At 68.8% G+C, this 111,000-nt stretch carries 114 protein-coding genes, 1 tRNA gene and 1 pseudogene (1 of these 116 cut by a window edge); 52 read left to right on the plus strand and 64 right to left on the minus strand.

What is annotated here, in order from left to right; all coding sequences use genetic code 11:
• Positions 1-213 precede the first annotated feature (213 nt).
• Positions 214-1,296: an archaeosine biosynthesis radical SAM protein RaSEA gene (locus tag NL115_RS02455; protein WP_254831638.1), complete on the minus strand. Its 1,083-nt coding sequence runs from the start codon at positions 1,294-1,296 to the stop codon at positions 214-216.
• An 82-nt stretch (positions 1,297-1,378) separates the two neighbouring features.
• On the minus strand, positions 1,379-1,906 hold the full coding sequence (locus tag NL115_RS02460) for a VanZ family protein (protein ID WP_254831639.1): 528 nt from the start codon (positions 1,904-1,906) through the stop codon (positions 1,379-1,381).
• Positions 1,907-2,094: 188 nt separating this feature from the next.
• Between NL115_RS02460 and NL115_RS02465 the strand changes: the two genes are divergently transcribed.
• Positions 2,095-4,038 (plus strand): aldehyde ferredoxin oxidoreductase family protein, encoded by a 1,944-nt coding sequence (locus NL115_RS02465; protein WP_254831640.1) that lies wholly within the window; start codon positions 2,095-2,097, stop codon positions 4,036-4,038.
• A 232-nt stretch (positions 4,039-4,270) separates the two neighbouring features.
• Here the strand turns inward: NL115_RS02465 and gpmI are convergent, their stop codons facing one another.
• The gene (gene gpmI / locus NL115_RS02470; protein WP_254831641.1) at positions 4,271-5,791 is read right to left on the minus strand and encodes a 2,3-bisphosphoglycerate-independent phosphoglycerate mutase; all 1,521 of its coding nucleotides are present in this window, start codon (positions 5,789-5,791) and stop codon (positions 4,271-4,273) included.
• A gap of 486 nt (positions 5,792-6,277) precedes the next feature.
• Here gpmI and NL115_RS02475 point away from each other — a divergent pair, with 486 nt between their 5' ends.
• Both NL115_RS02475 and NL115_RS02480 read left to right on the plus strand, forming a co-directional pair.
• Positions 6,278-6,661 (plus strand): SHOCT domain-containing protein, encoded by a 384-nt coding sequence (locus NL115_RS02475; protein WP_254831642.1) that lies wholly within the window; start codon positions 6,278-6,280, stop codon positions 6,659-6,661.
• Positions 6,662-6,667: 6 nt separating this feature from the next.
• Positions 6,668-7,330 (plus strand): hypothetical protein, encoded by a 663-nt coding sequence (locus tag NL115_RS02480; protein ID WP_254831643.1) that lies wholly within the window; start codon positions 6,668-6,670, stop codon positions 7,328-7,330.
• A 1-nt stretch (position 7,331) separates the two neighbouring features.
• Here the strand turns inward: NL115_RS02480 and NL115_RS02485 are convergent, their stop codons facing one another.
• Positions 7,332-7,964 carry an NUDIX hydrolase gene (locus tag NL115_RS02485; protein ID WP_254831644.1) on the minus strand — a complete coding sequence of 211 codons (633 nt, stop codon included), beginning with the start codon at positions 7,962-7,964 and terminating at the stop codon, positions 7,332-7,334.
• A 146-nt stretch (positions 7,965-8,110) separates the two neighbouring features.
• On the opposite strand from NL115_RS02485, the gene NL115_RS02490 reads away from it, so the two are divergent.
• Together NL115_RS02490 and NL115_RS02495 are read left to right on the plus strand one after the other, a co-directional pair.
• Entirely contained in the window at positions 8,111-9,553 is a 1,443-nt protein-coding gene (locus NL115_RS02490; protein WP_254831645.1) for an aryl-sulfate sulfotransferase, read from the plus strand.
• An 84-nt stretch (positions 9,554-9,637) separates the two neighbouring features.
• On the plus strand, positions 9,638-10,882 hold the full coding sequence (locus NL115_RS02495) for an MFS transporter (protein ID WP_254831646.1): 1,245 nt from the start codon (positions 9,638-9,640) through the stop codon (positions 10,880-10,882).
• A gap of 356 nt (positions 10,883-11,238) precedes the next feature.
• On the opposite strand, the gene NL115_RS02500 is transcribed toward NL115_RS02495, so the two are convergent.
• The 4 genes from NL115_RS02500 to NL115_RS02515 form a co-directional block, all read right to left on the minus strand.
• Entirely contained in the window at positions 11,239-11,766 is a 528-nt protein-coding gene (locus NL115_RS02500) for a gamma carbonic anhydrase family protein (protein WP_254831647.1), read from the minus strand.
• Positions 11,767-11,827: 61 nt separating this feature from the next.
• Entirely contained in the window at positions 11,828-14,191 is a 2,364-nt protein-coding gene (locus tag NL115_RS02505; RefSeq protein WP_254831648.1) for a tubulin-like doman-containing protein, read from the minus strand.
• 117 nt (positions 14,192-14,308) lie between these two features.
• Entirely contained in the window at positions 14,309-14,587 is a 279-nt protein-coding gene (locus tag NL115_RS02510) for a DUF8028 family protein (protein WP_254831649.1), read from the minus strand.
• 117 nt (positions 14,588-14,704) lie between these two features.
• Entirely contained in the window at positions 14,705-15,307 is a 603-nt protein-coding gene (locus tag NL115_RS02515) for a rhomboid family intramembrane serine protease (protein WP_254831650.1), read from the minus strand.
• Positions 15,308-15,418: 111 nt separating this feature from the next.
• On the opposite strand from NL115_RS02515, the gene NL115_RS02520 reads away from it, so the two are divergent.
• On the plus strand, positions 15,419-16,489 hold the full coding sequence (locus NL115_RS02520) for a saccharopine dehydrogenase family protein (protein ID WP_254831651.1): 1,071 nt from the start codon (positions 15,419-15,421) through the stop codon (positions 16,487-16,489).
• A 101-nt stretch (positions 16,490-16,590) separates the two neighbouring features.
• Here the strand turns inward: NL115_RS02520 and NL115_RS02525 are convergent, their stop codons facing one another.
• On the minus strand, positions 16,591-17,328 hold the full coding sequence (locus NL115_RS02525; RefSeq protein ID WP_254831652.1) for an ATP-grasp domain-containing protein: 738 nt from the start codon (positions 17,326-17,328) through the stop codon (positions 16,591-16,593).
• Between the two features lie 145 nt (positions 17,329-17,473).
• Positions 17,474-18,679 (minus strand): threonine synthase, encoded by a 1,206-nt coding sequence (locus NL115_RS02530; protein WP_254831653.1) that lies wholly within the window; start codon positions 18,677-18,679, stop codon positions 17,474-17,476.
• 112 nt (positions 18,680-18,791) lie between these two features.
• Between NL115_RS02530 and NL115_RS02535 the strand changes: the two genes are divergently transcribed.
• A complete protein-coding gene (locus tag NL115_RS02535; RefSeq protein ID WP_254831654.1) occupies positions 18,792-20,078 on the plus strand; it encodes an NAD(P)/FAD-dependent oxidoreductase in 1,287 nt (428 codons plus the stop codon).
• Positions 20,079-20,107: 29 nt separating this feature from the next.
• Here NL115_RS02535 and NL115_RS02540 read toward each other — a convergent pair whose 3' ends face one another.
• The 3 genes from NL115_RS02540 to NL115_RS02550 are packed head-to-tail and all read right to left on the minus strand — an operon-like array spanning position 20,108 to position 22,635.
• Positions 20,108-20,833 (minus strand): metallophosphoesterase, encoded by a 726-nt coding sequence (locus NL115_RS02540; protein ID WP_254831655.1) that lies wholly within the window; start codon positions 20,831-20,833, stop codon positions 20,108-20,110.
• A 46-nt stretch (positions 20,834-20,879) separates the two neighbouring features.
• Positions 20,880-21,146 (minus strand): HAH_0734 family protein, encoded by a 267-nt coding sequence (locus NL115_RS02545; protein WP_254831656.1) that lies wholly within the window; start codon positions 21,144-21,146, stop codon positions 20,880-20,882.
• Between the two features lie 49 nt (positions 21,147-21,195).
• On the minus strand, positions 21,196-22,635 hold the full coding sequence (locus NL115_RS02550) for a sensor histidine kinase (protein ID WP_254831657.1): 1,440 nt from the start codon (positions 22,633-22,635) through the stop codon (positions 21,196-21,198).
• A 156-nt stretch (positions 22,636-22,791) separates the two neighbouring features.
• Here NL115_RS02550 and NL115_RS02555 point away from each other — a divergent pair, with 156 nt between their 5' ends.
• On the plus strand, positions 22,792-23,073 hold the full coding sequence (locus tag NL115_RS02555) for a 50S ribosomal protein L44e (protein WP_254831658.1): 282 nt from the start codon (positions 22,792-22,794) through the stop codon (positions 23,071-23,073).
• Positions 23,073-23,252, plus strand: coding sequence for a 30S ribosomal protein S27e (locus NL115_RS02560; RefSeq protein WP_254831659.1), 180 nt, complete (start codon positions 23,073-23,075; stop codon positions 23,250-23,252). The genes NL115_RS02555 and NL115_RS02560 overlap by 1 nt, the downstream gene beginning before the upstream one ends.
• A 63-nt stretch (positions 23,253-23,315) precedes the next feature.
• Here NL115_RS02560 and NL115_RS02565 read toward each other — a convergent pair whose 3' ends face one another.
• Together NL115_RS02565 and NL115_RS02570 are read right to left on the minus strand one after the other, a co-directional pair.
• Positions 23,316-24,383 carry a glycosyltransferase family 4 protein gene (locus tag NL115_RS02565; protein ID WP_254831660.1) on the minus strand — a complete coding sequence of 356 codons (1,068 nt, stop codon included), beginning with the start codon at positions 24,381-24,383 and terminating at the stop codon, positions 23,316-23,318.
• A gap of 672 nt (positions 24,384-25,055) precedes the next feature.
• A complete protein-coding gene (locus NL115_RS02570) occupies positions 25,056-27,563 on the minus strand; it encodes a DUF2298 domain-containing protein (protein WP_254831661.1) in 2,508 nt (835 codons plus the stop codon).
• Positions 27,564-27,705: 142 nt separating this feature from the next.
• Between NL115_RS02570 and NL115_RS02575 the strand changes: the two genes are divergently transcribed.
• The 4 genes from NL115_RS02575 to NL115_RS02590 all read left to right on the plus strand — a co-directional run bounded on the left by NL115_RS02575 (position 27,706) and on the right by NL115_RS02590 (position 29,905).
• A complete protein-coding gene (locus NL115_RS02575; protein WP_254831662.1) occupies positions 27,706-28,416 on the plus strand; it encodes a hypothetical protein in 711 nt (236 codons plus the stop codon).
• 45 nt (positions 28,417-28,461) lie between these two features.
• On the plus strand, positions 28,462-29,247 hold the full coding sequence (locus tag NL115_RS02580) for a glycosyltransferase (RefSeq protein WP_254831663.1): 786 nt from the start codon (positions 28,462-28,464) through the stop codon (positions 29,245-29,247).
• Positions 29,244-29,735 carry a GtrA family protein gene (locus tag NL115_RS02585; RefSeq protein ID WP_254831664.1) on the plus strand — a complete coding sequence of 164 codons (492 nt, stop codon included), beginning with the start codon at positions 29,244-29,246 and terminating at the stop codon, positions 29,733-29,735. The genes NL115_RS02580 and NL115_RS02585 overlap by 4 nt, the downstream gene beginning before the upstream one ends.
• Before the next feature lie 95 nt (positions 29,736-29,830).
• A tRNA-Met gene (locus tag NL115_RS02590) sits at positions 29,831-29,905 on the plus strand.
• Between the two features lie 558 nt (positions 29,906-30,463).
• On the opposite strand, the gene hpt is transcribed toward NL115_RS02590, so the two are convergent.
• From hpt to NL115_RS02605, 3 genes are read right to left on the minus strand one after another with little or no spacing between them, the layout of a single operon-like run.
• On the minus strand, positions 30,464-31,033 hold the full coding sequence (gene hpt / locus NL115_RS02595) for a hypoxanthine/guanine phosphoribosyltransferase (RefSeq protein WP_254831665.1): 570 nt from the start codon (positions 31,031-31,033) through the stop codon (positions 30,464-30,466).
• 49 nt (positions 31,034-31,082) lie between these two features.
• Positions 31,083-31,595, minus strand: coding sequence for a type IV pilin (locus tag NL115_RS02600; RefSeq protein ID WP_254831666.1), 513 nt, complete (start codon positions 31,593-31,595; stop codon positions 31,083-31,085).
• A gap of 55 nt (positions 31,596-31,650) precedes the next feature.
• The gene (locus NL115_RS02605) at positions 31,651-32,166 is read right to left on the minus strand and encodes a hypothetical protein (protein WP_254831667.1); all 516 of its coding nucleotides are present in this window, start codon (positions 32,164-32,166) and stop codon (positions 31,651-31,653) included.
• Between the two features lie 107 nt (positions 32,167-32,273).
• Between NL115_RS02605 and mbhE the strand changes: the two genes are divergently transcribed.
• The 7 genes and pseudogenes from mbhE to mnhG all read left to right on the plus strand — a co-directional run bounded on the left by mbhE (position 32,274) and on the right by mnhG (position 39,027).
• Positions 32,274-34,799: a hydrogen gas-evolving membrane-bound hydrogenase subunit E gene (gene mbhE, locus NL115_RS02610; RefSeq protein WP_254831668.1), complete on the plus strand. Its 2,526-nt coding sequence runs from the start codon at positions 32,274-32,276 to the stop codon at positions 34,797-34,799.
• Entirely contained in the window at positions 34,796-35,266 is a 471-nt protein-coding gene (locus NL115_RS02615; RefSeq protein WP_254831669.1) for an MnhB domain-containing protein, read from the plus strand. The genes mbhE and NL115_RS02615 overlap by 4 nt, the downstream gene beginning before the upstream one ends.
• A 112-nt stretch (positions 35,267-35,378) precedes the next feature.
• Positions 35,379-35,717, plus strand: a pseudogene (locus NL115_RS02620) (sodium:proton antiporter); the annotation flags it as partial.
• 107 nt (positions 35,718-35,824) lie between these two features.
• Positions 35,825-37,666, plus strand: a complete 1,842-nt coding sequence (locus tag NL115_RS02625) for a complex I subunit 5 family protein (protein WP_254831670.1) — start codon at positions 35,825-35,827, stop codon at positions 37,664-37,666.
• The gene (locus tag NL115_RS02630; RefSeq protein ID WP_254831671.1) at positions 37,663-38,286 is read left to right on the plus strand and encodes a Na+/H+ antiporter subunit E; all 624 of its coding nucleotides are present in this window, start codon (positions 37,663-37,665) and stop codon (positions 38,284-38,286) included. The genes NL115_RS02625 and NL115_RS02630 overlap by 4 nt, the downstream gene beginning before the upstream one ends.
• Positions 38,276-38,563, plus strand: coding sequence for an MrpF/PhaF family protein (locus NL115_RS02635; RefSeq protein WP_254831672.1), 288 nt, complete (start codon positions 38,276-38,278; stop codon positions 38,561-38,563). The genes NL115_RS02630 and NL115_RS02635 overlap by 11 nt, the downstream gene beginning before the upstream one ends.
• 2 nt (positions 38,564-38,565) lie before the next feature.
• Positions 38,566-39,027: a monovalent cation/H(+) antiporter subunit G gene (gene mnhG / locus NL115_RS02640; RefSeq protein ID WP_350355335.1), complete on the plus strand. Its 462-nt coding sequence runs from the start codon at positions 38,566-38,568 to the stop codon at positions 39,025-39,027.
• A 30-nt stretch (positions 39,028-39,057) separates the two neighbouring features.
• On the opposite strand, the gene NL115_RS02645 is transcribed toward mnhG, so the two are convergent.
• The 3 genes from NL115_RS02645 to coaBC all read right to left on the minus strand — a co-directional run bounded on the left by NL115_RS02645 (position 39,058) and on the right by coaBC (position 41,534).
• On the minus strand, positions 39,058-39,837 hold the full coding sequence (locus NL115_RS02645) for an SDR family NAD(P)-dependent oxidoreductase (protein ID WP_254831673.1): 780 nt from the start codon (positions 39,835-39,837) through the stop codon (positions 39,058-39,060).
• Positions 39,838-39,883: 46 nt separating this feature from the next.
• Positions 39,884-40,234 (minus strand): DUF5518 domain-containing protein, encoded by a 351-nt coding sequence (locus NL115_RS02650; protein ID WP_254831674.1) that lies wholly within the window; start codon positions 40,232-40,234, stop codon positions 39,884-39,886.
• A gap of 130 nt (positions 40,235-40,364) precedes the next feature.
• Positions 40,365-41,534 carry a bifunctional phosphopantothenoylcysteine decarboxylase/phosphopantothenate--cysteine ligase CoaBC gene (coaBC, locus tag NL115_RS02655; protein WP_254831675.1) on the minus strand — a complete coding sequence of 390 codons (1,170 nt, stop codon included), beginning with the start codon at positions 41,532-41,534 and terminating at the stop codon, positions 40,365-40,367.
• 98 nt (positions 41,535-41,632) lie between these two features.
• Here coaBC and NL115_RS02660 point away from each other — a divergent pair, with 98 nt between their 5' ends.
• Positions 41,633-41,857 (plus strand): hypothetical protein, encoded by a 225-nt coding sequence (locus NL115_RS02660; RefSeq protein WP_254831676.1) that lies wholly within the window; start codon positions 41,633-41,635, stop codon positions 41,855-41,857.
• 31 nt (positions 41,858-41,888) lie between these two features.
• Here NL115_RS02660 and NL115_RS02665 read toward each other — a convergent pair whose 3' ends face one another.
• Positions 41,889-42,719 (minus strand): FAD-dependent oxidoreductase, encoded by an 831-nt coding sequence (locus NL115_RS02665; protein WP_254831677.1) that lies wholly within the window; start codon positions 42,717-42,719, stop codon positions 41,889-41,891.
• Positions 42,720-42,801: 82 nt separating this feature from the next.
• On the opposite strand from NL115_RS02665, the gene NL115_RS02670 reads away from it, so the two are divergent.
• On the plus strand, positions 42,802-43,335 hold the full coding sequence (locus NL115_RS02670) for an SRPBCC family protein (RefSeq protein ID WP_254823217.1): 534 nt from the start codon (positions 42,802-42,804) through the stop codon (positions 43,333-43,335).
• A gap of 66 nt (positions 43,336-43,401) precedes the next feature.
• The gene (locus NL115_RS02675) at positions 43,402-43,698 is read left to right on the plus strand and encodes a DUF7967 family protein (RefSeq protein WP_254831678.1); all 297 of its coding nucleotides are present in this window, start codon (positions 43,402-43,404) and stop codon (positions 43,696-43,698) included.
• 57 nt (positions 43,699-43,755) lie between these two features.
• Here the strand turns inward: NL115_RS02675 and NL115_RS02680 are convergent, their stop codons facing one another.
• The 3 genes from NL115_RS02680 to NL115_RS02690 form a co-directional block, all read right to left on the minus strand.
• Complete coding sequence (locus NL115_RS02680) at positions 43,756-44,322, minus strand: plastocyanin/azurin family copper-binding protein (protein WP_254831679.1); 567 nt, start codon at positions 44,320-44,322, stop codon at positions 43,756-43,758.
• 119 nt (positions 44,323-44,441) lie between these two features.
• The gene (locus tag NL115_RS02685; protein ID WP_254831680.1) at positions 44,442-45,221 is read right to left on the minus strand and encodes an NAD(+)/NADH kinase; all 780 of its coding nucleotides are present in this window, start codon (positions 45,219-45,221) and stop codon (positions 44,442-44,444) included.
• Positions 45,222-45,383: 162 nt separating this feature from the next.
• Positions 45,384-45,827 carry a DUF7313 family protein gene (locus NL115_RS02690; RefSeq protein WP_254831681.1) on the minus strand — a complete coding sequence of 148 codons (444 nt, stop codon included), beginning with the start codon at positions 45,825-45,827 and terminating at the stop codon, positions 45,384-45,386.
• Positions 45,828-45,973: 146 nt separating this feature from the next.
• On the opposite strand from NL115_RS02690, the gene NL115_RS02695 reads away from it, so the two are divergent.
• Positions 45,974-47,275, plus strand: coding sequence for a M28 family peptidase (locus tag NL115_RS02695; protein WP_254831682.1), 1,302 nt, complete (start codon positions 45,974-45,976; stop codon positions 47,273-47,275).
• Positions 47,276-47,372: 97 nt separating this feature from the next.
• A complete protein-coding gene (locus NL115_RS02700; RefSeq protein ID WP_254831683.1) occupies positions 47,373-48,434 on the plus strand; it encodes a polyprenyl synthetase family protein in 1,062 nt (353 codons plus the stop codon).
• 146 nt (positions 48,435-48,580) lie between these two features.
• On the opposite strand, the gene NL115_RS02705 is transcribed toward NL115_RS02700, so the two are convergent.
• From NL115_RS02705 to NL115_RS02740, 8 genes are all read right to left on the minus strand, one after another.
• Complete coding sequence (locus NL115_RS02705) at positions 48,581-48,850, minus strand: DUF7314 family protein (RefSeq protein ID WP_254823224.1); 270 nt, start codon at positions 48,848-48,850, stop codon at positions 48,581-48,583.
• An 8-nt stretch (positions 48,851-48,858) separates the two neighbouring features.
• A complete protein-coding gene (locus NL115_RS02710) occupies positions 48,859-49,239 on the minus strand; it encodes a DUF7315 family membrane protein (RefSeq protein WP_434084006.1) in 381 nt (126 codons plus the stop codon).
• A gap of 152 nt (positions 49,240-49,391) precedes the next feature.
• Positions 49,392-50,189, minus strand: a complete 798-nt coding sequence (locus NL115_RS02715; protein WP_254831684.1) for a cytochrome b family protein — start codon at positions 50,187-50,189, stop codon at positions 49,392-49,394.
• Positions 50,190-50,196: 7 nt separating this feature from the next.
• Complete coding sequence (locus NL115_RS02720) at positions 50,197-50,991, minus strand: cytochrome b (RefSeq protein ID WP_254831685.1); 795 nt, start codon at positions 50,989-50,991, stop codon at positions 50,197-50,199.
• Between the two features lie 91 nt (positions 50,992-51,082).
• Complete coding sequence (locus NL115_RS02725) at positions 51,083-51,925, minus strand: Rieske (2Fe-2S) protein (RefSeq protein WP_254831686.1); 843 nt, start codon at positions 51,923-51,925, stop codon at positions 51,083-51,085.
• Positions 51,925-52,311: a DUF7318 family protein gene (locus NL115_RS02730; RefSeq protein WP_254831687.1), complete on the minus strand. Its 387-nt coding sequence runs from the start codon at positions 52,309-52,311 to the stop codon at positions 51,925-51,927. The genes NL115_RS02725 and NL115_RS02730 overlap by 1 nt, the downstream gene beginning before the upstream one ends.
• A gap of 1 nt (position 52,312) precedes the next feature.
• On the minus strand, positions 52,313-52,873 hold the full coding sequence (locus NL115_RS02735) for a plastocyanin/azurin family copper-binding protein (RefSeq protein ID WP_254831688.1): 561 nt from the start codon (positions 52,871-52,873) through the stop codon (positions 52,313-52,315).
• A 142-nt stretch (positions 52,874-53,015) separates the two neighbouring features.
• Complete coding sequence (locus tag NL115_RS02740; protein WP_254831689.1) at positions 53,016-53,864, minus strand: DUF7319 domain-containing protein; 849 nt, start codon at positions 53,862-53,864, stop codon at positions 53,016-53,018.
• Between the two features lie 133 nt (positions 53,865-53,997).
• Between NL115_RS02740 and NL115_RS02745 the strand changes: the two genes are divergently transcribed.
• Together NL115_RS02745 and NL115_RS02750 are read left to right on the plus strand one after the other, a co-directional pair.
• Positions 53,998-54,639, plus strand: coding sequence for a helix-turn-helix domain-containing protein (locus NL115_RS02745; RefSeq protein ID WP_254831690.1), 642 nt, complete (start codon positions 53,998-54,000; stop codon positions 54,637-54,639).
• A gap of 91 nt (positions 54,640-54,730) precedes the next feature.
• Complete coding sequence (locus tag NL115_RS02750; RefSeq protein WP_254831691.1) at positions 54,731-55,234, plus strand: DUF7321 family protein; 504 nt, start codon at positions 54,731-54,733, stop codon at positions 55,232-55,234.
• A gap of 90 nt (positions 55,235-55,324) precedes the next feature.
• Here the strand turns inward: NL115_RS02750 and nth are convergent, their stop codons facing one another.
• Positions 55,325-56,008, minus strand: coding sequence for an endonuclease III (nth, locus tag NL115_RS02755; RefSeq protein ID WP_254831692.1), 684 nt, complete (start codon positions 56,006-56,008; stop codon positions 55,325-55,327).
• Between the two features lie 107 nt (positions 56,009-56,115).
• On the opposite strand from nth, the gene NL115_RS02760 reads away from it, so the two are divergent.
• Positions 56,116-56,682, plus strand: a complete 567-nt coding sequence (locus NL115_RS02760) for a hypothetical protein (protein WP_254831693.1) — start codon at positions 56,116-56,118, stop codon at positions 56,680-56,682.
• A 182-nt stretch (positions 56,683-56,864) separates the two neighbouring features.
• Here NL115_RS02760 and NL115_RS02765 read toward each other — a convergent pair whose 3' ends face one another.
• The gene (locus NL115_RS02765; RefSeq protein WP_254823235.1) at positions 56,865-58,007 is read right to left on the minus strand and encodes an acyl-CoA dehydrogenase family protein; all 1,143 of its coding nucleotides are present in this window, start codon (positions 58,005-58,007) and stop codon (positions 56,865-56,867) included.
• Between the two features lie 94 nt (positions 58,008-58,101).
• Entirely contained in the window at positions 58,102-58,566 is a 465-nt protein-coding gene (locus NL115_RS02770) for a plastocyanin/azurin family copper-binding protein (protein ID WP_254831694.1), read from the minus strand.
• A 270-nt stretch (positions 58,567-58,836) separates the two neighbouring features.
• Between NL115_RS02770 and NL115_RS02775 the strand changes: the two genes are divergently transcribed.
• Together NL115_RS02775 and NL115_RS02780 are read left to right on the plus strand one after the other, a co-directional pair.
• Positions 58,837-59,205, plus strand: coding sequence for a universal stress protein (locus NL115_RS02775; RefSeq protein WP_254831695.1), 369 nt, complete (start codon positions 58,837-58,839; stop codon positions 59,203-59,205).
• Entirely contained in the window at positions 59,202-59,747 is a 546-nt protein-coding gene (locus NL115_RS02780; protein ID WP_254831696.1) for a GNAT family N-acetyltransferase, read from the plus strand. Before NL115_RS02775 ends, NL115_RS02780 begins: the two co-directional genes overlap by 4 nt.
• A gap of 940 nt (positions 59,748-60,687) precedes the next feature.
• Here the strand turns inward: NL115_RS02780 and NL115_RS02785 are convergent.
• Both NL115_RS02785 and NL115_RS02790 read right to left on the minus strand, forming a co-directional pair.
• The gene (locus NL115_RS02785) at positions 60,688-61,275 is read right to left on the minus strand and encodes a 2Fe-2S iron-sulfur cluster-binding protein (protein WP_254831697.1); all 588 of its coding nucleotides are present in this window, start codon (positions 61,273-61,275) and stop codon (positions 60,688-60,690) included.
• A gap of 86 nt (positions 61,276-61,361) precedes the next feature.
• Positions 61,362-62,270 (minus strand): decarboxylating 6-phosphogluconate dehydrogenase, encoded by a 909-nt coding sequence (locus NL115_RS02790; RefSeq protein WP_254831698.1) that lies wholly within the window; start codon positions 62,268-62,270, stop codon positions 61,362-61,364.
• Between the two features lie 128 nt (positions 62,271-62,398).
• Here NL115_RS02790 and NL115_RS02795 point away from each other — a divergent pair, with 128 nt between their 5' ends.
• The gene (locus NL115_RS02795; RefSeq protein ID WP_254831699.1) at positions 62,399-63,889 is read left to right on the plus strand and encodes an alpha/beta hydrolase family protein; all 1,491 of its coding nucleotides are present in this window, start codon (positions 62,399-62,401) and stop codon (positions 63,887-63,889) included.
• A 9-nt stretch (positions 63,890-63,898) separates the two neighbouring features.
• On the opposite strand, the gene NL115_RS02800 is transcribed toward NL115_RS02795, so the two are convergent.
• The 3 genes from NL115_RS02800 to NL115_RS02810 form a co-directional block, all read right to left on the minus strand.
• Positions 63,899-64,168: a DUF7854 family protein gene (locus NL115_RS02800; RefSeq protein ID WP_254831700.1), complete on the minus strand. Its 270-nt coding sequence runs from the start codon at positions 64,166-64,168 to the stop codon at positions 63,899-63,901.
• Between the two features lie 94 nt (positions 64,169-64,262).
• Complete coding sequence (locus NL115_RS02805) at positions 64,263-65,180, minus strand: hypothetical protein (protein ID WP_254831701.1); 918 nt, start codon at positions 65,178-65,180, stop codon at positions 64,263-64,265.
• A 139-nt stretch (positions 65,181-65,319) separates the two neighbouring features.
• Positions 65,320-68,811 carry an LAGLIDADG family homing endonuclease gene (locus NL115_RS02810; RefSeq protein ID WP_254831702.1) on the minus strand — a complete coding sequence of 1,164 codons (3,492 nt, stop codon included), beginning with the start codon at positions 68,809-68,811 and terminating at the stop codon, positions 65,320-65,322.
• 158 nt (positions 68,812-68,969) lie between these two features.
• Between NL115_RS02810 and ligA the strand changes: the two genes are divergently transcribed.
• Positions 68,970-71,063 (plus strand): NAD-dependent DNA ligase LigA, encoded by a 2,094-nt coding sequence (gene ligA / locus NL115_RS02815; protein ID WP_254831703.1) that lies wholly within the window; start codon positions 68,970-68,972, stop codon positions 71,061-71,063.
• Between the two features lie 443 nt (positions 71,064-71,506).
• Here the strand turns inward: ligA and NL115_RS02820 are convergent, their stop codons facing one another.
• Positions 71,507-71,794, minus strand: coding sequence for a DUF5789 family protein (locus NL115_RS02820; RefSeq protein ID WP_254831704.1), 288 nt, complete (start codon positions 71,792-71,794; stop codon positions 71,507-71,509).
• Between the two features lie 153 nt (positions 71,795-71,947).
• On the opposite strand from NL115_RS02820, the gene NL115_RS02825 reads away from it, so the two are divergent.
• Together NL115_RS02825 and NL115_RS02830 are read left to right on the plus strand one after the other, a co-directional pair.
• On the plus strand, positions 71,948-72,727 hold the full coding sequence (locus NL115_RS02825; protein WP_254831705.1) for a PHP domain-containing protein: 780 nt from the start codon (positions 71,948-71,950) through the stop codon (positions 72,725-72,727).
• Positions 72,728-72,759: 32 nt separating this feature from the next.
• Positions 72,760-72,918: a DUF6757 family protein gene (locus NL115_RS02830; RefSeq protein ID WP_254831706.1), complete on the plus strand. Its 159-nt coding sequence runs from the start codon at positions 72,760-72,762 to the stop codon at positions 72,916-72,918.
• A gap of 12 nt (positions 72,919-72,930) precedes the next feature.
• Here the strand turns inward: NL115_RS02830 and NL115_RS02835 are convergent, their stop codons facing one another.
• The 3 genes from NL115_RS02835 to larB form a co-directional block, all read right to left on the minus strand.
• The gene (locus NL115_RS02835; RefSeq protein ID WP_254831707.1) at positions 72,931-73,209 is read right to left on the minus strand and encodes a GIY-YIG nuclease family protein; all 279 of its coding nucleotides are present in this window, start codon (positions 73,207-73,209) and stop codon (positions 72,931-72,933) included.
• 63 nt (positions 73,210-73,272) lie between these two features.
• Complete coding sequence (locus NL115_RS20755) at positions 73,273-73,428, minus strand: DUF7563 family protein (protein WP_276258265.1); 156 nt, start codon at positions 73,426-73,428, stop codon at positions 73,273-73,275.
• Between the two features lie 115 nt (positions 73,429-73,543).
• Entirely contained in the window at positions 73,544-74,317 is a 774-nt protein-coding gene (larB, locus tag NL115_RS02840) for a nickel pincer cofactor biosynthesis protein LarB (RefSeq protein WP_254831708.1), read from the minus strand.
• A gap of 208 nt (positions 74,318-74,525) precedes the next feature.
• Here larB and NL115_RS02845 point away from each other — a divergent pair, with 208 nt between their 5' ends.
• Complete coding sequence (locus NL115_RS02845; protein ID WP_254823250.1) at positions 74,526-74,693, plus strand: DUF1931 family protein; 168 nt, start codon at positions 74,526-74,528, stop codon at positions 74,691-74,693.
• Positions 74,694-74,767: 74 nt separating this feature from the next.
• Here NL115_RS02845 and rpiA read toward each other — a convergent pair whose 3' ends face one another.
• Positions 74,768-75,499, minus strand: a complete 732-nt coding sequence (rpiA, locus tag NL115_RS02850) for a ribose-5-phosphate isomerase RpiA (RefSeq protein WP_254831709.1) — start codon at positions 75,497-75,499, stop codon at positions 74,768-74,770.
• Positions 75,500-75,514: 15 nt separating this feature from the next.
• Between rpiA and NL115_RS02855 the strand changes: the two genes are divergently transcribed.
• Together NL115_RS02855 and glmM are read left to right on the plus strand one after the other, a co-directional pair.
• Positions 75,515-75,805 (plus strand): hypothetical protein, encoded by a 291-nt coding sequence (locus NL115_RS02855; RefSeq protein ID WP_254831710.1) that lies wholly within the window; start codon positions 75,515-75,517, stop codon positions 75,803-75,805.
• A gap of 63 nt (positions 75,806-75,868) precedes the next feature.
• Complete coding sequence (gene glmM / locus NL115_RS02860; protein WP_254831711.1) at positions 75,869-77,179, plus strand: phosphoglucosamine mutase; 1,311 nt, start codon at positions 75,869-75,871, stop codon at positions 77,177-77,179.
• Between the two features lie 17 nt (positions 77,180-77,196).
• Here the strand turns inward: glmM and NL115_RS20760 are convergent, their stop codons facing one another.
• A complete protein-coding gene (locus NL115_RS20760) occupies positions 77,197-77,355 on the minus strand; it encodes a DUF7563 family protein (RefSeq protein ID WP_434084007.1) in 159 nt (52 codons plus the stop codon).
• A gap of 175 nt (positions 77,356-77,530) precedes the next feature.
• Between NL115_RS20760 and NL115_RS02865 the strand changes: the two genes are divergently transcribed.
• The 3 genes from NL115_RS02865 (at position 77,531) to uvrB (ending at position 81,865) form a co-directional block, all read left to right on the plus strand.
• The gene (locus NL115_RS02865) at positions 77,531-78,226 is read left to right on the plus strand and encodes an SDR family NAD(P)-dependent oxidoreductase (RefSeq protein ID WP_254831712.1); all 696 of its coding nucleotides are present in this window, start codon (positions 77,531-77,533) and stop codon (positions 78,224-78,226) included.
• A gap of 156 nt (positions 78,227-78,382) precedes the next feature.
• Entirely contained in the window at positions 78,383-79,693 is a 1,311-nt protein-coding gene (locus NL115_RS02870; RefSeq protein ID WP_254831713.1) for an MFS transporter, read from the plus strand.
• A 99-nt stretch (positions 79,694-79,792) separates the two neighbouring features.
• Entirely contained in the window at positions 79,793-81,865 is a 2,073-nt protein-coding gene (gene uvrB, locus NL115_RS02875) for an excinuclease ABC subunit UvrB (RefSeq protein ID WP_254831714.1), read from the plus strand.
• A gap of 5 nt (positions 81,866-81,870) precedes the next feature.
• Here the strand turns inward: uvrB and NL115_RS02880 are convergent, their stop codons facing one another.
• Positions 81,871-84,198, minus strand: coding sequence for a hybrid sensor histidine kinase/response regulator (locus tag NL115_RS02880; protein ID WP_254831715.1), 2,328 nt, complete (start codon positions 84,196-84,198; stop codon positions 81,871-81,873).
• 129 nt (positions 84,199-84,327) lie between these two features.
• Between NL115_RS02880 and NL115_RS02885 the strand changes: the two genes are divergently transcribed.
• Entirely contained in the window at positions 84,328-84,765 is a 438-nt protein-coding gene (locus NL115_RS02885; RefSeq protein WP_254831716.1) for an acyl-CoA thioesterase, read from the plus strand.
• A 206-nt stretch (positions 84,766-84,971) separates the two neighbouring features.
• Here NL115_RS02885 and NL115_RS02890 read toward each other — a convergent pair whose 3' ends face one another.
• On the minus strand, positions 84,972-85,811 hold the full coding sequence (locus NL115_RS02890) for a sugar phosphate isomerase/epimerase family protein (RefSeq protein ID WP_254831717.1): 840 nt from the start codon (positions 85,809-85,811) through the stop codon (positions 84,972-84,974).
• Between the two features lie 169 nt (positions 85,812-85,980).
• On the opposite strand from NL115_RS02890, the gene NL115_RS02895 reads away from it, so the two are divergent.
• On the plus strand, positions 85,981-86,700 hold the full coding sequence (locus tag NL115_RS02895) for a DUF5806 family protein (protein WP_254831718.1): 720 nt from the start codon (positions 85,981-85,983) through the stop codon (positions 86,698-86,700).
• A gap of 72 nt (positions 86,701-86,772) precedes the next feature.
• Here NL115_RS02895 and NL115_RS02900 read toward each other — a convergent pair whose 3' ends face one another.
• Together NL115_RS02900 and NL115_RS02905 are read right to left on the minus strand one after the other, a co-directional pair.
• A complete protein-coding gene (locus tag NL115_RS02900; RefSeq protein WP_254831719.1) occupies positions 86,773-87,408 on the minus strand; it encodes a DUF7529 family protein in 636 nt (211 codons plus the stop codon).
• Positions 87,409-87,462: 54 nt separating this feature from the next.
• Entirely contained in the window at positions 87,463-88,761 is a 1,299-nt protein-coding gene (locus tag NL115_RS02905; RefSeq protein ID WP_254831720.1) for a dihydroorotase, read from the minus strand.
• A gap of 87 nt (positions 88,762-88,848) precedes the next feature.
• Here NL115_RS02905 and NL115_RS02910 point away from each other — a divergent pair, with 87 nt between their 5' ends.
• Positions 88,849-89,496 (plus strand): TetR/AcrR family transcriptional regulator, encoded by a 648-nt coding sequence (locus NL115_RS02910; RefSeq protein WP_254831721.1) that lies wholly within the window; start codon positions 88,849-88,851, stop codon positions 89,494-89,496.
• Here the strand turns inward: NL115_RS02910 and NL115_RS02915 are convergent.
• The 3 genes from NL115_RS02915 to aspS form a co-directional block, all read right to left on the minus strand.
• Positions 89,483-89,950 (minus strand): SHOCT domain-containing protein, encoded by a 468-nt coding sequence (locus NL115_RS02915; RefSeq protein WP_254831722.1) that lies wholly within the window; start codon positions 89,948-89,950, stop codon positions 89,483-89,485. The genes NL115_RS02910 and NL115_RS02915 overlap by 14 nt on opposite strands.
• Positions 89,947-90,525, minus strand: coding sequence for a DUF4188 domain-containing protein (locus tag NL115_RS02920; RefSeq protein WP_254831723.1), 579 nt, complete (start codon positions 90,523-90,525; stop codon positions 89,947-89,949). The genes NL115_RS02915 and NL115_RS02920 overlap by 4 nt, the downstream gene beginning before the upstream one ends.
• A 118-nt stretch (positions 90,526-90,643) precedes the next feature.
• Positions 90,644-91,948, minus strand: a complete 1,305-nt coding sequence (gene aspS, locus NL115_RS02925; RefSeq protein ID WP_254831724.1) for an aspartate--tRNA(Asn) ligase — start codon at positions 91,946-91,948, stop codon at positions 90,644-90,646.
• 1,069 nt (positions 91,949-93,017) lie between these two features.
• Between aspS and NL115_RS02930 the strand changes: the two genes are divergently transcribed.
• The 3 genes from NL115_RS02930 (at position 93,018) to NL115_RS02940 (ending at position 95,268) form a co-directional block, all read left to right on the plus strand.
• The gene (locus NL115_RS02930; protein WP_254831725.1) at positions 93,018-93,662 is read left to right on the plus strand and encodes a hypothetical protein; all 645 of its coding nucleotides are present in this window, start codon (positions 93,018-93,020) and stop codon (positions 93,660-93,662) included.
• A gap of 118 nt (positions 93,663-93,780) precedes the next feature.
• Entirely contained in the window at positions 93,781-94,500 is a 720-nt protein-coding gene (locus NL115_RS02935) for a phosphoglycerol geranylgeranyltransferase (RefSeq protein WP_254831726.1), read from the plus strand.
• Between the two features lie 132 nt (positions 94,501-94,632).
• Positions 94,633-95,268, plus strand: a complete 636-nt coding sequence (locus NL115_RS02940) for a helix-turn-helix domain-containing protein (protein ID WP_254831727.1) — start codon at positions 94,633-94,635, stop codon at positions 95,266-95,268.
• Between the two features lie 54 nt (positions 95,269-95,322).
• Here the strand turns inward: NL115_RS02940 and NL115_RS02945 are convergent, their stop codons facing one another.
• From NL115_RS02945 to NL115_RS02970, 6 genes are all read right to left on the minus strand, one after another.
• Entirely contained in the window at positions 95,323-97,824 is a 2,502-nt protein-coding gene (locus tag NL115_RS02945; protein ID WP_254831728.1) for a DNA topoisomerase I, read from the minus strand.
• 273 nt (positions 97,825-98,097) lie between these two features.
• A complete protein-coding gene (locus NL115_RS02950) occupies positions 98,098-98,373 on the minus strand; it encodes a DUF3194 domain-containing protein (protein ID WP_254831729.1) in 276 nt (91 codons plus the stop codon).
• 10 nt (positions 98,374-98,383) lie between these two features.
• Positions 98,384-98,791 carry a prefoldin subunit beta gene (locus NL115_RS02955; RefSeq protein ID WP_254831730.1) on the minus strand — a complete coding sequence of 136 codons (408 nt, stop codon included), beginning with the start codon at positions 98,789-98,791 and terminating at the stop codon, positions 98,384-98,386.
• A 94-nt stretch (positions 98,792-98,885) separates the two neighbouring features.
• Positions 98,886-99,170, minus strand: a complete 285-nt coding sequence (locus NL115_RS02960) for a KEOPS complex subunit Pcc1 (protein ID WP_254831731.1) — start codon at positions 99,168-99,170, stop codon at positions 98,886-98,888.
• 3 nt (positions 99,171-99,173) lie between these two features.
• Positions 99,174-99,308 carry a DNA-directed RNA polymerase subunit P gene (locus NL115_RS02965; protein ID WP_248653523.1) on the minus strand — a complete coding sequence of 45 codons (135 nt, stop codon included), beginning with the start codon at positions 99,306-99,308 and terminating at the stop codon, positions 99,174-99,176.
• Positions 99,309-99,311: 3 nt separating this feature from the next.
• On the minus strand, positions 99,312-99,584 hold the full coding sequence (locus NL115_RS02970) for an eL43 family ribosomal protein (protein WP_254831732.1): 273 nt from the start codon (positions 99,582-99,584) through the stop codon (positions 99,312-99,314).
• A 497-nt stretch (positions 99,585-100,081) separates the two neighbouring features.
• Here NL115_RS02970 and NL115_RS02975 point away from each other — a divergent pair, with 497 nt between their 5' ends.
• The 4 genes from NL115_RS02975 (at position 100,082) to NL115_RS02990 (ending at position 104,103) form a co-directional block, all read left to right on the plus strand.
• Entirely contained in the window at positions 100,082-101,287 is a 1,206-nt protein-coding gene (locus tag NL115_RS02975) for an inorganic phosphate transporter (RefSeq protein ID WP_254831733.1), read from the plus strand.
• A gap of 110 nt (positions 101,288-101,397) precedes the next feature.
• Positions 101,398-101,787, plus strand: coding sequence for a ferredoxin Fer (fer, locus tag NL115_RS02980; protein ID WP_254831734.1), 390 nt, complete (start codon positions 101,398-101,400; stop codon positions 101,785-101,787).
• Between the two features lie 314 nt (positions 101,788-102,101).
• A complete protein-coding gene (locus NL115_RS02985) occupies positions 102,102-103,484 on the plus strand; it encodes an outer membrane protein assembly factor BamB family protein (RefSeq protein WP_350355278.1) in 1,383 nt (460 codons plus the stop codon).
• Between the two features lie 76 nt (positions 103,485-103,560).
• Entirely contained in the window at positions 103,561-104,103 is a 543-nt protein-coding gene (locus tag NL115_RS02990) for a DUF7384 family protein (protein WP_254831735.1), read from the plus strand.
• Between the two features lie 21 nt (positions 104,104-104,124).
• Here NL115_RS02990 and NL115_RS02995 read toward each other — a convergent pair whose 3' ends face one another.
• Positions 104,125-104,925: an SDR family NAD(P)-dependent oxidoreductase gene (locus NL115_RS02995; RefSeq protein ID WP_254831736.1), complete on the minus strand. Its 801-nt coding sequence runs from the start codon at positions 104,923-104,925 to the stop codon at positions 104,125-104,127.
• Between the two features lie 619 nt (positions 104,926-105,544).
• Between NL115_RS02995 and serS the strand changes: the two genes are divergently transcribed.
• Positions 105,545-106,927, plus strand: a complete 1,383-nt coding sequence (gene serS / locus NL115_RS03000; RefSeq protein ID WP_254831737.1) for a serine--tRNA ligase — start codon at positions 105,545-105,547, stop codon at positions 106,925-106,927.
• A gap of 370 nt (positions 106,928-107,297) precedes the next feature.
• On the opposite strand, the gene NL115_RS03005 is transcribed toward serS, so the two are convergent.
• Together NL115_RS03005 and NL115_RS03010 are read right to left on the minus strand one after the other, a co-directional pair.
• Positions 107,298-108,974: a transposase gene (locus tag NL115_RS03005; RefSeq protein WP_254831738.1), complete on the minus strand. Its 1,677-nt coding sequence runs from the start codon at positions 108,972-108,974 to the stop codon at positions 107,298-107,300.
• Between the two features lie 116 nt (positions 108,975-109,090).
• On the minus strand, positions 109,091-109,468 hold the full coding sequence (locus NL115_RS03010; RefSeq protein WP_254831739.1) for a CPBP family intramembrane glutamic endopeptidase: 378 nt from the start codon (positions 109,466-109,468) through the stop codon (positions 109,091-109,093).
• Positions 109,469-109,752: 284 nt separating this feature from the next.
• Between NL115_RS03010 and NL115_RS03015 the strand changes: the two genes are divergently transcribed.
• A complete protein-coding gene (locus NL115_RS03015) occupies positions 109,753-110,646 on the plus strand; it encodes a hypothetical protein (protein WP_254831740.1) in 894 nt (297 codons plus the stop codon).
• Positions 110,647-110,910: 264 nt separating this feature from the next.
• Here NL115_RS03015 and NL115_RS03020 read toward each other — a convergent pair whose 3' ends face one another.
• Positions 110,911-111,000, minus strand: partial view of a helix-turn-helix domain-containing protein gene (locus NL115_RS03020; protein ID WP_254831741.1) — the end only. 579 nt of this gene lie beyond the right edge of the window; only the last 90 of its 669 coding nucleotides appear in the window; the start codon falls outside the window, past its right edge; its stop codon occupies positions 110,911-110,913.

Here is a 111,000-nt window from a genome sequence, read left to right on the forward strand (position 1 = left end):
TCCTGGCGGAATCGAAGGGCGAGCGGTCTCGACCCATCCCGGACGACGCAAGGACCGCAAGGAGCGAACGAAGTGAGCGACTGAGGACCGCAGCGAGGCCCGGATGGTCGAGAGCGAGAGGGCTTCGCAGGCGGTTCCGTCACTGTGTAACTCGTGAGAGAGCAGGAGTGCAGCAAGGACGCCAACGAACCAGCCCGCAGCCCGAACCCACCCCTACCGTGCGAGCGGCATCCCGAACGACTGCTCTCGCTCCACGACCGCCTCCCACGTCAGTTCGCACTCACACGACACCTGCTCGAAGACGGAGGGGTCCTGCCGGAGGTCGAAGTCCTTGATAGCCGTCTGGACGTTGTCGTCGCACTCGCCGCAGTTGTGGGGCCCGCGGTCGGAGCCGTGGCCGACGGGGTCCGAGACGACGATGGCGTCGGCGTCCGCGGTCGATTCGAGTACCTCGGCGACCGACCAGAGCCACGGCGGTCGGTAGCCCCCCTCGTGGAAGATGTCCTCGACCATCGTGTAGCGCTGGACGTTGCAGGGGTTCATCGAGACGGTGTGGCAGCCCTCGACCGAGGCACAGCGCCGGACGCTCGATTTCATGTCCTCCAGCGCCTCCGCCTCCGAGAGGAAGGGCGGCTTCATCAGGAGGTACGCCTTCACGCCGGCATCGGCGTCGCGCGCCTCGGCACAGGCGGCCTCGAAGTCGGCGAAGTCGAAGTACTTGTTCACGCAGTCGTGGCGGACGCGGTCGGTCGCCGTCTCCAGGCCGATGGCCACGTCCGTCTCCAGCCCCTGTTCGGTGAAGTCCGCGAGCCGCTCGGCCGCGACGAAGTCCGGCAGCGACTCGACGACCATGCGCTCGCGGTCGGCGAACGTCTCGCCGATGGCGGCGCGGGTCTCGGCCGGCACCTCGCGCTCGTCGAGGAAGGAGCCCGACGTGTAGATCTTGATGAGGCGCGCGGGCTCCTCGGCGTTCTCGGCCTCGTGCTCGAGGCATTTCTCGACCTGCGCCATCAGGTCCTCGTGGCTGACGCTGCCGCCCTCGACGGACTCGGCGACGTAGCCACACATCGTGCAGCCGCCGGCGCGGGCCCACCGGCAGCCGCCCGTGTTCAGGATGATGGTCAGCGACTGTCGGGTCCCGTCCGGCGTGTTGTCCTCGTCGAGCCAGACCCGGGTGGGCTCGCGGGGGTCGTAGGTCTCGTCGCGCCGGGCGCGGATCTCGCGCATCGCCTCGTTGTGCGCGTCCATCCCGCGGCCCGACTCGTAGACCTCCGGGCTCGGCTCGTCCGTACTCATACGTCCGGGTTGCCGAGCGGTGGGTAAAGCGGCTTCGGCTCGGGGGGCGCTCCGGCGGGGCCCACCACGGGGACCGCGCTCCTCAGCGGCCGAACCGCCGCCGAACGAACACGCCAGCGACCCAGCCCGCCGCGCCGACGACCGCGCCGACGGCGTTGGCGGCGGCATCGAGCAGGTCGAACGTCCGGTACGGGATGGGGAACTGGACGCCCTCTATCGCGAGGCCGTAGGCCGTGGCCACGACGACGGCGAGCAGGGCCACCCGGGCGAGCGGACGCTCCCGGAGCGCGTTGCCGGGCAATCGCTCCGGTTCGAGCGTTGCGAGCCCGACGGCGAGCGACGCCGCCAGCGTCGCGTACGTGAGCCCGTGGAGCATCTTGTCCGCCGGGAGGCCGAACACCGGCGGGGCCGGTGGACCACCACCCGGGTCGCTCACGCTCGCGACGAGGACGAACCCGGCCCACGTGACGGGGGCGAGGCGTCGTCCCCAGCGTGAGCCACTCGCGAGAGGTCCGGAACCGGGCACGGCCGGGCGCACGGCCACCCGGCTCATGACCATGACGGTCCCGGGCGACCCCTCGTTCCGGGGCCGTCCCGGCGCGTCTCCCACGTTCGGACTGTGACGGGTTCCGGTTTCGCGGCTGCCGGGTGAGTGGTCGTGTCGGTCGGTCACCCAAGCCCCACAAATAGCGGCCGGCCATCGACGGTACCGACACCCGAGATGTAACCTCTTTCAGTTACGCATACGTGGCAATTTCTAACACGCCAGCGCCCCAACTGTATCGATACTGGTTCACCATGACAGATCTCGGCGGATTCCAGGACCACGTCGCCCGCGTCGACCTCTCGGAGGGGTCGGTGGGCTACGAAAGTGTAGACGACGAGGACGCGCGCAAGTACATCGGCGCGCGCGGCCTCGGTGTGAAGTACGTCTTCGATCAGGGGCCCGACGTGGACCCGCTGGGCGAGGACAACCTCCTCGCGTTCATGAACGGCCCGCTCACGGGGACGCAGGTGACGATGTCGGGGCGCATCGCCATCTGTACGAAGTCCCCGCTGACGGGGACGGTGACGGACAGCCACCACGGCGGCTGGTCCGGTGCGCGGCTCAAGTGGGCCGGCTTCGACGGCCTCCTGTTCGAGGGGCGCGCCGACGAGCCGGTGTACGCCTTCGTCGAGGACGGCGAGGTCACGCTCCACGACGCCTCCGACCTCTGGGGCAAGGGTGTCCACGACACGATGGAGGCACTCGAGGAGCGCCACGAGGGCGCCTACGGCAAGAACCTCTCCACGATGGCCATCGGGGAGGGCGGCGAGAACGAGGTGAAGTTCGCCTGCATCATGAACGAGGACGACCGCGCCTCGGGCCGGGGCGGGACCGGCTGCGTGATGGGTAACAAGAACCTGAAAGCCGTCGTCGTGAAGTCCACGACGAAGATGCAGAAGCCGGCGGACCCCGAGACGTTCAAGAAGGGTCACCAGCAGGCGATGCAGCTCATCCAGGAGTCCGAAGTGACGGGCCCGAACGAGGGCGGGCTCTCGCTGTACGGGACGAACGTCCTGATGAACGCGACCGAGGAGATGTCCGGGCTCCCGGCGCGCAACGGGAAGTACACGTCAACGAGCGACGCCCGTGACGACGGCTGGGGCGCCGACGACTTCGACTCCGAGCGCGTCTCCGGCGAGAACGTCCGCGAGAACATCCTCGTCGACGAGCCGACCTGTCACTCCTGCCCGGTCGCGTGCAAGAAGGAGGTCGAGGTCGACGTGATGCACAAGGGCGAGGAGCTGAACGTCCGCACGGAATCGTACGAGTACGAGTCGGCGTGGGCGCTCGGCCCCAACTCCGGCCACACCGAGCGCGACGACATCGCGCTCATGCTCCAGCGCTGCAACGACCACGGCATCGACACCATCGACGCCGGCAACACGATGGCGATGGCGATGGAGATGACCGAGGAGGGCAAGCTGGACGGCCTCGGCGACGGCATCGAGTGGGGCGACACCGAGGAGATGGTCGAGATGCTGACGAAGATCGCCACCCGCGAGACGGAGCTCGCGGACCACCTCGCCGAGGGGCCGAACCACCTCGCCGAGGAGTTCGACGCCCACGAGAACTCGCTGGCCGTCAAGGGCCAGTCGATGGCCGCCTACGACCCGCGCTGCATGAAGGGGATGGGCATCGGCTACGCCACCTCGAACCGTGGTGGGTGTCACCTGCGCGGCTACACGCCCGCCGCCGAGATTCTCGGCATCCCGGAGAAGGTCGACCCGTACGCCTGGGAGGGGAAGGGTGAGCTGTGTGCCACCTTCCAGGACATGCACGCCATCTCCGACTCGTTCGACATCTGCAAGTTCAACGCCTTCGCGGAGGGCGTCGAGGAGTACGTCCTCCAGTACAACGGGATGACCGGGCTCGATGTCGGCGAGGAGGAACTCATGCAGGCGGGCGAGCGGGTCTACAACCTCGAGCGCTACTACAACAACCTCAACGGGTTCGACGGCGAGGACGACTCGCTGCCCGAGCGGTTCCTGCCCGACGAGCCCGGCTCCATCCCGGGCCAGGGCGCCTCCGAGGGCGAGGTCTGTGAACTCGAACCGATGAAGGAGGAGTACTACGAGCACCGCGGCTGGGTCGACGGCGTCGTTCCCGACGAGAAACTGGACGAGCTGGACATCGAGGTCGGGCCCGGCACGGGTGTCTCCGCGGGCAGCGGCGCGGCCGCGCCCAGCGACGACTAAGAGCGTTTTTCCCGCTCGGGTTCGCCAGCAGATCCGGCGAACCACTCGCGGTCGTGGAATCGCTCCGCGATTCCACGGGCAATCGGAACGCGGAGCGTTCTGATGACGGCAGAAAACGTTCAGAAAAAGGCCGGCACTCCGGTCGCCTCCGGCGACCTCCGTGCCGGTGAAACCGCGCCTGCGGCGCGGTATGCCGGACAACCGTGAACTGTTTCCGAGCCGTACTCCGAGGTCACTCCAGCAGCGACTCGCCGGTCATCGCCTCGGGCTGGTCGAGACCTATCCGGTCCAGCAGCGTCGGCGCGAGGTCCGCCAGGACGCCCCCATCTCGGACCTCCACGCCCCCGTCGCCGCCCTCGGGCGGCAGCGAGACGAACGGGACCGGGTTCGTCGTGTGGGCCGTGTGCGGGTCCGCTTCCGTCCCCATGTCGTCGGCGTTACCGTGGTCGGCCGTGACCAGCACGTGCGCGCCGGCGTCGTGGCACGCGGCCACCAGCCGCCCGAGCTGTTCGTCGACGGCCTCGACAGCGGCGACGGCCGCGTCGAAGTCGCCCGTGTGCCCGACCATGTCCGGATTGGCGTAGTTCAGCACGAGCGCGGCCGGGTCCTCGCGCTCGATGCGGCCGACGACCGCGTCCGTGAGTTCGGGCGCGTGCATCTCCGGCTGCTGGTCGTACGTCGCCACATCCGGACTGTCCACGATTTCGCGCTCCTCACCATCGAACGCGACCTCACGACCCCCGTTGAGGAAGTAGGTGACGTGGGCGTACTTCTCGGACTCGGCGGCCCGAAGCTGTGTCAGGCCCGCGTCCGCGAGCACCTCGCCCAGCACGTCCGCGGGCTGGTTCGGCGGGTACGCCACCGGCAGGTCGAACGTGGCGTCGTACTCGGTCATCGTCACGACCCGGGTGTCGGGCGGCGAGGTGTCGAGGTCCCATTCCGGGCGGATGTCCGCGAGCATCCGGACCAGTTGCCGGGCGCGGTCGGCCCGGAAGTTGAAGAAGACCACCGCGTCGCCGTCCGAGAGCGCCGGCGCGTCGTCGACGAGCGTCGGCTCGACGTACTCGTCGGTCGTGTCGCGTGCGTAGGACCGCTCGACCGCCTCGACCGCGGAGGCGGCCTCGTGTGGCGCCTCGCGGTCGACGATGGCGTCGAAGGCCCGCTTCGTGCGCTCCCAGTTCTGGTCGCGGTCCATCGCGTAGTAGCGGCCCGTCACGGTGGCGACGTGGCCGGTGCCGTACTCCTCGGCGACGGCCGCGAACTCTTCGAGGAAGCCTGCACCCGAGGTCGGGGCGGTGTCCCGCCCGTCGGTGAAGGCGTGGGTGACGGCCGGCACGTCCTGGCGGTCGGCGAGTTCGACGAGCGCGTGGAGGTGTTCCTGCATCGAGTGGACCCCACCGTCGCTGAGCAGCCCCATGAAGTTGACGTGCCCGTCGTTCCGGTCGGCGTACTCGAACGCCGACACCAGCCGGTCGTTCGTGAAGAACGACCCGTCGGCGATGTCGTCGGAGACGCGGGTCGAGTCCTGCTTGACGACGCGGCCCGCCCCGATGTTGAGGTGGCCGACCTCGCTGTTGCCCATCTGTCCCTCCGGAAGACCGACCGCGCGGCCGTGGGTGGTGAGCGTCCCGGACGTGCCGGTCTCGCGATAGCGGTCGAAGTTGGGCGTGTCGGCCGCCACCACGGCGTCTCGCCCGCTCTGGTCCTCGGGGGCGAGCCCCCAGCCGTCCAGCACGATGAGCGCGCCTCGCATTCGTTGGTCGGTGCTCGGATACCGGTAGGTAAGGACGTGTCGGAAGCGGTCCCGACTCGGGCGACGACCCCCGCGACGACGAAGAAAAGGCCCAACGAAGCCACTACCACGACCATCCCGTAGTGTACCGGACCTGCTTGCGGTTCGCGGCCTCGAGGTCCTGCTCCCACTCCCGGCCGTCGACCCGGTTGCGGGCCCTCGACATCGGGTCGCTGACCGTGTAGCGCGCGACGGCACGGGGAGAAGGCCGAGGACCACCGCGGGGAGTATCATCGCGGAGGTCCCCCGCGTGCGGTCGAACAAGCGTCTCGTGCTCTCGGCGGCGGCCTGGGTGCCGCCGCCGGCCGCTCCGGCCGTCATCTCGTGTTCTCACCCGCGATTTCCGAACTGTAGCGGCTGTTCAACTTCGGATTCGAAGTGGAAACCGCATTGAATCCGGGGCGTGTACCTGTAATTAGAACCCGGGATATCCCCGGGGCACCCACGATGTCCACCAACACCTCCAACAGTCGGCTCCTGACGCTCGTGCTCGTCCTGCTCGGTATCCTCGTCCTCGTCCCGCTCCTGTTCATGGGGCTCGGGATGGTCGGCTACGGCATGATGGCCGGCTGGGGCGGGACGACGTGGGGCGGGCATATGTGGGGCGGCGGGACCGGGATGACGGGCGGGATGTTCCTGCTCGCGATCCTGCTCCGACTCGTGCTCCTCGCCGGCCTCGTCGGTGGCGGGTACCTGCTCTACCGGACGCTGACGGCCGACAGCGAGGGCGGTGACACCGCGCTCGAGGAACTGCGGCTGGCATACGCCCGCGGCGACCTGAGCGACGAGGAGTTCGAGCGGCGCAAGGAGACCCTCGAACGCGAAGACTGACCCCGGATGGCCGACGCCGCCCTCCACTCCAACACGGCCCCAGCGCTGCCGGCGTGGCTCGACGCCTACACCACCGTCGCCCTGTACGGCCTCGTACTCGGGACCGTTCTCTCGCTCGCGGCGTTGCTCACGAACCCCGTCCCCGACCCCTCGTTCCCCTGGGCGACGCTGCCCGCATCGTTCCGACTGCCGGTCACCCAGCCCCGCATCGAGCACTGGCCGGTCACGTACACGGTCGGCATCTGGTTGTGGATTCTCGGGTTCCCGGCGCTGTTCCTCGCCGGATACCGACGCTACGGCTCGCGTGCCCGTCGGTCCGCGACGAGGTGGCTCGTCGGGCTCCCGGCGGCCGCGATGCTCGGCTGGACGACCTACTGCCGGCTGTTCTGGCCGAAGCTCTCCCCGCCGACCTGGAACGCCCCCTCCTACACGCTGGTCTGCTGGCTGTACTGCTCGTCGTACGACCCGCTCTGGAGCAACCTCGCGTACCTCGTCGCCGGCCTGGGCCTCGTCGCGACGGGGCTGGCGTGGCGCGACGACGACACGACCCGGTACGCGCTCGTCGCCTTCGGCGTGCTCGCGCTTCCGCTGGGACTGCCGGCGCTGTACGAGGGGTATCGACGGTTCCGGGGCGGCGGCGAGGGCCGGCCGGTCACGGTGGGCGCCTGAGTCAGACCGGAAACTCGGCGTCGGCCTCGACCTCGCGGTCCGGTTCGGGCGGCATCTCCCAGTCCGTCGTGAGTTCGAGGAACTGCACCAGCATCCGGCCGGTCGCCCCCCACACGGTGTAGCCGTCGACCCGGAAGTAGTGGAGTCGGATGTCGCCGTAGTGTGGGTGGTCGCGGCGCTCGGAGTCGTAGTTCGTGCGGTCGGTGAGGTCCTCGACCGAGAGCGCGGCGACCTCGGCGACCTCGCGGGTATCGCAGGGCTGGTAGCTGGCGTCCGGGACGCGCGCGACGTACGGCCGGACGGCGTAGCGGGTGACGGTGCGGATGTCGTCCAGCCGCCCGACCACGTCCGCGTTCGCCGGCTCGACGCCGACCTCCTCGCGGGCCTCGCGGAGCGCCGTCCCCTCGAGGTCGGGGTCCACGTCCTCGCGGCCACCCCCCGGAAAGCTCATCTGCCCGGCGTGCTCGCCGAGGTCGTCCTGGCGCTTGATGAACAGCACGTGCGGGTCCTCGGGGACGCCGCCGTGAGGCCACTCGTCGTTGCCGGGGTCGACCACCGACACCAGCACGCCGGCCTCGCGCTCCTCGTCCGTCACCGAGACGGGGTCGTGCCGGATTACCCGGGACAGGTCCATACCCACGGTAGCGCGTGCGCCGTCTTAACGCCCTCGGCGACCGTGAGGGGGAGAGGGTAGCGGTGGGGGAGTCGGGGGGGTGGTGCTTTCGACGGCCGGGAACCCGGAACCACAAGAGACAGATAGGCGCCTTCCCCAGCGCGGGTATGGAATCGGTCTCCGAGCGCCTGCGTGCCCGCCTCACGGGGGCGCGACGGCGCCTCGCCGAATCGCGGGCCTGGCGCGCCCGCGCGGCCCTCCTCGTGGTGCTGCTCCTCCTGCTGAGCCCGACGGTCGTCTCCGCGGCCACCGACCGCGGCACCCGGCTCGGGCCGGGCACGGTCGAACAGCCCGCCGAGAACACGACCTACGTCTCCGTCCAGGGGTTCCACTTCAAGGGCGTCGGCAACGCGAAGAAGCCGGCGCGCGTCGTCGCCGCCGCCGGGGACGCCCAGGGTCGCCAGCTCATCTCCGGTGTCGACAACGACCTGCCGTTCCCGGCCCGCTGGTTCTACGACACCGACCCGCTGCCGAACGGGAACCTGCTCGTGACCAGCACGAACCCCGGCGGGACGGTCGTCTTCTCGTACGACCCCGCGGCCGACGAGGTGGCGTGGTCCGAGTCGTTCGACTTCCACGACACCCACGACGTCGACCAGATCAACGGCGACCAGTTGCTCATCGCCAACATGCGCGAGTACGAGGACGGCGTCTCGAACGACCGCATCCTCGTCTACGACCGCGGCAACGACTCGGTCGTCTGGGAGTGGACGTTCAACCAGCACTACCCCAACTCGACCGAGGGCGGCTTCAAGCCCGACTGGACCCACGTCAACGACGTGGACAAGGTCGGTGACGGTCGCTACCTCGCATCCCCGCGCAACTTCGACCAGGTCATCCTCGTGAACCGCTCGACGAACGACATCGAGTACCAGCTCGGCAGCGACGGGAACCACTCCCGGCTGTTCGAGCAGCACAACCCCGACTTCTGGGTGGACGAGCAGGGCAACCCGACCGTCCTCGTCGCGGACTCCGAGAACGACCGCGTCGTCGAGTTCACCCACGAGGACGGCTCGTGGGAGGAGGTCTGGAGCGTCGGGGGCTTCAACTGGCCCCGCGACGCCGACCGCCTCCCCAACGGGAACACACTCGTCACCGACTCGCTCAACCACCGGGCCGTCGAGATAACGCCCGAGGGCGAGGTCGTCTGGGAGTTCTACGCGGCGTGGGCCCCCTACGACTCCGAGCGCGGGGCGCCCGGCTCGAACGGCCCGTCGATGGCCGCGCTGGGCGAGTCCGGCAGTCACGAGGTGACCGGCGGCGCCGGCGAGGGCCCGGCCTCGCAGGAGACGTTCCCGGACTGGCTCCGTGGCTCGACGGCCGGCACCCCGGTCGAGTCGTTCGGGGAGGAGGTCGCCGACCGCTACCAGCATATCACGCCGTTCCTCCGCCCGGTCTGGATGTCGTCGTGGGCGCTGCTGGGGGTCTTCCTCGCCATCCCGCTGCTCCTGGGCTGGGGCATCGGGGAACTGGTGTACGCCCGCCGGCGCATCGCCGCGACGCTCCGTGACCTGGCGGGACGTGGTAGCGGCTCGGGCGACCGCGTGTAGCCGACAGCGACCGGCGGGCGCCCGCCGGCCCCGTCTCGCGGGCCCTTCGCTACCCTCAAACGACCTGCCCCCGCAGCAGTGGCCGTGTCGACCCAGAACGACCAGCAACGCACCGTCCCAGCGCGCGCCTCCGTCGCGCTCCTCGGGCTCGGGGCGCTCGCCTACGGCTGCCTGCTGTTCGCCTGGTTCTCGCTGCCGGCCTACCTTCCCACCCTCCAGACCGAGCTCTCGCTCACGAACACGGAGGCCGGCGTCCTCGCCGGGGCGGTCCCGCTCACGTACGTCCCCATCGGCCTGTTCAGCGGCGCTCTGACCGACCGTATCGGCGGCGAGCGCGCCGTCGGTGCCGGTGTCACGCTCGTCGGCGTCGCCCACCTCGCGCGGAGCGCGGCGCCGGACTTCGCGACGATGCTGGCCGCCACGCTCCTGCTCGGTGTCGGCGGGACCGGCATCACCTTCGGGCTACCCAAGCTCGTCGCCGACCGGTTCCCCGAGCGGCTCGTGAGTTCGGCGTCGGCGGTCTACCTCGTCGGGTCGACGCTCGGTACCGCGGCGGCGTTCGGCCTCGGGCGACCGACCATCGGCCCGGCACTGGGCGGCTGGCGGCCGTTCTTCGGCGCGACGGGGGTCGCCGTCCTCGCGTTCGCCGCACTGTGGTGGGTCGCGCTGGTGCTGGCCGAGCGGTTCGGCGGCGCCGCCGACGAACGACCTAGCCCGGCGCCCGACCGGACCTCTCGCGAGTCCTCGCTCGCGGCGCTCCGGGCCGTCGCGCGCACGCCGGCCGTCGTACTGCTGGTGGTCGTCGGCTTCGTCTACCTGTTCGTCGTCCACGGCCTGCAGGGCTGGCTCACGGCAGTGCTGGAGTCACGCGGTGCCTCCCCGACGCTCGCTGCGCGTGTGACCACGCTGCTGGTCGTGGCCCAGCTAGCGGGGACCGTGACGCTGGCGCCGCTCGCCGAACGACTGGACCGCCGTCGGGCGGCCGTCCCCGTCGCGGGTCTGGTCCTCGCTGCGGGGACCGCTGGCCTCGCGCTCGCTGTCGACCCGCTCGTCGCCGCGGTGCTGGTCGCCGGTGTCGGGTTGGGACTCGGCACCATCTCGCCGCTGCTGCGCGCGCTCCCGGTCGAACTGGAGGGTGTCGGCGCCGAGCGGACCGGGACCGCCGTGGGACTGGTGTTCGCCGTCGGTGAGATCGGCGGGTTCGCCGGGCCCGCACTGGTCGGGGCGCTCCACGACGCGACCGACTCGTTCGTCCCCGGCCTCGCTCTGCTCGCGGCGGCCGGCCTGCTCGCGGTCGGCGCCGGTAGGGCGCTCGCCCGACGCGAATAGCTCTTGGATAACCAGATTTCGTGTCGAATAGCCCGCATTCTATCGAAAGGTGCAGTATATCTGTATTGAACCGGAAACAATTCATAGATGTCACACTATCGGATGGGTTCTGTTCCGGCCACTGTCCGTCGGGGCCGAAAGAGGAAGGCGGCAGAGTGGTGACGGCAGCGCCGGTGGGTGGTGACAGGGTGGTGGTGGTGGTGGTGTTGGTGGTGGTGGCAACCACCCACCGCGTGTGACAGGTAGGCACACCCACAACTAACCGTTCTGCCGGATACGTCCCGGGGTTTATGACAGCTCTCGTCGGGTATCCGTCCCCAGCGGTGCCGCGTACTGCCCCGGGACCGGGTGGCGGCTCAGTCCTCGACCGGGGGGTGGCCGTGTGCGACGACCTCGCTGGTCTCGCGGTGGTCGTCGGCGTACTTCGTGTACGCCTGCCCGGCGTACGCCCAGGGGGAGTCCTCGACCTCCTTCGTCACTTCGGCGGGCTGCCCGACGGCGAGCGTGTTCGCCGGAATCTCGGTGCCCTCCGTCACGAGCGCGCAGGCCCCGACCATCGCCTCCTCGCCGACGGTGCAGTCGTCGAGGACGACCGCGCTCATCCCGACCAGCGAGCGTTCCTCCGTGACAGCGCCGTGGACGATGGCCGAGTGGCCGACCGTGGCGTAGGGGCCGATGTCGGCGCCCTCGTGGAGAACGGCGTTGTCCTGCACGTTCGCGCCCTCGCGGAGGACGATGGCGCCGTGGTCGCCCCGGAGCGTGGTGTTGGGCCAGACGCTGGCGTCGGCCTCCAGCGTCACGTCGCCGATGACCTCGGCGGCAGGGTGGACGAACGCGTCCTCGTGGATGGTCGGTTCCGTACCCTCGAACGAGCGGATAGCCATGGTCCGGGCGTCGGCCCCAGGGGTCAAAGGCCCGTCGGGCGGCAGCCCCCCGTGGTCGTGTTCAGTCCCGGTCGAACGGGCGGCTGTTGTCGGAATCCATCTCGATGTCGGCGATGGCGTCTGCCACCTCGCGCTGCTTCGCGCCCTGCGTACCCTCGGGGAGTAGTTCGGGGTAAGCGATGGCGTCGCGGACGGCCGCGTCGTCGAGGTCACCGAACACCTCGCTCACGCTCCGGGCCGGGTCCTCGAACGCCTCGTGAATCGCCCCGAGCGTGCGCAGCTCCGGGAGCGAGACGGGGGCGTACAGCCCCGCGAGGTCGACGGCGAACCCACGGCCGTCGTCCACGCCGATGCGGTCGTCGAAGGCCTCGGCCAGCGCCGCCTGCACGTCCGGGCCGTCCTCGGGGGCCAGCGCCAGCAGGTCCCCGGCCGGGCCCCAGCGGTTCTCCCGTGCGGTCGCCATCACGAGGCGACTCTCCGGGGCCGCGTCGCCGTCCGGGTCGTGGACCGGGTCGGAGAGGGCCGCCACCAGCGTGGCGAGTTCGGTCGCGATGTCGGACTCGTCGACGAACCCCTCGGCGACCAGCTCGGCGAGGCTGTTCGCGAACGAGAGCGTCTCCGGGATGAGGTCGGCGACGTTCGTCAGCGGAACCCGCCGGTGGCGCCCTCCTTCCGTGACCCGGGGGTGAGACAGTCGCTCGCGCAGGTCGTCGCGGCGGCGCGTTATCTCACGGCGGGACTCGCTCATGCTGTCGCGCTTGCGCCGCACCGTGTCGCGCTCGCGCTCCAGTTCGTCCCGTCGCTCCCGGAGTTGCTCGCGGGCCTCGTCGGCGCGTTCGCGCGCGGCCTCGCGGACGGCCGTGAGGGTCGCGAAGGCGTCCGCGAGGTCCTCGAGTTCGGCGGCACGCCCGTTCGCGGCCTCGGCCTGCTTCCGGAGCCGGCGACTCGCGATGGGGTTGAGCCGGTCCTCGGCCCCTGCGGACAGCGACTCGGCCTCGTTCGAGAGCGCCGGCTTGACGACCTGCCGCCAGGCCCCCAGCGGCTCCGACGGGAGCCCCTCCTCGCCACGCTCCGCCAGCACGGCGTCGACGGCGTCGCCGTACTCGCTGGCGGTCTCGTTGAGCGTCGCCGGGAACGGATGGCTGTCGACGGCCTCGTCGAGCCGCTCGGCGAGGCCGTGGCCGAGAACGAGTGCGACCACCGGCCGTGTCGGGACCCGCTTTGGCACCGCCCGCCCGACCTCGCTGACCACGCTATCGATGTGGGTCTGCAGGTCGACCCGGTCCCGCGCGAGCGCGTCGATGTCGGCGTCCTCGACGCGGCGCTCGGGGTAGTGGAAGACCGCGTCCGCGATGCCGTCCGGGACGCGTTCACCGCCGAGGTCGGCGTCGAGGATGGTCGAGAGCCAGTCGATATCCGCGTCCAGCCCGTCGATGCGGTCCTCGAGGTCGTCGAGCTGGTCGGTGACCGCGAGCCGGTCCGACCGGACGTCGAACAGCCGGTCGAGGTCGTCGACCGGGAGCGTCACGCGCCCGGCGGTGACCCCGTAGACGGGTGGGCCGGGCTCCTGGCCGAACGTCGCGTTATCGAAGGCGAGGTCCGGCCGGCCGTTCGTCAGGGCGTGCCCGACGGCGGTCGTCGCGGCGGCGCGCTCGACCGGTGTCACGCGCCCCTCGTCGTCGACGGGGGCGAGGAAGAGGCCCGCGAGCGGCGGCTCGTCGAGCGTGATTGCCGGGCGTCCGAGGACGGCCTCGGCCAGCGGGAGCTCGAGCTCTATCGGGGAGGCCGTCTCGCTCCCGGGCAGGAGTGCCTGTAGCTCCCGGACCGTGACGTAGGCGTTCCGCGCGTGGATGGCACTCGTCGCGTCATCGGTGCTGCTGGGGAGGCTTCCGAACGCGTACGTGGAGACGGGGAACCGTAACTCGTCGGCGATATCGGCGACGAGTGCGGTCAGCAGGGGGAGGCTGCCGCCACCGATGCCACCGCCGAGTCCCGCGAGCAACCAGACGTCGATGCCGTCCTCGGCGTTCTCGACCGCCGTGGCCCCGCCGATGGCGGTGTCGAGCGCCGACCGGACGGCCGCGAGGTTGCCGCCGGATTCGAGCGCCAGCCGTGCCAGCGCCCGGCGGCGACGCAGCCCCGTCCCGGATTCGGTCGCCGAGGGTGGTGCTGCCAGGTACGACCGCTCGGCGTTCGCGTCCGGCGGCCCCAGCGTGACCGTCTCGGCCACCGCGGGGGCCTCCGTCCCGAGGTCGCCCTCGTCGGTGTCGACGGCGATGAAGGAGAACCGGTCGGGGTCGATATCTGCCTCCCCGGTCCAGTCGGACCCGTTTCCGTCGGCCACCGCTCCGACCCGGTCGGCGACTGCCGCCAGCATCCGTGCGCCCCCCGCACCGATGCCGACGACGACCGTCGGCCTGTTCATGCCTCGACCTGTAGGTATGGGCATATAAATCCCTCCCGGCCATCCCGAACGGAACCCGTCGGCCGCCACGACCGGCCCGGTGGGCGGCGGTCCCGCGGTCTGTTCGTCGGCCCCGTGTCAGTCCTGGTTGTGCGTGTGCCCGGCGCTCAGCGCGAACAGGTGGAGCACGACCAGCGCAGCGAGGAGCATGGCGTCCTGCTGGCTGGAGAGGCCGGTCAGCAGGAGTGGGACGTAGGTGAGCGGCAGGAGGACGGCGGCCCAGAAACCGACCGTCTCGACCGCCGCGACCGCTGGCCGCCCGGCCGCCGTGGCGAGACCCGAGAGCGACTCGGCGAGGCCGTCCCCCGACTGTCCGGGGACGTCCTGTCCGAGCACGCGTCGCGGGTTCCATCGCATGGCAACGAGTAACGTATCGCCCCACATGAAGCTTCGCCGTAAACCGACCCAAAAGCGTCCCGTCTCTGGATTCCCCGATGTCAATCACCGGCGTGAACCGGGACCCAGCGCCGGCAGTCAGGGGTGGTCGGCCAGCCGGCGGCCGGCGCGCGCGTGGAGGACGCGGCGACGGCCGGCGACCAGCCCCGCGCCGAGGCCGACGGCGTGGGCGACGAGCGCCACGTTCGGGGCCGCCGTCACCAGCACGACCGCGGACACCAGTGCGGCGCCGGCGACGAGCAGGAGCGTCCGGTCCGGGCGGAATCGACGGAGTGCGGCGTGGACGACGGCGTTTCCCGTGATGGCGTAGCCGACCAGCGCGAAGACGGCGCCGCTCGCGCCCAGCACCGCCGTGGGCTGGCCCACGAGTCCGTCGACCAGAACCTGCACGATAGCCGAGAGCATCCCCGTCAGGACGAAGAAGGCGTGGAACCGGAAGCGCGTGCTCGTCCGTTCGACGGCCAGCCCGATGGCCGCCAGCGCCACCGCGTTCCCCAGCAGGTGCGGGAGGCTCGCGTGCGCGTAGACGTTCGTCACGAGCGTCCAGGGGCGGGCGAGCAGCGGCGGCGCCAGCGCGAAGAGGTGTCCCTGGATACCGACCAGCCCCACCGCACCCTGGACGAAGAACACCACCACCATCCCCGTCAGCGTCTCCACCGTCGGGCTCTCGCGAAGCACCACGGGTGGATTCGGTGGGGATAGCGCAAAAGACCGTCGGGCAGATGGGACGGTCGGACGACCGGTCGTGGCTGCCTCCGGTGGGTTTAGGCCGCCCGCGCCGGACGCTCGGCCATGGACCTGCTCATCTACGGCTCCTACGGCTACACGGGCGACCTTATCGCCCGGCAGGCGGTCGCGGCCGGCGAGGAACCGACGCTCGCCGGTCGGTCCCAGGCGAAGGTGCAGCATCAGGCAGCCGAGCTCGACCTGCCCCACCGCGCCTTCGACCTCGACGCGGACGACGTGGCAGCCGAACTCGCGGCCGCCGACGTGGATGCCGTCCTCCACTGTGCCGGCCCGTTCGTCGAGACCCACCGGCCGATGGTCGAGGCGTGCATCGACACCGGCACCCACTACCTCGACATCACCGGCGAGATAGAGGTGTTCGAGTCCGTCGCCAGCTACGACGAGGCCGCCACGGACGCGGGCGTCCAGTTGCTGCCCGGTGTCGGCTTCGACGTGGTCCCGACGGACTGTCTGGCTGCACACCTGGTCGAACGGCTCCCGGACGCGACGGACCTCCGGCTGGGGTTCCAGGCCGAGGGGGGCCTCTCGCCGGGGACCGCGGCGACGGCCGTCAACTCGATGGGCGAGGGCGGCGCGGTCCGGCGCGACGGCCGCATCAAGTCGGTCGGGGCGGCCCACGAGACCCGCCGCATCGACTTCGGCCGCGGGAAGACCGGCGCCGTCACCATCCCCTGGGGGGACGTGGCGACGGCGTACCACACGACCGACATCGAGAACGTGACCGTCTACACCGCCGTTCCCGGCGTCGCGCGGCTGTTCATGCGCTCGTCGGACCTGTTCGCGCCGCTGTTCGACCTGCCCGGCGTCACCGACACGCTGCAGGACCTCGTCCACGCCACCGTGGAGGGTCCGGACGAGGAGACCCGCGAGCACACGCACTGCTACGTCTGGGGCGAGGCCTCGAACGACGAGCAACGCGTCGTCTCGCGGCTCGTCACGCCCAACACCTACACGCTGACCGTCGACGCGGCGCTGCTCATCGCCCGGAAGGTGCTCGATGGCGAGTGGGAGGCGGGCTTCGGGACGCCCGGCGGCGTCTACGGCCCGGACCTCGTGCTGGAGATCGATGGCGTCGAGCGGACCGACGAGGAGCCGGTGCACGTGGTGAGTCGCTGAGCTCCAACGGCCGGCCCGTCGGTGCTCGCCTCCGGGGCGGTCGGTAGAGGCGGTGGCAGTCCCGTGGCTGCTGCGTGGGAGCATGCGCCCACGACTCGAACTCACTCGGTACCTGGGGCCGCCCGGTGGATCGAATCGGTCAGGGCCGACTCCAGTCCTGCCTCCCGGAAACTCGGCGCAGCGTTACAGTCGACGGCGTATCGGCTGTCATCCGCCTCGATGATGTCGACCCCCACCGCCTGCGTGTCCGCCAGCGACAGCAGCCGCTCCATCCGGTCGATATCCTGTTCGGGCGTCGGCTCGTGGCCCAGCACCCGTTTCTCCCCGGACAGTTTCGACGAACAGATGACGGTCTCGGCGTGTAGCTGCCGGCCATCGTCGACGAGGTAGCACTTCCGGTCGCGCCCGTCGGTGTCCAGCAGCGGCTGGTAGAAGCCCCCGGTTCCGCCGATCTCCGGGTCGCCATCCCAGCTGAACAGTGGCTTGGTGACGTACTGCCCCTCGGGTGGCTCGAAGCTCACCGGTGGGACGCGGAAGCCGACCGCCGACAGCGCCTCCAGCATCACCAGCCGCGAGGCGAGAATCGTCGTCGACAGCCGGCCGTTCCAGGTGGCGATTCCGGCACGTTCGGCCAGGCGCAGTGCCCGGACCGACGCGGGGCGGACCTTCTTGCAGACCAGGAGTGACAGTTCCTCGATCGCCGACCGGGGCAGTTCCCGCTCCGGCTCGAAGTACGTCACGTCGTGCCCTCGCCGGCGGAGGCGACGCCCGACCGTCTCGAACACGTGGTGGTCCGGGCGGCAGATGATCCCGATTCGGGATCCGTCGCCGGTGGTCATACCGGGTTGCCGTCGGGTCGACATAAATTACCCCGGCCTCTGTAGGAATCCGCTCCAGAGCCAGTCCCGAGGCGACACGGAGATGTCACGTTCACCCCCCATAATTCCCGTATAGAATGATTTTGCTGAACAATAGGCGGTTCTACTACATCCCTCTCGCCATCAGCCGGCTCCGGATCATATCGGCGTCCTTGTTCCCGGCGCCGGTGTTCAGCAGGACGATGGTGTCGTCCTCGCCGAACTCCCCCTCCTGGGCCAGCTCCCAGGCCCCGGAGGCGGCGGCCGCGCAGGTCACGCCCATCTCCAGGCCCTCGTGCTGGGCCACGGTCGCCGCCGAGTCCATGATGTCCTGGTCGTCGGTCGCCACGGCCCCACCATCCGACTCCCGCAGGGCCTCCAGCACGAGCCGGCTCTCGCCGGGGTCGGGAATCTCGATGCCGCCACAGATGGTGTCGGGGTACTCCCAGGGCTCGTGCTCGTCGCGGCCCTCGGCGAACGCCTCGACGATGGGCGCACAACCCTCGGACTGGGCGGCGTACAGCGGCGGAACCTCGTCGACGAGTCCCAGCTCGCGGAACTCGCGGGCGGCCTTGTGCATCCCGACGAGGCCGACGCCGCCACCCGTGGGGTAGACGACGGCGTCGGGCGTCTCCCACCCGAGCTGCTCGATGAGCTCGTAGTACATCGTCTTCTTCCCCTCGTGGCGGTACGGCGTGACGAACGTCTGGAGGGGGTAGTAGTCGTCGCGCTCGTCCATCACGTCCCGGTAGGCCTCGGCAGCGTCGTCGATCTGCCCCTCGACGACGTACATGTCGCCGCCGTGGACGTTTATCATCGCCTTGTTGACGAACGAGGCGCGCGAGGGGACGAACACGTGCGACTCCATGCCCGCGCGGGCGGCGTACGCCGCAGCGGCCTGCCCGGCGTTGCCGGCCGAGGCCAGCGCCACGTCCGTCGCGCCGTGCTGGGCGGCTGCCGTGACGGCGACGGCAGCACCGCGGTCCGTGAATGTCCCCGTCGGATTGCGCCCCTCGTCCTTGATGAGGACGCGCCCGACACCTAGCTCCTCGGCCAGGTTCGGGCACTCCACGAGCGGGGTGCCGCCCTCGTCCATCGTCACCGCCGCGTCGCGCGGGAACGGGAGCAGCGGCTCGTAGCGCCAGGCCCCCGCCTGCCCGGCACGGATGGCGTCGGACGCGAAGGAGTTGCGCGTCAGGTCCAGCGCGTCGTAGTCGTAGGTCGGGTCGAGGACGCCGCCGCAGTCGGGACACCGCCCCGGCTCGTCGGCGGCGTCGAACGACGCCCCGCAGTCGAGACACTCCAGCCCGGTGAACGCGTCCGTCGTCTCCATGGTCGGGTGTTGGAGTGTGCGCGGCAAAGGGCTGTCTTTCGCGGCTGCACGGGCCGGATGGTGTATCTCCGCGACGACAGTGGTTTAGTCCCCGCCGCGAGAACCGCCGGCCATGACAGATGTCGCTGTCGTCGGCGGTGGGCTCGCGGGACTGGTCGCCGCCCGACGACTCGCGGAGGCCGGGGCCCGGGTCGAACTGTTCGAGCGGCGCGAGGCGTTCGGGGGGCGCGTCCGCAGCACCCACGACGGCCGCTACACCTTCGACCGCGGCTTCCAGGTGCTGTTCACGGGCTACCCGGCCGCACAACGGGAACTCGAACTGGACCGGCTGGACCTGCGCGAGTTCCCGCCCGGCGCCATCATCTGTCGGCCCGGCCATCGCTCGACGCTGTCGGACCCGCTGCGCGACCTGAGCGCGCTCGTGCCGACGCTCCTCAATCGGGACGTCCGCACCGCGGACAAGCTCCGGCTGTTCCGGCTCCAGCGCGAACTGACGGGGAAGTCCGAGCGGGAGGTGTTCGCGGGTGAGGACCAGTCCATCCGCTCGTTCCTCGCCGACTACGGCTTCTCGACGGCGCTCGTCGAACAGTTCGCGGAACCGTTCTACGGTGGCATCACGCTCGACCGGTCGCTCGAATCCTCGGCGGCCGTCTTCCAGTACACCTTCAGATGCCTCTCGGAGGGTGCCATCGCCGTCCCGGCGGCGGGGATGGGCGCCATCCCCGAGCAGCTCGCGAGCCGCGCCGAGCGTGCCGACGCCACGCTCCACGCCATGGAGACTGTCACGGCGGTCGAGCCGGACGGCGAGGACCCGCGGACGGACGGCGTGGCACTGACGCTCGACGGCGTGACCGGGACCCGTCGCTTCGACGCCTGCGTGGTCGCGACGAACCCGAAGACCGCGAGCGACCTGACCGGCGTCGCGACGCCCGAGGAGGCGCGTGGCTGCACGACCGGCTACTACTCGCTGCCGGCGCACAAGGACCTCCGGACGGGCGGGCGCATCCTGCTGAACGCGGCCGACGACCGGCCGAACGAGGTCGCCCCCCTCTCCGAGGTGGCACCCGAGTACGCCCCCGACGACCGGCAACTGCTGAGCGCGACCTGGCTCGGCGTCTCCGACGCCGACGACGCCACGCTGACCGAGGAGGTGCGCGAGGCGCTCGCCGACTGGTATCCCGAGCACCGGTTCGACGACCTCGAACACGAGCACACGGACCGCGTCGCGTTCGCGCAGTTCGCCCAGCCGCCGGGCTTCCGTGACGACCTGCCCGGTGTCCGGGAGCCAGCTGGCCCGGTCTACCTCGCCGGCGATTACACCTCGTGGTCGTCCATCCACGCGGCGCTGGACTCGGGCGGGCGGGCGGCGCAGGCGGTGCTGGACGAGCAGGGAGTCTGAGCGGACGAGCGGGTGAGCGGGCACGGCAACTACAGCATCTCGCGGAACCGTCCCAGCGGCGGGAACGCCAGCGCCTCGTCGGCGGCCGCGTCGTGGACGACCGGCCGGAGCAGGTCCGCGTCCGTGACCAGCGGCGACATGAAATCCGTCGTCCGCATCCCGTTGACCGGCGACCCCGCGGCGAGCCGCGTGAACGAGGGGAGCATCAGCAGGTCGGCGTCTCGATAGCAGCCCCGGCCGTGGAGGTAACAGGGGCGGCGCTTCCCCTCGATCTCGATGGTCGGGTGGTCGTGCCCGACGACGTACAGGTCAGCGTCCGTCTCCGGCGGGGATTCGTGGCCGTGGCAGATACACACCTCCCGGGCACCATCCGTCAGGGTGTACGCGGCAGTCGTGGGCCCGTCCCACAGCTCGGCGAGCATCGTGTCGTGGTTCCCGGGTACGACGACGGTGCGGGCGTCGGCCTCGTCCGCGGCGGCCCGGAGGCCACGCAACGATTCGCGGACGCCGCGGGGGACGCTGCTGAACGAGTGGAGGAGGTCGCCCGCGACGACCAGTTCGGCGGGTTCGAACCGCTCGAGGAGCGCGCCGACCCGCTCGACGATATCGCGGTCCTCGCCGAGCCGGAGCTGGACGTTCGAGGACTCGTCGCGGCCGAGGTGGGTATCGGCCAGGACCAGCGCGTCGGCGCGCTCGAGGTAGACCGCACGGTCGCGGAAGGTGACTCCCCCGACGGGCGCGCCGCGCGCAGACATAGCCGTGCGTAGCGGATGGGCGGCGAAAAGGGTCCCGGCTGGCTCGTCAGACCGCGAGGTCGCTCTTCTCGCTGAGTACCGTGACGGCCCCGGCGTCGACGTCCTCGACCTCCATGTGCATCGGGATGAAATCCCGCCGCGCGAACGTCTCGCGCTCGTCCTCGGTCCCGACGGTGCACCAGAGCTGGACGCGGTCGGGGCCGTGCCAGTCACCCTGCCGGGCGATCGCGAAGCAGACGAGTTCCTCGCCGTCGACCTCGATGACGGCGTCCTTGCGGATGCCGGGGTCCCCGTGGATGATGAGCCGCTTCATGCGCCCACGTTGCGAGCATCGGTGGTTAAGCGTGTCGAAGCGAGGCCCATCAGTTCCCGGGGCGAACCACGTCGACATCGTGGAACTCGAAGCGAGCCCCCTGACCGTCGCCGAGCGTCACGCGCCAGCCGTGGGCCTCCGCGAGGCTCCTGACCACGGCCAGCCCGAGCCCGACCCCGTTACCCGTGGAGTGGCCCCGTTCGAAGACGCGCTCGCGGTCCGCTCCGGGGACACCCGGGCCGTCGTCGGCGACGATGAACCCCGCCGCTCCGGCTTCGCCCGCGAGCGCGGCCACCGTGACGATGACCTCGTGGCTCTCCGTGGAACCGTGTTCCACGCTGTTCCGGAACAGGTTCTCCAGAACACGGCGGAAGCGCGTGGGGTCGGCCCGGACGACGATGTCCGTCGTCACCTCCAGGGTCGCCCCGCCCGTCGCCACGCTGTTCCAGGCCGCTTGCGAGATGGCGCGGAGCGAGACGGGGACCGAGTCGGTGACGGTCCGGTCCTGCCGTGCGGCCGTGAGGATGTCGTCGATGAGGTCGTTCAGTCGGGCGAGCGCGTCGGCCGTTCGTTCCAGGTCCGGGGAATCCCGCTCGGCCCGGGCGATATCCAGCGAGCCGATGGCGACCGACAGCGGGTTCCGGAGGTCGTGGCTCAGTACCGCAGCGAACTCGTCCAGTTGCTCGTTGCGGGCCCGCAGGCTGTCCTCGCGGGCCGCTTGCTCGGAGATGTCGCGCCCGGTCCCACAGAGCCCGAGGATGTTCCCGTCGTCGTCGGTGAGCCGGCGGCCCTGCAGTTCGAGCGTGGGCGTCCGGCCGTCCGGGAGTGCTGCCCGGACGCGGGCGGACGCCCGGCCCTCGCTCAGTGTCTGCCCGATGGCCTCCTGCACGGCAGCCCAGTCGTCCTCGACGAGGAACTCCCAGGGCCACGTCTCGGCGATCTCCGCGTCCGTGAGCCCCCAGCGCTCGTTGAACCGTCGGTTCCACCGGACCATCCGCCCGTCGGCGTCGATGACGTAGAACAGGTCGATGAGGCTGTCCAGGGCGTGGTCGACCTGCTCACGCTCCCGGCGGAGCGTCTTCACGTCCGCAGCGGCGACGAGGGCCGCGACCCGGCGCGCGACGAACTCCGGCAGCAACTCGTCGTCGGCCCACACCACGTCCGTGGCGGGCGCTGCGAGGAGTCCCTGCGCCCCGACCCGGTCGTCCCGCGGGAGGACGGCGAGAAACGGGATGTCGGCCGTGTCCGCGCGGACGGCGTCCAGTGCTGCTTCCGGGTCGGCACCCAGGGCGACCACGCAGTCGGCCTCGTCAGCCGTCACTGCCGCCACAGCACGCTCCGGGTCCTCGGTCGTCCGGACGACCACGAGCCCCGTCGTGTCGCCGAGGTCCGGGCGGTCGGTGGCCTCCGTGTGCCGAGTTCTGGACGGTCGTTCGCCCCTCGTGACGAGCTGGACGACACGAACTGGCGCTGTCGAGTCGGTTATCATGCCCCCTCCACAGTCCACCCAATCGGTGGCCGCATGGTTCCGGTACGCCGTACCGGTAGATATAGCTCGCGTCGGTGGCCTCAGGTCGTGCCACCCGTGGAGGCTGTCGCGGAACCGAACCCGTTTTACCGTCCGATGTGCTACCGCCGACAACCTATGGAGATGCCACGCCGGTTCAACACGTACTGTCCACACTGCAACGCCCACCACCAGCACGAGGTGGAGAAGGTCCGAACGGGCCGCTCCTCGGGCACGAAGTGGGACGCGCGCCGGACCCGTCGGGGCAAGAGCGTCATCGGGAACGCCGGGCGCTTCTCGAAGGTGCCCGGTGGCGACAAGCCCACCAAGAAGACCGACCTGCGCTACCGCTGCTCGGACTGTGGGAAGGCCCACCTCCGCGAGGGATGGCGAGCAGGCAAGCTGGAGTTGACCGAATAATGGCGGGAGATTTCGTCTCGGTCCGGTGTCCGGACTGCGAGAACGAACAGACCGTCTTCGGGAAGGCCGCCACCGAGGTCGCGTGTGCCGTCTGTGGCCACGTCCTCGTCCGGCCGACAGGTGGGCTCGCCGATATCGAGGGGGAGGTCCTCGAGGTCGTCGAGTCCCGCACTGCCTGAACCGGAGCACTCCATCTCTCTCGCTCTCACACCCCGGAGCCACCGGCTCGTCGACGCGGTCTGTTACTCGGCTCCGGCGTCGGCGCCCGCCGCCGAGCGGTAGGCATCGTCGAGCTCCCGGGCTACGCGCTCCAGGGAGTGCTCGGCGGCGGTCTCCTTCGCGTTCTCGCCCAGTCGCTCGCGGAGGTCCGGGTTCGCTGCCAGCCGGTCCAGCGCCTCGACGTACTCCTCGAACGACGAGCACATGAGACAGTCCTCGCCGTCGGTGTAGAACTCGCGGAAGACGGGGATGTCGCTCAGGACGACGGCCTTCCCGCAACTCATCGCCTCGAGGACGACGATGCCCTGGTTCTCGTCCTTCGTCGGGAGCAGGAACACGTCGCCGGCACCGTAGCCGCCGCGGATATCATCGACCCAGCCGGTGAACGTGACGTTCTCGGGCGGGCCGTTCGTCCACGCTCTGACGACGGGGGAGGCGTGTGGCCCCTCGTCGACGTGGCCGAACCAGGTGAAGTCGTACTGGGTTTCCTGCGCGAGTTCGCAGAACGTCGTCAGGCCCTTGCGCTCGAAGACGCTGCCGACGGTGAACACGCTCATCCCCTCGATGTCGTAGCGGTCGCGGTACTCCTCGCGCAGGTCCTCGTGGCCCTCGAGGCGCTCGGCGTCGACGCCGTTCGTGATCTGCCGGATGGGCGCGTCGACGGGGTAGGACGCGATGTTCGAGCGGGTGTACTCCGAGGGCACGAGGACGAGGTCGGCCTGCGAGTAGAACCACTTCAGGTAGCGCCGGAGCGGCCCCGTCACCCGCGAGGAGAACCGGAACGATTCGGCGAAGTCCTCGGCGGTGACGTGGGCGTGCAGGACGAGTGGAATCGAGTTGCGCTTCGCGTGGCGCGCGACGGCGACGCTCCCGGGCCCGATGACGTTGCAGTGCGCGAGGTCGTACTCGCGGAAGAAGCGGTCGCCGAGCAGGCGGCGGCCCGCTGCCGAGAGCGGGGAGCCGCCGGCCCAGGGTGAGGTCTCGACGACGTGCTCGGTGTCGGCCAGCGCCGCCCGCTGGTGGGCGGTACTGGTACCGATGCCGCTGCGCTCCAACTGGTCCTCCAGTTCGAGGTAGTTGAGGACCCGCATTCGTTGTTCGAAGGTCGCAGGGGGCCGCGCTAAACGGTGTCGTTGTAGCATGGAGGCAAAATAATATTTCTATCGTCTTTTTATCTTCTTAATTCTGGGCATATCTGTATGATTTTGGAATTTGTGGTAAATATGGCCTGGTAGTATGGACCTGGCGTCGGACGAAATCTGTTGAAAGCCCCCGCCCGCTCGACCCTCCCGCGGCTCGCTGCGGTCCTCGGCCTCACTACGTTCGGCCTGCGGTCCTTACATCGCCGGGGGAGGGTCGAGACAGGCGGCCCATTTCAGTCCCACCCTGTTGCCTGTCGCATCGAGTGTTCGCGCGTGGTGGTTCCAGCGGAGCGCTAGTATCCCCAAACCTCCCCGCGCGAGCGCCGGTGAGGTGGCGGCCCCTCGCCGTTGGCTCGGGAGCCGCCGACCGGTGGCGCTCGCGCGCTTCCTGGTCTCGGAACCAGCTGGCCGGGCAATCATTCTCCGGTCGGGAGCGCGTGGCCGAGCGCGGACCCGCGAACCACGCGCGACGCGGGGGAGGGCAGGGGCGGGGGGCCCGTGGAACATCTGTCTCCTAGCGGACTCGAAGGGCGAGAGTGCGAGGGCTTCGTACTGGTCGTCGTTGCCGTCGTCCTGAGAGCGTAGTGAAACCGAGAAACTGGCTCAAAAACCGCTACAGTCCTATAATTTCGACTGGTCGACCCGGAGGATGGCGACCCCGTTGCTGCCGCCGGACCGGTGGACCACGGAGATGGCCTCGTGCTGGCGGAGGACGCCGATGGTGGTCCCATCGTAGCGGTTGCGCTCGGCGGGCCCGTAGTAGATGTACTCCACGTCGTACGCGTCCAGCAGTTCGACCTGCTGGGCAGTGTTCCCGGTGTAGATGGTCTCGACATCGTCCACGCGGTTCTGGTACGGCTCCTGCCCGCGATAGCCGACCTCGTGGAACCAGCCCGCAACGGTCGGGACCCCGGTCAGCGAGGCAGGAGCGGCGGCGCCCTTCCCGGCCTGGGGGTTCCACCGGTAGCCCGCCGGGGCCGCGGTGACGATGTTGGGCTGGCCCTCCAGCCCGTCGATGTAGGCGATGGCGCGGGCCTCGGCCGGGTGTGACTCCGCGACGAAGGCCTTGCCGTCGAGCGACTGCGGGCCGCCCGCGTTGAAATGAGCGGGGACGGCGAAGCCGGCGTACAGGGCGGAGAGGAAGACCAGCGTGGCCGCGAGCCCGCGGCCGAGCGTGCGCCAGGTGTCGGCGTTCGGCGCGTCGAACGACCAGCGCCCGGCGAAGGCCAGCCGCGTCAGGACGACGCCCATCGCGGGCGCCCAGAGCGCCCACACCTGCGCGTAGGTCTTGAACACGGTGTTGAACCGCTCGGGCCCGGCGCGCTCGATGACGTAGAGGAACTCGACGAGGACGACGAGGCCGGCGCCGGCGACGACGAGCATCGTCTCGTAGCCCACGTCACGGTCCAGCCGGAGGAGGACCCAGCCGGCTGCCAGTAGTGGGCCGAACAGCGCGAGTGCGGCGAACCCCATCGCGTACGCGGTCAGGACGAGATACGGCGCCAGCAGCACCGGGAGCGAGAGGTCCGCGAACGGGTCAAGCCGGCTCCCGACGACGAGCACCGCACCGAGCAGGAGCAGCGAGGCCGGCAGCCCGCTGCCGACGGGGAGCGAGATGACGTACAGCGGGACGGAGATGGCCGCGACCGAGAACAGCGTCGAGACGAGTGCCGTCAGGAGCGGCTGCTCGACGCCCCGGAGGTCGCGCCCGACGCGGCGACCGAGGTAGGCCCCGAACGCCAGCACGAAGGCGCCGTGGACGAGCAGGAGGCCGCCCAGCGAACTCCGGCCGGGGAGGAAGCCGACGGACCGGCCGCTGGCGGTCCCCAGCCAGAACGGGAGTGCCCAGAGCACCCCGACGACGAGCATCCCGGCCGCGAGGCCGAGTGCGAGCCCCGAGCGCAGCGCCTCCTCGCGGAGGCGGTCGCCGAGGCCGACATCGGTGGGCGCGTCGTCGGACTCGGCGGATTCGGTCCCGGTGCCCGCCGCGACCCCACCATCCGCCCGTGCGAGGTCCGGGAGCCGCCCACGGACCCGGTCGGGGAGGAGCGTCGACGGGCGCGTGGGTGCGAACGTCAGCGTGAGGAAGGTGAGCCCGGCTGCCGTCGGGAACGACCACGTGTTGACGACGGCGATGAAGCCCGCCAGCGGCGGGACGAGGCCGAAGACGAGGAGCCGGCGACGGGTCAGGTCCGCCTCCGGCGTCCGCCAGTAGGCAAAGAGGATGGCCGCGAGCAGCAGCGTGAACGGCGTGCTCATCATGTGGGCGTGGAGGTCGCCGTTCAGCCACGCGAACAGGGGGAACTCGTTGATGGTGCCCGGAATCACCCGGGAGGCCGACCAGTAGGAGAAGTCCGCCGGCGTCCAGGTCGTGATGTCCGACGGGAGGCCGGCGGCGGCGACGAGCCCCGAAGCGAGACCGTCGGGGAGCAACCAGAGGACGGCGAGCGCGGCCGTCTGGAGGTTCGCGGCGATACCGACGAAGAACGCGCCCAGCGCGCCGGCGAAGCGGCGGGGGGCACCATAGACCGCGGCGACGTTGCTCGCGATACCCCACGCGGAGACGACGAGCGCGCCGAAGAACCCGGCGAGCGCGAGGTTGTAGGCGAACCGGGCGGCCGTGCTGGTGAGCATCGTCAGCAGGGCCGCGAGCATGTGGCCGCCGTAGTAGTACTGGACCGACTCGTTCGCGAACCACATGTCCTCGGGCGCGAGTGTGCCCATCCCGGCCCCCGTCCGCAGGAGCGACTTGAGGAGGCCGAAGTCGAGGAACTTCTCGCCGCCGATGGGGTGGACAGCGGGGTCGAACGCGCGGACGCCGACGACGAACAGGAAGCCGACGGCGAACACGGCCGCGGCCTCGACGGCACCCGAACGGTCGATCTCCACGTCCCCGGCGAGATAGGAGGCACCGACGAGGGCGAGCAGGCCGGCGACGAGGGCCGGCCAGCCGAAGGCGACCTGCCCGACCAGATAGCCGACGATACCGAGTACCGCGAGCGCGAGCGGCAGGGCGAAGGCGGCCCCGCGGTCGGCGAACCGCGGGAACAGCCACGCGGCCGCCGGCAGCGCCGCCAGCCCCAGCGCCAGATACGTCACCAGCCAGACGGCGACCAGCAGGTACTCCATTCGACCGTGGGACGGGTGGCGTCGAACATACGTCTTTCCCACCGTTCTCGCGGTTTTAACGGGCCACTATTGGCCGGTGAACGGTTCAGAACGGTTCGAACTAGTGCGACCGGTTATACTGGTCTGGCTCCTCGACCCAGGTATGGCAACCGGTGGTGCGTGGACGTCCGGTTCGACCCCGGGGCTCGCCGTCACGGCGAGTGGCCCCGAACGGCTGGTCGACCGGCTCCCCAGCGAGGTCTCCCGGGCGGCGGTCGCGGCGGCCAGGCGGGCCGACGTGCTGGTCATCGACCAGCGGACGTCGGGGACCAGAACCGAGCGCACGGGCGAGACCGAGATCGCCGGGCAGACGGTCCTCGTCGTGCCCAGGCGTCCGGGTGCACGCCCCAGCGTGACGTGTTACAGCACGGAGACCCCGGAGACGGACCCCGCAGTCGAACTCGTCCGGCGGACCGTCGAACTCGACGCCACCGCCGACGCCCACTTCGGCGTCGCCTCGGCCGTCGCCGTCGCGAGCAGTGACGAACCCGCGTCCGGCGACGTGGGGGGGTCGGCCGACTGGGTCGCGGTCGACGAGCAGGACGAGACCCACGAGTTCGGGATGGCCGACGTGACGGACGCCTCGTTCGGCCTCTCGTCGCCGGACGACGGTTCCGGCCCGGTCCCTGACGGCGGCGGGACCACCAGCCAGTCGGGCCACGCGAGCGTCTCGCCCTCCGCGGCCGAGTTGGCCGCTCGACGTGACTCCGTGGACACGGCCGCCTCTCGCGTCCTCGAGGACCAGCCGGACGCGGCGGCCCCCCTCGCGTTCTGTGGCCTCTCGGCGGTCGTCGAGCCACTCGACGGCGCGTGACCGTAGTCGAACGGCTTTTGCTCCCCCGCTTCCGACCCGTTGGCGATGGCTGACCGGTCGCTGGGGCTCGTCGTGCCGGCCTACCGGCCGGACGTCGACCGACTCACCGCGTACGTCCGAGCCTGCCGCACGGCGCTCGACCCCACCGCCCTCCGCATCGAACTCGACGCGCCCACCGCCGGCACCGCCGACACCCTCCGTGAGCGCCTCCCCGACGTGGTCGTCTCGGTCGCCCGCGAGCGCCGCGGCAAGGGCGCCGCCATCACCGCCGGCTTCGAGGCCCTCGCGGACGAGGTCGACGTGCTCGCCTTCGCGGACGCCGACGGCTCCACCCCACCCGAGAGCCTCGCGACTGTCGTTACGCCGGTGCTCGACGGCCGCACCGACCTCGCGGTCGGGTCGCGGCGCCATCCGGACTCCGAGGTCGTGGGCCACCAGACCCTCGCGCGACGCCGCCTCGGCGACGGCTTCGCGTGGCTCGCGCGCCGCCTGCTGGACGCCGACTGCTACGACTACCAGTGTGGCGCCAAGGCCATCTCGGCCGACGCCTGGGAACGCGTCCGCCCGCACCTGTACGAGGCCGGCTTCGCCTGGGACGTCGAACTCATCGCGATGGCTGGCGCGCTCGGGCTGCGAGTGCTGGAGGTCCCCATCGAGTGGGAGGACCAGCCCGGCTCGACCGTCGACCCCGTCGACACCGCCATCTCGCTCGGAACCGCCCTGTTCGTCGCGCGCCACCGGGCCAAGCGCCTGCAGGACAGCCGCCTGCACGATGCTATCGCCCGCCGGCGTGCAGACGAGACCGCCCTCGTCGACCGGGAGGAACCGTGAGCGTCGCCGACCTCCTGCGTGCCCGGCTCCGGGCACTCGCCTCGGCGGGCCGCATCGGCCAGTTCGTCTCCGTCGGCGTCGCCGGCGCCTCGCTGGAGACCGTCATCGTCGCGATACTCACCGGCGGCTTCGTCGTCGAGGCAGTGCTGGCGGGCCAGCCGCTGCTCGCGAAAGCGGTCGGCGCCGAGGCCTCCATCACCCTGATGTTCCTGCTCAACGACAACTGGACGTTCGCGGACCACGGCGGCGCGGGCCCGGTCGCGCTCGTCCGACGCTGGCTCAAGTCCCACCTCGTCCGGTCCGTGGGGCTGGCCGTCGCGTTCGCCACCCTATTCGTGCTCACCTCGTGGACGGACATCACGCTCGTCGTCGCCGGCGGCGACATCTGGCCGACGCTCGCCAACGGCATCGGCATCGGCATCGGCCTCAGCATCAACTACGTCGCGGAGAGTCTGGTGACCTGGCGCGTCCACGAGATGGATACGTGAGTCGGTGGCCGCTCGTCCCGCCGCCGTGTGTGAGTTCGTTCCACTCCGGCGGCGATAGCACAACCCTTAACCGGGGTGTCGCGTTACGAGTTGGTAGCGGGATGGGATAGCCAGGAGATTCCGCCGGGCTCATAACCCGGAGATCGGACGTTCAAATCGTCCTCCCGCTACTCGAGATTTACTAACGATTTTCCGAGAGTATAGCTGAATTCTTCGGCCAGGTCCACTCATATTCCACTTTTCCCGGTCGAACGTCACATACCAGAACACAGCACTCGGCCCTGTGGCCGACGACTACCACTACCGGGCGGCGATTACGCGGCTTCGGACAGGGGCATCCGAGCGTCGGCTGCTGGAGCGAACGGTCGGCGAGTTCCGGGACGAGGGCCAGCTTCGCCGTCGAACGTGGGGTTCCTGGAGCGGGAGCCGATGGCGAGGGGTCGTACTCAGACGGTCAGATAGACGAACAGGATCAGAACGAGCAGGCCGACGACGGCTGCCAGCATGAGCAGATAGGCCAGCGGCCGCGAGTAGACCCCCAGTTCCATTCGTCCGTGCTACACGACACCGAACAATAGCTTTACCCCACCACCGGACGCTGTCTGGACGGCACTGGGAGCCGCGTGCCGCAGGCCCTCGTGCTCGGTTCCTGCAGGACGGTTCGTGGCAACATCTCGAGGGCTGTGCCGCGCGTCGTCCCGCGCTGCGTGGCAGCGCCTCGGGCCAGGTCAGTCGTCGCCGTTCTCGTCGACGATGACGACCTCGCCGTCGACGACGTCGACGTTGATGAGCGTCTTGGCGTCGTAGTCCGTCTCGGCGTCCAGCCGGTTCTCACCGCCGACCTTCTTGATGACGGCCACGACGTCCGAGACCTCGGCGCCGATCTCGTCGAGCGCGCCCGTGATGGCCGTCAGCGTGCCACCGGTCGAGAGCACGTCGTCGAGCACGAGGACGCGGTCGCCCGGTTCCACGTCGTTGATGTACATCTCGGACTCGGAGTAGCCGGTGACCTGCGAGAGCGCCACCTCGCCCTCCAGCCCGTACTGGCGCTTGCGGACGACGACCAGCGGGATATCGGTCATCAGGGAGACGGCCGTCGAGATGTGGATGCCCATCGCGGCGGGCGTGACGATCTTGTCCACGTCGAGGTCGGCCTTCCGGATGATGCTGATGACGATCTCGCGGAGGAGTTCCGGACGGAGCATCGGCACCCCGTCGCTGATGGGGTGGACGAAGTAGTGATAGCCGTCCTTCTCGATTATCGGCGCGTCCAGCAGGGACTGACGAAGCCGGTCCATGTCGAGAGTTCCGTGGCGGCCGTCGAAAAGGTGGCGAAGTGCGTCGGCCTCAGGCGTCCGGCCCGTTCCAGGCGCCGACGATGACGGTCTTGCCCTGCGGATTCGGCTCCGCCCAGCGGACGCGGAGGACGGCGTTCCGGCCGACCTCCTGTGGCGAGGGTGACCCGTCGAGCATGACCGTGTCTCCGGCGACGAAACGACCCTTCGGGCCACCGCCCCCGCCGCCCGCCGCGGCGTCGAGCGTCTTGCCGTCGATGCCGTCGCAGTCGCCGCTCTCGCAGAGAAGTACGACGTGCTCGCCCTCGAACCCGCTCCCTTCCTCGATGCCGCCGCTCTCGGATTCGATGACGAGCTGCAGGTCACGCGTGCTGTCGCCATCGAGGTCCTCGTACTGGTAGCCGAAGGCGATGTTCGGTGCGGTACCGCTCTCCCGCTGGAACGTCGTGAAGGCGAACGCCGCCACGGACGTACCCAGGATGAACGCGATGAGGACGATCAGGATGACCCCCGTCGACTCACTCTGCCCGCGGTCGGGGCGAGCGAGCCGGTCGTGTTCCCCCATAGCATATATCCGGCACCTTCCCACTTAGTTAACCGGGCATTGTAGTGGATTAATATCAGGTTTCGTCGTGCTGGTCTCGGTCGGTGACCCGTACGGTCACGTTCGACGCGTGGAGACGGCGCGTCCCGCGGTCGCTCCGGACGACGAGCGAGAGGTCGGCAGCGTAGCTCCCGTTCGTAACGCGGTCGGCCGCGAGCGTGGAGGGTTCGAGCCCGGTCCGGAAGGGACCCTCCTGCGCCGCACTCAGGACGTGTGCGGTGCCGCGGGTGTGGCCGACGCCATCGATGCGGAGCTTGTAGGTCAGCACGGGTCGCCCCGAGACGTTCGCCACGTCGACAGTCGCGTCGGGGACCACCAGCCGGTACCGGTCGGTTCCGTTCTCCGTGTAGCGGTCGAGTCGGGCTGTCTCCGGGGTGTCGAGGACCGTGGCGTCCATATCTCCCGTCGCGTACGCCGCTCGCTCGTCGCTCGACGCCAGCGAGCGGATGTCGGCGCCGTACGGGCCCGCGGCGAGCGCGATGCCGAAGCAGACCGCGAGGAGGAGTGCGCCAGCGACGTGGGTCCGGTCCATCCAGGCGGGACGACGGCCGGGGAGAGCATACGTGTTCGGGCGCGGTTCGCCGCCGGAATGACCCCAATCGACAACCCTTATTGCCTGTCCGCGCCCGACTCGCAACCGTGCAACCGGACGCCGGCGCCCTCGTGGCCGCGCTCGCCCTGCCGTTCGTCGCGGCCCTGCTGGTCCCCGTGCTGTTCCGCGTGCTGGGCCAGCGCGTCGCCTTCTTCGCGGCCGCGGTCGCAGCGGGCAGTTTCGGCCTGCTCGCGACCCAGTACGGCGCCCACGGCGCGGTCCAGCTCCCCTGGATACCCTCGCTCGGCGTCACCCTCACGCTCTACGTCGACGGGCTCGCCCTGCTCATCGGCTTCCTCGCCAGCGGCGTCGGCGTCCTCGTCTTCACCTATTCGTACGGCTACATGGCCCACGAGCACGGCCACGTCAAGTACTACGCCACGCTGCTCGCGTTCATGGGGTCGATGCTCGGCGTCGCGTTCGCCGCCGACCTCCTCGCGCTGTTCGTCTTCTGGGAGCTCACGTCGGTCACCTCCTTTCTCCTCATCGGCCATCACCAGCGCGAGGCCGACTCACAGTACGCCGCGCGCAAGTCGATGCTCATCACGGTCGCGGGCGGGCTATTCATGCTCGCCGGGTTCCTCGTCCTCGCGTTCGCCTCCGGTGACACGGTCGCCGGCCGGACCTTCGTCCTCATCGGCACCGAGAACTCGCTCATCGCCAACGGCGAGGCCGTCCGCGAGGCCCTTCGCGCAAGCGGGTTGTTCGTGCCCGCGCTCGCGCTCGTGGCTGTGGGCGCAGTGACCAAATCGGCCCAGGCCCCGTTCCACGTCTGGCTGCCGAATGCGATGGAGGCGCCCACACCCGTCTCGGCGTTCCTCCACAGCGCGACGATGGTCAAGGCCGGCGTCTACCTCGTCGGCCGCTTCCGGCCGCTGTTCGTTCCCGACCTGCCCGCCGTTCCGGAGTGGACGCTCCTGCTCGCGACGCTCGGCCTCGTCTCGATGACCATCACGGCCATCCTCGCCGTCGGCGCGACCGACATCAAGGAACTGCTCGCGTACTCCACGGCCTCCCATCTGGGCCTCATCATCGCGGGCTACGGGCTGGCAGGCGCCGAGGCGCTCGAACTCGGGGCCGAGACGGGTGCCTTCCACATCTTCAACCACGCCGTGTTCAAGGCGACTCTGTTCCTCGTCGCAGGAATCGTCGCGCACGAGGCCCACACACGGAAGATATCGGAACTCGGCGGGCTCCGGAAGGACCTCCCCATCGTCGCCGGTGTCACGGGCATCGCCGCGCTCGGGATGGCCGGCGTCCCGCCGTTCAACGGCTTCTGGTCGAAGGAGCTCCTCTTCGAGACGACCTACTACGTCGCGACGGCCAACGGCGGCTGGTTCTGGCTCTATCCCGCCATCGCCGTCTTCGGGAGCGTGTTCACGTTCCTCTACTCCCTGAAGTTCCTCTCGCTGTTCTTCGGCGACCGGCCCGACGCCCTCGCGGATGTCGACATCCACCGGCCGCCGCTGTCGATGCTCGCTCCCCCCGCGTTGCTGGCGGGTATCGCCATCGTCGCCGGCCTCGTCCCGCAGGTCGCCATCGACGCCATCGTCCAGTCGGCGTTCGAGGCGAGCGTCCCGGTCGGCGTCGAGGCCCACTCGCTGAAGCTGTCGATTCCGAAGCTGTTCACCTTCACGCCGTACCTCGGGATGAGCCTCCTGACAATCGCCCTGGGCGCGGTCGCGTACCCGTTCTACGACCGCCTCCACGCGGGTGTCCGGCGCGCCCGCGCCGTGCCCTACACGAGCCCGAACTGGTACTACGACTCGCTCACCGAGGGGGCGAACGGCGTCTCCCGTCGAGTCGCCATCGCCGTCCACGGCGGCGCGTTCCGGACGTACGCTGCCCCATTGCTCCTCGCGACCGCGACCATCGCGCTCGCCGGCTACGCCGCGGCGGGTGCCATCTCCATCGACGGGGTCGGGGCGCTCCCCTCCGCACCGCTCGCGCTCGTCCTCGGTGTCGCCGTGGTCGGCGCGCTGGCCGTCGCCCGCGCGCCCTCGCACATCGCGGGCGTGCTCACGCTCTCCATCCTCGGGTTCATGGTCGCCATCGTCTACATCCTCGCGAACGCGCCCGACCTCGCGCTGACCCAGCTCGTCATCGAGACGCTCGTGCTGGTCATCTTCCTGCTCGTGCTCGACAAGCTCCCGGCGTACTACGGGGAGATACAGAGCCGCGCCCGGACGGTTGCGGACGCCGCGCTCGCGTCGCTCGTCGGCTTCACCGTCTTCGCGACGGTCATCGTCGCGACGAGCGCACAGCCCGAGGGCCCCATCTTCGAGTACTTCCTCGCCCGTGCGGGTGTGCCGGCCGAACACGGGCCGGTCTTCGCCGACTACGGCGGCGGCAGCAACGTCGTCAACGTCATCCTCGTCGACTTCCGGGCGTTCGACACGCTCGGTGAGATATCCGTCGTCGCGATGGCCGCGCTCTCGGTGCTGACCCTCATCGGGATGCGCGCCCGGACGGACGCCGGCGTGAACGAACCCGAGGCGACCGAGGAGGAGGAGGGCGCGGCCGTGGCCGATGGCGGGTACGGCGAGCCAGCCGACGGGGGTGACACCCGATGAGCCTGGACCGCGAACCGACGGTCATCGCGAAGACGGTCACCCGGACGGTCGTCCCCATCATCACCGTCACGGCGGTCGCACTGCTCATCCAGGGGCACAACCTGCCGGGCGGGGGGTTCATCGCAGGCGTCCTCACGGCGACGGCGTTCGTCCTGATGTACGTCATCTACGGCATCGAGGCCGTGCGTCGGGACCTCGTCACCCGCGCGGAGGGGTACGGGATGCTATCCGGGCCCACGGAAGCGTACGAGCGGACCTTCGCCGCCGGCCTCGCGCTGGCGGTCGCCTCGGGGGTCGCCGCGATGTTCTTCGAGGTGCCGTTCCTCACGCAGGCGGTGGTGTTCCTCGAAGGGGTCCCGCTGTACGGCGAACTGGAGTACGCCTCGGCGCTGGCGTTCGACCTCGGCGTCTACTTCGTCGTCGTCGGGTCGCTCCTGACGATTCTCGCGGTGGTGGGGAAAGAATGAGCGGCGTCGAATATCGAGAGGGTGAGTCCGTGACTCCGAATTACCGAGAGTACAAGAGAAACAGACCCGAAATGCACGATATCTACGGTGAACCGACGGAGGTGACGGCCTGATGACGGAGGTCGTCCTCGCGCTCGCGCTGGGCCTGCTGTTCGCGCTGGGGACCTTCCTCGTCCTCCGGCGGGACGTGGTCCGGGTCGTCTGGGGCGTGACCATCATCTCGCAGGCGGCCAACCTCTACCTCGTCACGATGGGCTTCGGCCTGACGGGGGCCGAGGGCGCCGACGCGCCGGTCCTGACAGGCGGTGCCGAGGCGCCGTTCGCCGACCCGCTGGTGCAGGCCCTGGTCCTGACGGCCATCGTCATCGGCTTCGGGACCACTGCGTTCGCGCTCGTCCTCACCTTCCGCGTCTACGAGGAGAACGGCACCATCGACCTCGAGGAACTCGCCTCGAACCCCTTCGAGGGCCCCCAGGCGGCTGCCGCAGAGGCACGGGCCGACGGCGGCCGAGCCGAATCGGACCGCGGGGACGACCCCGCCGACGGAGGTGAGCGCTGATGGCGTCGCAGGTGGTCATCGCGCCGCTGCTGGCCGCACTCGTGACAGCCATCCTCGCGCTCCTGACGCGCTGGAGTCCGCAGGTCCAGCGGACGCTCTCGGTCGCAGGCGCCGTGGCCTACGTCGTCGGCGTCGCGGCGCTGTTCCGGGCGGTCCGGCTCGACCCGGACAACCGCCTCGTCTACCAGGTGTCGAACTGGGACGCCCCGTTCGGCATCACGCTCGTGGCGGACCCGCTATCCGTGCTGTTGCTCGCGCTCGCGGCGGTCGTCTCGCTCGTCGCCACCGTCTACAGCGTCCGTGCCATCGACCGCGAGGGCCAGCGCCTCTCCTACCACGCGCTGTATCACTTCATGGTCGTCGGCATCACGGGGGCGTTCCTCACCGGCGACATCTTCAACCTGTTCGTCTGGTTCGAGGTGATGCTGATGTCCTCGTACGTGCTGGTGGCGTTCTACAGCGGCCCCGACAGCACCCGCGCCGCGCTCCAGTACGCCGTCCTCAACCTGCTCGGGAGCGCGGTGATGCTGCTGGCCATCGGCGGCCTCTACGCCACGACCGGGACGCTCAACATGGCCGACATGGCCCGCCGGCTGGCCGAACCCGCCGCGTACGGCATCGACCCGGCACCCGTCCTCGGCATCTCGTCCGTGCTGCTCGTCGTGTTCCTGCTGAAGGCGGGCGTCGTCCCGTTCCAGTTCTGGGTCCCCGACGCCTATCGGGCCGCACCGGCACCGGCGACGGCGATGCTTGCCGGCGTCGTGAAGAAGGTCGGTGTCTACGCCGTCATCCGGCTCTACTTCACGGTCTTCGCGGCCGCACCCCTCGCGGTGTCGCTGCCCGGCATCGAGGGGGGCCCGGAACTGGGCTTCCTGGCCTTCTTCGGGCCCATCCTCTTCCTGATGGCCACCGCGAGCACCATCCTCGGTGGTATCGGTGCCATCGACCAGCCCGACATGGAGGGCCTGTTCGCCTACTCCTCCATCGCCCAGGTCGGATTCATCATGCTCCCGCTCGCGGTGGCCGCGACCGCCACCGAGCCGGCGGTCCGAACCCTCGGCATCGCGGCCGCGCTCGTCTACAGCGTCAACCACGGGCTGGCGAAGGGGCTGCTGTTCATGGCCGTCGGCGCCGTCGAGGACGCCGTCGGCTCCACGCGCCTGTCCGACCTCGGCGGCCTGACGGAGGCCGCGCCGGTCCTCTCGGGGACCTTCCTCATCGGTACGCTCTCGCTTGTGGGTATCCCGCCGCTGACGGGCTTCTTCGCGAAGCTCCTCGTCTTCGACACAGCTGTCCGGGCCGGGGCACCGGTCGCGCTGGCGGTCGCGCTCGTCGGTGCGGTCCTCACCATCGCGTACGTCACCCGCGCGTGGAACCGCGCCTTCTGGGGCGAACCCGGTCCCCGGGTCCGTGCCGCGGCGGTCGCCGCGCTGGCCGGGGCGGGCGGGGATTCGGGGGACACCGCGCTGGCGGACGGCGGGCAGGCGGGCGACGGCGACGACCACGTCGGCCACGACGACGTGCCGAGCAGCCACGAGGGAGCCCACGACGACCACGACAGCCACGGTGACGACGTGTCGGCTGCTGCGAGCATCGCCGACCCCGTCCTCGTGACCTGCACGCTGGCGCTGGCGGTCCTGCTGGTCGCGCTCGGTATCGGCTTCGACCCGCTCTACACGGCCACCACGCAGGCCGCGAGCGCCGCCCTCGACACGGGCGCCTACGTCGACGCCGTCGACCCGACGACCGCGGGCGAGGCCCTCGCCGGCGATGGTGGGGGCGGTGGCGGCGGGCACGACATCGAGACCCTCCGGGACCTGTTCGGAGGTGACGGCCGATGACCCGTCGCTGGCTCGCGAACGGCCTGGCGCTGGCGGTCCTGTGGCTGTTCGTCCGCGGTGTCGACCCGACACCGCTCCCGAGCGGACTGGTCGTCATCGCCGAGGAGCTCGTCATCGGCCTGCTCGTGGGGCTCCCGACGGCGTTCGCGCTCCGGGCGTTCTACGCGGACGAGTTCGCCGTTCGCCCCTCGCTCCGGGTCGTTCCGTACGCTGCCCGGTACATCGCGGTCTTCGTCCGGGAGCTGTTGACGGCGAACGTCGACGTGGCCTACCGCGTCCTCGCGCCGTCGATGCCCATCGAGCCCGATGTCGTCGCGGTCCCGCTCCGCGTCGAGTCCGACGCCGCCATCACCACCATCGCGAACTCCATCACACTCACCCCCGGCACGCTCACCATGGACCACGACGCCGAGACCAACACGCTGTACGTGCACGCCATCAACTGTCAGGATCACGCATCCGTCGTCGCACCCATCCGGACCTGGGAGGACTACGCGCTGGTCATCTTCGAGGGGCGCGACCCCTCGACGCCGGTTCCCGGCCCCGACCCCGGTCAGCCGTCGGCCGACGGCGGCACGCCCGGGGCGGCGGCGAACGGAGGTGAGTCGGATGGCGAATGAGGCCGCGTTCCTCGACCCCGTCCTGCTGGCGGCGCTCGTCCTCTCGGCGGCCATCACGCTGGTCGCGGGCTACCGGGTCATCGTCGGCCCGACGACGCCCGACCGCGTCGTGGCGCTGGACGTCATCGGGACGAACGTGGTCGCCATCGCCGCGCTGTACGCGATGTTCTCCGCCCGCGGCCTCTTCGCCGACGTGGCGCTCGTGCTCGCCATCATCGGCTTCATCAGCACCATCACGGTCGCGCGCTACGTGACCGAGGGGGACATCATCGAGTGACCATGTTCGACACCACCATCGCCCCGACCGCGCTCGCTCGCATCCTCGACCCCGTCGTGCTCGTCTCGGAGAGCGGTGGGCCCCCGACGGTCGGCCCCATCAGAGGGGCTGTCGTCGTCGCGCTCGTCGCGCTCGGGGCCTTCTTCCTCATCGTGGGGACCGTCGGCCTCGTCCGGCTCCCGGACATCTACAACCGGATGCACGCAACCAGCAAGGCGACCACCATCGGCGCCGCGTCCATCCTGCTGGCCAACACGGCCTACTTCGGGCCGCGGGGGGCCGGACTCGTCTCGCTGGTCGGCATCGTCTTCCTGTTCGTCACCGCCCCGACGGGGTCGCACATGATCAGTCGGGCCGCCCAGCGGATGGGTGTCGACTTCGCCGGCGACGTGACCTGGCCGGGTGCGAGCGGCGACGTCGACGACCCCACCGAGTCCGACGGGACCGAACCGGCTGACGACTGAGCACCAGGGCCACGCTCCCCCCTCACGCTCTCAGTACCAGGTCATCCCGGCGTCGATGCCGATCTCCTGTGCCGTGATATGTCGACCGCGCTCGCTGGCGAGGTACGCCACCTGCTCGGCGACCTCCGCGGCGTCGGTCATGTAGTCCGGGAGCGCGAAGTCGTCGGGGCCCATGCTGGCCGGTTCGGCCCGCTCGACGGCCGCGAGTTCGGCCTGCTTCGCGACGACCTCCTCGATACGCGGCCCCTCGACCGGCCCCGGCAGGACCGTGTTGACGGTGACGCCATCCCGTCCGAGTTCGTAGGCCAGCGTCCGCGTCATCCCGACGAGTGCCATCTTCGAGGCCGCGTACGGGAGCCGGTTGACGTAGGGGCGTTTGCCGCCGATGGAGCCGATGTTGACGACGCTCCCTCGCTCGGACGCCCGGAGATGCTCCTCGGCGTGTTTGGCACAGAGGAACGGCCCGACCACGTTCACCTCCTGCGTGTGCCGGAAGTCGTCGGCGTCGATGCGGTGGACCGGTTCGACCGGGCCGCCGATGCCGGCGTTGTTGACCAGACAATCCAGCCCACCGAACTCCTCGACCGTCGCCGCGACCACCGCGGCCACGTCCTCCTCGTCGGTCACGTCCGTCTCCACCGCGACGGCTGCTCCACCCGCATCCGCGACCATGTCGGCGGTCTCGTCGATGGCGTCCCCACTGCGGGCCGCACAGACGACGTTGGCGCCGTAGCTCCCGAACGTCGTGGCTATCTCTCGACCGATTCCCTGCGAGGCACCCGTCACGAGCGCCGTCGTTCCCTCGAGCATGACCGAGGGGTCGGGTGGCCAGGGATTAAGCGTTCGCGTACGGGAGTCAGGTGGTAGCGTACATCGAGCGTGTCCGGACGTACCCCCCGACGACGCTACCGAGGACGGAGACGCTGACGGTGTACAGTCCGGCCAGGAGGAGCCAGACGAGTCCCACCGTCGGAATGAGCGTCAGCAGCGTCGACACGTCGTACCCGGACGACCCCCACACCAGCGACAGTCCCGACGCACCCACCACGAGTGTGGCGAGCACGGTCAGGACCCCACCGGCACGGGCGCCTGCCCGGAGGCGGTCGCTCGTCCGACCCGTCGTCCGGTACCCCACCACGAAGCCGACCGTCAGCGGGACCAGTACCGTCCCCACCGCGACGGCGGCCGGCAGGAGGTACCTGCTCATCGACCCCCAATCGGGAAGCGGAGACATACCTGTTGAACGTGTGTTCAGCAAGTAGTTCTTTTTGCCGGCTTTGACCGGTTATTCAATAGAGCCCGGGAGGGGTCGAGTCGTCTCCGCCGCCGAGCACACGTTACCCCCCATCCGGGTCGTCGAGTTCGGCAGCGAGCTCCTCCGCCACCCGGATGCCGAGCGCGTCCTTGCTTCCCACGAACTCCGTGATGGTCGATCCGCGGACGAACAGCGTCCGGGTCTCGGCGTCTCCCAGGACGGAGGCGTCGTTCCCAACGACGAACGCCAGCCCCGCCCGGTCGAGGGTCTCGCGCGCCTTCGCGACGAGTTCGTCGTCGTCGCCGCTCGTCTCCAGTTTGAAACCGACGACCGTGAGGTCCGGGTACTCCCCGCCGACGGTGTCGATGAGCTTCGGTGTCGGCTCCAGTTCGAGCGTCAGCTCCTGACCCGAGCGGAGCTTCTCCTCGCTCGGCGCGACCGTGTAGTCGGAGATGGCGGCCGCGCTCACCAGTGCGTCCGCGTCGTCGGCGTGGGCGCGCACGCCGTCGAGCATCTCGGCGGCGCTCTCGACCTGCTCGACGGTCGCGTACACCGTGTCCGGGCCGTCGTGGACCAGCGTCACGTCCGCCCCGAGGACGTAGCACGCCCGCGCGACGGCGCGACCGGTCCGCCCGGAGGCACGGTTGGTGATGGTTCTGACGGGATCGATGCGCTCGCTCGTCGCCCCACTCGTGACGACGACGTGGCGCCCGGCCAGCGGCGTCGACCCCGCCGCGCGAGCGACCTCGGTCACGATGTCGTCCTCGGCGGCGATCTTCGCCTTCCCCTCCTCCAGCCGCGGGTCGGCGAAGTCGACGCCCCACTCCTCGAGGCGGTCCAGCGAGGCGAGGACGCCCGGGTGGTCGTACATCGGCTCGTGCATGGCCGGCGCGACCACCACGGGGATATCCGTACCGAGCGCCACTGTCGCACAGGTCGTCACGGGCGTGTCGTCGACCGCGGCGGCCATCTTGCCGACGGTGTTGGCGGTGGCCGGCGCCACGAGGAACACGTCCGCCCAGCCGTCACGCCCGCAGAGCTCGACGTGTTCGACGGCGCCCGTGATCTCCGTGACCACGCCGTGCTCCGTGGCGAACTCCAGTGCCCACGGGTGGATGATGCCCGTCGCGGCGTCGGTGGTGACCGCACGCACCTGGGCCCCGTGGCGACGTAGCTCGTGCGCCAGCTCGACCGTCTTCACCGCCGCGATGGAGCCCGACACCCCCAGCGCGACGTTCACACCCTCCAGCATAGCCCGCCGTTGATGCCTGGGGGTATTGAGTCCCCCGCACGACGCGTGCGGGGCCGGCCGACGAAAGATATAACGTCCTGCTGAACACCCGGTCAAGCATGCGCCAGGCGAACATCGTTACCGGGCCGGTCCTGGCCCTGCTCGGGCTGGTCATGCTCGCCGCGGCGCCGGTACTGGGTGAGCGGGGCTGTCTCGTCGGCTCGCTCACCACGGGCGCCTGTGGCACCGGCGGCAACCTGATGACCGCGCTCGGGGTCACGCTGGGGCTCGTCTTCCTCCTCGTGGGGTACGCCGCCTTCACGCGCGGCCTGACCGGCTACTGAGCCGTCGGGTGTCCCGTTTCCCGTCGTCCCGCTAGTCGTCGCCCTCGCCGTCAGTCTCCGCCTCCCGCGCCCGCTTGGCCACCACGCTCGGGTGCATCGTCGGCTCGTCGGGGTGGGGCTCGGCGAACGCCTCCCGCATCCGCTCGATGGACGCCTGCTCGCGGCGCTCGCGCTCCTCGGCCGGGACCTCCTCGCAGCCCGGCGGGACCTCGCGGTCGCGCTCGCTGAAGTATCCCTCCGGGACGACCCAGTCGTGGTAGAACGGCACCTCGCTGTCCTCGACGACCGCGAGGCCAGCCTCCGCGCCGTGACCGGCGCAGACGACGGTCTGGTGGGCCTTGGTCGCCAGTCGTCCGGCCGCGTACAGCCCCTCCACGGCCGTCCGGCCGCAGTCGTCGTCCGTGTCGACATAGGTCTTCGAGCCCCGCTCCAGCAGCGCGACGCCACTGTCCTCGAGATACGAGGCGTCGTTCCAGGACGATGCCACGACGAACGGCGCCGTCAGGACCGTCTCGTCGTCCGTCCGCTCGACCCTGAGGGCGTGTGCGTCCTCGTCCGGGTCGATGTCCGTCACGCGTCCCTCGAGGAACGCCGCCCCGTTCGTCCCCGCCTGCTCGGCGAGCAGGTCGAGGAACAGCCGCGCGTTCACGCCGGCCGGGAAGCCGGGGACGTTCTCCAGATGCGCGTTCCGTCGGAGGATGGACTCGCCGTCATCAATCACGAGCGTCTCCAGCCCGGCACGTGCCGTGAAGGTCGCTGCCGTCAGGCCGGCGACGCCACCGCCGACGACGATGACGTCCGGGTCCGTGGGTGGCTCGTCGCTGGTCGCGCGCTCGGCCGTCGTATCGTCAGTCTCGCTCATATCTGCAGTCGACCACCGGCCGACAGGAACCTGACGGTTCGCCCCACGGAACGCTTACGGCCGCGCGGGGCGACACCCGGACGTGGACACCGTCGAGGTCAGCACCGTCGTCTACATCCCGCCCGCGGAGGCCCACGAGTTCCTGGTGGACTTCCCGGGGTACGCCCGGTACTCGGAGTATCTCGACCGGGTCGACCAGCACGGCGATGGCAGCCCGGGCACGGAGTACGACCTCCACTTCTCGTGGTGGAAGCTACACTACACCGCCCGGTCGCGCGTGGTCGCGGTGGAGCCGCCGGACCGGCTGGACTGGACGGTCGTCAAGGACATCGACGCGCGTGGCCGCTGGGTGGTCGAGGAACTCCCCGACGAGGAGGTGCCACCCGACCGGGCACACGCGACCCGCGTGCGCCTGCAGATACAGTTCTTCCCCGACTCGGCCGACGAGAACGCCGTCGACCTCCCCCGGTTCGTCTCCATCGGCTGGGTCGTCGAGAGGGTGAAACCCCTCATCCAGGAGGAGGCAGAGCGCATCGTCCGGCGTATCGTCGCCGACCTCGAGGGCGAACCCCGCGACGTGGACCTGGAGATCCACACCACCCCCGATTCGGTCTGATGGCGACTGTCCCGCATTGTGGGATTCGGCGGAACGCGAATACCCCGTCGTCCCGTAGTCATACGCATGAGTGGAACTGAAGCCCGGACGGACGCCGAGCCGGTCCGCGTGTGGCTCGTCGAGCGGACGTACTCCGACGACGAGCAGAACCTCATCATCAGCACCTACGCCACGCCCGACGGCGAGCGCTACTACCGCCAGGAGCGCGCCCTGACGACGTTCTCGGGGACCGACAGCGGGACGCCTGTCTCCCGGGAGGTGGCCGCCTCGGACCTCGGGACGAGCGACCCCGAGGAGCGCGAGCGCTACGCGGCCGAGGCCGCACGGATGGCCGAGAGACACGAGCGGGACGAGCGGCTCTGAAGGTTCGACATGACTCTCGGTACGATGGACGGGCAGCAGAAGACCGTGTGACCGGTGCTACTCGTCGGGCGTCTCGTAGTCGCCGCCGTACTTCATGAAGAAGTACGCCAATCCGAGCGTCGAGACCATCCCGAAGCCGGTGGCGATACCGAGCGTCTTCGCGGAGTCCGGAATCTCCGGCGGGCCGCTGACCGGCTCCGGCGTCGGTGAGGAGCCGTCCTCGTTGACGACGACCTTGCCGGCCATCCCCGGCTTGTGGGGGAAGCAGACGTACTCGTACTCGCCTTTCGTCTCGAAGGTGTGCTCGTAGGTGTGACCCTCGTTGTAGGTCGTGGTCTCGGAGCCCTCGGTCCCCTCCCAGCCGGCACCCTCGGGCTGGGAGTTGACGACGATGTTGTGGTTGTTGGAGTCCCACTCCCACTTGACCGTCTCGCCGGCGGCGACGTAGACGGTCGCAGGCTCGAAGACGAGGTCGCCACCGGGGCCGACGGTGACGGTGGCGGCCTGGGCTGCGGCGCTCCCACTCGTGACGGCCACACCGCCCGCGGCAGCGGCACCGCCGGTCGCCGCGCGGAGGAACCCACGACGGCTCACCTGCCCGGCGGACGAATCCTGTCCTGTCATGTCCGTCCCTAACTACTACCCGCCCCTGAATATATCGATTCGCGGCCGGCACGGCGGCACCCGAGCCCCACGCTCCAGTGTCCGGCGAGCCACCGCGACGTGCGGGGCCCGTTCGGACGCTATCGTTCGACCGGAATCGCCCGTTCCTCGAACGCCGACCGTCCCTCGGGGACCCGCAGGAGCCGGATGTCGTCGACCGGACGGACGTGTACGTCCTCGCCGGCGGGGACGTTGCCGGCAGGCCGGCCGTCTGCGAGCAGTTCGACGGGCGCCTCGTCGCGGTCCACCCGGAGGGCGACCGAGTCGTCGGCCAGCACCCAGTGGTCCGTATCCGTCGCGAACGGGGATATCGGAACCACCTCGACCACACCAGTTTCGGGCCCGACCACCGGCCCGCCGGCGGCCCGTGCGTAGTCGGGACTCCCGGCCGGCGTCGCGACCACCACTCCGTCCGCGCGGAACTGCCGCACCGTCGCCGCCCCCGAACGGACGGTGTACTCGGAGATGCGCGCGGCCTCCTCTGTCACCAGCGTCAGGTCGAACAGCGCGCGGGTCTCCGCCAGCGCACCGGCCGCGCCGAGTACCGGATGCTCGACGACCTCGAACTCGCCCGCGACGAGCGACCCGACACCCCGCTCGATAGCCGACGCGGGAACCGCACCGACCCCCGACACCGCGCCCGCGGGCAGTACCGCTGCCGAGACACCGTGTCGCGCCAGCGACACCAGCGCCGCCTCACCGACCGTCACGATAGCGTCGACGCTCCGTTCCTCGGCCATCGCGCGGGCTCCGCCCTCGACGGTGTCGAGGCCGGCACGCTCGGCAGCCCCCAGCGCGGCCCGGGCCACCGGCCCCTCGCCGACCACGCCCAGCCGCCGGAGGACCCCCTCGTCGCTCATGTCCGGAACCGTCGGCGGGCGGCGACATAAGCCCCCGGAAAGGCGGTGTTCCGGTCACGCGCTCGCCGACCGCCGGCAGCCCCCGTCGACCGACGCGTCGCTCTGCAATCCGGATGAGCTCTACCGAGAAGAAGGCGATAATCCAGAGTTTTCGGTCGTAATTCAGACGATTGACGACCAGACCGGCTTGATGACGAAGAAGAGGGTCTGGTAGCCGATGTACATCAGCGCGAGGATGGAGGCGGCGATGGCACCCTTCGGCCGCTCGATGTCGATCTCCCGGCGAGCTTCGACCTTGCGGGACTCGAACTCGAACAGGTCCGTCAGGAATAGCCCCAGGACGATGACGGAGAACACCAGCCCGCCGTGGTGGTGGACCGTCATGTAGTAGAACGAACCGACGAGCAGCAGGACGTTCGTCCCGACGCGGATCGGGTGTCGGCTGACTGCGTCGGCCCCGCCATCGGCCACCTGGCTCTTGATGCGCTCGTACTCCAGCGCGCGCGCGCCGATGTTGACGACCAGCAGCACCAGCAGGACGTACTCGATGTACGGCCCGAGGACCGTGTCCACGGGACCGAAGAGGTTGACGAGTGGCTCGGCCATACCCCACGTTCGGTCGTATGCGCGTTTCAAACTTTCCAATCCCCGGCCCGGTTCGCTCCCCCCGAAGTCCCGCACTGTGACCGACCGACATCAGGCCGTCGGGACGGGTGCGTGTCTTTTTGCCCTCGCCGCCCCCCGACGTGGCTATGTCCGACTGGATCGGCGAGACGTTCACGAGCGATATCGGCTGGGACCACCTCGAGACGCTGGTGGATATCGGGGACCGGATGGCCGGGAGCGAGGGCGAGCGCCAAGCCGCCGAGGCGACCCGTGACGCGCTGTCGGCGGTCGGCGCGCGCGATACCCGCCTCAAACCGTTCGATATCCAGGGCTGGGTCCGCGACTCCTCGGCGGTGGCAACCGACGCCGGGTCCGAGGCGTGCATCGCGCTCCCGCGCTCACCCGCGGGCGAGGTCACTGGCGAACTGGTCGACGTCGGCTACGGCCTCCCCGAGGACTTCGACCGCGACCTCGAGGGGACAGTCGTCATGGCGGCCTCGAACGTGCCCGAGTGGTACGACCGCTTCCTCCACCGGCGCGAGAAGTACTACCACGCCGTCGAGGGCGGCGCGGCGGCGTTCGTCTTCCGGAACCACGTCGAGGGGTGTCTTGCGCCGACGGGGAGCGTCGGGACCCCCGAGGCCCCCATCGGCGACATCCCCGCCGTCGGCGTCTCGAAAGAGGTCGGTGCCCGCCTCTCGCGCAGGTTCGAGGGCGAGGAGGTGACGGTCCGGGTCGACTGCGAGACGCCCGACGCGACCAGTCAGAACGTCCGTGCCGACCTCGGCCCCGACACGGACGAGGCGGTCCTGCTGACGAGCCACATCGACGCGCACGACATCGCCGAGGGGGCGAGCGACAACGGCGCCGGCACCGCGATGGTCGTCGAACTCGCCCGTGCACTGGCCGACCGCGAGTCCGAGCTGGACACGCGCGTCCACGTCGTCTGCTACGGCGCCGAGGAGGTCGGGCTCCTCGGCTCCGGATACGACGCCACAGAGCGCGACCTCGACGACGTGACCGCCGTCGTGAACAACGATGGTGTCGGCGTGGCCCGGACGCTGAAGGCGTACACGCACGGGTTCGACGGGCTCCAGGAGGCGGTCGACATCGTCGCCGACCGGTTCGACCACCCCATCGAGACGACGCCGCGACTCGGGCCACACAGCGACCACTGGCAGTACGTCAAGCACGGCGTCCCCGGCTACCACCTGACCAGCCACACCGGCTCCGCGGACCGCGGCTGGGGGCACACCCGGGCGGACACGCTGGACAAACTGGAGGCTCGAACCCTCCGCGAACAGGCCGTCCTCCTGACCGAACTCGTCGTCCACCTCGCCGACGAGGGGACGTCCGTCGAACACCGCGCCCCCGAGGCCATCGCCGCGCAACTGGAGGCCGAGGACTACGCCGAGGGGCTGAAGGTCACCGGCGACTGGCCGTACTGACCGCCGGCACGCCCGCGCCCCCAGCAGTGTGCCCTCGCGGCCGGGACGGCCGGAGCGACGCGCAAGCGTTTAGTCCGGTCCCGGATTGCGATTGCTCATGCGCGAGGTACTCGCGGAGTGGCGGCCGGTCGTCGACGAGACCATCGAGGAGCTGCTCCCCCGCGAGATCGACGAGGACTACCTCACGGACTTCTTCGGCCCCGCAGCCTACCAGTACGACCCGGAGGCCATCCAGACGGCGCTGGCCGACCCCATCTGGGACCTGCTCGACCGCGGCGGCAAGCGCTGGCGGGCGGTCCTCCTGCTCGTCCTCGTCGACGGCTTCGGCGAGGACCCCGAGGACTACCTCCAGTACGCCTGCATTCCGGAGATCCTCCACAACGGCACCATCATCGTCGACGACGTGGAGGACGGCGCCACGATGCGCCGGGGCGAACCCGCGCTTCACCACGAGTTCGGCGTCGACATCGCGCTCAACGCCGGCAACGCGATGTACTTCCTCCCGCTGAAGGTCCTCACCCGCAATCCAGCCGACCTCGGCGCGGAGACGCGGCTGGCGGCCTACGAGATGCTGATGCACGAACTCAACCGGACCCACCTCGGCCAGGGGATGGACATCCGGTGGCACAACGCCCGCGACGTGGCCCTCTCCGAGGACGAGTACCTCGAGATGTCGGCATGCAAGACGGGCGCGCTGGGCCGCATCGTCGCCCGGCTCGCGGCCATCATCACGGACAACGAGGCCGACGAACTCCACGTCGCCCGCTTCGCCGAGTCGATGAGCGTCGCCTTCCAGATCGCCGACGACATCCTCGACATCGAACACGCGATGGAGGCGGGCGGCGACTTCGGCAAGGGCGTCGGCAACGACATCCGCGAGGGCAAGAAGACCCTCCCCGTCATCCACGCCGTCACGCACGCCGACCGCGGCGACGCCGAACGACTCGTCGATATCCTCTGGAGCGACGAGAACACCGACGCGGAGGTCCGCGAGGCCATCGACCTGCTCCAGGAGTCCGGGAGCGTCGACTACGCCCGTGACCAGGCGAAGGCCCTCGCGGCCGACGCCCGCGACCACCTCGACGAGGCCGACCTGGAATCCGAGGCGGCCGAGCAACTCGCGGACTTCACGCGGTTCGTCGTCGAGCGCGACGTCTGATATCTCTCGGGTTCGGCTGGTTCTCGGATACTATCTGCTTGCTGGTAGATATGGCGCTGCCTATCAGCTTGTGCGGGTGGTGATGGAGAAATGCCGAGGGCAAGGAACGACGGCCGAGCGGCGGCCGTCACCGTACGGATTGTGTGTCAGTTCTCGGGTTCGCCGCGGTAGGCGCGCCGGGCCTCCCGCATCGCCGGGATGACGACCCAGAAGGTGATGGCGCCGAGGATGGCGAACCAGAACAGGACGTCCTTCAGGAGGAGCGCGACGGTATCGTAGAACGTCGCGGCCTCCGGTTCCGGTGCGATGAGCTGGGTGCTCTCGAAGCCGGCCGTAGTGTACCAGCCGGCCAGCGTCATCCAGCCCAGCCCCGCCGTCACGAGGATGCCGAAGCCCTTGGCGAACTCGTCTGCCATACTCGCGCTTAGCTCTCGCCGTCTTTAGGGTTTCCCATTCCCGCCGTCCGGAACCGCGTGGAGAACGCGTACACTGCGGCCCCGGCGGCGATGCTCAGCAGGCCCGCGACCGCCAGCACGACGTTCACCTCGCTCAGGTCGCGGCTCGCTCGGCCCGTCGCCGTGTCGAGCAGGATGAATCCCGCGAGGACGGCGACGACCGCGAACAGCGTCGAGAAGACCGTGATGCGCTTGTACAGGGCCAGCGGCACGACCACGTCGCGCCCACCGGCACCCTCGGGGTCGACCTCGGCGTCCGAGACCGACGGCCCCTCGTCGTGCTCCGGGTCGGGTGCGTGGTCCGGCGCCGGCTCGCCAGCGTCCGCGTTCGCGCCCTCGCTGTCCGTCATCACGCCGACTACGCGAGGGACGCACTTGAGGATTGAGAGTGCGGCACGATGCGCGAGCCGACCGAACCACGGCGAGCCGACCCGGAAGCGCGGTCGCTGTCGGGCGGGAAAACAGCGAGAACGACCGGGAGGACGGGCGGGCGGGGTCGGCGTTACTTCGGTGGCCGCAGGCGGTAGTAGCGTCGGTTCAGCTCGAACATGTACCCCTCCCGCATCGACTTCAGCACCGCGTACGCCAGGAAGCCCCCGACGAACGGGAGCAGGAACGTCAGGTCGAACAGCAGGTGCGCGTCAAGCGGTGCGAGGTTCTTGACCGAGAGCGCGCTGATGGTGAACGCGAAGATGACGCCGAAGACGCCGACCGCCGCCCAGAACGGCTGCTCGACGGGCCGCCGGGCCGCACCCTTGTTCAGGAACGGCACGATGGCGATGAACCCGACCACGACCAGGTTGGCGACGACGCCGTAGGTCCGGTCGGCCATCAGCTTCTCCCCGCCCAGCAGCGCCAGGTCCGGGTTCAGCGGCCCCAGCTTGAGCAGCCCGAACGACCAGTACAGATACCAGTCCGGCAGGATGACCGCCGGCGTCTGCGAGGGGTTGGCCGGCGCCCCGATGTGGGGCGGCAGCGCCGCCGAGAGGAAGACGACCATACCGACGAAGAAACTCGTCAGCGCGAGATTCCGGATCATCTCGTGGGGCCACACCGGGAACGCCAGCACGTCGCGCTCGACGTAGTCGCTCTCGGTTCGCAGGTCCTGGTCCTCGCGCCGGGCCCGCTCGAAGTACTCGTAGGTGAGCTGTGAGAGCCCCTGGGTGCGCTCCTTGCGCTCGCGCCACGTGGGCGTCTCGTCGTCCGGGGCGACGATACCGCTCCCGTCGGCTGCGGTCTCCTGCCCACCGTCTGTCGCGGTCTCGTTGTCCGCGTCCGTGGTAGTGTTGGTGTCGCTCATTGTTCGATTAGTGCGGCTCCGCGATGCCCTGCATCCAGACGATGCCGATGTGGATGGCGATGAGCGCCGTCGTGATGAACGGCAGGAAGAACACGTGCAGGATGTACATCCGCTGCAACGTGGCCTGGCTCAGGGTGAACCCGCCGAACAGCAGCTGGGCCACCCACTCACCCGCCAACGGCACTGATAACGCCATCTCGACCCCGATCTGCCCGGCCCAGAAGGCCAGCTGGTCCCACGGGAGCAGGTAGCCCGTGTACCCGAAGACCATCGTCAGCGAGATGAGGACGATGCCGATGATCCAGTTGAGTTCGCGGGGCTCCTTGTACGCGCCCGTGAAGTAGACGCGCAGCATGTGGAGGAAGACCGCCGCGACCATCACCTGCGCCGACCAGCGGTGGAGGCTCCGCAGGAAGAAGCCGAATCGCAGGTCGGTCATGATGAACGTGATGGAGTTGTACGCGGTACTCGGGTCGCCCGTGGTGGCGGGCGAGTAGTAGAAGCCCAGCAGTGCGCCGGAGATAGCTGCCACTACGTAGGCGATGGTACTGAAGCTCCCCAGCGCGTACAGTGGGTACCAGTACCAGAACTTGTTGTCCAGGTTGTACTGTTCCGTGTGGCTCTTTGGCATCTGCATGTTGATCTTGTAGTACAGGTCCTCGAGCAGTTCGAGGTAATCAACGATGCGGAGCCGCTTGTCGAGCCACATCAGTGTCGTGAGGTAGACCGTCTCGACCGGAGTCAGGTCTCGCTCCTTCATCCAGCCCTCGTGGTCGTACTCGTCCTTGCGTTCCAGACTCATGTTGTGTGGTTCCCGTCTCCCGGTTTCCGTGGTGACCGCCTGCCCGCTGTTACGAACCGATTCGACTTATAGCCGTGGTTCCCGATGCCCGCTACTCCGGCCGCGGTAGCGCGACGAACGACACGTTGACGATGCTGAAGGGGTCGTAGATGGACTGGTGACACTGGCAGTAGACACCGTCCTCCCCGCCGAACTTCGCACTGCCCTCGTAGGCCTTGAACGCCGGCACGCAGCAGAAGTGCGTGCATTTGTCGACCCACGCCATGAACCCGTCCTCGGTGGTGGTGGCGCGGAGCCAGTCGCCGTCGATGTCTTCCGGCGGGTTCTCGCGCATCTCGATGATCTTCGGCGAGCGGAGTACCTGCACCGGAATCGTCGAGGACGGCGGCACGTCCTCGGAGCGCCAGTTGGCCATCGCGGGCTTGCCGAGTCCGGCCTTGCCGATGCCACCGTTCCACTCGCGGAAGTCCTCGAACAGGTCCGCCGTGATAGGGTCGCCCGGCTCCAGCTGCTCGGCCTGCCAGTCGTACGGCGGCGAGGCGGCCGCCTTGAACACGTTGTTCTGGTCGGCACCGGGCTGCACACCGGGGTAGGTCTGCACCCCGCAGTACTGGAACGCGGCCGAGGTGTACGTCGAGCCGCCCAGCTGCATCTTCGCGACGCCGTCCTCGACGGTGTCGGGCCAGATACCCACCAGCTCGCCGGCGTCGTTCTTCTTCACTGGTACCTGCGGCATCCCGCGTGGCGCGGGCCCGTCGGTGTTCTCGATGGCGAAGTACTGCGTGATACCACCGCCAGCTCCGGAGGACGAGGTCGCGGTGTTGACCGCGACCGCCGAGCCGGTACCGATACCGGCCAGGGTCGCGCTCCCGACGACGCCCTTGACGAAGCGCCGTCGACCACTCTCGGCCGGGTACTTGTCGTCTGCACTCATTATTTCTTGTAGTAGGGGTAGACCGCGCGCTTCACCGACTCCCAGGCGTCGGGTAGCGAATCGGTTCCGTACATATCCTCCTCGCGAACGTAGAGGTCCTCCCACTTGCGACGCCGCTTCTTGACGATCATCACGTCCGGGAGGAACTCCTTCCGGTACAGCAGCAGGATGAACGCCAGGTCCAGGAAGATGACCGCGAGCATCCCGCCGAGGAACATGTTCCCGAACTCGGACATCGCCCAGCCCGCGACGAGCCCGTAGGTGAACAGGCCCACGAAGACGACCTCCACGACCGTCAGGAGGACGATACCGATGAGAGCCGCTGTCGACTCGCTCGGGGGCTCGTACCGGTGGATGGCGCCGTAGGTGTTGTTGCCCGAACTCATCTCAGTCACCCCCGCTCGCGTGCGGGCTCTCGCCGTACTTGAGCATGAAGAACGTGAACATCACCGACACGAAGATGGCGAGGATGGTCGCGATGCCCACGAAGTGTGCCTGGATGGGGACCCCCATGTGCTTGGGGTCGGCCTCCTTCTGTCCGCCGCCCCCGCCGCCGGGCTTTTTCCCTTCCTCGTTGACGATGACCTGCCCGGCCATCGACGGGGCGTGCGGGAAGCACTGGTACTCGTAGGTGCCCTTCGTCTCGAACGTGTGCTCGTACTCGTGGCCCGTGTTGTACGTCTTCGTCTTCGGGCCCTCCGTGCCCTCCCAGGTGGCGCCCTCCGGCGTGGAGAGGACCTGGATGTTGTGGTTGTCCGAATCCCAGACCCACTTCACGGTGTCGCCCGGTTTGACGTACACCTCAGAGGGCTCGTAGACGAGGTTGCCGCCGGGGCCGACGGTGACCTCGGCGGCCTGGGCGCTGGCCGTGCCCGCGGTGCTGGCGGACGCTGCCGCGGCGACGGCGGTCGCCCCGGCCCCGGTCCGCAGAAACTCCCGTCTGTTCATATACACCAAGGACTCGGGTTTACGCGCCTATAAACTCACCGAACGCGGGGCCGCGGCGCCGGCCTCGGTAGGGTCCGAGGACGGCACACACGCCGGTTCGTATCCGGGTGTGCCACCCGGCTGTGACCGCCGGTCGGGAGGGTCAGGCGGTCGACTCGGCGTCGTCGTCAGGTTCGACCAGCTCGGGGTGCTCCTCGACCAGGTCGTCCATGAATGCCGGCCGGTCCTCGCCCTCCATCCCGAGGGCCCGCAGACGGTTCCGGTACTCCTCGGCCCGGAACTTGTCCGAGAGCCGGGCGTTGGCCACCGTGAAGAAGAGGACGAACGCGATGAGGAGGAAACCGAGGCCCACGACAATGAGCAGCGGGCCCGAGTCTCCGCCGGCGAACAGGCCGCCGCCGAGCAGGATGAGCCCCGCCAGCACCTGCACGCCGGCGACGAGTTGCAGCATCAGGTTGCCGCGCTCGCCGCTCCCCTCAGGCACCTCCATCGGGTCCGGCAGCAGCTCGCCGTCGGGCATCTCGTCGGGCTCGTACTCCTCCATCGAGCAGAGCGCTACCACCGGCTTCACGTCTCGCAGGACCGTCCCGGAGCCCTCGATACTCCCGTCCCCGTAGACCACGGCGTACCCCTCGTCGGAGTAGGCCACGATGCGGTCGGGGTCGTGGAGTCGCTCTATCCGGGCGAACACGTCCCGGCGGACGACGGCCGCCTTGATGTCGGCCTCCACCCGGTCCATCAGCTCCTCGCCCGTGATCCACGAGTCCGGGTCGAACGCGGCGTCCCACTCCTTCGGAGACATCCGCTTCATGTCCTCGGGGGTGAAGTCCTCGAAGTCGTACTGCTCCTCGACCTGGGCACGGAGCTCCTCGGTGGAGCGCTCGCCCGCCGAAGAGTCGCCGCTTTCCCCCTCCTCGCTCCCGTCGCGGTCGGCGTCGGGGTCGCCCTCGCCCTCGGCCTCGTCACTGGGGGTCGATCGGGAGTCAGCCATTGGCATCCAGTACGTCTGCTCGCGGTAAACCGTTTCCGACGCCGGACGACCCGGCCGCTGACTGGCGTCCCCCCCCTCGGCCGGGGCGGAAAGGGGCAGAGACTATGCACGTCCGTACCTCACGGACGTATCGATGCCGGACGTTCGCGAGGCCGTGTTACATATCGACCGCACCCAGTTGGAGGCCCTCGGGATGGACGGGCTGTTCGAGGCCGCCACCGAGGCCGGTATCCGCGACGTGCAGGACCTCGTCTGGCGCGGTTCGAGCGGAATCGTCCTCATCCGCCTGGAGAACCCGGTCGCCGACGGGCGGATCGACGACCTCGAACCCATCGTCTGGTGGGAGCGTATCGAGGATGACGGTTCCGGCACCACCTATCTCTGCGAGATCAGCATCCCCGAACTGCCTGAAGAGCAGGACGCCATCACCCGGAACGTCCGCGGGATGAACGAGCGCGGCATCCAGGTGTCCGTCGTCGGGTCCCAGGAGGACATCAGCCGCGGTGTCGAGCGCCTCGGCGAGGTCGGTATCAACGCCCGTGTCGAACGATTCGCCGACTACCGCGGCCCCTCGGCCCCACTGGACGCGCTCACCGACCGCCAGCGCGAGGTCGTCAGTGTGGCCCACGAGCTGGGCTACTTCGAGGTCCCCCGCTCGGCTACCCCCGAGGACATCGCCGCCGAACTCGACCTCGAACCCTCGACGGTCGGCGAACATCTCCGCCGCGCCCAGGCGAACCTGATCGACCACCTCCTCGGAGAACACGGGGACTGAGGCCGCCCCGCGTCCGGGCCCACGCGAGGGTCGACCCGCGCTCCTTCCGCCATCGGGACCCTCAAACGACTCGGCGCCCTACCACCGGGTGATGGTCTCGGACGCCCTCGTCGCCACCCTGGTCGCCGTGGCGGTGACGCTGTCGCTCCCCTGCTTCCTCTACGGCGCGTGGATCATGATCGACGCCGAGGCGGTGACCTGGGGTGTCCTCACCTACCACCTCAAGTTCATTTTCACGGGCCTGACGCTGACGACGGTGCCGCTCGTCGGCTGGATGTTCCCCCGACTGTTCGGTATCTGGGGGCACAGCGCGCAGTTCGGCGGCTACTCCGCCGTCCACGCCTTCATCGGCCTCACCGCCTACGCGTTCCTCCTGTTCGCGTTCACCGGCATCGTCCGCATCTTCCGCGCGAAGTGGGAACACGACCTCTACCACGACTACGACGAGGACGTGCTGCTGGAGGAGATCGGCTCCGAGCGCATGAGCCACTGGCGCTCGCGCCTGCGCGTCGGCGTGTTCGGCTACACCATCTTCTGGATCATCGCGTGGCTGACGGGGGTCTCGCGGTTCGTGCTGCGGTACGTGGTGACCTGACCCGACGCCGATACCATGATCAGGTATCGAGATATTCAGGCTGTTCGTCCCGTGCAGCCGAAGTTACCGAGTAATCATGACGGCTGCCGTTCACCACGCCTCGCCGCTCGCGAGGTCCACGTCCGCGTCGCCCTTCTCGGAGGGACAGATGTCCGCCAGGGTACAGTCGGCACATGAGGGGTTCCGCGCCGTACACGTCTCCCGACCGTGACTGATGAGCAGGTGGGTGAGTTCCCGCCACTCCTCCTCCGGGACGATATCCATGAGGTCCTGCTCGATGGCGTCCGGCCGCTCTTCCTCGGTCAGCCCGAGCCGCCGGGAGATGCGCTGGACGTGCGTGTCGACCACGATGCCCTCGACGACCTCGTGGCCGTGCTGGAGGACGACGTTCGCGGTCTTGCGCCCGACGCCCGGCAGGTCCGTCAGCGCCGACATCGTGTCCGGGACCTCGCCGTCGTGCTCCTCGACGAGAATCTCGCCGATGCCCTTCAGGTAGCCACCCTTGTTGTTGTGGAAGGTGATGCCGTAGATATCCTCGGCGAGCTGCTCCTCGCTCGCTTCGGCGTAGTCCGCGGCCGACTGGTACGTCTCGAACAGGTCGTCGGTCACCTCGTTGACGCGCTCGTCCGTACACTGCGCGCTGAGGACGACCGCGACGAGCAGTTCCAGCCGGTTCGAGAAGTCCAGCGATATCTCCGGCTCCGGGTACTGCTCGTACAGCCGGTCGACGACTTCGGCGGCCTGTGCCTCCCGCGACGGAAGCGGCGTGCCCATACCGGAGACGGGAGCGGGTGCCCCTTGAGTCGTGGGCTTCCCGGCGGCCCCGGCCGGCTTCACCCGGTGGCCGGGAGCCTCAAGTCGCTCCGAGCCCCCGACCGCGCATGGAACGGCCCTCGTTCACCGTCCGGTATCCGGAGTACGGCCACCTGGAGGCGGCCATCGCGTTCGGGCTGTTCGCGCTGGTCGTCCACCGGGCGACGCCGGTGCTGGCGGGGCCGCTCGCGGAGGCTACCGGAGCGACGGCCGCGGGAGTCCGGCTCGGCTCCGCGGGACTGCTGTGGCTGGCACTCGCCGTCGCCGCGGTCGTCTCGTACGCCCGCCAGCGGCGCGGGCGTGCCCCGGAGTTCGCCGCACGCGACGTGCTCGTGAAGTTCCTCGAACAGCACCGCCCGGACCCGGCCCGCCACGCCGTCCACGGGGCCGCTGCACTGGGTGGGTTCGTCATCGTCGTCGTGGGGTACGCCCGGTTCGTCGACGCACTCGACGGCGCCATCGTGCTCGCCCGGCGACTCGTCGCGGGGGTGCCGCTGGGCGGGGCGGCCCTCACCAGCGTCGCGTGGGGCGTCATCTTCCTCGCTGGCCTCGTCGGCCTCGCTGTGGGCGGCGACCGATTCCTCGTCGGCCTCGCCCGGGAAGCGCTCTATCGCTACCACTCGGCGAGACTGTGACCCTCGGGCTCGACCCGGTTCCGCAGTCGCCAGTGCGGCCGCTCGCGGGCTGGAACGGCGGTGCGGGTCCTCCCCTACCCGGGGACCCGCGTGGGGAACTCCGAATTTCAGGGGGAAACCTCTTGTGGGCCGGTAGCCGGACCCCCTACGGGGAATCCTCGCGCTTCAGCGCGGGGAGGATATCAAAGCCCGAGTTCGCGACCGATGACGAGATGCTGGATCTCGCTGGTCCCCTCGCCGATCTCCATCAGCTTCGCGTCGCGGTAGAAACGCTGAGGGGCGAAATCCTCCGTGTAGCCGTAACCCCCGAGCGTCTGGACGGCCTCCTCGGCGACCTCCCGGCTGACCTCGGAGGCGTCCAGCTTCGCGAGCGAGGAGATGCGAGTGACGTTCTCGCCGTCGTCGTACATGGTGGCGGCCTTGTGGGTGAGCAGGCGGGCCCGCTCGATCTTCCGGTCCATATCCACGACCTTGTCGCGGATGGCGTCGAACTTCGAGATGGGCTTGCCGAACTGCTCGCGCTCGGTGGCGTACTCCTTCGCGGCCTCGAACGCGCCCTGTGCGAGGCCCGTCGAGAGCGCCGCGATGGAGATGCGGCCGCCATCGAGGGTCTTCTTCGTCTGCTTCCAGCCCTCGCCCTCCTCGCCGAGGAGACGGTCCTCGGGGATGCGGACATTGTCGAGCTGGAGCTCACACGTGGGCGAGGCGTTCAGCCCCATCTTGTCCCACACCGTCGAGACCTCGAAGCCGTCGTCGTTCTCGGGGTCCACGATGAACGTGGAGATGCCGTCGTAGCCCGCGCCCGGCTCCGTGACGGCCTTCACGAGCACGGAGTTGGCCACGTTCGCGTTCGTGATGAACTGCTTCGTCCCGTTGATGACGTACTCGTCCCCGTCCTTCTCGGCCATCGTGTCCATGTCCGAGGCGTCGCTTCCCGACGAGGGCTCGGTGAGTGCCCACGCGCCCATCTCCTCGCCCTCCGCGAGCGGCCGGAGCCACTCCTCCTTCTGTGCCTCGGTGCCGAACGCCTCGATGGGCTTGCTCCCCAGGGAGGTGTGGGCGACGTACGAGAGGCCGATGGAACCGGAGACGCGCCCGAGTTCCTCGGCGACGAGCGAGTACATGAGGTAGTCACCGCCCGCGCCGCCGTACTCCTCGGCCACCGGGACCCCCATCAGGTCCAGGTCGCCCAGCTCCTCGAACACCTCGGCGGGGAAGCGGTGTTCGTCCTCGATCTCCTGGGCGATGGGCTCGATTTCGGCCTCGCAGAAGTCACGAACCGTGTCCCGGATCATCCGATGCTCGCCGGGTAGCTCGAAGTCCATGTCCAATGCTCCGGTCCAGTGGCCATAAAACTCACTCCAACCCCCGACCACGGACGGGCCGTGGTCACTGGCTCGTGCGCCGGTCGAGCAGCCACTACTCCACGGTGAGCGTCCCGACCATCCCCTGGCCCCGGTGGGGCTGGCAGAAGTACTCGTAGGTGCCGGCCGTCGAGAACGTGTGGACGTGGGTGTACCCCTCGTCGTACGTCTCCTCCCCGGTGCCGTTCCAGTTCTCACCCTCGGGCCGACTCTCGACGGTTACCGTATGGAAGTCCGACTCCCAGGTCCACTGGACCGTCGCGCCCGTCGAGACGGTCACCTCAGCCGGGTCGAACACGAGCGAGCCACCGGGGCCGACGAGTATCTCTTGGTCGGGCTCTTCTGTCGGCCGGTCCGTCGGGGTGGTGTCACCGCCGTCCCCAGCATCACTGCTACCGTCGCTGCCGTCGGCCCCGCCGCCTCCACCGTCCCTCCCGTCCTCGCCACAGCCGGCCAGCGTGGTCGCCAGCGCGGTTCCGCCGAGTGCGAGCAGTCGTCGCCGCGTCGTCCGGTCGGTCATGCCCACGCCTTCCGGCGGGGCCATCAAGTAACCGAAGGGACACACCGTCCCGCTCTGGGAGTCAGGGACGGACCGAGGGTCGCTCGTCCGCTGGACCGGGGCTGCATCTGTGGCGATCAGATATGCGTGGCCGACGTGAGCGACCGTGAGAGTGTGTGGAAAGCCCGCGCGTTCGGAGGCGTTCCGGGGGACGGTCGCTCGCGCCGTGGGCCCCTGCCGAGTCACGTTGTCGCCGGGAGGCTTTTGCTCCGGCCCGCCGAGAGGCGACGCATGAAGGTACTGCTGGGCGTCGGTGGGAGCGACGACTCGCTCCGAGCGCTGGAGCGCGCCGTCGAACGAGCCCGAGAGGCCAGCGACGAGTTGACCGTCGCCGTCCTCGACAACCCGGAGAGCGCCGCCGCCGTCGACGATGTCGAGGAACGGGTCCGAGACACGCTCGCGGCGGCTGATGTCGACGCCGCGGTCCGGCGGCTGGAGGGCGACCCCGGCAGCCGGCTCGTCGACGTGGCCGAGCGCGAGGGCTTCGACCGCATCGTCCTCGGCGGCGGCGAGACCAGCCCGCTCGGGAAGATCCAGCTCGGGAGCATCGCGGAGTTCGTCGTCCTGAACGCCAGCGTCTCGGTCACCCTCGTCAGATGACTCGCGACTACCCCGACACGGTCGCCGGACCGTACGAACCGCCGCCGCGAACGTTCACCGACCGCGCCGACCGTGAGCTCACCATCCAGGTGTACGGCGAGGGGCCCCGCGACGACCTCGAAGCGCTGGTGGAGATGTACGAGGGCTACGACCCCGAGGACCGCGCCCAGGGCATCCCGCCCGCCGGCGAGGAGCGCATCCGGAGCTGGCTCGACACCATCACCGACGACGACTGCCACAACGTCGTCGCGTGGCACGACGACTGGCCGGCCGGCCACGCCACGCTCGTCCCGGACCGCGGCGGCGCCTACGAACTTGCCATCTTCGTCGACAGCGACTACCAGAACGCCGGCATCGGCACCCAGCTCATCGAGGGCCTGCTGGGTCACGGCCACGACATCGGCATCGAACGGGTGTGGCTCACGGTCGAACGCTGGAACGAACCCGCCATCAGCCTCTACCACAAGGTCGGCTTCGAGCGAACCGGCGACGGCAGCTTCGAACTCGAGATGACGGCACGGCTAGTGGAAGAAGCGGAGTAGGCGGTCGACTCCGTCTTCGAAGATTCTGGTAGATTCGGCGACAGCCAAACCATCTACGAAGCCCTCCTACCTCATCACAACGACAGTAACGAATGGTCCACCTACGAAGCCCTCCTACCTCATCACAACGATAGTAACGAATGGTCCACCTACGAAGTCCTCCTACCTCATCACAACGATAGTAACGAATGGACCACCTACGAAGCCCTCCTACCTCATCACAACGATAGTAACGAATGGTCCACCTACGAAGTCCTCCTACCTCATCACAACGATAGTAACGAATGGACCACCTACGAAGCCCTCGCGCTCTCGACCACTCCGGGACTCGCTGCGGTCCTCGGCCTCACTCCGTTCGGCCTGCGGTCCTTGCGTCGTCCGGGAGGGACCGAGAGCGCTCGCCCTTCGATTCCGCCAGGAACGTGGAACGTGTCACGGAGCGGCACCCCTGCCCTTCCCCAGGTCGCGCGGGTTCGCCCGCAAGGGGCTCACCACGCGCTCCCGGCCGGGGAGTGGTTGCCCGATTTTCGGTTCCGGGACCAGGAAGCGCGCGGGCGCGCCCCGGGTGAGCCCCGAGCCAACGGCGAGGGGGCGAACCCTCACGCCGCGCCCGCGCGGGGAGGTGTGGGGGCGCTAGCGCTCCGCTGGAACCAGCACCCCCAGACACGCGGCCGGAGAACCGAGTCCTGGCGGACTCGAAGGGCGAGGGCTCTCGACTCGCACGCCTCGCTGCGCACTTCCCTCGCTCCCGATGGTCGCTCGGTGCAGTGCTTGCGTCGTCGTGCTTCGCCGAGAGCGCGAGGCTTCGGAGGAGGTTGTATCGCACTCTGCAGAAGTATCTTCAGTATAGATTTCACCTTGAAAGCCGACAATATCTGAACAGAATCTGCCACGCAAAACAGAAGAGACCAATCCGAAGAAAATATCGCAGGTTCAGCAGTTACGGCGTCTCGCCCGTCTCGAGCGACAGGTCGTCCGTCGGATGGGCCACGCAGGTCAGCGTGTAGCCGTCGTCCAGCTCCTCCTGCCCCAGCATCTCGTTGTTGGAGTGGATGATGTAGTCGTCCGTGGCGCCGTTCGTGATGTGGCCCGCACAGGAGACACACTGGCCCTCGCGGCAGGCGTAGGGGAGGTCCCAGCCCTCGTCCTCGCCGGCCTCGAGCAGCGTCTCGTTCTCCTTGACCTCGACCGTCTCACCCTCCTTGACGTACTCGACCTCGAAGACCTCGGCCTCGTCGTCCGGGATGACCGACGGGTCGTCGGAGGGGTCGACCTCCTCCTCTTCGTCACCGAGTTCGCCGGCGGCCTCGCCCTCGGCGCCACCGACGGCGGCGACCGCGCCGCCACCGCCGATGGAGCGGTTCATCGGTTCCGCGAAGTCCGTCTCGGGTACCTGTGCGGCCCGCCGCTCGGTGACCTCCTGTGCGATGTCGTCCGGGATGGACTTCTCCGTCCCCTTGGAGAAGTGGATGCCAATCACGAGGAGGGTCAGCGTCGCCCCCAGCGCGACGGCGAGTGCATCGACCATACGCGCGGTTGGGAAAGGCGCTTCAAAGCCGTTGTGATTGCCCGCGCCCGACGTGTGGGGAATCTATCGACCGAGCGCTCGCGGGACTACTCCTGGCGCGCGACCTCGTGCCGCCCGAAGCCGTAGCGCAGGCGGTTCGCGAGCTTCCGGGAGAACCGCCCCTCGCCGTCGCCCGTCGCCCGGCTGTTGAACCGCTCGGACAGCGCCGCGTACACCAGCGGCATCGGGACCTCCTGTGCGAGTGCCTCCTGCACCGTCCACGTCCCCGTCGAGCCGCCCGCGACGTGGTCGGCCACGTCACCCAGCTCGTTGCCCTCCTCGCGGAACGCCTCCTCGCACAGCTCCAGCAGCCACGACCGGATGACCGCGCCGTTGTTCCACGTCCGTGCGACCGACTCCATGTCGAGGTCGTAGCGCCCCTCGTGGAGCAGCTCGAACCCCTCGCCGTACGCCTGCATCAGCGCGTACTCGACGCCATTGTGGACCATCTTCACGTAGTGGCCCGACCCCGACCGACCCATCCGGTCGTGGCCAGCGGGCCCCGTCGCCACCGCGTCGAAGACCGGCGTCAGCTCCTCGTACGCCCACGCCGGGCCGCCGACCATCAGCGAGAAGCCGAGTTCGGCCCCGGCGGGGCCACCCGACGTGCCACAGTCGAGATACGCCGCCTCGGTCGCGTCCGCGCGCCGCACGGAGTCCTCGAAGTGGGAGTTCCCCCCGTCGACGACGACGTCCTCGCCGCTCACGTGCGGTTCGAGGTCGTCCAGCGCGGCGTCCACGGCGTCGCCCGCGGGCACCATCAGCCAGACGCGCTTTTCGTCACCGAGGCGCTCGGCGAGGTCGTCGACCGACTCGGCCGGCTCCGCGCCCGCGTCGGCCGCGTCCGCCACCGCCTCGGGGTCCACGTCGAACGCGACCACGTCGTGCCCCGCGTCGAGTACCCTGTCGACCACGATACGTCCCATCCGACCGAGTCCGATGACGCCGAGTTCCATGCCCGGAGTGGCAGGGGCGCGCTACTGAGGGTTGTGGTGTGACCGCGGGGCGCCCGAGCCGATGGTCGATATAAACGACCCGCTACAGACGCCAGCAACGTCAGGGAGGGACGCTCCGCATCCCCGCCATGGACAAGCACGACGGACCACGAGAGACGGCCGACGGTACCGGTACCGGGGGCGAGAGCGAGAGCACGGGCCTCTCACGCCGGAGCATCCTCCGGTCTGCGGGTGCGACGGCGGCAGGCGTCGTCACGATGGCTGGCACGGCGAGCGCCGCAACCGACGGCAGCGACGACCCCGAGTACCCCTCCGCCGCGTGGTTCCAGCGCGAGCAGGCCAACTACGCGAAGACACAGGAGGCACCGCGCGAGCAGGCCGAGGACCCCGCGTTCCAGCAGCGCTGGCAGACCCAGAGCGCCACGAACATCGCCGACTTCCGCACACGCACGGTCGAGGAACCCGGCTGGAACAGCGAGGGTAACCTCTGCAAGGAGTACGCCGAGCAGTGCACGGGCGACCCGTTCGGCTACCCCATTGGGACGACCTACGAGGAGCAGCACTCCTACGACGGCGTCGAGCGCCGGCGCGTCGTCTTCCACGACTCCGGCCTCGACAGCGACGCCGGGGGCGCCCGGCTCTCCGGGTGGGTCTGGGCCCCCGCCGACAGCGACCCCGGCGGCGACCTCCCCGGCGTCGTCATCACCAACGGTTCCGTGCAGGCCTCCCAGACGCTGTACTGGTGGTTCGCGGACACGCTCGCCCGGAACGGCTACGTGGTCATGACCTACGACCCGCGCGGCCAGGGACGCTCGGACACGGCGACGCCCGACGGGACACTGGGCACGAACGCCAACTCGACCGTCTTCGTCACGAACCAGGTCGACGCCATCGACCTCTTCCGCTCGACGCCCGAGAACCGCTACCCCCACAACACCGAGGCTCCCGGCGCGGTACCCGCCCCCGTCGCGGAGTACAACCCCTTCCACGACCGGCTGGACCGCTCGCGACTCGGCATCGTCGGGCACTCGCTGGGCGCGACCGGCGTCAGCGTCGTCCAGGGTATCCCGGACGAGGACTGGCCCGGTACCGTCGACGACACCAACCCCGTCGACGCCGCGGTGGCGTGGGACAACCTCACGGCGCCAGGCGAGTCGCTCGCCGGCTTCGAGGTCCGGCCCCGCGTCCCCGCGATGGGCCAGTCCGCGGACTATGGACTCACCCCGCAACCGAAGACGGAGCCACCGAACGAGGACGCGAAGGCGACCGCCCAGGCGGCCTGGAGCGAGGCCGGCGTCGACACCTACCAGGTGAACGTCCGCGGCGGCACCCACTACGAGTGGGCGCTCATCCCCACCTTCCCGACCACCTCCTGGGACTTTGGCAACCCGATGGCCGACCACTACTCGCTCGCGTGGCTCGACCGCTATCTCAAGCATCCCGGAGAAGAGGGGTTCCACGACGCCGACGACCGGCTGCTGGCCGACGACCGCTGGCGCGACCGCCTCTCGTTCTACTACCGCTCGGCACGCGACTTCACGACACGAAACCAGCAGGTCAGAGACTGTCCCGACATCAAGGCCGGCTGTGACGGCCCCACGCCCCCCGGACAGGACTGAACCCGCCCGTCAGTCCAACCGTTCGACCCCGAGGTCCCCCTCGATGTCGCCCAGCCGCCGGGCCCGGGCCCGGGCGTCGGCGGGGTCGCTCGCCACGACCACGACCTCGGCGTCGTCCCCGGTGACGCCGTAGGGGGCCGTGCCGTCGGTCTCGAACTGGGTCGCGTACGTCCGGACCGTCCCCCGAACGCGGCGCTCCAGCGTCGACAGGTCGCACTCGCCGTTCTCGAACTCGCGGAGCGCGTCCTCGACGTTCCGGAGCGCGGAGATGCGGTCCATGGATTCACGTATCGGTGGATGGGCCACTTACCGATTCTGTTCGTCTCGAGAACTGGCGCCCCGCCAGGAGCCGGGAAACTCCGTGGACTGCCCCTCAGAGTTCGTCGCCACGCCGCCAACCGTCGGGCCACGCAACCTCCGCATCGGGACCCTCGACAGCGTTCTCGCCACCGTCGGCTGCGTCCATCATGGTATCTCCACTCTCCTCGGTGGCACCCGTCTCCGCCGGAGCGTCGCGACGGCCGATACACTCGCCCGGCGTCGCGCGTCCCAGCGTCTCCTCGGGGTCCAGCACGTCCGGGACGGGGACCCCCGGACCGCCGTCCGCCCGTTCCGAACCGTCGGCATCGGCGCCCGAGACAGGACCGGCCGCCAGCCCCGGGACGCCTTCGGCGACAGCGTGGCTCTCGGGGACCATTATCGGTGGACGGCGCGTGCCGGGGCCAGACTGTGGGAGCGACAGCGACGCGACCGGCACTGCGAGCGAGGCGTCACAGACACGGATGTCGGGGTCGCCACCGCCGGGCGGTCGGACAGGCGGGAGGCCGGGAGCGTCGGGGAGCTGATTCTCGAGGGCAGGCGCGGCCGGGAGGCGGTCGCGGACACGAGCGCGCCCAGAGAGGCCACCACGGATGTCACGGACGGTCGGCACCCGGTCCCGCCACGACCGGCCGCTGATGTCGGCGAGACTGGGTGGGGCATCACTGCGGGACCGATAGCACTGGACCGACACGACGAGCCCCACCGTGAGGAACGTGACCGAGAGACTCACGAGCCCCCACGCGACGCTCCGGGGCAGTCCGAGGAGGACGTGCAACTGAGAGAGCGCAGGCGGCCGGACCAGTGCCGGCAACTGCTGTGTGAGTGCCACCAGCCGTTGCCAGCCGCCCAGTGCGATGGCCAGATAGACCGAGAAGTAGGTGACGACCCCGACGCGCTTCAGCCGGTCGGCGTCGACGATCGACCGGAACGCCTCGAGTCGGCCGGAGTCGTCACCGAACAGCCGTATCACTCGCGTGTCCCCCCCGGGCCCGTGACGCCGCGAGGGGGCGAGAGAGCAGCGGGCGACCGACTCGTGTTCGTCATGGCCGTGGTCTGGGTGGCGCCGGGCCTTGCTTATGGTCGCCGTAACCGGGGACCGGGCGCGGCGGTCACGTCGTCCGGAGGTGCCCCTGCGACGGCTCGTACACCTCACCGCGCTGTTTCAGCTTCTCGATCTCGTGCTCGGCCTTGTCGCGGTCGGTCCCGTTCTCGACGGCCATCTCCAGCACCTCGTCGTACGGGGCCCCCTCCTCGTACTCGTCCTCGAGCTCCTGGATGATGGCCTTCAGGCCCTTGATGCGGTCGCGCTGGCTCTTCGAGTGGCCCGCCTCGATCATGTCCGCGTCGAACTCGTTGGTCTCGGGGTCCATCCCCACGTCCTCCAGCGACTTGCGGACGATGTCGATGACGCGGTCGGCGTCCTGCTGCTCGACGGTGTCAGAGAGCCGGACCCGGGCGCTCGCCTCCGCGAGCCGCACCAGCGCCTCCAGCTTCCGGGCCGTGACGGGCACGGGCGCGTCCTCCCCCTCGCCATGCGAGCGCAGGTCCACGTAGAACTCCTCGATGGCGCTCCGGGCCTCGTCGGTCATCGTCGGGTAGCAGGAGCGCTTCGCGTGCGCGACGTACTTGCGGAGGAGGTCTGCGTCGATGGCCGGCTCCACGTCCTCGGTCGCGGCCTGTAGCTGCTCCTCCGAGACGTTCGAGGTCGGCACGTTGTTGCGGTGGGTGTTCAGCTCCCCCGCGTAGTTCGTCTCGATGATGTGCCGGGCCAGCTTGCGGTCCTCCTCCTCGTTGGGCTTGTCCGTGATGGTGAAGATGAGGTCGAACCGGGAGATGAGCGCCGGCTCCAGGTCGATCTGCTCGGAGATGGACTCGTACTCGTCGAAGCGACCGTACTTGGGGTTCGCGGCGCCGAGCAGCGAGCAGCGAGACTTGAGAGTGGCATTTATTCCAGCCTTGGCTACGCTAATAGATTGCTGCTCTAGCGCCTCGTGCATGGCTGAACGGTCACCGGCGTCCATCTTGTCCAGCTCGTCGATGGCCGCGATACCCTTGTCCGCAAGGACGAGTGCGCCAGCTTCGAGGGACCACTGATCACCTTCGCCGAAGTCGTCTCTCACCGCTGTTGCTGTTAAACCTGCCGCAGAACTCCCTTTCCCTGAAGTATAAACCGAACGTGGTGCGATATTCTTGACATACTGGAGGAGTTGTGAGTTGTGTGAGACGACCCCGTTCGAGAGGTAGTTGTGTGTCCCCTCAACTTCGAGGTCATACACCCACTCCTCGGCTGGCTCTACGGCGTTGATCGACTCGATACGGTCCCAAGAGAGGTCGTCACTCGCCAGCGCGGAGAGCGCTCCCAGTTCTGCTTCGATATCGGTACCACCATCGGCGACGGCAGCAGCCCCCTCGGCAGACTCGAAGGAATCCAGAACAGTTCGTAGGCTCGCTCTGCTCGGATTCCGGTCACCACGCTCGTAATGCTGGTAGGTCGACCGAGGGAGCCCACAATCGGCCTGTGTGAGTCCCAGCCCCTCTCGAACGCTCCGGAGTCGTTCACCTGCGACAGGAACGACGTCACGATTGGGGTTCGACGAGCCGCCAGTCATCTCCTCTGCGGCAGCACGCTTGCGGCCGGTGACGAAGCCGATCTGGGACACGTAACGGTCGAAATCGTCACCGCTGATACGAAGCCGGTAGCTCCCGTTCTCACGCCCATGGAGTTGCGATTCGATGCCGAACGAGAGCAGCAGGCTGCGAACGTCCTCCAGTAGCGAACGACTCATCGAGGCGGTGACCACCGACCGCTGCTTCGGTGAGATGGTCCCCTCGCCATCGATGTAGGCACGGAGGAAGGCTCGGGTTACTGGGCTCGTCGCTCGGTGGATCGGTTCCGGGACTCGCTGTTCAGCGGAGTTCTTGAGCAGAGCCGGTTCGAGTCCCCCCAAGAAACTCACCAGTTCGCTGGACGAGCAAACGATTTCGTTCGCATCCTTGCCCTTGTGGGGGGTTCGTTCGGTGGGATTGAGGCCGAGTCGTTCGAGCGCCTGCCGAACATCATCGAGGATCTCCCGGTCGTTGTTCGTGACGTACAGCGTTCCACTTCCTGAATCGTGGTCCTGTATGTGTCCTTCTGCAACGATGTAGCCAAGAAGCCGTGCAAACCACGGTTGCAGTTCTTCCGGCGGGTCGAGTCTGACAGCGTTGTTCGCTCGCGACCGGCGGTAGGAGACATCCAGTTCGTCGTGTCCCGCGGTTTCGAGGGAAGCGGGAGTCGCGACGAACTCTCCTTCGGTTAGGTCGTCGGCGATAACGGCCTCGACATTCCCGTCCTGGGCGACGAACAGCGGGTGTGACGGCGTCACCGTCAGTTCTCGACCGCTCTCGGTCGTGAGCTCGTACATCCGCTCTGGTGCCTCCCGCTTCCAGACCTTCGTTGCCCGCCGTGTCCCCAGAGAACCATCGGGGGCCATCGACGGTACCTCCATATCGACATCGTCCCAGACCCCGTCATCGACCGGCTTCGGATCGTCGAGGTTCGACTCCACGAGGTCCCGAATCCGAGGCTCGGAGCCGTCCGAGAGAGTCACTCTCGTATCGCCGTCGAGGCACTTACCCGTACCCGGATCGCCTATCAGGAGCATATGCAGGTCACCCCGAATCCGCGAATTGTCGGGGAGTCGCTTCGTCACGCCGGAGAACAGCTGGAAAATGATGGCCTTCTTGTGGGTCTCGTAGCCCCAGATGGAGGGCGCCATCGACGCGACCATCTTCTCGTAGATGTCGGGGTCGTTGGAGAGTCCGATGATCTCCTGTTTGTCCTCCTCGGTGATGTCCATCTCCTCGAACTCCTCGTCCTCGACCTCGACGGAGACGCCCTGCATGTACTTCTCGAACATCAGGGACTTCTCCTGCTGGTTGCCCTGCTGTTCGAGCCGGAGGATACCCGTGACCCGAACGTGGTCGCCCGCCGTGACCTCGCCGGTGATGTCGTCCTCGATGTTGACGTCGATGGCCTCGGGCGTCTGCCCGCCGCGCAGGCCCTCGGGCGACTCCTGGACCCGCAGTGTCTGGGCGTCGACGAATTCGGACTGCTCGAAGTTGATGTTGAACGGCCCCTGTCGTTCGCAGCCCTCGCACTGGTGGGGTTCGGTGAAACCCGAGTGCTGCGGGATGTACGAGAGGGTACCGCAGCGCTGGCACTCGAAGGCCGCCTCGCGCAGCTTCGGGCGGACGCTCGTGGCCTTGTTGACGGTGCCCTGGACGGCGATGAGGTTCCCGTGGTGGCGCTCACGGATGTCGCGGATACCCGTCGAGTCCCCGAGGTTGGTCATCCGGACGTGGGCGTTTCCCAGCTTCACGTCCGCCGGCAGGTCGTAGAGCCGGAGCGCCTCCTCGGCGTAGTCCTGCATCTGGCCGGGCTGGGCGACGTAGTCCTCGGCCATGTCGCGGTCGAACCGGTAGAGGTCCTGCCAGTCGATGTAGAGCGACTTCCGGTCGTTGGGGTAGGCCTGGGCCAGCTGGCCGATGTCGTCGGCGCAGTAGGTCCGGTAGAACTCCAGGAACCGGTCGATGATTTCGGTGTTGTCCGGGCGGTCCATCGGATTAGGGTGGGTTGTGCGCCACCGGGTAAGAAGTTTCGCGATGCAGGGCGGAAGTGGTCGCGGGGAGTCACAGTCGAGCGGTTTCGCCGAACGGCCGTCGAGCGTGGATTCCGGTGAGCCGGGCTTTTTGCCGGGGGGAATCGTAGCAGCGTCCAATGAGCGACGCCGCGCAGGCAGCCGACGACAATCCCTACCTCCGGGACCCACCGACCGACTTCGAGCCGGTCGACGACCTCGACCAGGAGACAGCGGTCGAGCAGGCCCGGCGACTCCGCGAGGCCATCCGCTTCCACGACCAGCGCTACTACGTCGAGGCCGACCCCGCTATCGACGACCGGACGTACGACCAGTTGTTCGACCGGCTGGAGGCACTCGAGGCCGCGTTCGACCTCGATGCGACGAACTCGCCGACGAATCGCATCGGGGGAGAGCCGCTGGACGAACTGGAGACCGTCGAGCACGTCGCGCCGATGCTCTCCATCGCCTCCTCGGGCGACCCCGACGAGGTCCGGGAGTTCGACCGCCGAGTCCGGGACCGACTGGCCGACGCGGATATCGAAGCCGAGGTGACCTACGTCTGCGAGCCGAAGTTCGACGGCATCTCCGTCGAACTCGTCTACGAGGACGGCAACCTCGAACGCGCGGCGACGCGCGGCGACGGGTACGAGGGGGATGATATCACCGCCAACATCCGGACCGTCGGCTCCATCCCGCAGCGGCTGCGTGGCGACCCGCCGGAGTACCTGGCCGTCCGGGGGGAGCTGTTCATGCCGCGCGGCCCGTTCTCGGCGTACAACTCCGAGCGGGTCGCCGAGGGGAAGGAGCCGTTCGCGAACCCGCGGAACGCCGTCGCGGGGACGGTCCGGCAGCTCGACCCGTCGACCGTCGCCGAGCGGCCACTGGACTGCTTCTTCTTCGACGTCCTCGAGTCGAGTGCCGACTTCGAGACCCACACCGAGCAGGTCCGTCAGCTCCCGGAGTGGGGGCTGAAGACGAGCGCGAAGGTCGAGCAGGTCGACACCATCGAGGACGCGCTGGACTACCGCGACCGGCTGCTCGCCGAGCGCGACGACCTCTCCTACGAGGTCGACGGGACCGTCATCAAACTCGACGACCGCGCGGCGTGCGAGGCGCTGGGGGCCACGTCGCGGGCGCCGCGCTGGGCGTTCGCCTACAAGTTCCCCGCACGGACCGAGGAGACGACCGTCCGTCAGATCGCCGTGCAGGTCGGTCGGACGGGGCGACTGACGCCGGTCGCGATGCTCGACCCCGTCGAGGTCGGTGGCGTCACCGTCTCGCGAGCGACCCTCCACAACCCCGACCAGATCGCCGACCTCGGCGTCGATGTGGGCGACCGCGTCCGCATCCAGCGTGCGGGTGACGTCATCCCGTACGTCGAGGAGGTGACGGAGTCCTCGTCGGCAGGGCACTTCGAGTTCCCCGACCACTGTCCCGCGTGTGACAGCGCCGTCGAGCGCGACGGCCCGAACGCGTTCTGCACCGGTGGGCTGGCCTGTCCGGCACAGCTCCAGCGTGCGGTCCAGCACTACGCCGCCCGAGCCGGGCTGGACATCGAGGGGCTCGGCGAGAAGATGGTCGCGCAGCTCATCGAGGAGGGACTCGTCGAGGGCATCCCGGACCTGTACGACCTCACGGTCGAGGAACTGGCCGAGCTGGAGGGGTGGGGCGAGACGAGCGCCGAGAACCTCGTCACGGAACTGGAGGCCGCGACGGAGCCGCCGCTGGCCGACTTCCTCGCCGCCATCGGCGTCCCGGAGGTCGGCAAGACCACGGCCACGAACCTCGCGCGCCACTTCGGCACGCTCGACGCGGTGATAGACGCTTCCGAGGAGGAACTCGAGGCCGTCGACGACGTGGGCCCCATCGTCGCCGAGGAGATCTACGAGTTCTTCCGGAGCGAGCGGAACCGCGCGGTGGTCGACGCCCTCCGCGATCGCGGCGTCGAGCCACAGGAAGCCGAGACCGAGACCGGGGACGAACTCGACGGCCTCACATTCGTGTTCACTGGCTCGCTCGATGGCTACACCAGAGGCGAGGCTCAGGACCTCGTCGAGCGCCACGGCGGCAACGCCACCAGCAGCGTCTCCGGGAACACGGACTACCTCGTGGCCGGCTCGAATCCGGGTGCCAGCAAGCAGGACGACGCCGCGGCCAACGACGTCCCAATCGTCGACCAGGAGCGGTTCGAGGAACTCCTCGCCGAGCACAGTGTCGAGATGGAGGAGTGACTCGGAGGGGGCGAACAGGCAGGTCCTCCGGCACGCGAGGCGACGGACCGCACGCTTTCCGCGGCCCGGTCGATTCCGGCCCGCGCTCGGGGCTCGCGCCCCATCTGCCCGCCTCGCGATGGCACGTCAGGTCACGGGGCGTCTGGTCGCATTCTCGTACTTGAACCTGAGGTCGGGGAGGAATTCGTAGCAGACAACAAACCCGATACGATTCGAGTTCAGATACAATACTCGACGTAGCACCTCAGGCCACCATATATCATAGCATATGGGAATCGATTGAGTATGTCTCTGCATCCGCGCGAGCGCAGCGAGCGCGGTTCTCCGGCCGGAGCGCGCGAAGCGCGCGGAGGCCGGCTTTTTTGGTGCAGATTTTTTGCGCGAGTGGTGCCGCAGGCGCGGCGAAGCCGCGCCGAGGACACCCGAGCGCAAAAAAAGGTGCGTTAGAAGGAAACCTGCTCGTGCCCGCTCTCGCCCAGTCCGGGGGCATCGCGGTCCGAGTAGCCGACGCGACCGACGGCCTCCTCCGAGAGCGCGGAGTAGGCGGTGAGACGGACCTCCTCGGCGTCGTCGAACGTCTGCTCGCCCAGCAGCGCGATGAGTTCGCCGAAGGTCTCGGTCCCGTCGACCGTCTCCAGCTCCAGTTCCCCGTACGCCTCGACCAGTTCCTCGGTCGTCGCGGGGTAGGAGTGGGCGTCGATCTTCTCGTCCACGTCGTTCATGAAGCGCATCGTACCTGCACTCTACTCCGAGACCTTCATAAATGTTCTCTACAAACGACTCCAGCAATCTACAAGGAAGATAATGATATACTAGGCCACGGCGTGCGTGAACACTACTCATGCCAGGCAGGGACTTTTGCGTCGCCCCACCGGACCTGTCGTATGGTCGTCGCGGACCTCCACACGCACACGACGAACTCGGACGGGGAGATGACGCTGGCCGAGGTACCGGCAGCCGCTCGTCGGGCCGGCGTCGAGGTGGTCGCGGTGACGGACCACGACCGACTCCACCCCGGACTGGACGCCTCCGTAACCGAGCGCGACGGCGTGACCGTCGTCCACGGCATCGAGCTCCGGGTCGAGAGTCCCGCGGGGCGCGTCGACCTGCTCGGGTACGGGGTCCGCGAGACGCCGGCGCTGGCCGACCTCGTCGACCACCTCCAGCGGGACCGGGTCGAGCGCGGCCGGGCGATGGTCGAGCGGGTCGAGAACCACCTCGATATCGACCTCGACGTGACCGTCGAGCCGGGCTTCGGCCGGCCGGACGTCGCCAGGGCCGTCGCCGCAGCCACGGAGTACGAGTTCGGCGAGGTGTTCGACGACCTCATCGGCGAGGACCAACCCTGCTACGTCGCGCGCGACATCCCGACGTTCGAGGCCGGCCGGGAGGTACTGGCCGGGGCCTGCGCGCTGGTCGGCCTCGCACACCCGTTCCGGTACGAGGACCCCGCAGCCGCACTCGAGCTGACGGCGGCCCTCGACGCGGTAGAGCGGTACTACCCCTACGGATTCGACCCGGAGGTTTCTGCCGTGGAGGCGGCGATGGACGCGAACGACCTGCTGGCGACCGGCGGCAGCGACGCGCACGACCACCAGTTCGGCCGAGCCGGGCTGGAGCGGTCGGAGTGGGAACGGGTTCGGGTCCGGTTGCCGGACCCGTAGCACTGAAACGGACAGCCACCGCAGTGTCGAGTATGCAGTGCCACTACTGCGACGAGGACGCCGCTCTCGCCGTCGAGAAAGACGGCATCAAGGTCGGGCTCTGCGAGGACCACTTCCAGGAACGCCTGGAGGAGCTCTCCGAGTCCGGCTTCCTGGAGGATATCCAGGAGGACCTCGATATCGACCGATGAGGACCGTCGCGGTCAGCGTTCTTCCGTCCGTTCGGTATCTACACCGGTCTCGCTCTCGGCCAGTGCTGCCTTCGCGTCGTGCGAGAGCTGTTTGAGTTCGTACTCGCGCGACATCGCGGCCGACCGGTCCGGGAACGCCTCCAGATGGACCAGTTCCACGGGCGTCCGACCCCGGGTGTACTTCGCCCCCTCGCCGGCGTCGTGCTCGGCGACGCGTCGTTCGGGGTCCGTCGTGTAGCCGGCGTAGAACGTCCCGTCGGCACAGCGCAGCAGATAGGCGTAGTGACTCACGGGTCGACGGTGGGCCGATAAGATGAGGGCACCCTGTGGTTACTGCGCGATTCCACGGCCCGTTCAGGACCGTGTTTCGTGTGCGCGCTCTCTCGATACCTCGGCGATACCCGCGTTCGCCGAGCAGTTCGGACACGCGTGGATATCCCCGCGTTCGTCGGCGAACACGCGCGCGAACCGGTCCGAGACGTGCGCGTCGCAGTGGTCGCACCTTGGCATGCTGGTGACCGACTCGGGCAGGGGCCCCTCGCCGGTGCCACAGCGTACGTGGCCGATGCGTAAAACTCCCCCGACAGATGATGACACACCACCCGACCGCGGGCCGGCGTGGCGGTCACTCGGACGCCTCCCGGGCGGCGCTGACGGTCCGGGCGACCAGGCCCGCCTGCGACCCCGCAGTGAACCCCGCACCGATGTTGACGACCGTCAGCGGCGTGCAGGACTGGAGCATGCCCGACAGGGCAGCCTGTCCCACTCCACCGTGGCCGTAGCCGGTCGCAACCGGGAGCCCGATGACGGGCGCGTCGACCAGCCCCGCGACCACCGTGGGGAGCGCCCCCTCGCGCCCGGCGGCGACGACGAGCACGTCCGGCTCGCGGATCTCGGGGAGCGCGTCGAGTACCCGGTCGATGCTGGCGACCCCCACGTCCTCGACGAGCCGGATATCGGCCCCCATCTCACGGGCGACCGTGACCGCCTCGCGTGCCGGCTGGGCGTCGGACGTGCCGGCGGTCACGACACCCACGCTCGCCGACAGCGCGGGCGGTTCGTAGTCGGGGGCGTGGACGACGACCGTCCGGCCGCGCTCGTCCCACGCGACGGTCGCATCCGGTTCCTCGGCCGCGAGCACGCGCCGGACCGCCGTCGCGTCTTCGGTATCGGCCCGCGTCACGAGCGCGTGGCCGGTCGTCTCGACGGCGGCGGCCGCGAGTGCCGCCACCTCGGGCGCAGTCTTCCCCTCGGCGAGAATCCCCTCGGGAATCCCCGTCCGTCGCTCCCGGGCGGCGTCGAACCGCCCGGCGTCGAGCGTCGTGTACCCACGGAGTTCGGCCTCGGCGGTCGCCGGGCTCGTCTCACCGCGAGCGACCCGTTCGAGCAAGTCGCGCATACCCGGCCTCTGCGCGCGCGAGCGGACGTGCCTGTCGGTTCCGCCCGTCGATACCCGACCGGGGCGACCCGTAGCCGCAAAGAATATATAAAACCCCCTTGGACCGTAACGGTTCGGCGTTTCAGAGGCCCCAAAACGGCCGATAGAAGCGGCGAAACCACCCGGCTTCAGTCACTATTATAAAGGGGGCCTGTCAACGGGAATCCGTATGGCAGACCTGATCGTCAAGGCCGCTGTGAAGGACGCACTGGACGACATGAACGTTGCTTCGGACTTCTACGACGCGCTCGACGAGGAAGTCGAGGAGCTCCTCGAGGACGCCTCCCGCCGAGCCGACGCCAACGACCGGAAGACGGTCCAGCCGCGCGACCTGTAAACCGGTTCGACCCTCTCGATTCTTTCGCGCACTCCACCCCGTAGCCGCATCTCTCGCGGTCGTCGAGGATAGTCTCAGAACTCGTGGACGACCGTGTCGTCGACCAGCCCCACGTGGAGTTCGGCGGCGAGGTCGACGAAGAGCCCGTGCGCAACGACGCCCGGTATCGCGTCGAGTTGCGTGGCGAGGTCCCCGGCCGCCTCGATGGTTCCGAAATCGCAGTCGAGCACGAGGTTCCCGTTGTCGGTCACGACCGGGCCGTCCTTGCGCTCGGCGGCCCGGAGGGACGGTTCACCACCGAGGTCACGGACCCGCGTTTCGACCGTCGGGACGGCGTCCGGCAACACCTCGACCGGGACGGGGTGGTCGGGTACCGGCGCGAGCTTCGACTCGTCTACCACGACCAGCAGCCGGTCTGCCGCCGCGTCGACGACCTTCTCGCGGGCGTGTGCGGCCCCGCCGCCCTTCACGAGGATGGTCCCCTCGGCGTCGGCGAACCCGTCGCCTGTCACGTCACCGACCCCGAGCGGCGCGACCTGGTCCGCGCCGTCGATGGCCACGTCGGGCGTGGCGTCCTCCAGCGTCGTCAGCGGGAGGCCGGCCTCCCGGGCGAGCGCCCGGGACTGATGGGAGGTCGGGATGCCCCGGATATCGAGCCCGCCATCGACGACCCGCCCGAGCGCCCGGATGGCGTGGGCGGCCGTGCTCCCCGTGCCGAGGCCGACGACCTCGCCGTCGCTGACTCGGTCGGCGGCGGATTCGCCGGCCCGGCGCTTGGCCGCTGCCGCCCCGTCGTTCGACTTCATGCGCGTGGCGTCTCGGTGGCGGGTATAGAAGCCACCGACAGCGAGCGTGGGGGGTCGGCGCGGGCCCGCGACAGCTTCGAGTCGTTCCGGAGCGAACCAGCGACCATGCCCGCCTGCACCTACTGCGACGCGCCGGTCGAGAATCACGACCCGGTCTGTGTCTGCGAGTGCGACGACGGGACCGGCTCCAGCATCGACGCGCGGTTCTGCAACTACGCCTGTCTGGTCCAGCACGTCGAGGAGGCGGGGCTCACCCTCGGTGCGAGTTGCGAGTGGTCGCCCGACGGCGCCGGTGACCGCTGTTGAATCCGGGCGGAAGCGGGGTGTAGGCCGAGCATATTTTTACGGCACCCGGCCGGGTCTCCAGCCATGTTCGGAACCAGCGGCGTGCGTGGGCCCGTCGGCGAGGACGTGACCGCCGAACTCGCGCTCCGCGTCGGGCGCGCGCTCGGCGACCGCGACCGCGTCGTCGTCGGACGGGACCCCCGTGACTCGGGGCGGCTCCTCGTGGATGCGCTCGCGGCCGGCTGCCGGGAGTGCGGCGTCGAGGTCGTCGACCTCGGCGTCGCCGCGACCCCCACCGTCGGCCGCGCGGTCGCGTGGGAGGACGCCGACGCCGGCGTCGCCATCACGGCCTCGCACAACCCCGCACCCGACAACGGCATCAAGCTCTGGCAGCCCTCCGGGCAGGCGTTCGACGGGCCCCTGCGTGAGGAGATCGAGGGCCGCGTCCGCGCCGACGACCCCGACCTCGCGGCGTGGGACGGGCTCGGCGACCGGCGACGAGCAGACGCGACCGACCGGCACGCCGCCGCGCTGGTCGACGCCGTCGACGACTGCGAGCGCTCGGTCGCCCTCGACATCGGCAACGGCGCGGGCGGCGTGACCGCGACGGCGCTCGCCGACCTGGGCTGCCACGTCGAGACGCTCAACGCCCAGCCCGACGGCTCGTTCCCGGGGCGGCCCTCCGAGCCGACGCCCGAGCACTGCGAGAGCCTCGCGACGCTCGTGCGAGAGGGAAAGGCCGACCTCGGCATCGCCCACGACGGCGACGCCGACAGGATGCGCGCGGTGGCGGGCGACGGCGAGTTCCTCTCCGGCGACACCCTCCTGGCGGTACTGGCAGGAGACGCGGCGAGCGACGGCGATTCCGTGGCTGTCCCTGTCGACACGAGCCTCGCGGTCGAGGACTTCCTCGCCGAGCGCGGCGTGGAGACGGTCCGGACACCCGTGGGCGATGTCTACGTCGCGGCCGCCGCGGCCGAGGACGGCGTCGCGTTCGGCGGCGAACCCTCGGGCGCGTGGATATGGCCCGAGGAGACGCTCTGTCCCGACGGCCCGCTCGCGGCCTGCCGGCTGGCCGCACTCGACGCCGAGCGACCGCTGGCCGAGCGTGCGGCCGACGTGCCGACCTACCCCATCCGCCGCGAGAACGTCGAGACCGAGGCGAAGACGGCGGTCATGGAGCGGATTCGAGAGACCGTCACCGCGGAGTACGACGCCGCCGACGTGTCGACGCTGGACGGCGTCCGCGTCGACCGGGGCGGCGGCTGGTTCCTGCTCCGCGCCAGCGGGACCCAGCCGCTCGTCCGCGTAACCGCCGAGGCACGTGACCCCGAACGGGCCGACGCGCTCCGGGAGACGGCGCTATCGCTGGTCGACGCTGCACGCAGTGAGTAGGGGGCCGCAGAATCAGGTCAGGTTCGTCGGGTCGAGCGCGCCTCTCGTACGTCCGCGCCGTCGCGGATCTTATCCTCACACCGGGGGCAGACACGGGGGCTCTCGACACCGTTCGGTGTGAAGACCCGAGCGTATGCTGCCGTTACGAACGAAGAACAGTTCTGACACTCCGGCATACACCTACACAATGGGCTGGGTTTCACATAATGATACTGTGTGAAACGATACCACGATTCCGAAGCTAGAACTTGAACGTTCCGGCAACGGAAGGTGGCGCCCACATATTGCTGTGTCCAGCCGGTGACACGCGACCGGCCAAGAGCTAAGCATCGGGCGGCCGAGTTCGCCCCCGTGACACACACCACCGTCATCGCCGGGGTCGGGCCCGGGCTCGGCGAGTCGCTCGCCCGTCGGTTCGCGGCGGAGGGCTGTGAGGTCGCGCTGCTCGCGCGCAACGCGGACTACCTCGACGAACTCGCCATCGACCTCGACGGCAGCACCGCGGGCGAGGCGCTCGCGATTCCGACCGACATCAGCGACCGCGACGCCGTCCACGAGGCGTTCGGCGCCGTCCGCGAGGCGTTCGGCGACGTGGACGTCCTCGTGAACCACGCCTCCGCGGCCGCGTGGGACGGCCTCCTCGATGCGGACCCCGAGGCGTTCCGCCGCGCGCTCGGCGTCAACGTCGAGGGGGCCTTCCACTGCTCGCAGGAAGCCGTCGCGGACATGGTCGACGGCGACGGCGGCACCGTCATCTTCACCGGCGCGACGACATCGGTGCGGGGCCGCGAGAACGCCGTCGGCTTCTCGGCCGCGAAGTTCGGCGCCCGCGGGCTGGCCGAGTCGATGGCGCGCGAACTGGGACCCGAAGGCGTCCACGTGGCGCACGTCGTCATCGACGGGATGATCCGGCCGCCCGGCTCGGACGACGACGAGCAGTACCTCGACCCCGACGCCATCGCCGAGGAGTACTGGAAGCTCGTCCAGCAGGACCGCTCGACGTGGACGCTGGAGCTCGACCTCCGGCCACACGTCGAAGAGTTCTGATAAAAACCCGACATTGTCAAGGTCCGGTGCTATGGTCGGTTCCTCCGTGCGGGACGGACGGATGCGACACAGGCGACAGCACGGTGCCGGAGATGTACCATCCCCGGACCGGACATCGACGGGTTATTCAAATCCAGCGGACACAGCGCAGTCATTGTGAGCCTGCTCAAGGACCCCGAACGGCGCCGGTGGCTCGTGTTCGCCGTGCTGGCGGGAGCGTTCCTGCTGGTCAACGTCCACCGCCTCTCCACCGCCGTCCTGGCCGACCCGCTCGCACGGTCGTTCGACACGACGGCCGCCGAACTCGGAACGCTGCACGCCGCGTTCTTCTACGTCTACGCACCGCTCCAGGTCGTCGCCGGCGTCCTCGCCGACCGCGCGGGCATCCGCTGGACCGCCGCCATCGGCACCGTCGTGATGAGCGTCGGCGGCGTGGCGTTCGCGGTGGCGCCGTTCTTCCCGGCGGCGTTCGCCGCGCGCCTGCTCGTCGGCCTCGGCGGGAGTGTCATCTTCATCGCCACGCTCCGGTTCTGCGCGAACTGGTTCCGCCCCGACGAGTTCGCCACCATGTCCGGCGTCACCATCGCCATCGCGGGCCTGGGCGGTATCGTCGCCACCACGCCGCTCGCGCTACTGGTCGAGCGGACGGGCTGGCGACAGGCGATGCTCGGCCTGGGCCTCGTCGGACTGGTCGTCGGCGCCATCGTCGCGGTCGCCGCGCGGGACTCGCCGGCCGACGCCGACCTGCCCGCCATCAAGGGCGTCCCGTCGGCCGAGACCCTCTCGCTGTCGGGCGTCCTCACGAACGCGAAGCGCGTCCTGGGCGGCGCCGACACCTGGCTCGTCGGCATCGTCCTCTTCTGCGAGATCGGGGTCAACCTCACCGTCATCGGGCTGTGGGGCGTCCCCTACATGGTGCAGAACTACCCGGCTGTCGGCGTGACGGAGGCCTCGACGTACGCGCTGGCGGGGAGCGTCGGCCTCCTGCTCGGCCCACCGCTCATCGGCCGCCTCTCGGACCGACTGGAGCGCCGGACGGCCCTGATGGTCGTCGGCGGAGTCATCTACACCGCCGCGTTCGGCATCCTCGCGCTGGGCACGCCCCCGAAGTTCGTCGTCGGCGTCGTGCTGTTCACGGCAGGCGCGCTCGGCGGCGCGTTCGCGCTGGGCTACGCCGTCGTCAAGGAACAGCACAGCGCCGCCGCCTCCGGCGTCGCCACCGGGACCGTCAACGCCATCGGCTTCTCCGGCGCGGCCGTCTTCCCGGTCGCGATGGGCGTCATCCTCGACGCGTACTGGACCGGCGAGACGGTCGCCGGCGCGCGCGTCTACACGGAGTTCGGCTACCAGGTCGCGTTCGGCCTGGCGACGCTCGCGGGCCTGGTGGCGCTGGCCTGCGCGCTCGCGCTCCACCGGCGCGTCGGCGCGCCCGCCGCGGCGCAGGACGCCGCCGCCAGCGACGACTGAGAACCGACCGCCGCCCGCCGCTCCTACGACCTCCGCGTCCCACGACCACTTCCACCGCGCGGGCGCGCCGCTCAAGTGCGCGCGCGCCCTGCCACGTGTATGAGCGATTCAGCGGGCGGCGCCCTCTCGCCCGACGAGCCCGAGGCCGAACGCCCGTTCCGGGTCGACGCCCCGTTCGACCCCGCCGGCGACCAGCCCGACGCCATCGAGGAACTGGTGGCGGGCTACGAGTCCGGCATGACGAAACAGACCCTGCTGGGTGTGACGGGGTCGGGCAAGACCAACACCGTCTCGTGGGTGGTCGAGGAGCTCCAGCAGCCCACGCTGGTCATCGCCCACAACAAGACGCTCGCTGCACAGCTGTACGAGGAGTTCCGCAACCTGTTCCCGGACAACGCCGTCGAGTACTTCGTCTCCTACTACGACTACTACCAGCCCGAGGCCTACGTCGAGGGGACGGACACGTACATCGACAAGGACGCCTCCATCAACGACGAGATCGACCGGCTGCGCCACTCCGCGACGCGCTCGCTCCTCACCCGGGACGACGTCATCGTCGTCGCCTCCGTCTCGGCCATCTACGGCCTGGGTGACCCCGCCAACTACGTCGAGATGGCGATGCGGCTAGAGGAGGGCGACGAGATCGACCGCGACGAACTGCTCGCCCAGCTCGTCGACCTCAACTACGAGCGCAACGACGTCGACTTCACCAACGGCACCTTCCGCGTGCGCGGGGACACGGTCGAGGTGTTCCCGATGTACGGCCGGTACGCGGTCCGGGTGGAGTTCTGGGGCGACGAGGTCGACCGCCTCCAGAAGCTCGACCCTCTGGAGGGCGAAATCAAGAGTCAGGAGCCCGCGGTCCTGTTCCACCCGGCCGAGCACTACTCCATCCCCGAACAGCGCCTCCAGCGCGCCATCGACGAGATAGAGGACCTGATGGAGGACCGGGTACGCTACTTCGAGCGCCAGGGCGACCTCGTCGCCGCCCAGCGCATCGAGGAACGCACCACCTTCGACCTCGAGATGATGCGCGAGACGGGCTACTGCTCGGGCATCGAGAACTACTCGCTCCACCTGTCGGACCGCGAGGCCGGCGAGGCCCCCTACACCCTCCTTGACTACTTCCCGGACGACTTCCTCACCGTGGTCGACGAGTCACACCAGACGCTCCCGCAGATTCGCGGGCAGCTCGCGGGCGACAAGGCGCGCAAGGAGTCGCTCGTCGACAACGGCTTCCGGCTCCCGACGGCGTACGACAACCGACCCCTCTCCTTCGAGGAGTTCGAGGAGCGCACGGACCGCACGCTGTACGTGAGTGCGACGCCGGGCGACTACGAGCGCTCTTCATCCGAGCAGGTGGTCGAGCAGATCGTCCGGCCCACCCACCTCGTCGACCCGAAGGTGACCGTCGAACCCGCCGAGGGCCAGGTCGAGAACCTGATGGACCGCATCGATGCGGTGCCCGAGGGCGAGCGCGTCCTCGTGACGACGCTCACCAAACGGATGGCCGAGGACCTCACCGAGTACCTCGAGGACGCCGGCGTCGACGTGGCGTACATGCACGACGAGACGGACACGCTCGAACGCCACGAACTCGTCCGGAGCCTGCGGCTCGGCGAGATACAGGTGCTCGTCGGAATCAACCTGCTCCGCGAGGGGCTGGACATCCCCGAGGTGAGTCTGGTCGCCATCCTCGACGCCGACCAGGAGGGCTTCCTCCGCTCGGAGACGACGCTCGTCCAGACGATGGGTCGCGCGGCCCGGAACGTCAACGGCGAGGTGGTGCTGTACGCCGACGAGACGACGGACTCCATGCGGTCGGCCATCGAGGAGACCCAGCGCCGCCGCGAGATACAGCAGCAGTTCAACGAGGCACACGGCCACACCCCGACCACCATCGAGAAGGCGGTCGGCGAGACGAACCTGCCGGGCGCGAAGACGGAGACGGGCGGCGTCTCGGGGTACGAGGCCGACGACCCCGACGAGGCACGGGAGCTGGTCGAGACGCTGGAGCACCGGATGCGTGAGGCCGCCGACAACCTGGAGTTCGAGCTGGCTGCAGACATCCGTGACCGCATCCGCGAACTGCGCGAGGCCTTCGAACTCGACGGCGACGACGGCGTCCCGCCCGAGGACGAGTCCATCCCGGCACCGGACGAGGAGCTCTGAAACCCCTACTTCAGCGTCTCGACGCCGGTGAACTCGAAGCGGGCGCCACCGGTCTCGCTCTCGGTCGCGGCCACCGCCCAGCCGTGCGCGGCAGCGACGGTCTCGACGATGGTGAGGCCGAAGCCGGTCCCGCCGGCCTTCGTGGAGTACCCCTGGTCGAACACCGAGTCACGCTCCTCGGGAGGGATGCCGGGACCGTCGTCGGCGACGTAGAAGCCGCCGCCGCCGTCCGCGAGCGGGCCGACGGTGACGACGACCTCCGGGCCGGCGTGCTCGACCGCGTTGCGGTAGAGGTTCTCGAGGAGCTGGGCGAGCCGGTCGGGGTCGGCCGCGATTCGGGGGGTCGACGGGTCGACCGCGAGCGTCGCACGCGGCGTCTCGACGTTCCCCCACGCGCGTTCGGCCAGCGCCGACAGGTCGACGGTGCGGGTCTCACCGACCGCTTCCCCCTGCCGGGCCAGCGTCAGCAGGTCCTCGATGAGTCGCTCCATGCGGTCGGCGGCGTCGGCGATGCGGTCGAGATTCTCGTCGTCGTACCTCTCGGCGGCGAGGTCGACGCTCCCCTGGATGACGTTCAACGGGTTCCGGAGGTCGTGGCTCACGATGCTGGTGAAGGCATCGAGGCGTTCGTTCTCGCGCTCGAGCTGCTTGCGCTCGGAGATGTCGACGTAGAGCGCCAGCGAGCCGACGACCTCCCCGGTCTCTCCCTGCCGCGGCACGGCACGGAGCAGCGCGTCAACGCGCTCGCCGTCGCTGGTGACCAGCCCCCGCTCCTCGTGGGTGAACTGGTCGGTCAGGGCCCGGTCGTATCCCCCCTGGTCGAGGAGTTCGTCCACGGAGCCGTCCGTGTAGAACGCCGCGAGTGGACGACCGAGAACCTCGTCGCGCTCGTAGCCCAGCGTGTCGAGGAAGAGCTGGTTGCAGGCGTCGACGACGGGCGTGCCGTCCTCGTTCCGGGTGAGCACACCCATGACCGGTGCCTCCTCGAACAGGTCGCGGTACTGCTCGCGGAGCCGGTCGGTCAGTTCCACGCGGTTGATAGCGTGGGCGACGGTGGTCCCGAGCTCGTCGAATACGGCGAGTTCGCGCTCGCCGAACGCCCCGGGGCGGTCGGCGTAGACGTTCAGGACACCGTACAGCGTCTCCTGATAGACGAGCGGCACCGCGGCCGAGGACTGGAACCCACGCTCACGGGCGGCCTCGCGCCACGGCTCGAAGTCGGGGTCCTCGAGGATGTTCTGGACGGCCTGTGGCTCGTGCGTGCGTGCTGCCCGGCCACCGGGGCCGAGGCCCGTCTCGCTCCGGTCGGTCGTGACCGTGATGCTGTCGAGGTAGCCCTCGTCGACACCCGCCCAGGACGCCGGGACGATAGTCGAGTCCTCGGTCACGTGCCCGACCCACGCGAACACGTACGGTTCGGAGTCGGCCAGTTGCTCACAGAGCACCTGGTCGATATCGTCCCTGCTCTCGGCCTGGACCACCGCCTGTGTGGTCTCGCGGAGCGTCCGGTTGATGCGGTTCAGCTCCGCAATCTCGTCTTCGCGCTGTTGACGGTCGCTCGCGTCGCGGATGGTAGCGACGATCTCGGCGTGGTCGGCGATCTCCATCGGGCTGAGGCTGACATCGACCGGGAACTCCGTCCCGTCCTTGCGCCGGCCGTGCAGGTCTCGGTCGGTCCCCATCGGTCGCTGCTCCGGGTCGCGCATGTACGACTCGCGGTAGTCGACGTGTTCCTCGCGGTACCGCTCCGGAACGAGCGTCTCGACGGGTTCACCCTCCAGCTCCGTCGCCTCGTAGCCGAACAGCCGCTCAACCTCCTCGTTGGCGCGTCGGATCCGCCCGTCGGTACCGACGATGACGATACCGTCGGGAGCAGCATCCATGTGTTTCGAGACACGCTCTTCGGCCCGGCGCTTCGCGACGGCGTTTTTCACCTGCCGAGCGAGTACCTCGTAGTGGTCCGTCCCGGTCTCCTTCTGGAGGTAGTTGGTGACGCCGGCCGAGATGGCCTCGCTGGCGAGGTCCTCGCTGCCCTTCCCCGTGAACAGGATGAAGGGGATATCGGAGCCCCTCGCCCGAATCTGCTCCAGGAACTCGATGCCGTTCGTCCCCGGCATCTGGTAGTCCGAGACGACACAGTCGAACGGCTCGTCGGCGAGTCGGTCGAGCCCCGCGGCCGCATCGTGTTCCACGACGACGTCGAGCGATTCGTCTGCTCGCTCGAGGAACCGCGACGTGATGTCGGACACCCCCGGATCGTCATCTACCAGCAGTACGCGTACGGCGGTATCTCCGTCCGGACGCGGCCGGGCCGTGGCTCTGTTGGCCGCCATTCTGCGGGTCGTACCCGACCGACAGAAATATGCTTTGGCATCGAATCGAGCGGTGGGAGACGTGCGCCGATACGGGTTCGCTCCTCGTGGAGGCACGGTCTTTTACCCCCCACCGCCGAATCCGGAGCCATGCCCGACCTCGTCGACACACGCATCCAGAACCGGTGGATGGTCCAGCCCAATCACGCGAACAACCTCGGCGCCGCTCACGGGGGGAACGTCCTGAAGTGGATGGACGAGGCCGGTGCGATGAGCGCCGTCCGTTTCTCCGGGGAGATCTGCGTCACCGCACACATGGACGAGGTGAACTTCAAACAGCCCGTTCCCGTCGGGGAGACGGCGTTCATCGACGCCTACGTCTACGGCGCCGGCCGGACCAGCGTGAAGGTCCGCACGCAGGTCTACCGTGAGGACCTCAAGAGCGGCCGCCGGGAGCTGACGACCAACTGCTACATGGTGTTCGTCGCCATCGACCAGGACAACGAACCGGTCCCGGTCCCGGACCTGACCGTCGCCACCGAGGAGGGCGAACGGCTCCACGCGGAGGCGCTGGCGGACGCACCGTAGCTGGACTGGAGCTCGGGCGGAGACAAGTCGAATTACACAGATAGCACCTAGTCAGACAATTTATAACACGCGTTATAGATGTCTGCGACACACAGATGAAAAATGCCCGCCAGCATGGAATGATACCATCCACCAGCGGGGAGTCTGCCGGTGCTGGTCGGGGACACTTCACCTTCGCCGTCTCGCTTCTGGGCAGTCGGAGCGGACTACCGGCCCAGCAACCGGTCGACATGCCGTTTTCCCAGGGCGATGCTGTCGAGGTCTCGGGTCCCCACCTCGAGCGTCGCGGGACCCGACCAGCCGTCCAGCGCCGCGAACAGACCGGCGAAATCGAGTTCGCCCATCCCGGCGGGGAGATGCTCGTCACCGCCACCGCGGGTATCCGAGAGGTGGAGGTGGTCGATGCGGTCGGCGTTAGCGGCGGCGTACTCGCCCAGTTCGACGGGTGGGTCCCCCAGAACTGCGTGTGCGGTGTCGAACGTCGTTCCGAGGCCGTCGGCTGCTCCGTCCTCGGCGAGCGCGTCGACCAGGTCGTCGAACTCCGGCGCGACGAAGGGCCCGTGGATGACGTTCTCCGGCACCGGCGTGACGCCCCGCTCCCGTGCGGCTCTGACGACGCGTCGGGTCCCGTCGACCACGAACTCCCGGACCTCGGTGTCGGTCCAGCCGAGGTCCCACGCATCCGAGGCGGGGTGGAACACAGCCTTCTCGGCCCCGAGGTCGGCCGCCAGGTCGAGACAGGCCCGGCACTCGCGGACGGCCCCGTCCCGGACAGGACCGAACGGCGAGCCGAGGTCGAGCGTGAACGGGAGGTGAACGACGAGCGAGAGCCCAGTGTCGTCGAGGGCGTCCGCGAGGGGGTCGCGCCAGGCATCGGCGCGGGAGCGAGCGTGTGGTCCGTCCAGCAGTACCTCCACGAGGTCGAACCCCTCGCTCGCGGCCCACTCGACCGTCGACCCCACGTCGCGGTGCGGGAGGGTGAACCCCAGGTCGAGGTCGACCGAGGCGTCGACCGGGTCCGGGTCCGGGTCTGGGCGGGTGAACACGGTTGGAGGTCGTCGGCCGCCGTGTTCAACCTCATGGTCGGTGGCACGCTCCGGCGATGCCGCCACCCATGCCGGCGAGCGCGGCCGGGACGCCGGTCGTCGGTCGGTCGTCATCGGCCCGTCCGACACCGCCGACACCCCTTTGACCGGGAGGGCCCCACGCCACGGTATGACCGACGAGGCCGACGGACGACCGGAGGGGGAGCCGGACGTCGATGGGATGGGAACCGCGCCGACGCCCCGTGACCCCGGGGCGACGGAGTCGGCGGTCCGACGGGTCGAGGCGGCCGACGACCCGACGACACCGATGGCGCCGGACGTCCCCGAGGACGTGCGCAAGTACGACCGCTTCAAGAAGATGGACGGCGCCACCTACGACCGCGCCAACGAGTTCCTCCGGGACCGGACCTACATCACGGCCCGGGAGTGGGCCATCGCGCGGCTGTGTGCGGACTTCCGCACGGAGACGGGCGTCGAGATGACGAAAATCGGCGAGAACCTGCCCCACCTCGTCCCGTTCATGACCGATACCTACTCGCCCCAGGCGGTGAACCAGGCGCGGGCCTCGTTCAAGGAGAAGGTCCGAAAGTCCGGCGCGACCTTCCTCTACGGCGCGATGTGTGATTTCTACACCGCCGAGGAGCTGGACGAGTTGATGTACGAGGTGACCGAGGTCGCGAAGTTCCTGCTGGAGGTCGAGGGCGTCGAGCTGACCGTCGAGGAGGAACTCGCCGCGGAGGACCGCATCGGCGACGTGATGCGCGAGGTGCGCGAGTCCTCGGCGGCACTCCGACACGACCACGTCACCTGCCCGGAGTGTGGCCACGAGATCGAGGGCGACGGTACGAACCACGAGAGCGACCACGAACCCGCCAGCGCGGACGACTGACGGCCCGCCGGCACTGTTCCTCCGCGACGAGTCCGGGGTGGCATACGGAACGTCCCAGCCAGGAGTCCCGAGCTACGCGTCCTCGTCGGGGTCCGTCTCGGTCCCCTCGGCCGCCGACCGGTCCGACGTTCCCGGCGTTCCCTCGCGGGTTCGGGCCGTCCGTGGCATCCCGGCGCCGGGGAAGAACAGGCTCGGGTCGTCGTGGGTGAACGAGACGGTGGCGTCATCCTCGGGGGGCGTGACGTGGGTGTAGAACGTATCGTCGACCACGGTACGGAGCCCCTCGAGCCGGTCCTCGTCGACCGCCGCGGGGACGAAGATGGCCACCTCGGCGTCCGCGCTGTAGAGGATGGTGAGGAACTGTATCTCGCCCGGGAGGTCGGCCCGGAGGACCTCGTACTCGTCGATCTCGTGGACGCTGACGACCTCGTCCAGCCCGTCGAACTCCTCGCGCTGGACGACCACGCCCACGCCGGGCTCGTCGTCGTCGATGACGCCGCTGGCAGTCGGGTGGAGAACGGTGGTCCGCCAGCCGGCCTTGCGGTGCTCGTCGGCGGACTGTTCCATCTCCAGCACGAGCTGTTTCCAGTGGTTCTCCGTGGCGCCGTCGGGGACCTCCCCCGGGTCGACATCCTCGCCGGCTTCGGGAGCCTCGTCACCCTGGGACGCCTCGCTGTGCGCGTCCGTCCCTGCGGTCTCGTCGTCCATGTCCTCACTCCGGGGCGGGGACGTGAAAACCTGTTCGCCGCGGCGGCGGGCGACTCAGGCGCCGTCAGCCCGGTCGTCACGGACGTTCTGCCCCTGCGTCTCGGCGAAGGCGTTCGCATCGCCGTCGTAGACCACCTCACCGCGGAGCATCGTCCACTCGGGGAAGACCCCTTCCCGGCCCTCGAACGGTGTCCAGCCACACTTCGAGTGCAGGTCCAGTCCCCGGATGGGACGCGTCTCAGCCGGGTCGACGAGGACGAGGTCGGCGTCGCGCCCCGCCTCGACACGGCCCTTCGACGGGAGACCGAATATCTCGGCCGGGTTCGTGGCGGTCACGTCCCGCACCCGCTCGTAGGAGAGTTGCCCGTCGCGGGCCGCCGCGAGCAGCAGGGGCAGCGCCGTCTCCACGCCGGGCACGCCCGAGGGTGCGTCCCAGATGCCGGCGTCCTTCTCCTCGCGGGTGTGGGGCGCGTGGTCGGTCGCGACCACGTCGACGGTCCCGTCGGCGAGTCGCTCGAACAGCGCCTTGCGGCGGGCCTCACTCCGGAGGGGCGGGTTCATCCGACCGTACGTCCCCAGCTGGTCGAGGTCGTCGCGCGACAGGAACAGGTGGTGGGGCGTCACCTCACAGGTCAGGCCCGCGTCGACGGCCGCGTCGACGCCTTCGGGCGTGGAGGTGTGGGCGATGTGGACGGTGGCGTCGTGGTCGGCCGCGACCTCGCCCGCGCGCTCGACCGCGGCGGCCTCGGCCTCGGGTGTGCGGTAGGCGCTCCACGCGTCGGCGTCGTCGTCGGGCCGGTCGAGTGCCTCGTCCGCGAACAGGTCGGCATCCTCCGCGTGGACGGTGACGGCCACGTCCTCGGCGGCCGCACGCGCGACGGCGTCGTCGAACAGGTCGGCGTCGATACCCATGTCGCCGGTCGAGTCCGCGAGGAACACCTCGCCGAGGGCGAAGAGGGGGCGGTCGAACAGCGAGTCCGGGTCCCAGTCGGCCGTGACGCCGCCATTGAGACCGTAATCGACGGCCGAGGCGCGGGCGAAGGCGGCCTTCTCGTCGAACGCGTCGCCCGTCGTGGTGGGAGGGTCGGTGTTGGGCTGGTCGACGACGGTGGTGACGCCGCCCGCGGCGGCTGCCTTCGAGCCCGTCGTCCAGTCCTCCTTGTGGCCGAACCCCGGCTGGCGGAAGTGGACGTGAACGTCGATCATTCCGGGGAGGAGGCGTTTGCCGGTCGCGACCAGCACGTCCTCGTCGTCGGCCGCCGGCAGGTCCTCCGCGACGGCGGCGATGGTTTCGCCCTCGATGCGGACGTCGCGGACGCGCCCGTCGGCGAGCGTGGCATTTCGGATAAGCATACTCCGTGCTCGCGGGGCGGGCGCGTAAGTGTCCCGGACCCGGGGCGAAGAGGTAGCGATATGTGCCGGGGCGCAGAACGCCGGGGCATGTCCGGCGACGAGCCCACGGGCGGCGACGTGCCACCGGCGGCCCGAGCGGAGGCGGTCCAGGCCGTCCGGCGGGCGCTCGCGGAGCACGGCTACGCCGGCCTCACGACGAAACGAATCGCCGCCGAGTCCGAGAAGAGCGAGGCCTTCCTCTTCTACCACTACGACAGCAAGGAGGACCTGGTGCTCGCGTTCATGGACTGGGCGACCGGCCGCGTCACCGACCGACTGGAGGGAGCCGAGGGGACCCCGGCACAGCAGCTCTACGGCCTCTGTGACGCGCTCGTCGGCGACCCCGGCGACGACATCGAGCGCGGGACGAACGTCGCGATGATGGAGTTGCTGGCGCACGCACGGCACAACGGGGCGTTCCGCGACCGACTGATAGCCTACGAGGAGGCCATCATCGGCGACACCGCCGACCTCATCCGCGAGGGCATCGCCGCCGGGCAGTTCCGCGACGTGGACCCGGAGTCGACGGCCGCGTTCATCCTGACGCTCGCGGACGGCACCGTCGGCGCGGTCCAGGCACTCGGGATGACCGAGGTCGGCGAGGGGGTCCGCGAGCGCCTCTTCGAGTACCTCGCACGCGAGGTGCTGGCCGAGGGCGTCGAACCGCCGACGCCGGGCTCGGTCAGTCGCCGTTGAGACGCGGGGGAACGTCCGACCCAGCCCGGTTCTCCCCCTCGAGGCGGTCGTCACCACGCCCGCTGGCGTAGGTGCGGGCCGCGGCCGTGTCCTCGGTCAGCAGCAGGCGCTCCAGCCGTGATTCGAACGCCGCCTCGTCTAGCTCACCGTTCGCGTACCGTTCGCGGAGGCGTGCCAGGGCCGCGTCCTCGTCGGCCGTCCCCGGAGAACGGTCGCCGCGGCCGTCGTGCCAGCGGTCGGTCCGTGACGTGCGCTCGTGGCCGCGTCGCTTCGCCGCCCCGACCGCGACCGGCATGACGCCGCCGAAGCCGACCGGGAACACGACCCAGAACCAGCTCACCCCCAGTGCCGCCAGCGTGAACGCAGTCCCGAGGGTCAGCATCGTCACCAGTCCGGCGACGGCTCCGGGGTCCGAGTCGGCCGGGAACCGGCGGAGGCGGGCGTGCCGAGTCATCGGCGGTCACCTCCGTCCGTCGCGACCGACCCGTCCGCCGCGCCGGGACCCGCGTCGGCGGTGACCGCCCCGCCGTCGGGTGCGACCGGCGCGTCCGAGCCGTCGGTCACCCCGAGCCGCCCGCCGGCGGTCTCTCGCTGGCCGGACGCGGGCACGTGGTCGGTCCCGGCCGCCGCCCCCAGGCCCGTCGGCGGCATGTTCCGGTAGACCGTCTCGTACTCGTCCTGGCGGACGAGGTAGGTCTCGTGCCAGATGCCGACCGCGCCGTCGGCCAGCTCGCCGTTGAACCGTGACCACATCGAGCGGTGTTCCTCGCCCTCGCGGGCGTAGTCCCGGAGTGCCTCGAACGACTCCCAGTACTGGACGAACTGGAACTCCCGGGGGCTCACCATCATCGACCGGGACTCCAGCAACCCGACCGGGTCGGCCTCCTGCTCACGGACCATCCGCGGCGCGCTCAGGAACACCGGCAACCACCGGTGAACCGCCCGGAAACGGTTGATGCGCATCCCGACGAGGAAGACGACGAAGTCCCCCTCCCGCTCCGCGTGGAGCCGCTCACGATTCACGTTCATGTTTCTGAGTAAGCACTCACTCAGCATAAATCTAGGTGAACACTCAGTGGCACCGAGGGTCGGGTGAATCGAGACGGAATCGGCGGCGCAGAAGCAGTAGAGCCGTGTTACAGACCGACTACGGACTCAGTCGCTGGCGATCCCGCGGGAACAGCACGGCCTCACGGATGTTGGCGAGGCCGAGCATCGTCATGACCAGCCGCTCGACGCCGTACGCCCAGCCCGCGTGGGGCGGCATGCCGTACTTGAACATCTTCGTGTAGTACTCGAACTGGTCGGGGTCGAGGCCCTGCTGCTCGAAGCCCGCGACGAGTTCCTCGTAGCGGTGCTCACGCTGGCCGCCCGAGACCAGTTCCATCCGCGGGTGCATCAGGTCGAAGCCCTTCGAGTACTCGGGGTCGTCGTCGTAGTCCTGGATGTAGAACGGCTTGATCTCCGCGGGCCAGTCCGTGATGAAGTAGTGCCCGCCGACATCGTCGCCGAGGGCCTTCTCGCCCTCGGTGGGGAGGTCGTCGCCCCATGAGAGGTGCTCGTCGAGTTCGCCGGTCGCGTTGATGCGCTCGATGGCCTCCTCGTAGGTGAGCCGCGGGAACCCCTCGTCGGGCACCTCGAACGCCTCCGTCATGTCCAGGGTCTCCAGTTCGTCCTGGCAGTTCTCCGCGACGGCCTCGTACGCGGCCATCAGGGTGCCCTCACAGACATCCATCGCCTCGTGGTGGTCGATGAACGCGGATTCGAAGTCGATCATCGTCGCCTCGTTCAGGTGGCGCGGGGTGTTGTGCTCCTCCGCGCGGAAGATGGGCCCGACCTCGAAGACGCGCTCCAGCCCGGAGCCGACCATCAGCTGCTTGAACAGCTGCGGGCTCTGGTTCATGAACGCCTCGCGCCCGAAGTACGTGACCGGGAACAGCTCCGTCCCGCCCTCGGTTCCCGTGGCGACGATCTTCGGCGTGTTGATCTCCGTACAGCCCTCGCCGCGGAAGTAGTCACGCACCGCGCGGAGGACCTCGGCGCGGATCTCGAAGATGGCCTGCGCCTCGGGACGGCGCACGTCCAGGGTGCGGTTGTCCAGGCGGGTCGGGAGTTCGGCGTCGACCTTCCCGGAGGGGTCGAGCGGCAGCTCCGGCTCGGCCGGGGCGATGACCTCGACGGACTCGGGGACGACCTCGACGCCCGTGGGGGCGCGCTCCTCCTCCTCGACGGTGCCGGTGACCTGCACGACGGACTCGCGCGTGACCTCGGTGCCCGTCTCGACGAGGTCGTCGTCCATCTCGTCCTTCTCGAACTTGACCTGTATCTTGCCGGTCGTGTCCCGGACGATGAGGAAGGCGATGCCGCCGAGGTCGCGGATCTCGTGGGCCCAGCCGGCGACCGTCACGTGGTCGCCCGGCTCGGCGTCCGCGGTGTACGTTCTGTTGTCCATATCCGTGGTTCTCGTACCGGGGCCGAAAACGTGTCGTTACCGTGTGAACGCTTCCGTGACCTCGAAACCCGAGTTCAAATCGATAAATCCGAGGATACAGTTTGGAAGTCGGGATTCCACCGCGTGTCTACCTTATATCTCGATAATCTGCATATCACGCGCTCCCCGAGGTTCAAGTACGATACCGCGACCAGACGCCCCGTGACCTGACGCATCAAGCGGGTCGGGCAATCCGGGCGCGGTATCGCACCGCGTGACGGTTCGGCCAGCGCGACACGACCGACCCGTCGCCGGTGGGAGTTCGTGGGCTCCCGCAGTGTCGCCTGTTCGCTAGACTGGGATGGTAGTGGTGGCGATGGAGACTTCGCTTCCCTCGCGCTCTCTCACGAACGCGACGGCAGGGACCGCTACGAAGCCCTCGCGCTCTCGACCGTCCGGGAGTCGCTGCGCTCCTCGCTCACTACGTTCGCTCCGGTGCTTGCTTCCTCCGGGACGAATCGAGAGCGCTCGCCCTTCGAGTCCGCCAGGGGGCTATTGCTCGGCCGAGCGTTCGTGCGTGGTGGTTCCACCGGAGCGCTAGCGTCCCCACACCTCCCCGCGCGAGCGCTGTGGTGGCTCCGCACGGCGCTGAGGCGCCGGCTCCGCCAGTGGTGGCGCTCGCCGCGCTTCCTGGTCCCGGAACCAACTGGCCGACCAGCCGCTCGGCTGGTGCGTGCTCGTCCGTCAGTCGTACCGGCGCGCGCTGGCAGCTGTGCCGCAGGCCAGCCGCCGCTACACGTGCGAGGGCCGAGAAGCGTCGTGCGAGAGAGCTTCGCTCTCTCGTGATCTCGAAAATCGAAGATTTTCGGCGACAGAGCGGGACTCCGTCCCGCTTGCAGTCGGACGTAGTCCGACGACAGCGTAGCGAGCATCGCAGGCGGTTGGAGAGGTGTGAGGCTCACGGACCCGGCTGACCAGCGTGCGGTCCTGGCGGCCTCGCCCTTCGGTAGACGACCCCTTATAAATGATGACGAGGGAGCCAACCAGCGAAACCGTTAATCTGCAGTAACATCGCTCCCGAGACACACGGATGTCGATGGGTGGGCTCGGGACACTGGCGGCGGTGCGGCACGCGATGGACCAGTGGCGACCGGCGGAGTCGGGAACTGTCGACGACCGTCGAACCACACTCGAAGGGCACCTCCGGAAGAAACTGGACAGCGCACGTCAGGTCGAGACCCACCGAACTACCGCGCTCCCGGACGTGGTCGTCGACGGAACCGTCGGCATCCTGTTCGTCGACGAGGTCTCGGGGCGGACCGTCGCTCGCATCGAGGAGCGGCTGGACCGCTTCGACGGCGAGTACCCACTATTGTTCGTCGTCGGAGACGTTCGGGAACAGGCGGTCTGGAAGCGGCTTCGGGAGGCCTACACGGATTCCGGCCCGACCGCCGGGCGAACCGAGTTCGTCTTCGAATCGCTGGGGAGCCTCCGAGCCCCGGACCACGACTGGGGCGACTGGGAGGAGTCCGACGAACCGTGGCACGACCTGCGGAGCGCGTGGGTCTATCCAGCGCTGGCGGCCTGCCTGTTACTGGTCGACGAACTGCTTCGCCACGTCGCCGGTGTTGACCCGTTCCTCCCCAGCGAACCGGTATGGCGGCTCTTCTTCCTGGGAATCGTTCTAATCGGGGTCATCGGCGAGGACCTGGTTCGACCGTGGCTGCACGGGTGAACCCGGCACCCCCAGCCGCCCGCGACGGCCCGATGTCGTACCCCGACGGACGACGACCGAGCGCGCCGTTTCCCGACCCTTCCGACACGGTTTAGTCGCGCGGTAGCCACGCCCGCGTATGAGCGGCACGCCGTGGTCCGACTGGACCCACATCACCAAGCTCGACCCCGACAAGGAGCTGGTCGACGGGGAGACGTTCGGTGACGTCTGCGAGACCGGCACGGACGCCATCGAGATCGGCGGCACCACCGGGATGACCGAGGAGAAGATGGAGCGGGTCGTCGAGGCCTGCGTCGCCCACGACGTGCCCGTCTACATCGAGCCCTCCCATTCGGGCACCGTCGTCCACGACGAGGGGCTGGACGGCTACCTCATCCCCATCGTGTTCAACGCCGGCGACATCGCGTGGGTCACCGGCGCCCACAAGGAGTGGGTCCGCTCGGACCCCGACATCGACTGGGGCCGGACCCACACGGAGGCGTACATCGTCCTCAACCCCGACTCATCCGTGGCGGAGTACACGCAGGCCGACTGCAACCTCGACGCCGAGGAGGTCGCGGCCTACGCCACGGCGGCCGAGCGCATGTTCGGCCAGGACATCGTCTACATCGAGTACTCGGGGACCCTGGGCGACACCGAGAAGGTCGGCGCCGCCCGCGACGCGCTCGACGAGGCCACCCTCTTCTACGGCGGCGGCATCCACGACTACGACTCCGCCTATCAGATGGGCGAGCACGCGGATACGGTCATCGTCGGCGACCTCGTCCACGACGAGGGCGCCGACGCAGTCCGGGAGACGGTCGAGGGTGCCCGTGACGCCCAGGCCGCGACGCGGTAGACGGGGGACCGTTCGGCGCACCGCGTGCAACCCCTGCGGCACGCCGGCCAACGCGACACACCACCGACAGCGGTTTACGTGTCGCATCGAACCCGAGTGCATGCGGGAGTTCGACGGAGCCGGGGGCCGCACATGAGCGTCATCGCGGAGTACCGACTCTCCGCAGACCGGCTCGTCCTGGGGTCGACGTTCGAGACGGTCCCCGACATCGAGCTGGAGCTGGAGCGGTCGTTCGCCACGGACCCGGACCATCCCATCCTCTTCGCGTGGGGCCGGGGGCCGCTGGATGCGTTCGAACGCGCCGCGACCGACGACCCGACGGTCGCGGACCTGAACGTGCTGGACACCGTCGGCGAGAAGCGGCTCTACCGTATCGCCGTCGGCGACGCCACGGAGGTCGTGCTCTACCCGCGGTGGGTCGAACTCGGCGCCGAACGGCTCGAGGCGTGGTACGCCGACGACTGGTGGCACTCCCGGACGCGCTTCCCGGACCGTGACGCGCTCGCCGACTACCGGACCTACCTCGCCGACAACGACATCGCCTTCCAGCTGAAGCGGCTGTACGACGCCGAGCAAGCGACGGACGACGACCTCGGTCTGACGCCGGAACAGCGCGAGACGCTCGTGCTGGCCTACGAGATGGGCTACTTCGACATCCCACGGGGCACCACCACCTCGGGGCTGGCCGAGGAGCTCGACATCTCGAACCAGGCCATCTCCGAGCGGCTCCGCCGTGGCTACAGTCGGCTGGTCGAACAGCTCATCTGAGCCTATCCTCGCACGAATCATCGACCACCGGACAGCTGCTATCCCGTTCCTGCTTCAGCCCGCGCTCTCGGCCTGTTCCTGCCAGTCCCGGATGCGGTCGGCGCTCACACCCGAGACGCGGCTGGCCACGTCGTCCGGGTCGGCGGCCTGCAGGTCCGCGAGCGACTCGATGTCCGCATCGGCCAGCTTCGCGGCGGTCTTCTCCCCCACGCCGTCGAGGTCGTCCAGGTCCCGGGTCGCCCGGCGCGCCTGGAACTCCTCGAAGTTGCAGATGGGACAGCCCAGCTCCCAGGGGTCGCCGTCGCCGTCGTGGATGACCAGCTCCGGCAGGTCGTGGTCGGGACAGAACTCGTCGGTCACCTCGATGTCGCCACGCCGAGGGAGCGGCAGCGAGTAGTCACAGTCCGGGTAGCGCGTACAGCCGACGAGCCGGCTCCCGCTCTGGAGGTGCTTGATGGCGAGTTCGCCACCGTGCTCCTCGCCACACTCCGGGCAGACGCCGATGACCTCGTCCTCCTGTGCATCGGCCTCCTCGGCCTTACAGATGGGACAGCCGTGGACGAACGTCGAGCGGCCGGCGAGCATCTTCACATGGTGGAGATGGTGCTCCTCACAGGAGTCCTCCATCACCGTCGGCTCGCCCGAGGAGGGGAGCTGGTAGGTGTTCTCGCAGTCCGGGTACCCCTCACAGCCGACGAAGTACGACCCGCGCCGCGACCGCCGGACGATGAGCGTCTCGCCACACTCCGGGCACGGCCCCAGCCGCTTGTCGTCCTTCAGCGCCTCCCGGAGGTGGTCACCGATAGCCTCGCGGGACTCGTGCAGCTCGTCGAACACCCGCCCCAGCATCTCGCGGGACTCGTCGGTCACGTCGTCCAGCGTCGCCTCTCCGTTCGCGATGGCGGTCATGTCCTGCTCGAGTTGCTGGGTCATCGACTCGTCGACGACGAGGTCAGCGAACTCCTCGGCGGCCTCGACGACCGCCATCGCCAGCCGTGTCGGCCGCGGTGGGTCGTCCTCGATGTAGCCGCGGTCGTACAGTTTCTCGATGGTGTTGTGGCGGGTCGACTTCGTCCCCACCCCTCTAGCCTCTAGCTCCTCGATGAGCCGGGACTGTCCGCGCCGGCGCGGCGGCTGGGTCTGCTTTGCCTCCAGCCGCGCGTCCGTCAGGTCGAGCTCCTCGCCCTCGTCCACGTCGGGGACGAGGTTCTCGTCGGAGGAGGCGTAGGGGTAGACATCGAGGTAGCCGGGCTCGAGCAGGCGCTTCCCGTTGGCCTTCAGCTGGCAGCCGTTCGCCTCGGCCGTGACGCGGAGGTGCTCCCACTCGGCAGGGTCCGCACAGGTCGCGAGGAACCGCCGGACGACGAGTTCGTACACCTCCCACTCGTCGTCGCCGATATCGGCCTTGCCGGGAATCTCCCCGGTCGGGTGGATGGGCGGGTGGTCGGTCGTTTCCGTCTCGCCGCGGGTGGGCTCGATGTCCTCGCCGTCCTCGAGCAGCGAGGCGGCATCCTCGCCGAAGGCACCCGAGTCGGCGAACGTCGCCAGCAGCTCCTCGGGGTCGAGGTCCTCAGGGTAGACGGTGTTGTCCGTCCGCGGGTAGGTGATGTAGCCCGCCGTGTACAGTTCCTCGGCGATGCTCATCGCTCGACCGGCACCGTAGCCCAGCGAACTCGCCGCGCGGATGAACTGGGTCGTGTTGAACGGCGCCGGCGGGTCGTCCGTGCGGGTGCGGCGGCGGACGCCCGTGACGGTCGCGCTGGCGGCCTCGGAGAGGGCGGCGTACGCGTCGTCGGCGTCGGCCTCGTTCCAGACGCGCTCGTTCTCGGTCCCGTCCTCACCCTCGTAGAAGTACTGCGCCTCGAACTCGACGGCGTCTTTGTGGAGGTCGGTGAACAGCTCCCAGTAGTCGTCGGGGTCGAACGCCTCGATCTCGCGCTCGCGGTCGACGATGAGCTTCAGCGTCGGGCTCTGGACCCGGCCGACGGAGATGAAGTCCTCGCCGAGCTGGCCCGCCGAGAGCGAGAGGAAGCGTGTGAGCGAAGCGCCCCACAGCAGGTCGATTATCTGGCGGGCCTCGCCCGCGGCCGCGAGGTCGAAGTCCAGCTCGTCCGGGTTCTCGAACGCCTCCGTCACCTCGCGCTCGGTGATGGAGGAGAACCGGACCCGCTGGATGGGGATAGAGGCCACCTCGTCGACGAGTTCGTAGGCCTCCTTCCCGATGAGCTCGCCCTCGCGGTCGTAGTCGGTCGCGATGACCGCCTCGTCCGCCTCGCGCGCGAGTTGCTGGAGGGTGCGGACGATGTTCTCCTGGGTGGGTCGCTTCTCGATGTCGGCGTGCAGCAGTTCGACCGGCCGCACGTCGCGCCAGTCGTCGTACTCCGGCGGGAAGTCGACGCCGACGACGTGACCCGACAGGCCGACACAGACGGTCTCGCCACCGCCCCACTGGTAAACGTTGACCCCGTTCCGCCGGTCGGTCCCTGCCGACCCGTCGCTGAGGATGTCCGCGATGCGGCGCGCGGCGTTGTCCTTCTCCGTGATTATCAGCTCCACGCGCGCTCACCCCGACCCGGGGGCTCCCCGGTCTCGACTGCAGTCATTACCGCCCCGTAGCCTCCACCGGTTGCTAAACGTTTCGGGCGAAATCACCGGACAGCGCGGGTGTGCGTGCGAACGGGCGGGCGCGAGAGCGCGACGGACGCGTGTCCGGGGGCGCGCCGGACGCGAGCGTGTGGGGCGGGTGAGTGGGCGCCCGGGCCCGCACCCGGGCACGCGCGCGAGGACTACTTCGTACTCGGCGAACAGTTACTCGTACTCGGCGAACAGTTACTCGTACTCGGCGAACAGTTCGTCGACGGCCGACTGTGCGGCCAGCGCGGCGTCGTCGGCGACCTGTTCCGGGTCGAGGTCGCCCTCGGCCTCGGGCGCGTTGAGGTAGACATCCACCTCCAGCACGCCGTCCTCGAAGGTGACGGTCACGTCGAGGTCGCGGACATCGGACTGCTTGAACCGCGAGAGGACGAGCCCCTCGGCGGCCTCCGAGGCGGTGTTCACGACGGCCTCGTCGCTGGGGCCGTTGCCGTCGGTCGAGGAATCGGTCACGGTCGGGCGTTCAGTCGCCGCCAGCGCCCGGGCCGCCCGGTCCCATCGGGCCACCGCCGCCCGGGCCACCGGCGCCGCCCTGGAGCAGCTGCTGGAGCTCCTCCTGAAGCTCCTCGAACTGCTCTCGGACTCGCTCCTCCTGCTTCTCGAGGGTCTCGACGCGGATCTCCAGCGAGTCGACCTTCTCCTCCAGCTCGTCGTACGCCTCGTCGTACTCGCTCTTCACGAGGAGCTCACCGACCTCGCGGTAGATCTCGGTGTCGTCCTCGACATCGTCGAGCGCCTCGAGGGCGTTCTCGGACTCGCGGAGGGTGGTCTCGGCCTGCTGCTTCTGGGCCGCGACCTGCTGTGCGGTCTCCTGGAGGTCCTGTAGCTCTTCGAGCTTCTCCTGGGCCTCCGGCGGAAGGTTACCCTGCATACCTGTCGGCTCGGGTTCGCCCGTGAAAAACCCCCGCTTCTCGGGCTCACGGCGACCCCACCCGTCGCGACTCGCGACCGGCCGACCCAGCTGGTCACTCCAGCGCCGCCGCCCGGGTGCGGTCGGCCACGTCGACCAGCGAGGTCCACGTGTTCAGTCCGGCCCGGAGCGCCGTCAGGTCGGCCGCACGGACGGTGACACGCACGGTGTCGCCCTCGTGGGCGACGGCTGCGGTGCTGCGGTCGCCGTCGATGCGGTCGATGTCCTGCCGGAGACTGGTCGCGACCAGCGCGGCTGCTTCGGAATCGTCGTAGGAGCAGTCGAGAACGGTCTCGTGTGGGAACCGGTCGCCGGGCGGGGCGTCGGCGGCGTCGGACACCTGTCAGTGAACGTCGATTTCTTTCACGTCACGGCTCCGCTCCTTCAGCAGGACGCGGTGGCCGCAGTACGGACAGCGGACGCCGCCGTACTCGTCCAGTTCGACGTCACGCTTGCAGCGGGAGCACTTGTAGCTCATCGGTTATGCTTCGTCGACTTCCTCGCCACCGGACAGGGCCGCGCGGAGCGAGCGGCGGACCGTCTTGCCCGCGGGGGTCTGGGCGCGGTAGGCGCCACCGGTGAACTTCTCGCCGGTCTCCTCGTCCACCCAGATGCCGGTGCCGACGCGCTTGACGTCGTTGCCGTCGACTGTCGCGCTGTTCGTGTCAGCCTCGATCTCGGCGACGCGGCGACGCGAGACACGCCCGTAGCGCGCGCCGAAGCGGCCCGCACTGCCCGTCTTGCTCTTGGCCATAGTACCCGACCGTGCGGCCCTCACCCGTATAAGCCCTGCGAGTTCCGGTACGGCGGGCCGGCACGGAGCCGCCGGTCACTCGGCTCCCGCCTCGCGCCCGTCGAGGGAGTCGTTCAGGAGGAGGGGACAGACGATACCGACGCCGAGGGTGATGGCGGAGACGGCTCGGCACGCCGAACTGCAACGCATCGTACGTGGAGCGGAGGGCGAGCACGATGAACGCGATGCCGACCCGGTTCTCACGCGAGAGCATGTATCGGAACGTGACACCGAGCCACGAGAAGGCTCCGGGCGCCCGGCCGATTCCCGGACCCGCTATCCCACCACGACTGGAGGGTAGTTACCTCCCCAGCCCACACCCGACAATACAAACTCGGAGCTTGTCTGTCACATTATTGAACAATATCGCCCATAATAGTTCAAAACAGCCAGATGAGTAGTTATCCCGACGCCGCGAAGGAGTACCGCTTAACTGCGGTCGTCCCGAAGCCCGCGCCGTGATAGCGCCGCTCCTCGTCGTGGGGTTGCTGGTCGCGGCGTTCGTCGGGTTCAACATCGGCGGCTCCTCGACCGGCGTCGCCTTCGGTCCCGCCGTCGGTAGCGACACGGTCTCGAAGACCGCGGCGGCCGGCCTGATGACCGCGTTCGCCCTGCTCGGCGGCTACACCGTGGGCAAGAACGTCATCCGGACGATGGGCGGTGAGATCGTCCCGGCCTCGAAATTCAGCCTGGCAGCCTCGGTCGCCGTCCTGTTCTTCGTGGGGCTGGCGCTGCTGGTGTCGAACCTGTTCGGCGTCCCTGCCTCCACGTCGATGACCGCCGTCGGCGCCATCGCCGGGCTAGGCGTCGCCACGGATTCCATCGTCTGGCCCGTGATGGGCCGCATCGTCTCGTGGTGGCTGGTCGCTCCCATCGCCGCGTTCTGGGTCTGTGCGGTCATCGGGCGCTACCTCTACCCGTACCTCGACGCGAAGGTGCCGCTCGACTCGGCGGGAGGGGTCCTCGAGCGCCGCTACGCCGGACCGATTCCGTATCCCGCCCGCGCGCCCGACGCCGCGGTGAAGGATGTCATCGGCGTTGTCCTCGTCGTCGCCATCGCCTGCTACATGGCGTTCTCCGCGGGCGCGTCGAACGTCGCGAACGCGGTCGCACCGCTGGTCGGGAGCGAGGCCATCAGGCCGAACACGGGCGTCTTCCTCGCGGGCGGTGCCATCGGCGTCGGCGCGTTCACCATCGCCCGCCGGACGCTGGACACGGTCGGCAACGACCTGACGGACCTGCCGCTGCTGGCCGCGCTCATCGTGGAGACGGTGGCGGCTTCGCTCATCACCTTCCTCTCGTTCATCGGCATCCCGGCCTCGCTCGCGGTCTCGGCGACGATGTCCATCGTCGGCCTGGGCTGGGGCCGCGCGACCCGGACGACCACGCTCTCGGAGGCCGCAGGCGCGGCGATGGCCGGCGAGGAGCCGACCGCGACGGCCCGCGTGGACGCCCTGGCCGCGGACGGACCGGGCGGCAGTGGCGAGGACGGCACCGGGACGCAGGCCGTGCCCCGCATCGGCGAGGAGGACCCCGACGACCTCGCGGCGACGGAACTGTTCGACCCCGCCACCACCGGCCGCGTCATCGTCCTCTGGATACTGACTCCATCCATCTCTGCGGCTGCCTCGTTCCTCCTGTTCGAGTACGCCCCGTTCTTCTGAGCGACAGCCGGGGGGGCACTCGTCCGGAAACCTCCGGGAAACCTCCGAGAAACCGGTTTAGGCCCGCCTAACAGCAGCTTTGAAGGTAGGGGCGGGCGTAGCAGGTGGCGATGCCTACAGTAGAATACCTCAACTACGAGGTCGTCGAGGACAACGGCTGGGATATGTACGACGACCCCGTCTTCGACGAGGCCAAGGAGATGGACCTCGATGGCGAGGACTACGGCGAGCTGGACGTCAACGAGGGCGAGTACATTCTGGAGGCTGCCGAGGCCCAGGGCTACGACTGGCCCTTCTCGTGCCGGGCCGGCGCGTGTGCGAACTGCGCCGCCATCGTGCTCGAGGGCGACATCGACATGGACATGCAGCAGATCCTCTCCGACGAGGAGGTCGACGACAAGAACGTCCGCCTGACCTGCATCGGCTCACCGGCAGCCGACACCGTCCAGATCGTCTACAACGCGAAGCATCTGGACTACCTCCAGAACCGCGTCATCTAACGCCGCGTCTTCCGTCTTCGAGTCGGGAGCAGCCGTCCTGCAGTCACGACCGCAGCAGCGGGCTATGCGACGCGCGCGACGGGCCGCGCCGTCGGCTGTCACGGCTGTATTATCTTCGCGCGCAGCACTCACCACACATGGACTGGGCCGACCTCTTCGACCGGGGCGACGAGTACGGCGTCAGCGTCGCAGCCGTCCGCGAATCGCTTGCCGCACACCGGGAGGAACGCTCGTAGCCCAACAGCCCCAGCGCGCCGAGGCGTCGGTTCGGGTGAACTAACTACACGGGACTGGAACCCCGGGTTAATCGAACGATGAGTCAGCAGGAGGCGGGAACGATGGCGTGGAGGACTCGTCTCGTCGAGGCACGACACGAGGTGCGGGGCTCGCCGACGGTGGTCGGTGGAACGGTCTTCGTGGGGTGCAGCGACCGTCTATGCGCCATGGACGCCGACACGGGCGAGCAGCGATGGCAGTTCCGTCCGAGCGGGGGAAGCGGGCTGGTCTCCTCGGCCACGGTGGTCGGCGATGTCGTCTGCGCCAACTTCGAACACTTCAACCAGAAAGAGCGCCTGTACGCGGTCGATATCGCCACCGGCGAGCAGCGATGGGAGTTCGCCGAGCAGTCCCTCGGCATCGAGGGGTCGCCGACGGCCGCCGACGGGACCGTCTACGTGGCGGGGGAGAACCACGGGACGGAAGGAGACACCCTGTACGCGCTCGACGCCGACACCGGCAGGGTGCAGTGGCGGTTCAACCGCCGGGACGTGGGCTGGACGGGCGCGTCGCCGACGGTGGCTGACGGAGCCGTCTACATCAGCGGGGACTCGACGTACGGCCTGTACGCGGTCGACGCCGCTACGGGCAGCGAGGAGTGGACCTTCGAGGAGTCGGAGTGGGCCCCGTATTCGTCGCCGACGGTGGCCGACGGAACGGTCTACTTCGCAAGCAAGGACCTGTACGCAGTCGACGCCGACACCGGGCGTGAGGAGTGGACGTTCACCGGCACCGACGACGGGACCTACTCGTCGCCGACGGTGTACGCGGGGACGGTCTACATCGGAAGCCCCGACGGGACGCTCTTCGCCATCTCGGCGACCTCGGGACGCCGGAAGTGGGCGTTCGACGTGCCGACCGGACTGTACCGCACCTCCCCGACGGCCGCCGACGGGACGGTCTACATCAACGGGAAGGACGGCGGCGTGTACGCGCTCGATGCCGACACCGGCACACGGGAGTGGACGTGCTCGCGGGTCGTCGGTGCCAACAGGTCCTCACCGACCGTGGTAGACGGGACGCTGTACGCCGGCACGAACGGCGGCCAGGTGGTCGCCGTCAGAGCCGCCGGCACCAGCGAGGGGTCGCGGGTGCTGCTCGGCACGCTCGGCCATCACCACCGGCAGGCGACCGACGACCCGACGTTCGGCGCCGGGCGCTCGCTCCCCGGGTCGGGCCTGGCCTCGACGGTCCGCTCGGCCGTCGGGGACCTCGTGACATCAGACGACAGGGAGACGGCGACCGAGGCGACCGAGGCGACGACCGGGCATGACGGCGGTGCCAGCGAGCCCGACGGCGAGACGCCCTCCGAGACCGACGCTGGGGGTGGGGACACGACCGAGACCTGCCCCACCTGCGGCGAGACGGTCGAGGAGAGTGACGAGCCGAGCTTCTGTTCGGCGTGTGGCACCCGGATGTGAGCCGTCGCCGGGTCACCGCGGCGCCGCCCGGGACGGGACCCCATCGTTTATCGTCGTCCTCGCCCCCACGGCTGGCATGGACCAGGCCGAGCGTCCGAACCCCGCACGCGTCGTGGCCGACGCCGACGTGCTCGCGGCCGACCTGCTGTGTGGCGGGCCGGCCGACGCCGCGCCCGACGTGGACGGGCTCGATGCGGCCGGCGACGGCGCCGCGGCCCGCGCCGCGCTCGACCACCTCCGCGCGCACTCGTGGGCGACGCTGGTCGCGACCGGGCGTCTGCTCGACGACGCCGAGGCCGTCGTCGCCGATCTCGCGGACCCTGGGCTGGCGGCGGACTGGCGCGAGCGCATCGAGGACTGGGCCGTCGTCGTCGAGCAGACGCCCGGCGACCACCCCGCGCTGGCCGCCGCTCACGCCGGCCCGGCAGCGCACATCCTCACCTTCGAGGAGTCGCTGGCGAGCGCGGGCGCTGGCGCGACCCTCCGGAAGCATCTCGACGTCTCCGTACGGCATCCCCGCGCGTTCGCCCAGGTGTTCGACGCGGCCGCGCTATGGGCTGCCGTTCACGATGCCGACCCAGACGAGTATCCCGGGCCGGACCGCGACCCGCGGGAGTGAGCTGTCGCCGGGATACCGCGCTCAAGCCTCGTTCAGGCTCCTCGACAGCTTCCGGACCGTCGAGCGCGGGAGGAACGGTACCACGCGCGAGAGCAGTTTCAGGTCGGTGCCCGTGACCACGACGGCCTCGCCGGCGTGGACCCCCTCGTAGCCCGCCTCGGCCACGTCGGCCGCGTCCTGCCAGTTCGGGCTCAGCAGGCCGTCCGTCTCGCCGCCGCCGATGGGGGCATCCTCGTTCTCGGCGCGCGCCTGGAACTCCGTCTCCACGGGGCCCGGGCAGAGCGCCGTCACGGCCACCCCGTCCGCGGCGAGTTCCTCGTGGAGCGCCTCGGAGAACGAGAGCAGGTAGGCCTTGCTGGCGTAGTAGACCGCCATGAACGGCCCGGGCTGGAACGCTGCCGAGGAGGAAACGTTGAGGATGCGCCCGTCGCCGCGCTCGACCATGTCCGCGCCGAACAGTTTGGTGAGATGCGACGGCGTGGTGATGTTGAGCTCGATCTGCAGCAGGTCCCGGTCGGCGGGGATGTCGGTGTACTTGCCCTGCGTCCCGATGCCGACGTTGTTGACGAGCGTGTCGACCTCGATACCCCGCTCCTCGACGACCTCCTCGTACAGGGCCTCACGGTTCTCACGGCTCCCGAGGTCGGTCGGCACGACGTGGGCGGTGCTGCCGTACTGCTCGAACTCCGCGGCCGCTTCCTGCAGCTTCTCCTCCCGGCGCGCGACGAGGACGAGGTCGTAGCCGTTCCGGGCGAACTCCTCGGCGAGCGCCCGACCGATTCCGGCCGAGGCGCCCGTCACGAGCGCGGTTCCGTGTGGCATGTGTGGTTCGTGGGGTGGGTTGCGGGGGTAAAGTTCTGGCTCTCGCGTGCAGGAAGGTGAGACGGCCGAGGCGACGAGCCCGGTCTCCACGACGACCGAGACACCTGAGCCGACGACGGAAACACCTCACCCCACGACGGAAACACCTCACCCCACGACGGAAACACATACGAAGCCCTCGCGCGCTCCGATTCCGCCAGGATCCAGCTGTTCCACGGGCGCTGTGGCCCTGCCCTTCCCCAGGTCGCGCGGTCTCGCGGGCAAGCCGCTCGACACGCGCTCCCGGCCGGGGAGCGGCTGGTCGGCCGGCCGGTTCCGGGACCAGGAAGCGCGCTCGCGCCATCTGGCGGAGGCCGCGAACGCTAGTGAGCGTGCCGGAGCCCACTCGGCGCGAGTGCGGGGAGGTGTGGGGCCACCCTGCTCGCCCGGAACCACCACGCGCGAACGCTCGGACGGACAACGGACTCCTGGCGGAATCGAAGGATGAGAGCGCGGGGGCTTCGTAGCCGTCCCTGTCGTCCCCCGATTCGGTGACCACTCCATCGACATCTGCCCGTGCCACCCACTCCCGCGACACCGACACGACTTTTCCGGCCACCCGAGAACCTCACACCAACAGATGATTCCCCGACAGTACCTCCGCGAGCACCCCGACGAGGTGCGCGCGGCACTCGACGCACGCGGGTACGACGACGTGGACGTGGACGCACTCCTCGAGATAGACGAGGAGTGGCGCGACCTGAAGGCCGAGGGCGACGGGCTCCGGCACGAGCGCAACGAGGTGTCGAGCAAGATCGGCCAGCTCAAACAGGAGGGCAAGGAGGACGAAGCCCAGGAGGCCATCGAGCAGTCACAGGAACTCAAAGACGAGATCGAACGCGTCGAGGACCGCGCCGACGAACTGGAGGCCAAACTCGAGCAGGGGCTGCTCGAACTCCCGCAGATTCCCCACGAGGGCGTGCCCGTGGGCGCGGACGAGGCCGACAACGTCGAGCGCGAGCGGGTGGGCTTCGACGACCACCGCGACCTGCCCGACGAGGTGACGCCACACTACGACCTCGGCGAGGAACTCCAGATCATCGACGAGGCACGCGGCGCGAAGACGACCGGTGGCGGCTTCTACTTCCTGAAAGGCGACGGGGCACGGCTGGAGCACGCGCTCATCCAGTTCATGCTGGACATCCACCGGGAGCAGGATTACCACGACATCTTCCCGCCCGTCCCAGTCACGAGCGCGTCGATGCGCGGGACCGGCCAGCTACCGAAGTTCAACCACGACGCCTACCGGGTCGGCGGCGCCGAACAGGAGGACTACACCGACGACGACCTCTGGCTCTGCCCGACCGCCGAGGTACCCGTCACCAACATGCACCGCGAGGAAATCATGCTGGACGACGACCTCCCACTGAAGTACCAGGCCTACACCCCCAACTTCCGGCGCGAGGCCGGCGAACACGGCACCGAAACGCGGGGCATCGTCCGAGTCCACCAGTTCAACAAGGTGGAACTGGTCAACTTCGTCCGACCCGACGAGAGCTACGACCGGCTGGACGCACTCATCGGCGAGGCCTGCGAGGTCATCGACCGGCTCGGGCTGCCATACCGCACACTGGACCTCTGTACGGGCGACCTGACCTTCGCCTCGGCTCGCACCGTCGATATCGAGGTGTGGGCGCCCGGCACCGACAGCGAGGACGGCCCGGACCGAGGCGGCCGCTGGCTGGAGGTGTCGTCGGCATCGAACTTCGAAGACTTCCAGGCCCGGCGCGCCGGCATCCAGTACCGCCCGGAGCGCCACGAGTCGGCCGAGTACCTCCACACGCTCAACGCGTCGGGGACCGCCGTCGGCCGCGTGATGGTCGCTATCCTCGAGTACTACCAGAACGAGGACGGCACCGTCGACGTGCCCGAGGCGCTCCAGCCGTACATGGGCGGCACCGAGGTCATCGAGGGCCACGACCCCGTCGGGGAGTCGGCCGTCGGCGCGGGCGAGAAGGAGTAGGCGTCCGTCGGAGCAGGGCGATAGAGAGTTACGCCGTTTCTGGGGAGATTCATCGTCTGTCCCCACCTTTTCACAGATTTATTCCCCATTATCCATAAACGCCACAAATACACCGCCAAAATTCCATATTACAGGAGAACAGCTATCGTGCAGGGGCCACAGGCCGCCCGTGCTGGGTTGGAAGTTGAGACTACGGCGGGTTTAGCGGGGCTGTGATGCGTGGTTTCGGGCGATTTTTCGAGGCGAAGCCGCTTTGAATATCCTCTCGATGGTCTTCTCGTGTCGTACTACCAACTGGACTTGTGAATTTCCAAGATTCTCGACAGCGTTGCCACTCAGGAATCCGTACTGGCCCGAACAGAGGACCGCCCTATCCAATTCCGGTCTCCTTCTTCAACAGCGTCAGCGTATTGTCGGCCGTCACAATAGGCGAGTGCTCGTACTCATCGGTCAACTCAACCTGCACGAGCAGATCGACCGCTCGCCAGATAGAGTACAGCAGACACGCAAACGCGAAGTAGAAGAATCGAAGCCCGAAATCCTTCGACGTCGTCGCTGCCATGAACCGTTTGATCGACCTGTACCCACTCTCGATCTCCCACCTGTAGCCGTACTCCGTGAGGTGTCCACTCCCCCGATTCGTCATAAACACCGAATATTGTCGATGGTCGTCGTACTCGGAGTCCTCTTTCCGACGGTAGATTAGCGTCGTCTCGTGCCACTCGTTGTTCCCGAGGTGGAGCTTCCGGTCGGTCTCGTATCGGTCTTGGTCGCGCTGGAGCAACCGCTTCGCCTGCGCCTTCTCGCTGGTCTGCATCCGTTTCGGCACGACGTAGGAGAGCCCGCGCTGGCTAATCATCTCCAGAACGTGTTGGCTATCGAACTCCCGATCCATAAGCACGTTATCAACGTGAACCAGGTCTTCAGCGGAGTCAAGCAGATCCTTGACGATCTCTTTTCGTGACTCGCCTTTCCGCACGGGGCGAGCATCAAGGACGAGCGGGACGGCGTTCCCGACCAACTGAACCGTCGCCCACTGGTACGCGTACTCGTCGGAGTTCTCTTTCGTTCCGATAATCTCATCTTCGTAACCAGTGCGGTCGCCTGTGAACGGGTCAGCTTCGGTAATGTCGATTGCAACGATCCCTGCTCGGAAGAACTCCTCCGTCGCTGCAACCTCGTCAATGAGCTGGCGGACCGCCTGTCGATACATCTCGCGAATCTGATCGATAGAGAGATTGCGGATGTGGTCGCGATGAGCGTGTCCGAGGGGTGTTCGATTCCGCGTCGACTCGTGGGTGAAGCTGCGAGCGCCTTCGTTGGCGGCCAAGTTCTCACGGAGTCCGAGATACGTCTGTAATTCCCAGTAGGCGTTCTCGGGAATCTCGGAGGCCTCGCCACGGTCAAGCGAGAACGCGGGAAAAATGACTCGACTGACGTGATCAGTAATCGTCTCAGCACTGTCGAGGATAGCTCGGTTATCTGGCTGCGATTCGTTTGCGTCGGTACCCCGAAGCGGAAGGCTCTGTTCTGGGTCGCGCGGGACAGCGACATCCGCGTTTTGTGCTTTGACGAGGATTGTTCGAGCACCTTTCTCGACTGTCTCACGCAGATCTCTCGTGAAACGCTCGTTCCAAGTACGCCACAGTGTCGATTGGTCGGGGACTGTGTTCAACTGAAGATGTTCGCAGAGGTTAGGCTGGCTTTCGAGGTACTCTCGGAGTGATGTTTCGTGCTCCCAGCCGTGGAGTTCTTTCAGGACGAACACGCGAAACAACGTGTCCATCTCGTAGCGTGTCGAAGTCTGGTAACAGTCGTGGGCTTCAAATCGGAAGTAGGCTATCGGAAGCTCACAGACGAACTGCTCAGCCGAGTCGTGATTTGGATGCATGAACCAGATCCCCGAGACGACTCGAATGTCCGATTCTAATCCGGCAAGTGAAGCGCGGTCGTATAGCGGCGTCGAGTCGTATGCGGGCCACTCGACGTAGGGTTGTTGGGCGATTCGTCGAAAGACCGTGCGTTGTGACTCATAGGAGGTAGCCACTATAAGATACTGGCCGCGACGCGCTCAAGAATCCGTCTAACTGATCGGTGTTCGTCATATCCTGTGTATTGCTCAGCTGGCAAGCTGATTTGATTCAGTTGTCTCTACGGAATCAGCTATGCGATCCCGGGCGCGACCACACCAAGATACGCCCAGATATTGTTGATGAAATGTAACAACCATGCGCCCGTGAGATTGTTGAACCGGAGGCGCAGAATCGTCGGGAACACCGACCACGCGGCCATCGCGATCACGCCTGCGATTCCAAGCAGGGCAACGTGAAGCAACCCAAACGCAAGGATCGCGGCGCTACCAGCCACAACCGGCGACCAGCCCCGACCGAGCAAACTTCCCAGAACGAACCCACGAAACAGGACTTCCTCAGCAAAGGGGGCAACCAACACGGCTCCGAATACTACCGCCCCCACGGTAACTGGATCCCCGAGGGTGTATTCATATCCCCCAATCTCGAAGCCGAGGGCACCTGCTACCACACTAGCTCCGAGAAACGTGGCCACCCCTAACGGAAAACTCACCAGCGTCCAGGTAAGTTCCGTATTGCTTGGCCGCTTAAATCGAAAGACTACGGTCCACTCGCGCGCCGAGAGTGAGTGGAGGGCACGTCAGCCATGGGCTTCGTTATTGCCTCAGCAGTCTGTAGAGTTTTTGTCTCGTATCGTGGCATGGTTTGCCACTCATCTGTTTCAATTGTTTAACAGGCTAACAATAGCGGGAGGGTATAATAATTCGGTATGCGTGTTACGATGTAAACTACACGATGGCCGGTATTGAAACACTCACAGAGTGGATCGCGCTGGCTGCTCGGGAATTCGGGTTCTGGGGAGGCGTGGTACTCCTTATCGTAGGTGCGATAGCCACGTATCAAGGCTGGCAGCAACGGAAGTTGTACCGGATTGCTCTGGACACGCCGCTCAGTGACATTGGTGACATTACGGACCCAGGCCGCGTGCGTGTTCGCGGTGAGATCACGACGCAGGCACCGCGCGACCTATTCACCGCACCGGTCACCGGCGATGACGACACCGTCCTCGAAGCCTGGGAAATCAAAGAAACGTACGATACACCAAAGCGCGAACGGACTGAGAAAGCGGCGTGGGGTGTCACTGCCGTCCCGTTCTACGTCACGGACGGGACAGGACAACTCCTCGTTGATATCGATGATGTCGTTATGGGGGAATACGGATCGAGCGATAGTGAGTTCGTCTCCCCAGAAGCCCTGCATGCGGTGAACGGCGTCGCGTGCGACGGTGTCCACTGCGAATTTGAAACATTCGACACCCAGGTCGAAACCGGCTACGACGATTCCCCACCGGCCCGCATCGCAGACTTCATCAGGCGGACTGGTGGTTTGTCCAGCGACCCGATGGTGACTGACATTGGAGAGTCCATTGTCGAGGATAGCAAACGCGCGTACCGTGGGCAAACGCTACAGGTCGGTGATGAAGTCAGTCTCATCGGACACGTCGAACCGCAGCACGGTACCACTGCGGGACAAGCATTCGCACTACGGAACGACGGGACTGCGGACAACTGGTTATATGTATCCGAGCAGGAGTTCCGTAACCGGGCAACTGGCACCGGACTATTCGTATTCGCTGGCCTGATGGTCTGTTTCGCAGTCGTGTTGATTGCAGCCAGCCTCATCCTGTAGCGGGGTTCTGTGACATCGCCGCCGGTTCCGGAGCAAAAAGAAAGTCTCTCGTCACCGCAGAGCCGGGGCGGAAGTCCGGCACTCGGCCTGGTGCTCCGTTTCTTCGAGTTATACAGCATTCGTTGCGGATTCAGTTCAGTCTCTTATCTCAACCCCTCGGGAAGAGGAGCTAACTCGGATGTGTTCAGGACATACCCTGAAATCCTCTTATTGACATCACGCGCTCAAAAATAGTTGAACAGCCCTGACCCTACCTGTCTCAGACTAGTTGAACATGTCTCCCTCGAAAACTGCTTGAACGAGGGCAGATTCGGCCTTCCGAAGGTGTTGAGAAGCAGTGCTTGGTGCACAGTC

This window comes from Haloglomus salinum (genome assembly GCF_024298825.1).
In the GTDB taxonomy this organism is placed as follows: domain Archaea; phylum Halobacteriota; class Halobacteria; order Halobacteriales; family Haloarculaceae; genus Haloglomus; species Haloglomus salinum.

Coding starts and splice junctions, on each gene's coding strand:
- NL115_RS02455 (WP_254831638.1), bottom strand. CDS start 1,296: ATGAGTACGGACGAGCCGAGCCCGGAGGTCTACGAGTCGGGCCGCGGG.
- NL115_RS02465 (WP_254831640.1), top strand. CDS start 2,095: ATGACAGATCTCGGCGGATTCCAGGACCACGTCGCCCGCGTCGACCTC.
- gpmI (WP_254831641.1), bottom strand. CDS start 5,791: ATGCGAGGCGCGCTCATCGTGCTGGACGGCTGGGGGCTCGCCCCCGAG.
- NL115_RS02475 (WP_254831642.1), top strand. CDS start 6,278: ATGTCCACCAACACCTCCAACAGTCGGCTCCTGACGCTCGTGCTCGTC.
- NL115_RS02480 (WP_254831643.1), top strand. CDS start 6,668: ATGGCCGACGCCGCCCTCCACTCCAACACGGCCCCAGCGCTGCCGGCG.
- NL115_RS02485 (WP_254831644.1), bottom strand. CDS start 7,964: ATGGACCTGTCCCGGGTAATCCGGCACGACCCCGTCTCGGTGACGGAC.
- NL115_RS02490 (WP_254831645.1), top strand. CDS start 8,111: ATGGAATCGGTCTCCGAGCGCCTGCGTGCCCGCCTCACGGGGGCGCGA.
- NL115_RS02500 (WP_254831647.1), bottom strand. CDS start 11,766: ATGGCTATCCGCTCGTTCGAGGGTACGGAACCGACCATCCACGAGGAC.
- NL115_RS02505 (WP_254831648.1), bottom strand. CDS start 14,191: ATGAACAGGCCGACGGTCGTCGTCGGCATCGGTGCGGGGGGCGCACGG.
- NL115_RS02510 (WP_254831649.1), bottom strand. CDS start 14,587: ATGCGATGGAACCCGCGACGCGTGCTCGGACAGGACGTCCCCGGACAG.
- NL115_RS02520 (WP_254831651.1), top strand. CDS start 15,419: ATGGACCTGCTCATCTACGGCTCCTACGGCTACACGGGCGACCTTATC.
- NL115_RS02525 (WP_254831652.1), bottom strand. CDS start 17,328: ATGACCACCGGCGACGGATCCCGAATCGGGATCATCTGCCGCCCGGAC.
- NL115_RS02530 (WP_254831653.1), bottom strand. CDS start 18,679: ATGGAGACGACGGACGCGTTCACCGGGCTGGAGTGTCTCGACTGCGGG.
- NL115_RS02535 (WP_254831654.1), top strand. CDS start 18,792: ATGACAGATGTCGCTGTCGTCGGCGGTGGGCTCGCGGGACTGGTCGCC.
- NL115_RS02540 (WP_254831655.1), bottom strand. CDS start 20,833: ATGTCTGCGCGCGGCGCGCCCGTCGGGGGAGTCACCTTCCGCGACCGT.
- NL115_RS02545 (WP_254831656.1), bottom strand. CDS start 21,146: ATGAAGCGGCTCATCATCCACGGGGACCCCGGCATCCGCAAGGACGCC.
- NL115_RS02550 (WP_254831657.1), bottom strand. CDS start 22,635: ATGATAACCGACTCGACAGCGCCAGTTCGTGTCGTCCAGCTCGTCACG.
- NL115_RS02555 (WP_254831658.1), top strand. CDS start 22,792: ATGGAGATGCCACGCCGGTTCAACACGTACTGTCCACACTGCAACGCC.
- NL115_RS02560 (WP_254831659.1), top strand. CDS start 23,073: ATGGCGGGAGATTTCGTCTCGGTCCGGTGTCCGGACTGCGAGAACGAA.
- NL115_RS02565 (WP_254831660.1), bottom strand. CDS start 24,383: ATGCGGGTCCTCAACTACCTCGAACTGGAGGACCAGTTGGAGCGCAGC.
- NL115_RS02570 (WP_254831661.1), bottom strand. CDS start 27,563: ATGGAGTACCTGCTGGTCGCCGTCTGGCTGGTGACGTATCTGGCGCTG.
- NL115_RS02575 (WP_254831662.1), top strand. CDS start 27,706: ATGGCAACCGGTGGTGCGTGGACGTCCGGTTCGACCCCGGGGCTCGCC.
- NL115_RS02580 (WP_254831663.1), top strand. CDS start 28,462: ATGGCTGACCGGTCGCTGGGGCTCGTCGTGCCGGCCTACCGGCCGGAC.
- hpt (WP_254831665.1), bottom strand. CDS start 31,033: ATGGACCGGCTTCGTCAGTCCCTGCTGGACGCGCCGATAATCGAGAAG.
- NL115_RS02600 (WP_254831666.1), bottom strand. CDS start 31,595: ATGGGGGAACACGACCGGCTCGCTCGCCCCGACCGCGGGCAGAGTGAG.
- NL115_RS02605 (WP_254831667.1), bottom strand. CDS start 32,166: ATGGACCGGACCCACGTCGCTGGCGCACTCCTCCTCGCGGTCTGCTTC.
- NL115_RS02615 (WP_254831669.1), top strand. CDS start 34,796: ATGAGCCTGGACCGCGAACCGACGGTCATCGCGAAGACGGTCACCCGG.
- NL115_RS02625 (WP_254831670.1), top strand. CDS start 35,825: ATGGCGTCGCAGGTGGTCATCGCGCCGCTGCTGGCCGCACTCGTGACA.
- NL115_RS02630 (WP_254831671.1), top strand. CDS start 37,663: ATGACCCGTCGCTGGCTCGCGAACGGCCTGGCGCTGGCGGTCCTGTGG.
- NL115_RS02635 (WP_254831672.1), top strand. CDS start 38,276: ATGGCGAATGAGGCCGCGTTCCTCGACCCCGTCCTGCTGGCGGCGCTC.
- mnhG (WP_350355335.1), top strand. CDS start 38,566: ATGTTCGACACCACCATCGCCCCGACCGCGCTCGCTCGCATCCTCGAC.
- NL115_RS02645 (WP_254831673.1), bottom strand. CDS start 39,837: ATGCTCGAGGGAACGACGGCGCTCGTGACGGGTGCCTCGCAGGGAATC.
- NL115_RS02650 (WP_254831674.1), bottom strand. CDS start 40,234: ATGAGCAGGTACCTCCTGCCGGCCGCCGTCGCGGTGGGGACGGTACTG.
- coaBC (WP_254831675.1), bottom strand. CDS start 41,534: ATGCTGGAGGGTGTGAACGTCGCGCTGGGGGTGTCGGGCTCCATCGCG.
- NL115_RS02660 (WP_254831676.1), top strand. CDS start 41,633: ATGCGCCAGGCGAACATCGTTACCGGGCCGGTCCTGGCCCTGCTCGGG.
- NL115_RS02665 (WP_254831677.1), bottom strand. CDS start 42,719: ATGAGCGAGACTGACGATACGACGGCCGAGCGCGCGACCAGCGACGAG.
- NL115_RS02675 (WP_254831678.1), top strand. CDS start 43,402: ATGAGTGGAACTGAAGCCCGGACGGACGCCGAGCCGGTCCGCGTGTGG.
- NL115_RS02680 (WP_254831679.1), bottom strand. CDS start 44,322: ATGACAGGACAGGATTCGTCCGCCGGGCAGGTGAGCCGTCGTGGGTTC.
- NL115_RS02685 (WP_254831680.1), bottom strand. CDS start 45,221: ATGAGCGACGAGGGGGTCCTCCGGCGGCTGGGCGTGGTCGGCGAGGGG.
- NL115_RS02690 (WP_254831681.1), bottom strand. CDS start 45,827: ATGGCCGAGCCACTCGTCAACCTCTTCGGTCCCGTGGACACGGTCCTC.
- NL115_RS02695 (WP_254831682.1), top strand. CDS start 45,974: ATGTCCGACTGGATCGGCGAGACGTTCACGAGCGATATCGGCTGGGAC.
- NL115_RS02700 (WP_254831683.1), top strand. CDS start 47,373: ATGCGCGAGGTACTCGCGGAGTGGCGGCCGGTCGTCGACGAGACCATC.
- NL115_RS02705 (WP_254823224.1), bottom strand. CDS start 48,850: ATGGCAGACGAGTTCGCCAAGGGCTTCGGCATCCTCGTGACGGCGGGG.
- NL115_RS02710 (WP_434084006.1), bottom strand. CDS start 49,239: ATGACGGACAGCGAGGGCGCGAACGCGGACGCTGGCGAGCCGGCGCCG.
- NL115_RS02715 (WP_254831684.1), bottom strand. CDS start 50,189: ATGAGCGACACCAACACTACCACGGACGCGGACAACGAGACCGCGACA.
- NL115_RS02720 (WP_254831685.1), bottom strand. CDS start 50,991: ATGAGTCTGGAACGCAAGGACGAGTACGACCACGAGGGCTGGATGAAG.
- NL115_RS02725 (WP_254831686.1), bottom strand. CDS start 51,925: ATGAGTGCAGACGACAAGTACCCGGCCGAGAGTGGTCGACGGCGCTTC.
- NL115_RS02730 (WP_254831687.1), bottom strand. CDS start 52,311: ATGAGTTCGGGCAACAACACCTACGGCGCCATCCACCGGTACGAGCCC.
- NL115_RS02735 (WP_254831688.1), bottom strand. CDS start 52,873: ATGAACAGACGGGAGTTTCTGCGGACCGGGGCCGGGGCGACCGCCGTC.
- NL115_RS02740 (WP_254831689.1), bottom strand. CDS start 53,864: ATGGCTGACTCCCGATCGACCCCCAGTGACGAGGCCGAGGGCGAGGGC.
- NL115_RS02745 (WP_254831690.1), top strand. CDS start 53,998: ATGCCGGACGTTCGCGAGGCCGTGTTACATATCGACCGCACCCAGTTG.
- NL115_RS02750 (WP_254831691.1), top strand. CDS start 54,731: ATGGTCTCGGACGCCCTCGTCGCCACCCTGGTCGCCGTGGCGGTGACG.
- nth (WP_254831692.1), bottom strand. CDS start 56,008: ATGGGCACGCCGCTTCCGTCGCGGGAGGCACAGGCCGCCGAAGTCGTC.
- NL115_RS02760 (WP_254831693.1), top strand. CDS start 56,116: ATGGAACGGCCCTCGTTCACCGTCCGGTATCCGGAGTACGGCCACCTG.
- NL115_RS02765 (WP_254823235.1), bottom strand. CDS start 58,007: ATGGACTTCGAGCTACCCGGCGAGCATCGGATGATCCGGGACACGGTT.
- NL115_RS02770 (WP_254831694.1), bottom strand. CDS start 58,566: ATGACCGACCGGACGACGCGGCGACGACTGCTCGCACTCGGCGGAACC.
- NL115_RS02775 (WP_254831695.1), top strand. CDS start 58,837: ATGAAGGTACTGCTGGGCGTCGGTGGGAGCGACGACTCGCTCCGAGCG.
- NL115_RS02780 (WP_254831696.1), top strand. CDS start 59,202: ATGACTCGCGACTACCCCGACACGGTCGCCGGACCGTACGAACCGCCG.
- NL115_RS02785 (WP_254831697.1), bottom strand. CDS start 61,275: ATGGTCGATGCACTCGCCGTCGCGCTGGGGGCGACGCTGACCCTCCTC.
- NL115_RS02790 (WP_254831698.1), bottom strand. CDS start 62,270: ATGGAACTCGGCGTCATCGGACTCGGTCGGATGGGACGTATCGTGGTC.
- NL115_RS02795 (WP_254831699.1), top strand. CDS start 62,399: ATGGACAAGCACGACGGACCACGAGAGACGGCCGACGGTACCGGTACC.
- NL115_RS02800 (WP_254831700.1), bottom strand. CDS start 64,168: ATGGACCGCATCTCCGCGCTCCGGAACGTCGAGGACGCGCTCCGCGAG.
- NL115_RS02810 (WP_254831702.1), bottom strand. CDS start 68,811: ATGGACCGCCCGGACAACACCGAAATCATCGACCGGTTCCTGGAGTTC.
- ligA (WP_254831703.1), top strand. CDS start 68,970: ATGAGCGACGCCGCGCAGGCAGCCGACGACAATCCCTACCTCCGGGAC.
- NL115_RS02820 (WP_254831704.1), bottom strand. CDS start 71,794: ATGCGCTTCATGAACGACGTGGACGAGAAGATCGACGCCCACTCCTAC.
- NL115_RS02825 (WP_254831705.1), top strand. CDS start 71,948: ATGGTCGTCGCGGACCTCCACACGCACACGACGAACTCGGACGGGGAG.
- NL115_RS02830 (WP_254831706.1), top strand. CDS start 72,760: ATGCAGTGCCACTACTGCGACGAGGACGCCGCTCTCGCCGTCGAGAAA.
- NL115_RS20755 (WP_276258265.1), bottom strand. CDS start 73,428: ATGCCAAGGTGCGACCACTGCGACGCGCACGTCTCGGACCGGTTCGCG.
- larB (WP_254831708.1), bottom strand. CDS start 74,317: ATGCGCGACTTGCTCGAACGGGTCGCTCGCGGTGAGACGAGCCCGGCG.
- NL115_RS02845 (WP_254823250.1), top strand. CDS start 74,526: ATGGCAGACCTGATCGTCAAGGCCGCTGTGAAGGACGCACTGGACGAC.
- rpiA (WP_254831709.1), bottom strand. CDS start 75,499: ATGAAGTCGAACGACGGGGCGGCAGCGGCCAAGCGCCGGGCCGGCGAA.
- glmM (WP_254831711.1), top strand. CDS start 75,869: ATGTTCGGAACCAGCGGCGTGCGTGGGCCCGTCGGCGAGGACGTGACC.
- NL115_RS20760 (WP_434084007.1), bottom strand. CDS start 77,355: ATGCCGGAGTGTCAGAACTGTTCTTCGTTCGTAACGGCAGCATACGCT.
- uvrB (WP_254831714.1), top strand. CDS start 79,793: ATGAGCGATTCAGCGGGCGGCGCCCTCTCGCCCGACGAGCCCGAGGCC.
- NL115_RS02880 (WP_254831715.1), bottom strand. CDS start 84,198: ATGGCGGCCAACAGAGCCACGGCCCGGCCGCGTCCGGACGGAGATACC.
- NL115_RS02885 (WP_254831716.1), top strand. CDS start 84,328: ATGCCCGACCTCGTCGACACACGCATCCAGAACCGGTGGATGGTCCAG.
- NL115_RS02895 (WP_254831718.1), top strand. CDS start 85,981: ATGACCGACGAGGCCGACGGACGACCGGAGGGGGAGCCGGACGTCGAT.
- NL115_RS02900 (WP_254831719.1), bottom strand. CDS start 87,408: ATGGACGACGAGACCGCAGGGACGGACGCGCACAGCGAGGCGTCCCAG.
- NL115_RS02905 (WP_254831720.1), bottom strand. CDS start 88,761: ATGCTTATCCGAAATGCCACGCTCGCCGACGGGCGCGTCCGCGACGTC.
- NL115_RS02910 (WP_254831721.1), top strand. CDS start 88,849: ATGTCCGGCGACGAGCCCACGGGCGGCGACGTGCCACCGGCGGCCCGA.
- NL115_RS02915 (WP_254831722.1), bottom strand. CDS start 89,950: ATGACTCGGCACGCCCGCCTCCGCCGGTTCCCGGCCGACTCGGACCCC.
- NL115_RS02920 (WP_254831723.1), bottom strand. CDS start 90,525: ATGAACGTGAATCGTGAGCGGCTCCACGCGGAGCGGGAGGGGGACTTC.
- aspS (WP_254831724.1), bottom strand. CDS start 91,948: ATGGACAACAGAACGTACACCGCGGACGCCGAGCCGGGCGACCACGTG.
- NL115_RS02930 (WP_254831725.1), top strand. CDS start 93,018: ATGTCGATGGGTGGGCTCGGGACACTGGCGGCGGTGCGGCACGCGATG.
- NL115_RS02935 (WP_254831726.1), top strand. CDS start 93,781: ATGAGCGGCACGCCGTGGTCCGACTGGACCCACATCACCAAGCTCGAC.
- NL115_RS02940 (WP_254831727.1), top strand. CDS start 94,633: ATGAGCGTCATCGCGGAGTACCGACTCTCCGCAGACCGGCTCGTCCTG.
- NL115_RS02955 (WP_254831730.1), bottom strand. CDS start 98,791: ATGCAGGGTAACCTTCCGCCGGAGGCCCAGGAGAAGCTCGAAGAGCTA.
- NL115_RS02965 (WP_248653523.1), bottom strand. CDS start 99,308: ATGAGCTACAAGTGCTCCCGCTGCAAGCGTGACGTCGAACTGGACGAG.
- NL115_RS02970 (WP_254831732.1), bottom strand. CDS start 99,584: ATGGCCAAGAGCAAGACGGGCAGTGCGGGCCGCTTCGGCGCGCGCTAC.
- fer (WP_254831734.1), top strand. CDS start 101,398: ATGCCTACAGTAGAATACCTCAACTACGAGGTCGTCGAGGACAACGGC.
- NL115_RS02985 (WP_350355278.1), top strand. CDS start 102,102: ATGAGTCAGCAGGAGGCGGGAACGATGGCGTGGAGGACTCGTCTCGTC.
- NL115_RS02990 (WP_254831735.1), top strand. CDS start 103,561: ATGGACCAGGCCGAGCGTCCGAACCCCGCACGCGTCGTGGCCGACGCC.
- NL115_RS02995 (WP_254831736.1), bottom strand. CDS start 104,925: ATGCCACACGGAACCGCGCTCGTGACGGGCGCCTCGGCCGGAATCGGT.
- serS (WP_254831737.1), top strand. CDS start 105,545: ATGATTCCCCGACAGTACCTCCGCGAGCACCCCGACGAGGTGCGCGCG.
- NL115_RS03015 (WP_254831740.1), top strand. CDS start 109,753: ATGGCCGGTATTGAAACACTCACAGAGTGGATCGCGCTGGCTGCTCGG.